Consider the following 115,343-nt stretch of genomic DNA (forward strand, 5'->3'; position numbering starts at 1 on the left):
AACAAGCGAGGAACAACTGCCAACAACAAACAGCTCACAATAACCAACTACAGGAGTATTAATATCTGGAAAATTTCGTGAATTAAACTTTTCAGTTCGGCGCTTTTTTGGCACTTCGCATTTTGCACCAGTTCCAAAATTTTGGAGACCGCAGATTCACTAAATTCCTTGCTGACCTCTACCGTCAGAAGTCCATTCGTGTTCACAAATCCACTCATCACACTGCTTCCCGGCTCAACGGTACGAGGCACAGATTCACCGGTCAACGCCGAGGTATCAACATGCGATTTACCTTCTACAACCTTACCATCCAGCGGGATCTTCTCACCCGGCTTGATCACTATCAAATCTCCAATACGGACCTCTTCTGGAGACACCCTCCGTACGGACTCAGCGGTCTTCAGGTTGGCATAGTCTGGTCTAATATCCATCAGATCGCTGATGGACTTGCGTGAACGGTTAACCGCAATGCCTTGGAATAGCTCTCCGATTTGATAAAAGAACATGACAGCTACGCCTTCGGGGTATTCCCCAATAGCAAATGCACCCACCGTAGCCAGCGTCATCAGGAAATACTCGTCAAAGGCCATTCCACGCACCAAGCTACGTGCAGCCTGCAAGACAACATCACCGCCAACGATGATATATGCCACTAAAAATAGAGCCAGCTTGCCCATACCTTCAACAGGTAACCACCAGGCAACAGCAGCAATAACCGCTCCTATGGACAGACGCGCAATCATACGGCGCATACCGTCCGTACCATGATCATGCGTATGCCCGGCATGGCTATCATCATTATGCGAGTGCGAATGTGAGTGAGCATGGGTAGCTTCACCATGATCGTTCACTGCATGATGATTGTGATGTACGTGTGTATGATTACCGTGGTCGTGCCCATCGTGCGCGCCATGCGCTTCTTGGCTGTGGCCACCATGACTGTGAGCACCATGCTGTCCATCATTGTGATTATGTCCTTCACCATCATGCTCATGACCACATGCGTAATCCTCTGTGCAGCTTGCCTGTGTGGCACCAACGCTGCTTCGGCTGTCTTCGCGCAGGCGTCCACCGGCACGTTTGGCAACCATCCGAACATGAGGCTCAAGTCTGTGAACCTTCCGTTCCGCTTGGCGAAAAACCTCTTCTTTTTGATCCGAAGTTGTGGTCATCGTCAACGTTTTTGTTACAAAATTTACCGAGCAATCCAAGACCCCTTCTATTTTACTGACTCCATTTTCAATCTTGAGAGCACAGTTGGCGCAATCCAAACCTTCCAAAATCCATTCATGCCGTTCATTTCTTTTTAGAGCATCCATAATAATTGGCCTCCAATTAGCTATATATGAGCAACTGTTCATATATTATTTGTTAAGGTCATTATATTCAGGTTTAGGGGTAAAAGTCAATGATCATAGCCCTTATTAACAAAAAAAATCGACTTCAATGGACAAGCACCAAAAGAGCGCCAATTGCTTGGCGCCCTGCTGTTGGTTTGTCAAAAATCATTGATGTGATATGTGCTGATGGGTTTGCAAAAAAATCTGCTCCACATGATTATCATCCAGTGAATAAAACACTGTCTTGCCTTCCTTGCGTCGTTTGACAATACGCAGGTTGCGCAAATAACGAAGCTGGTGGGATACCGCAGATTGGCCCATGTTCAACACCTGTGTTAAATCATGAACACACAGTTCCTTTTGGGCCAGGGCATAAATCAGCTTAATCCGTGTCGGGTCACCCAGCGCCTTAAACAGCTCCGACATTTTGTATGCGATGGAATCCTCAACAAGGGAAGATTTTATGCGCTCAATTTCCTGATCTGAACCGTGACAAGCCGGCTCGCAATCCAAAGCTTCCGTTTCAGAATTCATCCTTTTCACCCCGTGTATTTCGACTTGATGCTTCTATTATAGCAAATTCGTAGAATTTACGAATAGCTTATATTACAGCTTGCCCTGCAACCAAAATTTGCTTAATTCAACGTTTTTAATACTTCGTCATTGTATGGAATTATCTCTTTTATCTGTTGGTCACGCAATTTTACTGCAAATGCCGGATCAACCAGCAATGCACGTCCGACTGCAACCAGATCAACTTCCTCTCGTTCTACTAGCCCCATGAGTTGTTCTAATCGAGCCTCTACACTACTGAATTGCTCAGTCTGAAGACTATTATTTTTTTCCAGATCACTCAGAAAGGCCTTCTCCAAACCAACAGATCCCACCGTAATCACTGGCTTGCCTGTTATCTTTTTCGTCCAAGCTGCCAGATTTAGATCTGAGCCTTCAAATTCCGGTTCCCAGAAACGGCGACTTGAACAATGGAATACATCCACTCCGGCCTTCACTAATGGAGCAAGAAACTGTTCAAGTTCCTGTGGTGTCTGTGCCAGCTTTTCTCCATAATGGTACATCTTCCACTGGGAGAATCGCAGTACAATTGGAAAATCCGGACCCACTGCACGGCGACAAGCTTCAATAACCTCGACCGCAAACCGGGTCCGCTGAACCAAATCGCCTCCATATTGATCGGTACGCTTATTGGTTTTATCCCAAAAAAATTGATCTATTAAATAGCCATGCGCTCCATGAAGTTCAATGCCGTCAAACCCCACCTGCTTGGCATCGGTAGCGGCCTGAGCAAAGGCTGCGATGATATCCGCAATTTCCGCCTCCGTCAATGGCTCAACTACCTTTTCACCGGCGGGAGAAATACCCGAAGGACCGACAGGCAATGCCTCGGGATTCGGTTGGTTATCCGCACCTATTTTCCGGGCCGTACCCACATGCCAAAGCTGCGGTATAATTTTGCCACCTGCCGCATGGACCTCCTCTACTACCTTGGCCCACCCCTGTAACCCTTCACCATAAAAGTTAGGGATGCCTGTATGCTCCACAGCTGCGGGATGATTGATAGCCGTTCCCTCCGTAACAATCAATCCAACAGCATTTTCCGCACGACGACGATAATACGCAGCAACCTCAGGTCCTGGAACACCTTGGGGAGAAAAATTTCGTGTCATGGGAGCCATAACGATCCGATTGGGAAGCGATAAGTTACCTATCTTAAAAGGTTTAAACAATATTTCGGTGTTCATGACGTTTTCCTCACTCTCCATTAGTATTATCTTTTTCACTCTTCTGTTATACAATTCCATTTTACACACATGCAAACTTGAGTTCAAGAAGCCACAGTTTAATTTCAGCAGGCCCTTTACAAAAAAAGAAGAAGCGGCATAGAGCCGCTTCCTCTTTGTGTTATTTATTAGTGTGCTACCATGTTGTATTCCATAATCCATACAGAACCGCCAACGACGGTCAACAGGATCACTATACCAAAGATTAAAGTCATCACATTCCAACGTGGTCCATTGCTTTCACGAATGTGCATGAAGAAGAATAGCTGAACCAGAAATTGCAGCACTGCCGCGGCTAAAATAACAACCATCGTCGAAGTGCGGCTCAACATATGATTCATAACCACGCCGAGAGGAATGATGGTCAGTACGATGGACAGAATAAATCCGATAACATAGGATTTCACTGAACCGTGAGAATCATCATGACCATGCGAACCTGCTCCTGATTGATGCTGTGCCATCTACATCACCCCCATCAAATAGACAACTGTCAGCAAGAAGATCCAGACAGCGTCCAAAAAGTGCCAGTACAAGCTCAATGCCGAAACTTTGCCCTTCGTCTCTGGAGTAAGTCCGCGTTTTTTCAACTGGAACATAAGTCCAATCATCCAAACCAGACCTAACGAAACGTGAAGTCCGTGTGTTCCGACCAAGGTGAAGAATGCCGACAAGAACGCACTGGTTCCAAAATTAGCACCTTCATGTACGATTTCAACAAACTCGTAAACTTCAAAACCGATAAAACCAAGACCCAGGATTGCCGTCACGATTAACCAGTTGATTAATCCCTTCATGCTTCCTTTGTTCATAGCCAACACAGCCAGACCACTTGTGAAGCTGCTTGTGAGCAAGAGGAACGTTTCAATAATAACGCCCGTCATGTTAAACAGCTCTGCGCCACCTGGTCCTCCGGCTGTGTTGTTCCGAAGGACGACGAAGGTTGCGAACAAGGTACTGAACAGGATTACGTCCGTTACGAGGAAGATCCAAAAACCAAGCATCTTCAATTCTTGCGGATCGTGATGCCCGTGGTCATGATCATGGCTGTGATGTGCTGCTGCTTGTGCCATTATACAGACCCCCTTATTGCCGCTTCCGTGCGTTTTACTTCATCCGCAGGGATATAGTAGTCGCCATCATAAGAGAAGAACGAACGGCAAATCATACAAATTGCTACGCCGATCAGCCCTGGAATATAGAAGAACGACCATCCAAATACGAAACCGAAACCTGCAATGAAAAAGAATACCGACATAATGAATGGAATCGCCGAGTTTTTCGGCATATGAATCGCTTCAATTGGCGGTTGCTTTCTGAAGATACCTTTTGCACGTTTATCTTTTTCTGCCCACCAGTCATCGCGTTCTTCTACTTGCGGAATGGTAGCAAAATTGTATTCCGGTGCAGGTGAAGGAATTGACCATTCCAACGTGTGACCACCCCAAGGGTCGCCAGTTGTATCCTTCAGCTTGCGGTAATTTTTGATACCCAGAAGAATTTGAAGAACCTGGAACAAGAAACCAATCCCCATCAGGAATGCCCCAACGGTTGACACCATGTTAAGCGGCTGCCAGCCAGTATCCCAGCCGTAAGTGCTTAGACGACGTGTCATACCCATCAGACCGAGGGAATATTGCGGAATGAAACATACATAGAAACCAATATTCCAGAACCAGAAAGCCCATTTACCAGGCGTTTCAGGCAATGTGAAACCGAACATTTTTGGCCACCAGTAGTACAGACCTGCCAGGTAACCGAACACTACCCCACCAATCAGAGCAGAGTGAAAGTGAGCGATCAGGAAGTAACTGTTATGGAACTGGAAGTCCGCAGGCGCTACAGATAACATGACGCCCGTCAAACCTGCAATCAGGAAGTTCGGAATAAATGCAATAGACCACATCATCGGAGTTTTAAATTCGAGTTTACCCCGGTACATCGTGAACAGCCAGTTAAATACTTTAACCCCTGTCGGTATTGCGATAACCATCGTCGAAATCGCAAAGAATGCATTAACATCTGCGCCTGATCCCATTGTGAAGAAGTGATGCGCCCACGTGAAGAAAGACAGGATCGCAATAATGAACATGGCGTAAACCATGGATTTGTAACCAAACAATTTCTTTTTAGAGAATACGCTGATAACCTCGGAATAAATACCGAAGGCTGGCAATACTACAATGTATACCTCAGGGTGACCCCACATCCAGATCAAGTTGATATACATCATCGGGTTACCGCCGAAATCAAGGGTAAAGAAGTGTCCTCCTCCAAAGCGGTCAAGGAATAGCAAAGCTAAAGTAACCGTCAGAATCGGGAACGCGAAAATGATAATAACACATGATGAAAATACGGACCACGTAAAGACAGGCATTTTCATCCAAGTCATACCAGGTGCACGCATTTTAATGATGGTAACAATAAAGTTGATCCCTGTAGCCAATGAACCTATACCGGAAATCTGAATACCCCAGATATAGAAGTTCTGACCGACGCCAGGACTAAATTGCAGTTCTGAGAGCGGTGGATAACTCAACCAGCCTGCATCTGGCGAACCGCCAATAACGAAGGACAAGTTGAACAACATCGCACCCATAAAGAAAAGCCAGAAGCTCAATGCGTTCAGGAAAGGAAACGCAACGTCGCGCGCACCAATTTGAAGGGGTACGGCGATGTTAAACAAACCAAACATCAACGGCATCGCCATAAACAAGATCATGATTGTGCCGTGAGTTGTAAAAATCTGGTTGTAATGCTCAGGATGTAAGAGTGTCACATCAGGTGTAGCAAGTTGAATACGCATCAATAATGCATCCACGCCTCCGCGGAATAACATCAAGATGGCCGCAAGAATATACATAATACCGACTTTTTTATGGTCAACCGTAGTCAACCAGTTTTTCCAAAGCCAGCCCCATTTTTTGAAATAAGTGAGCACAAACACGATCCCGATCGTTGCTAGTGCGATGGAAACGTCCGCTCCATAGATCATCGGGTCTCCAGTAACGAAGAAAGTGGATGCAAACTCTTTTATTTTGTCAAGCATTGGGGGCCTCCTTCCCTATAATCATTTTAATTGTGTCCGCTCATATTCATATGACTCATATCCATTTCGGCATGCTCTTCTGTGCCGGTCTTGGATGAATCTTCTGTGGATGTAGCTTCACCATGTCCAGCATGGGGGTTAGAAGAGCCTTCCACTACATACTTGTTGACAATCTCTTTGAACAAGCCGTCTGGAATCGAAGAATACTCATCAGGCTGGGACAAACCTGGTTTTGCAAGCGCCAAATAGCCGTCTTTCGTCAGCGGCTTAGACTGCTTCTTGATGTCAGCGACCCAGTTTTTATACTCTTCATCCGACTGGACTTCTACATCAAAACGCATTTGTCCAAAATGCTCACCGCTAAAGTTTGCACCCGAGCCAAAGTAAGTTCCTTCGTGATCGGCCTGCAAATGCAGTTTCATGGCCATGCCTGACATGGTGTAGATTTGACCGCCCAATTGCGGAATCCAGAACGAGTTCATCGGAGCGTCAGCAGTCAGTTCAAAACGGACTGGAACACCTTTAGGAATGTGAACTTGGTTAACTGTAGCTATACCTTCCTCTGGGTACATAAAGAGCCATTTCCAGTCCAATGAGGTTACTTGAATCGTTACTGGCTTTTGCGTGCTTGCAATCGGCTTGGAAGGCTCCAGCATGTAGGTATATCTCGCAGTGATGACCGCAATAATACAGATAACGATAATCGGAATAGCCCACCATGTGGTTTCCAGCTTTTTGCTGTCATCCCAATGGGGTTGATACTTCACCTTGTTTGTTGGTGTGTCGCGATACCGCCAAACGATGAAGAAGGTCAAAATCATAACCGGTACAATTATAAGCGCAGACAATGCAGTTGTAAGAATGATCAGCTCTTTTTGTGCTTGCCCAATTGGTCCTTTCGGATCGAAAACAACGTATTTTCCGCCAGCATAAAAACACGTCCAGATGAGCAATGCTACCGTGAGCACGGTCAAAACCAACGCAATAATCGCTTTTGGTTTTTTGTTCATGTTGTTCCCCTCTCCTTAAAATAGTAAATTACTCAAAACTAACGAACTCCTGTAATGTTGCCCTTATATAAGATAGCAGAAAAGCGGCCACTTTTTTTTATTGTTAACAGAATTGTCGATTATTTGTCCGATTTTTGTGAAAAACATCTCTAAAAATAAAATTTCTCTTGCAAATTCAAAATTTCTTTTTAATTCTAAAATGACATATAAAAACGTTAATTATGCATCTTGAAGTATCTTAAAAAAGCTATACTAAAGCAAAAATCGGGACTCCTTACAGTTATCATCCTACACTGCTCGAAGCCCCGCGCTGTTGTTTTCGTTATCAGTTTTACATCATATTTTCAATTGTATTAACGATGTCCGTTCTCTTGGTCTTCCTTCTTGCGGGCAATGACAAATGATTTCCCGATTAGAAAAATGAAAATTCCGGCAGCAAAGGCGCCAATGCCTGTCATTAGATAGATATTACGATCGGTTAAATTTCCTATATCAAGCAAAATAAGAATAATACCTACAATGCAAGCGATCAAAGAAATAATAGATACCGTGCGGCTCATTTGGTTATCCCTTGATCCTGATTTTCTAAAATTCGAAGCCATACCCTCCACTCCCTCTAGTTTAAAATGGTTAAAAAGTGCCCTCGTCAGGTATTTTTTTCAGTATGCACATTTTTTATTTTTTTATTCCTGCCGGTCTCTATATACTAGAACCATCTGTAATTCATCTTGGTTATTATTACCCCAGAGGACCTCCTATTTAAACAAACGGGAGCGGAGGCAGACCTAAATTTGCTTTATATTCAGATCATTTCTCTTTGTTTAGCGTCTAGTCTCCAACCAGTTATTACTTACTACATTTCGATACCAATAGTAACTTTCCTTGGGAGTGCGGACCTGTGTGCGAAAATCGACATGAATCATGCCAAATCTCATATTATACCCCTCTGCCCACTCAAAATTGTCCAAAAGTGACCATGCCATATAGCCTTTAACATGAAGACCATCATGAATTGCCCGGTGCACCTGCACCAAATGCTGCTGCATGTAGGAAATTCGACGATCATCTTGCACCTTTCCGTTTACGACCTCATCATTGATACAAGCCCCGTTCTCTGTGATGTAAATATCGATGTTACCGTATTTTTGCAAATAATGTAGTACCTCATACAGCCCACGTGACTCCACCGGCCAGCCGATATCTGTTACAGGTAGTCCCATATTGATTTCTTCAGATTGAAGAAATCCTGCCTCCGGATTAAATCGATTAACCGACATACTATAATAATTGATACCAATCATATCAATTGGCTCACCGATAATGTCCATATCTCCATCTTGTATAGGTACGGTGGCTCCCTGTTCCGCAAACCAGTCTACCAAAAACTGAGGATACGAGCCTTGATAAATAGGCTGGAGAAACCAGTCACTGTGCAGGGAAATCGTGCGTGCACAAGCCGCTTTATCTTCCTCAGAAGTGCTGTAAGGAACAGCCCAGGAGACATTTGGGGCGATACCGATCTGGCCACTGGTGCCAAGCTCGCGGAATCGGCGTACAGATAGGCCATGCGCAACCAGCAGATGATGTCCTACATCAATCGCAGTCTGGAGATTCGTCAGACCCGGGGCATGAACTCCCAGCATATTGGATAAAAAGGCGATACACCACGGTTCATTGAATGTCAGCCAATGCTGTATTTTACCGTGAAACTCACGGAACATCGTTTCCGCAAACTGGACAAATGCCTGAATTGTGCGACGATTTCCCCATCCTCCGGCATCCTGTAGCGCCTGAGGCAGATCCCAGTGATACAGTGTACAAAACGGTTCAATTCCGTTGTCATTCAACAAATCAACTACACGATGATAATAGTCCAATCCCTCTTGATTGACTTCAGCATCACCATTAGGGAATATACGTGGCCAGGACACCGAGAAACGATATGTACGAATGCCCAGCTCCTTCATGAGACGGATATCTTCTTCGTAACGATGATAGCTGTCACAAGCTACATTGCCGTTATCACCGTTGAACACTTTGCCAGGCGTATGGGCAAAGGTATCCCAGATCGACAACCCTCTTCCATCCTCCTGGTAAGCCCCCTCGATTTGGTAGGCGGCCGTTGCGGTACCCCACATAAAGTCCTGCGGAAATTGAAAAATAGTCATTGTGTCTCTTCCTCTCCCTCAATTATAATCGTATATTCATTCGTTGTTTCCTGCTTTTTGGTAAAAGTCCATGACAAAATAAATCCTCCGTGCTTGGGATCAGGCTGAGCCCGACGATCATCAACGCTAAACGGATGTGCACTGCGAATCGTACAGCTTCCCGTCTGGACCGATGCGGTAAGCTCCGCACGGACGAGCCGCGAACCGGACCATTCCATGCTGACCGTAATTCCGCCACGCCCTTTCAAGCCGCTGACCCGTCCCTCCGGCCATGCCGATGGCAGGGCAGGCAATAGCGTCAGCTCGCCTGGGCGGCTTTGCAGCAGCATTTCTGCGATGCCTGCCGTCGCACCAAAGTTACCGTCGATCTGAAAAGGCGGGTGAGCGTCGAATAAATTAGGGTAGGTCGATCGCGACAGCAACGTGCGAACATACCGATGCGCAGTGTCGCCATCTTCCAGCCGGGCGTACAGGTTAATCAACCAGGCACAGCTCCACCCGGTATGACCGCCACCATGATCGAGCCGGCGGCGTAGCGATATGCGAGCCGCCTCAGCCAGCTCTGGAGTATCACGGATATGGATCTGTCGGCCGGGGTAAAGCCCGTAAAGATGCGAAACATGTCGATGCCCAGGCTCCGCTTCCTCAAAATCGACCATCCATTCCTGTAACTGACCGTGACGGCCGATTTGATAGGGTATTAATCGTTCCCGTGTCTCTTCGCAGCGTCTACGGAACTCATCGTCCAACTCCAACAGTTCCGCGGCCTGAATACAGTTGCTCAATAGCTCCCGAATCAGCGTCATGTCCATCGTAGAGCCCATGGATATGCTGCAATCCTCGCCTTCGGGCGTGATGAATTTATTTTCAGGCGAAGTGGAGGGGGACGTTACAAGCCGACCATCCAGGACCTCCACAAGCCAGTCTAAGCAAAAGGCCGCCGCCCCCTTCATAAGCGGATAAGCCTGTTCTGCCAAATAGGTTGTATCCAAGGTGAACAGATAATGCTCCCATAGGTGAGCGGTTAGCCATACACCCCCAAGCGGCCAAAATGCCCAACTGGCATGGCCACCTGACGGTCCGGCGTTTCGCCACACATCAATATTGTGGTGAGCTGTCCATCCTTGAGCCCCATAATTGATGGAAGCGACCCTGCGTCCCGTACGACCGACTTCTCCAATCATGTGCAGCAATGGCTCATGGCACTCGGCAAGATTACACACCTCTGCGGGCCAATAGTTCATCTGTGTATTAATATTGGTTGTATAGTTACTGTTCCACGGCGGCTGTACCCGGTCATTCCAGATGCCCTGAAGATTGGCGGGCTGACTCCCCGGACGTGAACTGCCCATTAGCAAATAACGGCCATATTGGAATAACAGCACTTCCAGCCCCCGGTCTGCCTGACCTTTCTGATAGCGTTCTAATCGCAGATCCGTCGGGAGAACGGACTCGTCAGTTAGCGTGTCACTTCCCAGTTCTAATGCAACACGGTCAAACAGCTTCCGGTGATCCTGCTCATGGCGTTGCCGCACCTGCTCACTTCCTAGCGAAATCGCTCCGTCTAGAATGACCTTGCATGCTTCTGCCGACTCTGTTGCATCACTATTCGGCATAGCCTGAAATCCCCGAAATCCGGTAGCCGCTGCCAAATACACCGTGATTTTATCCGCGTCCGAGATGATCAACGCTCCGTCATCCCTCGTCGTCAAGGTTCCTCCCTCGGGAATAACCCTCGCCTGAACTGCAAAAGCCATCCCCAAATCATTTTCGTAAACGACAGACTGTGGATGATCACCGTGATAATTAGATTCCACATGACTGGGCGCTCGTCCAGTCAACGTAATGAAGTCTCTGGTCGGTTCCTCGGATGGATCGTTATCGTTGGCCCCTTTGGAGGAATCACCAAGCGCATCCTCTCCAACTTCATCCTCACAAGGATGGGGGGTAGTCATACGCACAGATGCATGGATTTTTCGGACCTTATTCGCAGTCAGTGACACCATTATGACTCCATCAGGTGCACTAGCGATAACTTCACGAGTATAGTGGACTCCATCACTCTGAAAAGTGACCACTGCCGTTCCGGTCTGCATATCCAGTTCCCGTTCATAATGCGCAATCTCCCCTAGGTTCTCCTGTGTAATCCACAAATCTCCTAAAGGCTGGTAGGCTTCTGTATCTCGACCCAGCATGTTCGAATTAATCAGCTGCTCTGCTTCCTTGTATTTTCCATCTGCAATCAGCTTTCTGGCAGGCTGTAAATATCGCAATGCATCATATTGAACGCCGTCTCTGGGAAATCCAGACCAGAGCGTATCCTCGTTTAATTGCAAATGCTCCTCTCTGATTCCGCCAAATACCATGGCACCCAGGCGTCCATTGCCGACTGGCAATGCTTCCTCCCACACCTCAGCAGGCTGGCGATACCATAACCGCAGGGACTGTGGCCTTTCACCTTTCGTCACGTCAAACCCTCCCTCATCAAGGTCAGACAAAGCGCTGCTCCCAAATTGCCCATGGCACATACGCTCTGTCACCCCGAGATTTCAAAGTTTGGATACATTGACTTGCTATTTAGCAGCTTTCCCACTCCATAACTCCACTCTGTTCTTCACCAGTTGCGTGTATTGCTGTTCCATTTGGACAGCCCCAGCGGCATCCAGTTCTTTAATCATGTTGTCGTATACCGTATCAAAATTGGAAACTGGTGCTAAAATAGCTTCCGGTATACGTTTGCGGATAATGTCTGTCGTTTTTTTGAATGTAACGTTATAGTTGGATTCATTGTCTGTCGTCAGGTTATAGGCTGCGCCCCATGGTTTCACATCAAATTCTTCTTTGCCTGGAAACAGTTCCTTCCACGTTTTTACGCCATACGCTTTCAGTGATTCTTTCTCTGGCGCCGAATAAGCCGCGATAATTTGTTCCGGGAATTTGGCAGTGTAGTAGTTACCCGTAGGGTCCTTCACTCCGTCCCCATAGTGTCCGCTCATTAATGTGTACAAGTCTATTCCAGTGGATTTATTGAAGCTGGTTGCATTGTTCGTTTTTTGATCCAATACATCGGCAGGAATGACGCGTTTGCCGTCTTTGATCTCATAATGCTTGCCTTCGATTCCCCAGTTCATTAGCACCTGTCCCTCATCGGAAGCTAAATAATCCAGGAATTTAATAGCCCGCACCGGGTCCTTGCAATTTTCCGTAATCCCTACACCATAACCGGACGCAAAGCCTGTATCTTGAAAGGAATGATCCTTATATTCGTCCGAAAGTGTAACTGGAAAATGCGCGTAGCTAGCATCAGCCTTACCTGACGCTTTTAATGCATTTTCAGCCTCCAGGTAACCCCACTCCTGGTCGATTAGACCCAGAACACGACCACTGGCAATTTTGGATTTGTATTGATCGCTTTTTTGCACAAACGAATCTTTATCGAGCAGCCCCTCATTGTACATGTGGTTCAACCAACGGAAATATTCCTTTTCTTCCGGACGTTTGTAATGAAGCTTGGCTTCAAATGTTTTGGGATCAATAAAATATTCACCATCATCCGGTGCTCCAGTCGTCTGGGAAGCAGGGTTCGTTACCGTAATCATAAATCTCCAGTCATCTGCATCCAGCGTGAGAGGGATCGTCTTTTTGTCATTGATTGTCGGATGCTTGGCGGTATAGGTTTTGAGTACGTTTTCAAAATCTTGTAAGGTTTTCACCTTGGGATATCCCAGCTCCTTAAGCACCTTATGCTGAATTTCAAATCCTCCCGTCGCGTCAAAACTCTCCTGTCCGACCCCTGCATACGTAGGAATAACATAGATAGCTTGATCTTTATTGCTGTATTTCAGCCGATCCATATAGGGGCCGTACAGCTTTTTGAGGTTAGGCGCGTGATCGTTGATCAGATCGGTCAGATCAATCATGGCCCCCGCATCCACAAGCTTGCTAATATTCGCTTTAGGAGAAATCAGGTCCGGGTATTCTCCACTTGCTGCCATCAAAGCAATCCGGTCATCTCCGCCTCCGCCGCTAACATCAAATTCCGCATTCAAGGTTACACCTGTTTTCTTGGTGATTTCCTTGCCTACCTCATCCTTCATTCCATTCCATTGCGGGCTTGCATCTGCTCCAAAGAAGCTAAACGTAATCGGATCTGTGCCGCTGGATGAGCCTTCCTTCGCTGTTTTATCGCTTCCACCGCATCCTGCGAGTGTGGCAAGTGATACGGCGAGCAAGGGGATTAGTGCAAATCTGGACCAGTGTTTTTTCATGTTCAAGACCTCCTGCATTTGTAGGATTTTACCGTTGTAAATTGATTGCTATGATTTGACTGTTATGATTTAACAGCTCCCAATGTCATACCGCCTACAAAATACTTTTGCAGGAATGGATATACGAGCAAAATGGGAAGCGTAACGGTAATTGTGATTGCCATTTTAATCGACTCTGGCGAAATTTGAGCCATTTGCTTGGCCATATCGTTGCTATTCGCCATATTGGCGCCGCCTTGCTGCGTACTTTGCAGTATTTTCATCAGCTCAAATTGCAGTGTTGTCCATTGCGCGGCTGTTCCGTTGTACAAGTACGTATCAAACCATGCGTTCCATTGGTTTACCGCCAAAAAAAGAGCAATTGTCGCCAGCACAGGCTTGCAGAGTGGTAAAATAACTTTCAAATATATCGTAAAGTCATTGGCTCCATCCAGCTTGGCAGACTCCTGTAACGCATACGGCAAACCATCCATAAAGGAGCGAATTACAAAAACGTTAAACGCGCTGATCAGCCCCGGAAAAATATACACCCAGAATGTGCCCAGCAAATGCAAATCACGCATCAAAATAAACACAGGCACCATCCCGCCGGAAAAATACATCGTTAAGGCTAGAAACGTGGATATGAACTTGCGTGCGCGGAAATCAACCCGACTGAGTGTAAATGCAAGCATTGAAGCACTGATAAGTCCCAGCACCGTTCCAACCACTGTACGTAAAATGGATACCTGTAGACCCTGAAGCAGGCCCTCGTATTGGAAAATCGTTTTGTAATTTTCGAGTGTAAACTGGCGAGGCCATATATAAATACCGCCACGAACCGTGTCCGTCGAATCGTTCAGGGAAATCGCTAGTACGTTCAGAAACGGATACAGCGTCAACACCACGATTAGAGCCATGAGAATATGGTTGAATAGGTCAAACAGCTTTTCAGACCATGTAGCATTAAATGCCTTATTCGTCATTTCGCTTCTCCCTCCCTACATGATGCTTTCTTTGGTCAGTTTTTTGAATATACCATTCGCTGTAAACAACAACAGAATGCTAACTAGTGAGTTAAAAATACCTATTGCTGTCCCGTAAGAGAAGCGACCCAAATTAATCCCGTAATTCAATGCATACAAATCCAGTACTTCCGAATAATCCGTTACGAGACTGTTGCCAAGTAAGAACTGTTTTTCAAAACCATTGCTGACCAGATGTCCAATCGCCATAATAAACAGAATGGCGATAGTCGAGCGAATACCTGGTAGCGTAATATGCCACATCTGTCTCCAGCGACTGGCCCCATCCACACGTGAAGCTTCATATTGTTCTTGGTCAATTCCGGTGATGGCGGCTAAATAAATGATCGTATTCCAGCCCGTCTCTTTCCATATATCGGAAGCGGTTACAATGTACCAAAACCAGCTACCCTTGGCCATGAACTGAATCGGCTCATCCACAATATGAAGCGCTACCAATATATCGTTAACAATCCCTCCGTCAATGGACAGCATCTTCGTGACCAGTCCGGCCACCACTACCCAAGATACAAAATGCGGAAGGTAGGATACTGTCTGCACAACTCGCTTGAACAGCATACCACGCAACTCATTTAGCAGAACTGCAAAAAAGATCGGTACAACAAAACCAAAAATAATACCCATCAAGCTCATCGCCAGCGTATTGCGTAAAACCAGATAAAAACGTTCATCCTGAAAAAGCACAATAAAGTTGTCCAGTCCCACCCACTTTTGATTCCAAAATGATTTGGCTGGCTTATAATTTTGAAACGCCATTGTCCAGCCCCATAGTGGAAAATAACTGAAAACAAACACCCATATGACGAAAGGAATAGACATAAAATAAAGATACTTCTGCTGCTTCATACTATACCACAAGCCTTTTCCACCGCGTTCGGGCTTCGATCCGCGAGCCTTACGCGGTCTTCCCCGATTGGATTCAGGAATCACAGCATCAGCGTTGGAAGCGATTTCAGTTGAAGATCCCATAACAAGCTCCTCCTCATCTCTAGATACTATTATCATACTTTGCTGGCTCAAAAGCGGGTACCCGACGAATTAGGAGAAAAATCAGTTCAAAATTAGATATATGGGGAGTGAATTAAGATTTACATTCGTGCCACTACACATGCGGATGGTGCTTCCCATCGCTGTTGTCCCCGGATTTCTTGAATAAGCAGACAAAGGTAGAAATTCAGGGACAAAGGCGACCGCTATCGCTTGTCCAGCACCATTCCGCCTGCTCCGTTCTCATGTAAATTCTCTGAGAGAAGTCTTGTAAAAAACAAAAGATCAGCAATGTAAGCTGATCAGAGGTAAAGGATAATGCTTATTGCACCACAGGTGGGTGATGGTATATATACACTTACTGTCGCAATTCACCTAGTTGGAAGAAAAAAGCTTTCTAGCATCCATGGGGTCAGTCCCCATGTGCCAGAAAGCTTTTTTGATTTATTTTACCGTGATCGTCCCGTAGTACATGTACATACCGCAATTGTACTCATATACCCCCGGTTTTAAATCCTTGACGGTAAAATAATTATTTTCGTGATCCAGGTAAACGTCCATTCCGATCTTCAACGACTGTACTTCATCGATGCAAGTAAAGGATGTAATTTTTTTGAAATTGATCTTGGTTGGAACGCCGGCTTTCACTTCAATATTTTTAGGATAGAAACCGTCCCCTTTTACACCCACTGTAACAATCTCGTATTTGGTTTTATCTGGCTCTTCCTGAGCTTGTTGAGATTGATTGGCCGGAAACGACGACACGCTCCCTTGAAAATAAAACAAGACAAACCCGCCCATGATCAGGGCTACAAAACCAATCAGCATCCAATGCCAATGTTTAGAGATGAGTGTTTTCATTTCTTTCAGCCCCCTCCAGTTGAATGTCTAATGAGCATGTGACGTATCAACTCTAACCAGTATATAAAAGTTAATCGAAATTTTAAATACCTTGTTTCAAAGCTTACAGCAGATGAATCATATTATCCGACACGGTGATCATTACTGTTTTTCCAGACCGGGATGATCCAGCTTATACAGATTACGGTATCGGGTATGATCACACCACAGCTCATCATGACTGCCTCGCATGGAGATGGTGCCTTGCTCCATAAAGATCACCTCATCCATATGCTTCATTCCTGTGAGATGATGAGTGATCCAGATCAATGTTTTGCCTTCCAGCACGCGAAACATCGTCTGCATAAGTTCATGCTCCGTCAGCGGATCAAGCCCCACGGTCGGCTCATCCAGCAAAACAATTGGGTGATTTTGCAACAAAATCCGCGCCAGTGCAATGCGCTGTCTTTCTCCACCGGAAAAGCGAAGACCCGTCTCCTGCATTCTTGTATCGTAACCCTCTGGTAAAGAATCAATCAGGGTTCCAAGCCCTACCTGCTCCGTCACTGCACGAACCTCATCCAGCGTGGCGTCAGGTCGTCCCAATCGAATATTGTTCGCTACCGTTGTATCGAACAAATAAGGTTGCTGGTTTAGCACCGCAAATAGACTGGAGTATGCTCCACCTGTAAATACAGGCACTCCTGCGACAGTGACGCTGCCTTCATCAGGCTGCAATGCTCCTTGAATCAGATTCAGCAGCGTAGACTTACCCGCACCACTGCGGCCAAGCAATGCAACCTTGCCCCCCTGTGGTACGTGTAGGGAGATATTACGCACACTCCATTCCTGCGTTGCCGCATAGCGGTAGCTTACGTTGTTCAGCAGAAGGTCTCCCCCGTGGCTTAATCGCTGAGCGGTAGCCTGTTCCTTTTTAGTATCTGCTACATCGTCTGCTGCTGGTTGTCCTGCATCTGATCGTGCTGCAAGTGCAAATGTACCTTTCTCGGAATCCTTTAGCCGTCGGAGTGAATCCTGATACTCCGGCGCATGAACCACCGCTTCCCCAGCGCGAACGAAAGCATCCAGCAACGGAAAAGTTACTAGCGCAAAGGATGCCAGCCATGTCGCTTCAATGCGACCCTGTGCTACCAGTCCTCCGGCCCACACAGTCATAATTACAATTCCTCCACCTACAAAGCATTGTGCGATCCAATGAGAACGCCACTCGTTCCGGCGAAGTGAATTTTCCACCATGGCAGCCCTCTTGTGCCGTTGTGTAAAGGTGCTAAGGAAATGCCCAGTTCGTCCGCTCAGCACCAGATCACTCATGCCGAACAAAGCATCCGTCAGTTCCTGATAAGATTTACTCCGTTCCTGCTTGAACGTACGCCGTTTGGCGAGTGAGGTCCAAAGTGAGATAGCTGGGGCGATAAAAAGCAAAAATCCCCCATATAGCGCCATCAGCAAGGCAAATGTTCCATCCATCCAGCCAAGCGCCAAGATGCCTGTTGCATATATCAGCAAAGCCGATAACGCAGGCAGAACCAGCTTCAGATAGATATTTTGAAGCTGCTCAATATCCTCTGCCAGCAATCCCAATAGATCCCCTGTACGAAATTTGCTGCGAATCATCAGCGCCTGCGGTTCTACTGCCCGATACAAGCGTACCCGCATACGAGACACAAGCCGCAGCGCAGCATCATGACCTACCAAGCGTTCCAGATACTGAATAACGGCTTTACTAAAACCAAACGTTCGCACAAGCACAATGGGCACATACACCATTAATATATTTTCAGGCTTTAAGGCCGAACGAGTAATCAGATGACCGGACGTAAAGAGCAGCGCGCCTGCACATCCAATGGACAGCGCGCCCAAAAGAGCAGCTGCCAGAAAGGCCCAAAAGTATTGTTTTAGATAAAGCAAAAACCAGCCTTGGCTACTATTGTCCGTTGCTCTCATATCGCCCGCCCCCTCCTTCCGACATTCCCGTCAGCAATCTGTAATATTCTCCCTTCTGGGCAACCAGTTGCTGATGGGAACCTACCTCTTCCAGACGACCTTGATTCATCATCCAGACACAGTCCATATCCGGCATCCAATGCAGTCGATGGGTGGCGAGAAACATCCTCTTGTGTTTCAATACGGACAATATGGTCTGTTTTAATTCCCATTCTGTCTCAATATCCAAATGTGCCGTAGGCTCATCCAATAAAATAATCGGACGGTCACTGAGCAAAGCGCGCGCCAAGGCAATCCGCTGCGCCTGTCCTCCGCTCATTGTCCGGCCTGCTTCACCAATAGGCTCATTCAACCCACTCGGAAGACCGTCCACCAGCTCACGCAGTCCAACCGCATCAATCGCCCACTCTACCTGCTGGTTGGATGCCTCCGGCTCATAAAAGCGAATATTATCTGCCAAAGTAGTGCTAAACAGGTAAGGATGCTGTGGAATATAGGCAATATGCCGATGCCATTCAGCTTTGGTATCCGCAGATAATCGGCATCCATTAAGGATCACCTCACCTGAAGTCGGGTCAGAAAAGCCGCCAAGCAGACTAAGCAATGTCGTTTTGCCTGCACCACTCGCTCCGACGATGCCGATCATGTTCATGTGCGGTTCAACACTTGCAGACACATGTTCTAGCCGGGCAGAGCCGTCTTCATTAAGTAAACACACATCAGACAGCTTGAGGATGTCCTGCCCCGTGATGTCTAATCCTTTATCATGAACTGTCTGTGCATTCGTCTCCGTCGCTTCTTCTTCTGCACCGAGAATCGAACGTATCGCTCCCCAAGCCTCTTTACCATCCAATGAGGCGTGATAGTCTGATCCCAACTGGCGTATAGGCATAAAATATTCCGGTGCCAGAATAAGCACCGCAAGCGCTGCCTCCAGTCCCACTGAACCACTAATCAGACGCAGACCCAAGCCTACCGCTACAAAAGCGACCGACAGCATACTGAAAAAATCGAGGGCAAATGAAGAAAGAAACGCTACCCGCAGCGTACGCATCGTGGCTGTACGATACTGGTCGCTGACCTTCCCTACGGTTTCCCCATGCGCCCGACTGCGTCCCAAAAACCTTAGTGTCTGTAGTCCACGCAACGAATCCGTAAAATGATGTGATAACAGACGATAGGAACGCCACTGCTTGTCTGCCTGCTTTCGCGCCGCCAAGCCGAGTAAAATAAAGAAGCCCACCAGAATCGGCATCGTAGTCGTCAAAATCACACCTGAAATCATATCCAATGTGAAAACATACACAAGTACAAGTAAGGTTACAGCCATCATGTCTATCATACGAGGAATGGATATTTCCAAATAATTGCGAAATCGATCCACGCCATCCAGCGCGAGCGTCACCAACTTGCCGCTTCCTTCCCGCGCAGCAAAGCCCGGGCCTCGCTCGAACAAACGCGCAAGCAGACGCTCCCGTAAGGAAGCGCCTGCTGCTTCGGCAAAACGACCGGCTGTCCGGCGTTGCAGCCAGATCATCGTATGCCTCACTGCAAAAGCCGCGAAAAACAACGCCAGCGATGGCCAAGCCATTACTAGCGGATTTTGTTTAAATAAAATCGTAATAGCCTTTGCCAAAAAGATGGCTTGTGCAATTACCGCTGCTCCCTGGAGCAGGGAAAGGGCGGCCAGCAGCAGCATTACTGGCCGAATGCCCTTTAATTCAAACCAGGCTTTATCCATTAGTATTCCAGATGATCCTTTTCACTGAGACGCTTATGGAAAACAAAATAGCTCCACGCCTGATAAGCCAACACAAAGGGTAAAAGCGTTGCTGCAACAATCGTCATGGCTTTCAGTGTGTAATGACTGGAGCTTGCATTATATATCGTCAAATCAAAAGCACTGTTGATCGAGCTCACCATAAATCTTGGGAACAAGCCAACGAATAACGAGACGAAGCTTAGCAAAATGATGACACCAGTCATCCCGAAAGCCCATCCTTCACGGCGCTGCTTCAGGAAATACCATGTTAGCACATAGGCAACCATCCCCACTGCAACCGCAACATACATAAAGGGACCGCGACGTGCAAATAAATCCGTTGCAAAATAAGTCCATACCACCATACCAGCAAGCAAAATCCCCAACACCGGAAGAAATTTGGACGCGATCACACGAGCACGATCCCTTACTTCACCAATCGTCCGCAGAGAAATGAACGTCAGCCCGTGCATAAGGCACATTCCGACCACGGTCAGTCCAATCCATACGGTGTATCCATTGAACACATCCAAGAATCCGGCTTTCAGATCCATGTTTTGCTGAATAGGTACACCCTTCACCAAAGCCGCAAAGGCCATGCCAAACAGCATCGGCGGCAGGAAGCTGCCAATCAGAATGCAAGCATCCCACGTTCCTGTCCACCCTTTCCCTTCGGCCTTGCCCCGGAACTCAAAGGAGACTCCTCGCAAGATCAAACCTAGCAAAATAAACACAAATACCAGATAATATCCGCTAAACATCGTTGCATAAAAATGCGGAAAAGCGGCAAACATCGCACCTGCTGCTGTAATCAGCCACACTTCGTTGGCATCCCAGAATGGACCAATCGTATTGATCATCAAACGTTTTTGTTGGTCATTACGCGGCACTAATCCCGTAGCCATCCCTACGCCAAAATCAAAGCCCTCTAGAAAAAAGAAGCCTGTAAACAGCACAGCGATCAATAAGAACCATAAATCATTTAACGACAATGCTGTCACCCCCTTGAGCAAATGGATCATGAATTACCGTATGCTGATGCGGCTCCATATCTGGGCCTTTACGAGCGGTACGAGCAAACAGGAATGCCAATACACCCGTTAAAATGAGATACAACGTCGTAAATGCAATCAGTGAGAACAACACTTCTCCTGCTACAACGGTAGGTGAAACAGAATCTTTCGTTTGCAGCAAACCAAATACAGTCCACGGCTGACGTCCCATTTCTGTCATGATCCAGCCCGCGGTATTGCCAATGAATGGGAGCGATATCCCCCACAGCATAAGACGGAAGAACCAACGATGGGAGCCCTCCAATTTTTGTCGAAAACTCAGATAAGCTCCGTACAGAGCAAGTGCAATCATGGCACATCCTGCCGCAATCATAATGCGGAAGCTCCAGAAGGTCGTACGAACAGGCGGAATATAATCACCCGGACCGTAGGTCTTTTCATACTGTGCTTGAAGCTCCTTCATACCAGGCACAGAGCCGGAAAACTTGCTATACGACAGAAAGCTCAGTGCAAACGGAACCTTAATCTCAAAGGTATTTTCCTGCTTATCAGGATCAATATTGGCAATAACCGTCCAAGGCGCTGGATCGCCACTGTCTCCCCACAGAGCTTCACTGGCTGCCATCTTCATGGGCTGTGTTTTGATCAAATATTGAGCTTGTCCATGACCAAACAAAGGAATAGCAATGGCACAGATTAATGCAACAATAATGCTCAATTTAAAAGAAGGTTTAAAGAAGTCCATATTCTTTTTATGCATCAGCTTCCAAGCACTAATCCCTGCTACGAGGAAAGCTCCAGTTGCAATAGCAGCAAAGATGGTGTGAGGATACTCCCACAAAAGCTGCTCGTTCGTTAACAAAGCAGCAAAATCCTGCATTTCTGCCCGCCCATTTACAACCCCGTATCCCACGGGACGTTGCATGAATGAATTAGCAGCCAAAATCCACAAAGCCGAAAGCATCGTACCGATCGCTACTAGCCACATACAAACTAAATGGACAGTCTTGGATAGTCTTTCCCAGCCGAATACCCACAGGCCGATAAAGGTTGATTCCAGAAAAAATGCAAGCAATGCTTCAATGGCTAGCGGTGTGCCAAATACATCACCGACAAAACGGGAAAAGTCCGACCAATTCATTCCGAACTGGAACTCCTGCAAAATTCCGGTGACTACCCCTAGCGCAAAGTTAATCAGCAGAAATGTTCCCCAGAATTGAGCCATTTTTTTGTACAATTCTTTTTTCTTGATAACATACATAGTCTCCATAATTGCCACTAACAGCGACAATCCAATGGAGATCGGCACATAAACAAAATGAAGAATCGTAGTGGTTGCAAACTGCAACCGTGCCAAATCCAATACGTCCATGATGCTGCTCCTCCTCTGTACTTCCCTTAACAATGATTTAATGTTTGTGATCTGAAGTCTTTTATATTTGTGATTGTATTCACATTATTACATATGAAACCGTCACTTTTTTTGGAAATGACTCACTTAGCTAACTTCCCCATGGTTGCCATAACCGGGCTTCAGATTATCCCCATTATATAGAATAAATTTAAATGAAATTGAATCAAAAATGTGAACATCGTGTCAAAGTTGTGTCATAACGATGGCTTTTCTACGAAAATGCTCTAAAATCCATAATCAATGTGACATTTTCTATTGATCCGTCTTTTTTTTAATATATAAAAAAAAGAGCCTCTCTTCATTCGGAGGATATACCTCCGACATCTGCAAGAGAGACTTCATAACGTTAAACCTAGGGAATCGATCAACAGCCATCTGTTCCTCCGTTCTTTTGGACCTGATTACGGTAGGAGGAAGGTGACATTCCAACATACTTTTTAAATTTACTATGAAAATAATCTGCATTCGCATACCCCACGCGGCCCGCCACTTGGTGTACCTTAATCCCCTGTGCAAGCAATTCCCTTGCTCGCTCAATCCTTACCTTATCCAGGTAGGCATTAAAGGCCTCGCCTGTATGACTTTTGAACAGTTTGCCCAAATACCCACTATTGTAATTGAACATATCTGCCAGCAACTCCAGTCGCAAATTTTCATCATAATGACCATGTATAAAGTCAATCATTTGCTTCATGATGATCTCCTTGCCCCCCGTATCAGTCTGTCCAATCCACTGCAACACATGTTCGAGCGAGTGATCCACCAGCTCGCCCAATGTTGAATAGGCATATACATTGGTAATCAAGTTGGAATGCTCCTCCAGCACGGTCCGGCTGTGTTCCTGTCCAGCTGCATATTTGTTCAGTGCGAGTGTGAATGTCTGAGCGAAGGCCGCCTTGATTGCAGATTCTGTACGATAAATCTGGGGAAATTGGACTTCCATGTCCTTAATGACACGGGTCGCCGCTCTACCATTAGCCATATCCAGCGCGTAGTACAGCTTTTCTGCATAACGCATGGGATCATCTGGGGCTCTGTCAGACGCTTCATCCATATGAGCAGGGACTGTCTCCCATTCATGTAGGTCGCCGGGAAGCATGACTCTTTCTGCCCGGAACAAAAACGTACGCTCCAATAATCGTAACGCCTGCTCAAAAGATTTGGGGATATCCTTAAGAATGTCTACCGGAGCGCCGGCAGCCCCATAGATTTCATTTACCCACGGTTTTAGCTCCTGTCGCCATGCAGCCAGCAACTGAACAGCATCTTTTTCCGTTTTTAACATGGCGGGAAGCAATAGGCCCGTATATATTCCAGTCTCAAACACAATGCCTCTACCCTGTTCACGACACAATTCGGCCAGCCGCTGCTTTGCTGCCAGCTGCCGGGCTTGCCGATCCCAGTCAGGTATACGCAAATCCAGCAAAACCACCTGATAGCTACTCCAGTCCAAGGCTGGTAACGCTGGCTGTTGTCCGTGTTTTCCACCGCCGTTTTGGTGTTCAGCCTGCTTGGATGCACGATGGCTGGGTTCTACAGCATTACGAGCATGTTCTCCATGAACCGGAAACAGCAATGCTTCGATCCAATCGCGCTCATGCGAAGACGGACTCCCCCACTTTCCATCTCCCTTTTCGTTTTCAATGCTTTGCCGTACTCGCTTTAGCTCCAGCGTCATTTCTTCCTCATCAACGGGCTTCAATAAATAACCATCCACCCCGAATCCCATGGCTTGCCTAGCATAATTAAAGTCTGCATATCCGCTTAAAATGAGAAAGTGATACGGCTCCCCATTCATTTGGCGTATGCTTTGTATAACCTCCAACCCACTCATCCCAGGCATACGAATATCTACAATGACCAGTTCTGGTCGATGCTCTCCGAACTTTTCCAAAGCCTCGCGTCCGTTCTCAGCCGTATCGACGATGCGAAAGCCACAATCTCCCCAGTCAATAATGGAAGACAGTCCTTCACGAATCGCAGGCTCATCATCTACAATCATCGCTTTATACATTCGACGCTTCCTCCCTTGGTATGGAAAAGTATACGGTTGTTCCTACCTGTAATGCGCTTTCAATATGCAGACCATAACGTTCACCATACATCAATGTCAGACGTTGATGAACATTGCGTAGACCAATACTGCTCCCTTCCGGCTCCTCCGTACCCGTGATCCGAGCCAACAGACGGGTCAGTTGCTCTTCCTCCATGCCAATTCCATCATCAGCCACTTTAATGTGCAGCTCTCTTTGTTCTATTGTGATATCTACCTTTACGGTAACTGGTTCTTCCTTATTTTCTAGGCCATGAATGACTGCATTTTCCACTAACGGTTGTATGATTAAGGGAGGAATCGACATGTCCTTCGCGCTTTCTTCCAAATTCACTTCATAGACCAAACGATTTCCAAACCTGAACTGCTGAATTTGCAAATAGGATCGCACCATATCCAGCTCCTGTAATACGGTTGTTTTACCACTGCCAATCTCCAGATTCCTGCGCATCAGCCTGCCAAGCAAACGAACCGTCGTTGCTATCTCCGCCTCCCCATTCAGGTGTGCTTTCATTCGAATGGATTCTAAGGCGTTAAACAGAAAATGCGGATTAATTTGGCTTGCCATCATTTTTAGCTTGATATCCTTTTGTGCCAATTCAAGCTTATTATTATGTTCACTCGTCTCATAGACCTGTGCCATAAGCTGGCGGATACTACTCACCATGTAGTTGAAACGGCGGGATAAATCACCGATCTCGTCCCTTCCCTCCACACTTGATACCACATGAAAATCACCCGCAGCTACCTGACCCAGCTCATAGCTCAGCCGCTGGAGCCGTTTGGTAATAAGCCAGGAAATGATGGTAATCAGAATCAGCGCCATGATGAGTACCGCTAGTACACATAATGCACCAATCAGGCTGACCCGGTTTGCCCCCTGCACGATATGTTCCGTTGAAAACACCGAAATAATCGTCAATCCGCTCACACTTGAGGTTGGCAGCAGCTCATCCACAATAATGTTCGAGGGGGTTCCGTTAATTTTTGCTTCATATATCCCCTTACCTGCACGCTGGACATCAAAGCCTAAATGTAAATCCGTCAACGTCTGACCTACTGACTGCGGATGGGTAGCTGCGACCACAATTCCGTTACGATCCGTAATCAAGGTTTCAAAGGGCTCCTTGCTCAGCATATGATTCAACTCGGTCTGACTCAGTGCAATCATCAGAACTCCCTTAGAATTGTATTCGGGAAAAGGAATTTGCCGTACCAGGCTGAGGCGATTAACTGGGTTATCCTCCTTATCCTGAATGTAAAACCAGTTAATAGCCGTCCCCTTCAAAGCCTCCTGGAACCACGGCTGCCGCCCAATGTTAGCGTCCACAGGAATAAACTCCAGATTGTTGACCAACGTCGGATTGTAAGAATAGAACCGGATAGTAGCAACCTCTCTATATTGCTGGGTGTACTCATTAAAATCCTTGTACTGATGGTACGCATTCATGAGCTCCACCATGTCGGGATAACGGCGGTTCGCCATCTCCTTTAGCCTTTTATCGAACATCAGCCCATTTGAAATATCTGTTGGCACACGTAATAAATTTGCTGTCTGGCTCTTAATCTTTTCCACATTATTTACCGTTTGGGCAATCGCACTGTCCAGTGCCTGCTCTCGCAAATAAAAAATAACGCAGCCGCCCACCAACAGCACTGGGATCATGACAATCAGTACGTAGGAGAAGAGCAGCTTATTCCGCATACGCATATTATTCATCAGATGCCTTACTCCACGATACATGCCATCCCTCCTGTGAGATAAGCGCTTACATATTTTCAGTTTAAAGCTTCACAACATTTATATCCATATTTTCTTGCCAAATAAAAAGGTGGTGAACGGAGTCACCACACTTTACGGATCACGAACTATTTACGTACAAAAGGTTCGATATGCACTCCCTGTGGCAGCTTATACGGATCTTCCGGGTTGATACGGTCATAGAACATAATGCCATCCAGATGGTCCATTTCATGCTGTACGACAATCGCTGCATAACCCTTAAACGTTAACAGTTCCTGAGTTCCGTCCGGTAAATTGGCCTTGATGCGAATCTTCTCGTAACGTGGTACATATCCGGGTATGTACCGATCTACAGACAAGCATCCCTCACCCTGTTCCAAGTAAATCATGGATGTAGAATGGCTGACCAGCTTCGGATTAAACAGGCCATATTCTACCGTTTTGTCTCCATCTTCATAATAAATAGCACACATTCTTTTATTCAACCCAACCTGGTTGGCGGATAGCCCTACACCCGGGCGCAGCTCATAGCGGGTGGCCAGCTCTTCATTTTGGCTATTTTTCAGGTAATCCAGCATCCATTGCATCTGTTGAAGATCCTCTTCAGACAGCGGCAGACATACCGGATCAACCTTTGTGCGCAAAATCGGTTCCCCTTCACGCACGATATCCTTCGTGAGAAGCATGTCCATCGATTGATTGCTCATTCGTCAGCCTCGATTCATTTAAATAAATATTACGATCATGTGATGTACAGCAAAAGCTGGAGAATTCCCCGCTTTTCTGCAAGTTTTATCCCATAAATTATATCTATTCATGAAATGAATTGTCAAAATAGAGCGGTATGGGAGAGAGAAGCCATGATGCGCCCTCTCTATATAAAGCCATTAAATATTCACTGCCTTAATTGTTTATCTAATTAAATTATACTTATGTTCTTATAGCACTGAACCAAAAACCTCCTAAACCAATGAAGTGTTCAGGAGGTCTTTAAATAGTTTTTCTTACGATTAAGACGGCTGTTCTAATGCTTCGGGTGTATCGCTGAACAGCTTCGCCTTTGGATTCGGCTGTGTCCAGGTATTATAATATTGCGAATTCTTGCCGTAGGAATTGTCGATGACCACATGCGGCATATCAAGCAGGCAGGCCAGAATGTGACCGTGTAGCCGTGAAGTGCGAACCTCGCGGTAAGAACTGAACAGCGTAACCGCCTTGTTCATGAGATGGTCGGTGTACTTGTACCAGAATGTACGGGTAGGCAACGGTCCGCCCATTTTCTTATTCAGTCGGTAAAACTTTTGGAAATAGACAATCCCCTTCACTTCCAGCGGAGTGAATAAAGTATCCCAGTCCAGACGGTGTGAGGCATCAGCCTCGTCATCGAATTTCTTTTGTCCTCCTACCGTTTCAATATCTGTACGCAGGAAGTACAATACGTCCTTCACCGTTTCCGTAGTCGGCTTCAATGGCCACAGCTGGTGCGCCATATCAGGACATAATGTGATACTGCACTGGTTTAGTTTATCCTTAGCCCACTGATAAGAGCGTGTATCCCGCACAAACATATGTAGATCCGGGTGAGCATTAAACAGGGCAGCCACCTCATTAGCCTTCTGTTCAGACTGGAAGTGGATCGTCTGCGGCATGATTACAATTCGGTGGTTAGGGAAATCACGAACGATGCGTTCCCGCAAATTTTGGTGATTTGAATATAGATCGCCAAAGTTGCCACCGCCGTGGCATACGATAATCCAGTCGCCCGGAATATGAAGCTGATCGGGAATATCCATGGCGCTATAACGGGCACGGACACGAATGCCATTATCCTTAAAGAACGCTTCGGTGCCTTTCATGATCAGTACGTCCCCACCGTTATTATAGACGGGATAATCGACATAAATAATGTTCGAACCTTGAGGGACTACGTCGAGAATGACGCTCAGCTTATTTTTCAGTTTAGCCATGGGATGCGAATTCGGCATCTTTCAGTTCTCCCTTCCTGCGCTTCTTTTGTATAGTCTGCAAGACAAATGTAATATCACTTTTATCAAAAATGATCCGGGATAGCGGAACATTGAAAAACATTGGGAACGAGAACAGCGAGAACGCCAACCGTACACAAGCACCTACAAGCAAAGCAATAGCAATGCCGTCCAGACCGAAGATCGGTGTACAAATAAAAAACAGACCGACGGTGATCGCATAGGCCACAATTTGCCGGAACAATACCAGTCCCGGACGACCGAGTGCGTTAAAAGCCGAAGCCAGAATCCATGAGCCACCACCGATAATACATTCCAGTGATAGCAGGTAGAACGTTAGCGATGCTTCCAGAAAAGCGGGCCCGTACAGCAAACCCAGCATGTATCGACCAATAAAGAGAGCTGGTACAATGACGATGAGCATCGCAGCCATGGAGATGCGAAAAGCACGACCCACCGTTTCGACAATTTTGCTGTGTTCCATCCCTGTCACTTTCGGGAAGGTTACATTAGTGACGGCATTTTGCACCACATTGAACACACGGGACAAGGCGTAGACAACAGAGTACAGACCGAACGCTTTGGGTGACAGCAGCGCCACAATGACGATTTTGTCCGTTTGTGTGGACAGCGTTCCCATCAACTCCATCCCATACACCCGCGCTCCATAGCTATAATAAGGGCGCAGCACTTGGCGGCTGGTCAACGGACGAAATGCGCGTAGGTTCATATGCTTGCGCAATCGGAGGAACGCCCACATGAGCGCAAGGAAACTCGCGGCAAAATTCACTGCCCCCGCCAGTTGCACATTGAGTAAGCCCATCAGCCACAGGGTCACTAGACCGATGAAATTCAGTAACGGATAGTAAAACAGCAGGCCGTTATATACGCTAAACCGATCCAGTCCTTGCGATAATGCCGTCGTAAGTGCTGTAAGCACCGCTAACGGTACTGCTGCCGCACAATAAATCTGCGACAGTTGGATAATGTCTGCACCATAGCCATTCAGCCACAGCGGCATACATATCCAGGCCACCGCTCCTGCCAACAGACTGGCAGGCAACTGAATCCAGAGCGACAACGCCAGCAGTTCTTCCGTCGTGCCTGTTTTCTTCTTGAGGTTATAAATTAACGAGGTTGGCAAGCCGAAGCTCAATACACTGCCGATCAGCGTAGGCCAGAACAGAACAGCCGCCAGTTCACCTTTCCCCTCTACTCCGAGCATACGTGCGGTCAGGATGGAAGTCAGGGTCGTGACGATTAGCACAAAAAAATTGTTAAAGCTCGTGCGCATGATCGTTTTGGCGAGACTGTCACCCGTGAATACTTTCCTTGCTGCTGTCCATGTGCTCATGTTACGTCCAACTCCTGTTCCTTATTAAGCCTCTCGTCTCTATGCTCACATCGCGTCTTTTGACGCACCTCCATCAGCCTACCGTTTTTTTTGAATTGCGTTCAGACAACTGTCCTCCGCTAACAGGCTCCTTCGTACTTGAGAAAATCTCTTTCAGTGCTCTTCTATAGCCTTGAATGGCTTTATGATTTTTTTTTGGGTCTCTCCCTTAAAATCTGATACAACGTCGTCCAATATAGTGCTGCATAACCGATCGGCCCAGATCCCTCGTCACGTAGTAGATGAATATGATTCATCACCCGCATATAAGTAACCTGTTCCATATTGTCGCGCGAGGACGGCGATTCATGGTGAAGCAGCGTAAGGGCCGGATTAATATACAATGGACCGCTTTTCATGGCGATACGGGAAAGTAATAAATCCTCGCCGACGCTATAGCTTTGCAACCAAGGTACCGGCTCCAGACTTAGAATCGCATCACGGCGAAATGACATATTACAACCATGAAAAAACTGGGTCTTAAACGTCTTCTTGGCCTTATGCCAGTTGTACATCGAGCCGGACTGACCGCTGAGGGACAATCTCCCTTTGGACAAAGATTGCTGGAACGAAAGCAAGCAGCGAATTGTACCCATGAAGCTGTTACTCATTCCCTGTGCTATGCCGCCAACACCAGCTGCCTGCGGATACGCCTCATAGGTGCGCATCAACTCATTCAAGTAGTTGCTCGGCAGCTCAACATCATCGTCAAGGAACAAAATGATGTCACCTTGCGCAAGCTCCACCGTCTTTACACGTGATAACCATAGTCCGGGCTGCTCCTTACGATGATATCGGTAGGCAATTCCCGCTCTGCTCAACTGATGCTCATAACGTTCCAGCACATGCTTTGGCAGTTTTCCGTCATCAATAATCCACAGCTCGGTTTCACATGCCTCTGGTGCTCCCCCCATGGCAATTGAATTGATGCATCGGGTCAGATCGTCAACCCGATTGCGGGTGCACAGAGCAATGGACAAGCTTAACATCATACTCCCCCTTTATCCTGTCAATGTGTATTAAGCAGATTACTGAACCGCCGGGCCTAAATATTCGTTATATTTTTGCTTACGCGGGTTCAGAATGAACAACACCCCCTGCTTGTATCCATCTGCTGCGTTAAAATTACGGCGCAGCGTTTCTTTGAGCATCAAGTAGGTTAAGGTCCATAAAAGAGCTCCATACTGGATAAATCCTGCCTTTTTCAGGGCAAGAAAATAATAGTGGTTAATCGCTGTGGCCTTGGCTACTTTGCCCGCCTTATCGCGCGAGCTTGGAGATTCATGATGGATGATCATTAAGTCGGGATTAATCACCAGTTTGCCGTAACGACTCGCTAACTGGCACATGTACAAATCGTCAGCCACCGCATAGCTGGTCATCCACGGATACGGCTTCATGTCCCGAAGCGCATCCCTCCGAAATGACATATTGCAGCCATGGAAAAATTCAGTGTCAAAAGTCTCGGTTGCTTCGCTCCAACGCAGCAAAGAACCTGCCAGACTACTGGGCGAGAGCTTGCCAAGGGAAGAAGACATCTGAAAAGTCAAAACGCCAAGCAGCTTTCCTGCCCGGCTTGAATGTAGTCCCTTTGCAATCCCTCCAACACCTACAATCGTGTCATCCTGTTCGTAGGTATCGAGCAAGCGCCGGATATAGAGTTTATCGTCCAGTTCGGCATCATCGTCAAAATACAGCACAATATCATACCGTACGAGAGACAAGGCCTCATAGCGGGATAACCAAACGCCGGGACGACTTTTTTTATAATATTTGAGAACACCTTGAGGCAATCCGGACACCATGTGACGGTACTGTTCAATCTGTTGGTCGGAAATATCGCCGTCATCAACAATCAGCAGTTCTACAGCTGTATGCTCCAATTGTTGCTGTGCAGCAATAGATTGTATACAGCGTGTCAGGTCTTCGATCCGGTTGCGGGTACAAATGATGATGGAGACATCGGACATGCCATTACCTCCTGTGTGTGTATCCAGATGCTTTGGAAGAGATATTCAAAGTTTTTCCAATTGCTGGATTATATATGTTTATTGTATCTTTGACAGCGTTTGAGTGTATATACCTCTTTTGTATACTTTTTCAGTCTCCAAAAGGGTAGACAATCCTCAAAAAAGAGCAAAAAAATAGGATCGGCTTCTTGCGCCAATCCTGATCTATCCTTGAAAATCCAGAAACAACGTGGCATTCACATACCGACGTGCCATCGACAAAAAATAACTATTTTGCACCGATACCGCTGCCACCAGCAAAGTATTACGCACTGCTTCACACTGGTTAGGGGTCAAATGCTGCAAACGACAAGTATATTGATCTGCGGCTTGTACCAGCAGTTCTTCTGTCGCAGCTTCCTGACGTTTCTGTCCTGTAGCAGAAATTCCGTTGTCTTTTGCATACCCTGCTCCTGCCACATCAAGCAGTTGGTCTCCGTTCGCATCCAGCTCTTCAAATAAAGTTGAATATGCAGCGTACAAATCGACCGGCTGAATCAGATCATCCGTATCATCTTCTGGCTGTTGGAACAGGATATAAAATAGCTGACGGATAGATTCAAAATCAAGACATGATTTTAAATCTTCCACGATGAGCAATATAGCAGCCTGGTTGACTGAGTATTTTTTGCCGATTTTCGGAGCGCCGAGGAACTCCTTGAAATCACGTTTGACCCAATTTTGCATAGAGGCCAGTGAGACATGGCTATATTCCACCAGTTGGCCTAAAGAAACGATCTCCTGCAGCGAAAAGGCTGCGCTGTGCTTGCCCTTGATGATTTTATCCAGCACAGGCGTCACTTCGGTATATAGAAATGTCGGCATGGTACTACCGGAACGGGCAAGATGGCTATGAGTGCGCCTCCAGGCGTCCTGAAGAACAGCCAAAGGCTGCAATTCGCTGCGGCCTTCCATGGCCAGCAATAAATGGGCCATATCACGGCGAGTGAGGGTAAAAGACTCCATCTGCTTTCCTCCCTTTATTGCATTTCAAGTTCATTAGAACTCATCATACGCCCTTAAACTAGGCTTGTAAAGTGAAGCAATGAGCCGTGCGGGTACTATTATGCCTTATTTTTCGTGTAAATTAGAGGTAGGTGACCTGCTACGATTCCATATGAACCTTGTATATTTTCTTTTAAGTTCTTAAAATAAGTTCAAGTGAACTCAAAATAGAGTTCCTTAAAAAATTGAATGAAAAAGGGATGAGTGAAAATTATATGGGTATAGGTGTCAGTCTATTTTTGTTTGCGGTGTTGATTTTATTTAGTGCTTTCTTCGTGGCTACCGAGTTTGCGATTATTAAAATCCGTTCCAGCCGGGTAGATCAGCTGGTGGTGGAGAACCGTAAAAACGCACTGGCGCTACAAAAAGTCGTCAATAATCTGGACGGCTACCTGTCTGCCTGTCAGCTTGGTATTACGATTACAGCGTTAGGACTCGGTTGGCTCGGTGAACCAACTGTAGTCAAACTGCTGGAGCCTCTCTTTCAACAGCTCAACATCAATGGGGAGTTTTCACATATCCTGGCCTTTATTATTTCATTTGTCATTGTAACTTACCTGCACGTGGTGATCGGCGAACTGGCTCCCAAAACATTGGCGATCCGCAAAGCGGAAGCTGTCAGCCTGTTAACCTCTCCAGTCATCGTGTGGTTTAACCGGATTATGTATCCGTTTATTTGGCTCCTTAACGGCTCGGCCAATCGCCTGGTTCGTCTGTTCGGTCTTCAACCGGCTACTGAGCATGAAGAAGCGCACTCTCAGGAAGAAATTCAGATCATTTTGTCCGAAAGCGTGGAAAGTGGTAAGATCAATAACACCGAATATGGCTACGTAAATCGTATCTTCGCTTTTGACGAGACCGTTGCCAAAGAAATTATGGTGCCACGTACAGATATGGTATGCTTGTTTACGAATCGCTCGCTCAAAGAAAACATGCAGACTATTCACGAAGAACAGTATACCCGTTTTCCGGTAGCGACAGACAGCAAGGATCAGATCATTGGTATGATTAATACCAAGCAGCTATTCCTTGAGTATGATCGCAATCCCGAGCTTGTTTTCGATAGCCTGATTCAACCGATCTTGACCGTTCCGGAAGTTATTCCCGTCAACACGCTGTTGAAACGTATGCAGAAGGAGCAGGTTCATATCGCTCTCCTGGTCGATGAATATGGTGGAACCTCTGGTCTGATTACCATTGAGGACATTCTGGAGGAGATTGTTGGCGAAATTCGGGATGAATTTGATAAGGATGAACGGAAGGAAATCGAAAAACTGACGGAGAACAGTTATTTGATGGATGGTAAAGTGATGCTTTCCGATCTGAGTGATCTGACGGGCTTGACATTGGACGATGAAGACGTGGATACTGTCGGAGGGTGGGTGTATAGCCGGGTTCCGGAACCGAGACAGGGCAAGGAATTCATAGAAGATGATGTGAAATTTATCATTCGTGAAATGGGTAAAAATCGTATTCGTCGGGTGGAAATTATTTTACACCACAAATCCCCGATCTCGGAAATGGAGTCGGACACTTCTTCCCAGGAGTGAACTTTGTGATCTGGGCGACCAGCATACTGCACTTGGCACTTGCGTTCACTCCTACTGAAATGACATATTTTTAGGGCAAACGACTCAGGTTGTTTGCCCTACATGCGTGTAAGGAGGAGCTAGTAAATTGGATATTTTATCATCTATTATTATGGGTATTATTGAAGGGCTGACAGAGTTTTTGCCGGTCTCTTCGACGGGTCACATGATCCTTACGGCTGATCTTCTAGGGTTGAACACCGAGAATGATACGGTCAAAACATTTGAGGTTATCGTACAATTAGGTGCTGTGATGGCGGTCGTTGTATTATACTGGCGCAGATTCCTCAGCCTGTTTGATTTCAGACGCAAAATCTCATCCCAGCCACGTCTAAACCTGTTACATATTATTTTAGCCATGATCCCTGCGGGAGTAATTGGTGTACTGTTCCGTGATGTGATCAAGCAATACTTGTTTGGTCCTGAAACGGTTTTGTACAGTTTGGTCATCGGGGGCTTGCTCATGATCGCGGCTGAAAAATTCCATCCGCCTATTAGATCACATACGTTGGATGAGATCACGTACAAACAAGCATTTACCATCGGTGTGTTCCAAGTCCTAGCTCTGTGGCCAGGCTTCTCTCGTTCAGGCTCAACTATGTCTGGGGGCCTATTCGCACGTGTAAGCCATACGGCAGCCGCAGAATTTACATTCCTCGTATCTGTTCCGGTCATGCTGGGTGCATCGGGGATTGATATGATTAAAAGTATGGATCATCTGTCTATGAGTGATTTCCCGGTGTTCGCAGCCGGCTTTATTACTGCCTTTATCGTCGGGATGCTGGCAATCAAAACGTTCCTCGGTCTGCTCAAGCGCTTGAGCTTGACTACGTTTGCCATCTATCGTTTCGTGTTGGCGGCTGTGTTCTTTTTCATTATTTTGTAATCATTGTTTGGTATCCTATAACCAAAAAGGGATATCCAAGTGGCCTTAAGGTCAGCCTTGGATATCCCTTTTGCTATTTTGCGGGCTTGGGTAGATCGTCCTGATCTACCTACCATGCGTACTGATTACTGTTTGGATTCCAGCGTAGTCAGGTATTCCGAAACTTGAGCTGGCGTTTTGGCGTATTTGCTGTGCAAATGAGCAATTTTCTCGCCATTACGGAACACGAGCAGGCTCGGAATGCCGCGTACTTGATTTTCTTCAGCAATCGGCTGAAACTTCTCGGCATCAAGCGCAAAGAAACGCTTATCCGCGTTCTCCTTCATAATGCCGTCCATAAATTTATCCAGCGTCTTGCAATCTGGACACCAGCTTGTATCAAATTTCACGACGGTTAGACCGTCACCGCTAATTAAATCCTGATATTGTTGCTCAGATTCAATACGTTCCATTCGTTGTTCCCTCCTAGAGTGAATTGATAATATCTTCACATTCACATATGAATGATAAATCAGGCTTATTCCTATATTGTAATGATTCTTTTATATATTGCAACTGGGATGAGTACATGTTCGAGCGTATACTTCACTTATACTATTGTGGCTCGGATCAGCGGTATTGCGCATCATAACGATTGGCTCGGCTGATATGCTGTAGCGTCTCTCGCTCGTACTCAGTTAGCGGCCCAATGTCGGCAGCGGAAATATTATGCTCCAATTGCCCCAAAGAGCTTGCACCCGGGATCACAGCCGCGACAGCCGGATGAGACAGGCTATAACGGATCGCTGTCTGCTCCATACTACGGTCCGCCCCTGCAAATGCTTTTAATTGCTTACGCACGTCCAGCAGCTCTGCTTCTTCGTAGTCTAGGTATCCCTTTGCTGCCTTTTCTTCCCCCTTGTCGGCCAATACGCCGCTCGCGACGGGTCCACGTGCAATCACACTAATTCCCCGCTCCTGAAGCAAAGACAGTACTTCTTCCTCTGCACGCCGGTCCAGTAAACTATACTGATTCATAACACTAACGATATTCGAGCGTTCCACATATTCACGGATGACATGCGGGCGAATGGAGGAAATACCATAGTAACGGATGACACCTTCCTGCTGTAGTTGCTCGAAAGCCTCAATGGTTTCATCGATCGGATCGTCAATCGTCCCTCCGTGCAACTGATACAGATCGATATAGTCCGTTCCCAGGCGGCGCAGACTTTCTTTCACGGCTGACAGGATATATTTCTTCGACGGGTCCCATCCCCAGCCCTCCTGCCCCGGTATACGCCGATTGCCGACCTTGGTCGCCAGGATGACATCCTGGCGCCGTCCACGGATGGCTGCCCCCACAATTTCTTCATTGCGTCCATGCTGGTACAAATCGGCCGTATCCAACAGATTTACGCCCCTGTCTAACGCTTCATGGATCAAGTAAACAGCTTGCTGCTCCTCCGTACCGACCGACATACATCCCAAGCCAATCTCACCTACCAGCAAATCCGAAGCCCCCAGGCGGTTTTTTTTCATCGTTGTCTCCCCTCACTTCAATGACGTATAACTTTAAATTTTTAACATTTCTCTATTATACGAAAAATACATGCAAAAAAAACAACCCCAAAGACATAGAGACCCCACGCTCTCCAATCCTTTGAAGTTGTTGTATGAAATTCGTATTCCCTTAGAAGCTATCCGAACAGCCATTGAATGGCCTTAGGAAACTGACGCTGAAAACAATCTACACGATGCACCGCATCTTGATCAAGCTCAAGCAGCACATCTTTTGTGTCAAGTCCCTGTGCCAGGAGCACCTCGTGTGCCTGAAGGGTCAGCGGAACCATGTCTTTTTGTACATTCGTCTTCCCTTCCCCTTCACGGGTCCCAACAGATATATATACCCGGTGTGTCCCAGCCATTACAGTGGCAAATGATGCAGATTGCATATAATCGATCATACCGGGAAACCAATATGAGCCCGAGATCGAACCAATGCGTCCAAATATATGCTTATACGGGAAGGCGGCATACATGGAAATCAGTCCGCCCAACGAAGCACCGATCAGCCCCGTATGCTTCAGCCCAGTTTGCACTGGATATTTTGCCTCGACATATGGCATTACTTTTGTAACCACAAACGCCAGATAGGCATCTCCGCCACCGCCAAAAGCAGGTCTTCCCTCTACTAAAGCAGCTGCCTTCCAAGGCGTATAATCGTCCAGCCGATTCACGGGCTGAATGCCCACCAGTATCACACGGGGCAGCTCTCCCGTAGAAAAACCTCTTTCCAGTTCATCCAACCCGCTTAGAAATAAAGAGCTGCCATCCTGCACATACAGCACAGGATACAGCTCATTATGATTCACAGATACGGGAGGTGTATAGATGTGTAGAAGATACCCATCTAATGAAATTTCATCTACATGACCTTTCATCTTACGCAGTCCCCCATGATGTGGATGTATACATTACAGTGCAGCATCTATTTCCTTGATCATTTCAGATACGGATTCCAGACCATTACCTGACAGGTACCAGTAGTTAGGATCAAGGTATACAATATGTCCATTTTTATATGCATTGGTTTTCTTCACCAGTTCATTCTCAATGGTTTGTTTACCTGTAACCTGTTCCTTGCCTTCCTCGACCACCACAGCCCCACGGTCAACGACAAAAATATAATCTGGATTTTTTTGCTGTACATATTCAAACGAAACCTTTTGGCCATGCGTCGATACTTTAATATCAGGATCTACAGGAGTTACGCCAAAAGCATCATGAATGATACCGAAGCGGGATTGTGAGCCATATGCGCTCAGGCTTCCTTCGTTCGTCAGTACGATCAAGCCTTTAGCCTTGCTCGCTACCGCCTTATCATGTACAGCCTTAATGGAGCTATCAATCGCAGCCAGTTCCTGTTTGGCAGCATCCTCTTTATCGAAGATTTGACCCAAGGTTTCAACGTTTTTCTTAAAGGAATTGATATAATCCTTGGTGTCTACAGCCATCGAAATAGTCGGTGCAATTTTGCTCAACTCTTTATATGCATCAGCTTGTCTGCCGCCGATAATGATCAGTTCAGGAGAGAGATCACTGATTTTCTCATAATCCGGCTCAAACAGCGTACCCGCACTTGCATATTTGGAATCTTTATATTTGCTCAAATACGTAGGAAGATCCTGCTGCGCTACCGCTGCAACGTCTACTCCTAGCTTATCCAACGTATCTAATGAACCAAAATCAAAAACAACAACATTTTTCGGATTGACTTTGACTTGGACTGGATTCTCATCGAGTGCGTGTTTGACCGAGACGGTTTTGGATTCCGTTGTTGCAGTCGATGAGCCATCGCCAGTCGCTTCTTGTGTTGCCGGAGCCACTTTGCCACAGGCCGATACGATCAGTACCAGTGCAAGCATTAGCGTTAAAAACATCAAATTTTTCTTCATTCTACATTCCTCCTAAGTGAAGTACACACAAATTTTATGATCACCGATCTGTTGAATCGGAATATCCATATCGTACAAATCTTTTAATACCTGACTATCTATCATCTCGTCAGCCGTTCCTTGTTTTAGCAATCTGCCATTCTTCATCCCGACAATATGGTCCGAATAACAGGAAGCAAAGTTAATATCGTGAAGCACCACCAGAATCGTTTTGCCCAGATCATCCACTAAATTGCGTAGCGTCTTCATAATCTGAACCGAATGCTTCATATCCAAATTGTTCAGCGGCTCATCCAGCAGGATGTATTCCGTGTCCTGTGCCAAAATCATAGCAATAAAAGCTCGTTGCCGCTGTCCTCCACTGAGCAAATCAATATGCTTGTCCTTCATATCCTCCAATCCCATGTAAGCCATAGACTGCTCCACCATTTTGCGATCCTCGCTGTTCAATCTGCCCTTGGAATACGGAAAACGGCCGAAGCTGACCAGCTCCTTTACGGTTAAGCGGATGTTGACATCATTGGTCTGTTTTAAAATGGATATCTTCCGGGCTAGCTCCTCACTTTTCGTCAGGCTCACGGCCTGCCCGTCAATCAGGATTTCTCCCTCATCACTGTCAGTTAGGCGACTAATCATCGACAACAAGGTGCTTTTTCCAGCGCCGTTAGGTCCAATAAAGGAGGTAATGGTGCCTTTAGGTATAGTGACAGATACCTGCTCCACCACATTTTTATTCCCGTAGCGTTTGGTTACGTTTTTGACTTCTACCATGATTTATTTTCCCGCAGCAAAAGGTACAGGAAGTACACCCCCCCGATAAAGTTAATAATGACGCTGACTGTTGTCGACAAGTCGAATACTCTCTCTGCCAGCAGTTGGCATCCTGCCAATGCGATGACACTAACACAGATGGAGGCCGGAATTATATAACGGTGCTGATACGTCTTCATCACCTGATAAGCCACATTGGCCACAATTAATCCGAGAAATGTGATCGGTCCAACAAGTGCCGTAGATATGGAGATGAGAATCGCTACAATAATCAGCAATCTTTTGATGATATAACTGTAAGGAAGCCCTAAATTAATCGCATGCTCCCGTCCGAGCGACAGCACGTCCAGGTACTTAATGAATCTCCATGCATAAGCAAATACGAGCACGAGCACGAATACAGAAAGCCATAACAGTTCGGTGTTTACATTACTAAAGCTGGCAAAGCTCTTGTCCTGAATTTTCGCAAATTCGTTCGGATCAATCAGCACCTCCATAAAGGTAGACAGGCTGTTGAACAATGTACCAAACACCAGACCGATCAGCAGAAGTACATAAATCCCCCGTCCATCCTTGCGGAAAATTAACTTGTATAGTAAACCTGCGAACAGCACCATCATCCCCACCGACAGCAAAAAGTTTAATTCTTTGCTGGTCGAAATCAGCGGTACAGAACCAAATGCAAAAATTATTGTCGTCTGAATCAGCATATACAGTGAATCCAGCCCGATAATACCCGGGGTCAAAATCTTGTTATTCGTGACCGTCTGGAAAATAACAGTTGCAAAAGCAATGGAGCCACCGGTCAGAATGAAGGCTGCGACCTTTTTCAATCGTCGTGGCAGCGCGTAATGCCAGGTGTGCGGAAGATCTATAAACACAAAAGCAGCAATCAACACAAGCGCGGCAGCGGCTAATATTCCGATTTTTAATTTAGGATTCATAAGCCCTTCTCCTCAGCAGCAAATACAAGAACAACGCGCTCCCGATTACACCAACCGTAAGCCCTACAGAAATCTCATATGGGTAAATGATCACCCGTCCCAAAATATCGCAAAACAGCACAAAAACGGCACCCAAGATCGCTGTATGTGCCAGGCTTTTTTTCAGATTATCCCCCATGTACATACTGACCAGATTGGGTACAACCAGTCCCAAAAAGGGAATCGTCCCGACGGTTAAGATAACAACAGAGGACACCAAAGCCACGATCACCAAACCAACATTGACAGTGCGCTTGTAATGTACGCCCAAATTAGCTGCAAAATCCTCACCCATGCCTGCAATTGTAAAACGATTCGCATATATGTACGCCAACGCGACCAAAGGAACACTGAGATACAGCATTTCGTAGCGACCACTCATAATGAGAGAAAAATCCCCCTGCATCCACGAAGAAATGCCCTGAATCAGATTGTATTTGTAAGCAAAAAAAGTCGTCACCGAATTTAAAATGCCTCCAAACATCAAACCGACAAGCGGGATAAATACCGGATCCTTAAAACGGATTTTATCCAGTATCTTCATGAAAACCAGGGTTCCCCCTAGAGCAAATCCAAAAGCCGTCAGCATCTTCGTCCAAAATCCTGCCGCTCCAAACACCATAATAGCCATCAGCACACCTAATCGTGCCGCATCCATCGTGCCTGCGGTGGTAGGCGAAACAAACCGATTCCGGGTAAGCTGCTGCATGATGAGCCCGCAGATACTCATACTGGCCCCTGCGATAATGATGCTGACCAAACGTGGAAATCTGCTAATCAGGAGCACCTGCGCTTGATCGTTGGATAAGTGGAACAAATCAAGTGGAGTTACATCATGCACACCGATAAACACCGAGGCGAAGGCCATTACGATAAAAGCCAGTATTAAATAGCGCAATTTCATTTTTAACTAAGGGAGCCTGTCCAATAACCTGTACCAAGCTTCGGCCCTGTCCTCCCCTCCAATAATGATAATCATTATCAAAACAACTAGGATAAATTATATCAGTGATATTGTATCTGTCAAATTTTTTTGCAATGAATAAGCCATGTCAAAAAAGGTGTTAGCAAAACCTGAATAGTCTGAAGAGTGAATGAGCGAATAAGAGCAATATCCTGTAAAATAGGGATGGAAGATTTAGGATTACCCGTTTCTCATTTTTACTGTAAGCAGTTCTTGGAATTCGAGATTCATTAACTTGATGAATTAAAAAAATAGGAGGAGAATGATGAATCACATATTAATTGTCGAGGATGATATCGCCTTGAGTAACGGTATTGTTCTTGCCCTCAAAGAACCTAACAACGTATTTGTGCAAACGTATGACATAGCTGCTGCAAAAGAGCAATTGAACGTCACTGCCTTTGACCTGGTGATTCTTGATGTAAACTTGCCGGATGGGAATGGACTTGACCTTTTAACCCATATACGAAAAAAAACAATGATACCCGTCATCGTTCTGACTGCAAATGATATGGAAACAGATATTGTCACTGGTCTTGAGCTGGGTGCTGACGACTACATCACCAAGCCTTTCAGTCTGATGGTACTGAGAGCAAGGGTTGGTGTTCAGCTTAAAAGAGCTGGGTATCCACTTTCCGATTCCTTTCAGCTTGATGGTTTTTCTTTTTCTTTCAACAAAATGGAATTTATTAAGAATGATACACTCATTGAATTAAGTAAAACGGAGCAAAAATTGTTGCGCATCCTAATCAACAATCGAGGAAATACCGTTTCGCGTGATCATTTGGTAGACAGCATCTGGACAGATGGCGCTGAGTATGTAGGCGAAAATGCGTTGTCAGTCACCATAAAAAGGCTACGTGACAAGCTGGAGGATCATCCTTCCTCTCCTCTGTACATTAAGACTGTGTACGGTATCGGCTACACTTGGGCGGTGAAATGAATGACGATGCTGGATTATGCGTGTTTTGGAATTGCTATTACTGCTTTTTTCATTGCCGGCCTTACCATCCTTCTCTATCGTAAGAACGTACATAAAACAATGAAAACTATGGATCATATGATTGAAGCTGCAATTAGTGGCGAGTTTTCAGAGCGCGTTTTTGACGAATCCGTCTTATCAGCAGTAGAGGCCAAGCTTGCGCAATTTCTTTCCATTTGCTCCGTTTCCTCGAAAAATTTATTGGCAGAAAAAAATAAAATAAACGAGCTTATTTCTGACATCTCGCATCAAACGAAAACACCTATTGCTAACATCCTCCTCTACTCACAACTGCTTAGTGAATATGATTTGCCACCAGAAGGTTCCACTTGTGTAAAAGCTTTATCCACACAAGCCGAAAAGCTTCATTTCCTGATCCATTCCTTAGTAAAAACATCACGGCTTGAAACAGGGATTATCAAATTGTCGTCAAGGCAGGAGTCAGTTCAAAGGCTACTAACTACTGCACTGGAGCAAATTATGCCGAAGGCAAACGCTAAAGGGATTTCGATTACTATGGAGAGTAAAGAAATTCAGGCTTCTTTTGATTTAAAATGGACGGTTGAGGCAATCTATAATATTTTGGATAACGCCGTCAAATATACAGAAATGAGCGGGAATATATTTATTAGAGTGAGTGCTTATGATTTATTCTGCCGGATTGATATTACTGATAATGGCATTGGGATTGCAGAAGAAGAACACAGCAAGATTTTCAAGCGTTTCTATCGGTCACAAACTGTAATCTCGCAAGAAGGTGTCGGGATTGGACTATTTTTAGCAAGAGAAATTGTTTCAGCTGGGGGCGGATACATCAAACTATGGTCACGCCGCGGCAGTGGTTCCACCTTCTCGATTTTTCTCCCCATAGACAAGTAATTCTTACAACACTGTTAGATTTCAGAAAGATTGTAGAAAGATTCATATGGTAAAGTCTGTATTGCGAAGTATGGTGATACAGACTATTTTTCATGGAGGAGAAATGAATGACTCTGTTAAAAACTCAGGAGTTGAAGAAGTATTATGGTAACGGGGATACTGCTGTTCATGCCCTAGATGGGGTGAACCTGGAGGTGGAAAGCGGAGAATTTGTGGCCATTGTCGGTACGTCCGGGAGCGGCAAATCTACCCTTCTCCATATGCTGGGTGGACTCGATCGTCCGACAAGTGGAAACGTTACGATTGACGGTAAAGATATTTTCACATTAAAAGATGAAGAATTGACTATATTTCGCAGACGGAAAATTGGCTTCGTATTTCAAAATTACAACCTAGTGCCTGTTTTAAATGTCTACGAAAATATTGTGCTTCCTATTGAACTGGATGGTAAAGAACCGGACAAAACCCACATAGATAAAATTGTACATACCTTGGGCCTTGACCATAAGCTGAATAATCTGCCCAACCATCTTTCAGGAGGCCAGCAGCAGCGTGTAGCCATTGCCAGAGCACTGGCAGCCAAACCCGCCATTGTCCTGGCAGATGAACCCACTGGAAACCTGGATAGTAAAACCAGTCTGGATGTGATGGGGCTCATCAAAGTATCCAGTCAACAGTTCCAACAAACGATGGTGATGATTACGCACAACGAGGAAATTGCCCAAATGGCAGACCGGATTATTCGGATTGAGGACGGTAAAATGGTCGGTGGTGAAGGCAAATGATTCAGGTTAGAAATAAAAAAACGATCCGCAATCTGGCAGATAAGAGCTTCAAAGTAAACAAAGCCCGTAACCTCTTTGCCATTGTTGCCATAGCGCTCACTTCATTGTTATTTACGACGTTGTACACCTTGGGGCTTGGTGCTATGGAAAACTTACAGCGGGCAACTATGCGACAGTCCGGTGGAGATGGACATGCCGTACTCAAATATATAACGGATGATGAATTTAATCATGTCAAGGATCATCCATTGATCAAGGAAATAGCTTATAACCGTATATTAAGCGACAGAGTTATAAACGACAAATTCCTAAAACGCCATACGGAATTCTGGTATTACGATGATGTAGGGTTGAAGCTCGGTTTAATTGAACTTAATGCGGGGCACAGGCCTGTGGCGAAAAACGAAGTAATTGCAGACTCCAAGACGTTACAGCTATTGGGGGTTCCACTGGAGGTTGGAGCACCTTTGAGGCTAAAACTTGACTTGCGAGGTAAAGAAGTACAGCGTGATTTTATCCTCTCCGGCTGGTGGAAAAGTGATCCTGTGGTTAACGTAGGGCAAATATGCGCTTCTAAAGCCTATGTCGATGCTCATGCCAAGGAATTACAAAGCAACTATAAAAAGGATCACTTCCATACAGGAACCATTAGTGCATATATGATGTTCGACAACAGTTTTGATTTGCAAGGAAAGCTCAATAAAGTGATTACCGAAAGCGGTTATTCACTTGACGAAGATGCACCGAACTATATCGCAAATAATGTAAATTGGGCATACATCTCGACTAATTTTAGTTTAGATACAGAGACCATCATAGCGTTAACTTCTGCCCTGTTACTGATCATGTTTACCGGTTATTTGATTATATATAATATTTTCCAAATATCAGTGATGCGAGATATCCGTTTTTACGGTCTTTTAAAGACGATTGGTACAAGCCGCAAACAGATACGCCGGATTATTCGTAGACAAGCACTGATTCTATCAGCGCTAGGAATCCCGATCGGATTGATAGCAGGTTTTTTTATTGGTAAATCACTCGTGCCTTTTATCATAAATATGAGTGTATATAACGGTACTGAGGTATCGGTATCCCCCAACCCATGGATTTTTATAGGATCGGCTTTGTTCGCCTTCATTACCGTAATGATCAGCACTTTCAAGCCAGGCAGAGTTGCCTCGTTCGTATCGCCGGTAGAAGCAGTCAGATACACAGGTGGGATAAGCAAGAGCAATGGCAGGCTGAAAAAATCAACCGGAGGTGCAAAAATCCACCTCATGGCTCGTTCCAATTTGGGGCGTAATAAAAAACGCACCGTTCTAGTGGTTATTAGTCTTTCTTTAAGCTTGGTCCTTCTGAACACTGCATTCACACTATCTCGGAGCTTTGATATGGATAAATTTTTAGCCAAATTTAATGATACCGATTTTCTCATTGCCCATGCTGAATATTTCCAGATTCCCACCAGTTTTAGTGGGCAAGAAAATGGGACCACCGAAAGTTTTATTAAGGCTGTACAGGCACAACCAGGCTTCGAAGAAGGCGGTCGATTGTACGGTGACCCAACAGCTTTCACGGCCGAGAATACAAAGGGAATCACGGATGATACCCAGAACACTGACGCTCGCGGCAACTTCCTTGTAGACGTGTATGGGCTGGAAGATTTACCCTTCCATCGGCTGCAATTGATTGATGGCGAGCTTGATTTTAAGAAACTAGCTTCCGGTAAGTATATCCTGGAGGGAGTCGAACTGAACGATAACGACAAGCCTTACATGGAAAGCATTCATCATAAAGTGGGCGAAACCGTTACTTTGCATAGTTATGTGAGAACAGTAGATGAGGCTCCATTGGGTAGAGAGTATATAACGCAAACGTTTACAGTGCTTGGCCATGTGGGCATTAGATCTACCAATTCGAATCGCATTTACACTGGTTATAACCTCTACCTTCCGGCAGAAATATACAAATCACTTGTAAAAGAGCCTGCTGTGATGAGCTACGCCTTTAATGTATCCTCAAATCAAGAAACATCTATGCAGAGCTTTTTGAAGCGCTACACTGAAGCAATCGAACCGATGATGAACTACGAATCCAAAATTACATCAAGGGACGCTTTATCAGGTATGCAAACCACTGTTGAGTTGATCGGTGGCACGCTTAGCTTGATTATTGGCCTCATAGGTATCCTGAACTTTGTAAATGCGATTTTAACCAGCATACTGACCCGGCGCAATGAATTTGCTATGTTGCAGAGCATAGGCATGACTAAACGGCAATTGCGGGGAATGCTGATTTATGAAGGACTGTATTATGTTTGCGCCACCAGCCTAACTTCTATTCTATTGGCAGTCTTATTTTCTATTTTGATTGTAAAACCGTTTTGCAGCTTGCTATGGCTTTTAAGCTATCACTTTATACTTTGGCCACTTCTAGTCTTGTTGCCTTTACTGTTCTTGCTTGGGATACTGATACCAGTAGCAGTCTATTCTATGAATAACAAACAAAGTATTGTGGAGCGACTTCGAGAATCAGAGTAGTTGCACCTAAAAATAAGCAAGCAAAATACCCATGAGCGTCAAAAAGATGACTCCTGATCACATTCAGAGGTCATCTTTTTATGCCTAGAAAGGTCTTTTTCACAGAACATGACGACTCCACTCTTCCCGTAAAAGCCCCATTCGGATCGAATCATAATACTTTCCATTATAATATCTGCATTTGCGTAGTCTGCCTTCCAGCGTCATGCCCAGCTTCTCTCCAACCTTCATCATCCGCTGGTTTCCTGACCAGGTTGTAAAACCTACTCTTACTAAAGGCAATGTATTAAACAAATGCGTGATCCACAATCTAAGTGCTCTCGTACCATAGCCACCGCTCCAATACCCCGAATCATAGATAGCTATTCCCATTTCAAGCCATTGGGTTCTTGTTCTGTAACAGGCCTAATCGTTAAATCCCTATCCGTATACATCGCGCACACCCCTTTAAATCATAAAATGCTCATTTCTATGTTAGGTTATATGATCCCTTATTGTATCTGCTTTTGCATTATTTCGAATTCAATTTTTGTCCATCAAGAAACTGTATTGTAGCAAGATCGCAATTCATGTTGACAAACAATCAAAAATAATATATCTTAATATCAAGATAATAAATATAAAGAAAAGTTTACGACGACGGTTTATTTTACTTTGAAAAACCTAATCATATAAAAACCAAGGAGGGCAAATAACATGAAACTGTTAGGATTGCATCACGTTTCGGCGATTACAGCAGCAGCGGCTAAAAATGTTGATTTTTATACTCAGGTATTAGGACTTCGGCTGATCAAGAAAACGGTGAACCAGGACGATGTTAGTGTGTATCACCTCTTTTACGGAGATGAGCGCGGAACCGCGGGTACGGAAGTCACTTTCTTTGAAATTCCACATGCTGGACAAACGCGTACAGGCAATAACAGTATTTCGGCGCTCTCCCTACGGGTACCGAACGACAAGGCTCTGAATTATTGGAAAAACCGCTTCGAGCAGCTGGATGTGAAGCATGGCGAAATTATAGATCAAGCAGGACGCTTGGCGCTTTCGTTCGAGGATTTTGAAGGACAACGCTTCTTCCTCGTTTCAGATGAGCATGATCACGGAATGCGCGGCGGCACGCCTTGGGAGAAGAGCCCTGTCCCTGCGGAATACGGCATCGTTGGACTTGGTCCGGTTCATCTGACCATTCCCAAAGCGGAGAATACCGTTCTTATTCTTGAACAAGTGATGGGCTTCCGCAAAAAGGGCTCCTACCCTTCCCCTGTTGCCGGACAACCGGATGTGGTTATCTACGAAACAGGTGAAGGCGGTACAGGAACTGAAGTTCATCTGGAAGAGCGCAACGATCTGCCACAAGAGCGACCAGGACGCGGCAGTGTGCATCACGTCGCTTTCCGTGTTGAAACCGAGGAAGAGCTCAAACAGTGGGTAGACCGTATTGGGCAGCTGCAAATTTCCAACTCTGGTTTTGTAGATCGCTTTTATTTCCGTTCCTTGTACTTCCGTGAGCCAAATGGCATTCTGTTTGAATTGGCTACCGATGGACCTGGCTTTGACACCGACGAGGAATTAGAGTTTCTGGGTGAATCGCTGGCATTGCCTCCATTCTTGGAGCCGCGCCGCGCATCGATTGAAGCCAATCTCAAGCCGCTCAACACCAAACATGAATAAAGTTATATTGGCTCTAAAATGACACAAAGCCGGGACTTCTACATCATGTAGAGGTTCCCGGCTTTTTTCGTGTAATTGCTCTGTTTTCATTTTTAAAAAAGCATCTCATCTACAAGCTTTCCAGCTTTGAGAGGCAAGCGAAATGCCCTTTTTGGCTGTACTTACAGCTTTTTATCATCCACCCTGTTCAGCCATGCTTCAATTTCTCCGATCACAGAGGCGATGCAGCCATCTTGGAACGGCGAAATCAGTCCAGCCAGCTCAACTAATCCGGTAAAGGATCGGCTTCCTCCGGCACGACACAGCTTCAAATAATCTTCCCACGCTGCCGCTCGGTCTTCACCCATACGCTTCCAGAACTGGAATGCACATAATTGTGCCAGCGTATAGTCAATATAATAAAACGGAGATTGAAAAATATGTCCCTGCTTGTGCCAGAATCCGCCCTTTTCGAGGTACTCGTTGCCTTCATAATCCAGATGCGGTTTATACTTGCGTTCAATGGAACGCCATGCACTTTTACGTTCAGCCGGGGTCCAGTCTGGATGTTCATATACGGCATGCTGGAATTCGTCTACGGCTACACCGTAAGGCACGAACAGCAGCGCTGAAGATAGGTGTTCAAAGTGATATTTGTCCGTGTCTTCCTCAAAGAACAGCTTCATCCAAGGCCATGCGAAAAACTCCATACTCATCGAATGGATTTCAGCCGCCTCCATGGTTGGCCAGTGGTACTCGGGAATTTCAAAATGCCGGCTTTCATAGACCTGGAAGGCATGACCTGCCTCATGTGTCAATACGTCGATATCACCGGATGTCCCATTGAAATTGGAGAAAATAAATGGCGTGCCATATTCGCTCAAAAATGTACAGTAGCCTCCGCTTTGCTTACCCTTTTTGCTGATTAAATCCATCAGTCCACGTTCAACCATAAAACTGAAAAATTCATGTGTTTCCGGTGAAAGCTCCTCATACATACGTGCTCCATTACGAAGAATCCAGTCCGGATCGCCTTTTGGCGTAGGATTGCCTGACAAGAAGTTGAAGCCCTCGTCGTAATAGCGAAGCTGATCTACTCCGATCCGCTCGCGTTGGCGCTCTTTCAGCTTGGTTGCCAGAGGAACGATGTGCTTCAGTACCTGCTCGCGGAAATTGGCTACCATCTCTGCATTGTAATCTGTACGTCCCAAGCGGGCATAGCCCAATTCTACGAAATTGTTATAGCCCAGCTTGTGTGCCATGCGCGTACGTACCTTCACCAATTCATCATAAATCCGGTCCAGCTCTTCCTCATGCTCACTCATAAATTGATATTTGGCCTCGGAGGCCTGTTTGCGTGTCTCGCGATTGGTTGCCATTTCAAAAGGCAGGAGCTGAGACAATGTGCGTTCTTCCCCCTCGAACGGGATCTTCGCTGAGGCAATCAATTGAGCATATTCCGAGGTCAGCTTATTTTCCTGCTGCAAATCCTCAATAATATCCGGGTGGAACGACTTGAGCGCTACCTCGGCAATACTGAAAAGCTGGCTGCCCCATTGGCTATCCAACTCGGCTCTAAATGGAGAATCCACCAATGCTCGGTAGTAATCGGTTACATACTCCTGAATAACCGGCATGAAATCATCAGCGTACTCTTGCTCCGCTTTGTAAAAGGCATCCTCCGTATCAATGGAGTGCCGAACTTCCACCAATTGCAATTGCGTTTCCACATTACTGCGCAGCTTGTTAATCGCATGAATAACTTCATTTTGACGTTCTACACTGTCCGCTTCACGAAACTGCTGCAACAGCGTTTTAAACCGCTGTTCAATTTCAGGTTGTTCTGGCCGGCTGTAAGCCATTTCGCTGAATAATGTCATTGCTTCATTTCCCCCTTTAATGTAATAAATCTGATGCCTATTATACAGTACGATTAGACCAAACTGGAAGCTGAAATACCAAAATAATACAACCTCAAAAGCCGCAATACCATGTATTGCGGCTTTTGAGCCTAGGCTAACTCCATATATCATAGATGTCGTTATCTAAAGTAACCTCAATATATATACAGTCTGGTGGAGATTTATAAGTCTCCTTCATATGGCAGCCCTTCATGCTTTATTGATTTTGCAAACGATGTGCCACATGCAGGGTCGGACCGACAAATTCATTTAACTTGAAGCCACCTTCAATGGCCTGTGTAATGAATTTCTTGGCCTGATCCACAGCTTCACGCACAGTCAGACCTTGTGCCAAACCAGCCGTTACTGCGGCCGAAGTGGTACAGCCTGCACCGTGGGTAAAGTTGGTTTGTACAACATCCGCTTCAAACCAGTCAAAAGTGATTCCGTCATACAGCAGATCCATTGCTTTACCTGCACGAACTTTGCCACGGTCCTTGATCAGTACATGCTTAGCACCACGCTCGTGGATAATAGCAGCCGCTTCCTGCATCTGCTCCAATGTCGTGATCGGTCCATTCTTCGCCAGCTGCGAAGCCTCGAACAAGTTCGGTGTTACCAGGTCAGCGCCAGGAATCAACAATTCCAGCATGGCCTCTGTATTTTCCGGTTGAAGCACTTCATCCGTGCCTTTGCAGACCATAACCGGGTCAATCACAATCCGTTTCAGATCATGCTTTTTCAAGTAGCTGGCCACCAGTTCGATGATATCTACGGAACCCAGCATACCGGTCTTCATTGCATCAAAACCGATACCTTCCAATACAGTACGCAACTGCGCCTCAACCACGTCCAACGCAACAGGATATACAAGATGGTTCCAGGTTTTAGGTTCCATCGCAACTACGGTAGTCAATACAGTCATGCCATATACGCCAAGCTCCTGGAAGGTTTTCAGGTCCGCCTGAATACCTGCTCCGCCGCTTGTGTCGGAGCCGGCTATCGTTAGTGTTTTGGGAATCGTCATTAGTACATGCTCTCCTTCACTTTCTGTGCTGCATTTATCCTAATCCTGCATGCGAAACTTGTCAACGCGCAAAACGGTCCTTTCCATACGAAAAGTCACAAGAACCAGCAACAGCTAAAAAACGAGAATATCCCCCTTTGAAATGAGAACATCCTCGTAAGTACGTGTTATATGAAGAATTTGAATGAATTTTAGAATTATAAATACCCACCAGCACTGTGATCATAGACATGGTTTTTTTCGTTTGCCCGTACGCCGAGGCAAAGACTCTGATACAACTGCTGCTGTTCCGGGGTAGCAAAATTTCGATGCTGCTCAAATAAAGCCATACAACCAATGATATGTTCGGTATAGCTGTTATCGACAGACAATTGCAGGCAATGCAGTGTTTGTCCCAAGCCCTTGAGGTAATCGCCTTTTCGAAAATAATATTCCGCATACACCTTGCAAAAAGAAGCAAAACGAAATGCATTAAAGTGCTTGCGATAATGTGTGTCCCATTGCTCCGGTGCAAGCTCCCAGAATCTCTTGAGTTGCTGGTTGAACAGCTCCAGCTCGGCATCTACAAAATAGCCAAACCGGTTCGCCGATTCGAGCAACGTATTCAGGCCTTCCAGTGTCTCATCCGGATGCTCGCGCAGGTAAGTAATATATTCATAGATTGCAGAAGTGTTGCCCATTTTGATTTCAATACAAAGTCGGTTGCCCTGGGCATATACACGATGCAGGTTGACCACTTTCCAACCTTCCTCGTCCAAACCCTCAAACCAGCTCAAATCTGCGTAACCTTCAATCCATTGCTTGGATTCCTCATATCTACCCTGAAACTCATAGCAGCTGGCCTTAAGCAGATGCCCTTGAGCATAGTAATAAACGAGCGGCTTAATCAGCTCCAGGTGCTCATCTCCAAAGCGGTTCCGATTGCGATACAATGCCTGCGCCAACTCTCTTAGCTCGTCCGCATACATTTCCATCTCGGACCATTGCATTTTTAAAGCAAACACTTGAGATAGCATATGTAAGCCTTCCAGTGCATAAATTTCCGGTAGACGACTACGGTACAAATGGAATTGTACAGCAGCCTTCAAGTTCCGTTGGTTATCCTTAATCTGAATCTGGAATATGCGAAAATAGCTAATCGCCAACCGTTCGGAGTGGGTATACTTCTCACTCTCAATGACACAATCATACAAAAGCATGGAGGCTTCATGTCGGCCATCCTCAAACATCGCTTCTGCAGTCTCAAAAATAGCCGGAACATTCGATAAATCGTCCATCAAATAACCAAGCACACTGCGTATACAGTCCAGCTTGTTCAACTCTGAGCAACGAAGAAGAAACGGACGCAGCCTTCTCCAGTGTGGCAAGGAATGAATAAAACACTCATCTACATACATCTCGAACAAAGATCCTTCTTCCAATCCCATCGCCTCAGTAATCAGATCAAGCTGATTAACTGAAATAGGTCGTGGTGGGTTTCGGTTAAGTATACCGCTAAGTGTACCCGGATTTACCTTAGAAGCATCTGCAAAACATTGCATTGAAATGCCTTCACTTTGAATATACTTTTCTATCTCTGCGCGGATCGTGGTGTTTTTTTCCAAAGGGACACCCCCTCAAACGAATGATGGTGACTTTTTCATTACCTTTTAAACCAAAATTTGTTTAATCAAAGTATATGTCTAATTATACGAGAGGTCAATAACTTTAAACACGACTCAGGACATATAAAATCACGAGTTTCGTACGATTTTAAATCTGTTTTATGAAAAAAGACCGTCCTCTGAGAGACAGTCTTTTTCTATTATTTTGATGCTGTGGACTTAGAGGACAATAACTTGCAAAATATTTTAAAATTGACGAAAATCAAGAGCAAACTTAGCGTATCCTTCTGCCGTCAGTCCTTCATAGAGCAATTCAGAATAAGCATGGGCAACATTCGTTGCTTGCGGCGAGGTTAGGAAGGTCACATGTGGACGACCCGACCATGGGGCGAGGGACCAATGACCGTCGGCCTTTGGCGTCAACGTCTTCATATGCCGCACATACTCAGTCAGCACATGTCGGTTCTCATCCGGTGAAGCCAATATAATTCGCTCTCCACCCGGATTAACCAGCGCAGAGGAGAATGCGCGATAGTTATTCGTTACAACCAGATAACTCCGCTGCATATCCATTGGTTCCCCTTCAAAAGACATATGAATGATTCTGTGCGCTTCTAGGTCCTTTAATTCCCCGGCAGTATCATATCTGGCTGGCTGTGTTACATCAATCTGATACGTGATGCCATCGATGATATCGAAATTAAAGCTCGGAAAATCAGAATTAATCAGCTCTTGCTCCTCCTCTGCCGAAGGATCAATTTGCCGGAATTGACCAGCAGACCACTCAAGCCACTCCCGAATTTCCGCTCCGCTCAACCGAACGATATGCAGCGTATTCGGAAAATTGTATAGATCGGCAATATGCTTGATCGCCAGTGTCCCCGCCGGAATATCGGTATAATACGCCGGACCGTATCTTCCGCCTGTTTTAAAAGGAGCTGCTGCCGACAGAACGGGCAACCCTTCATACTCGCTCCCTTGTAGCTGCTGCTTCACATACCAAATTTGTGCATCATTGACGAGCTGAACAGAAGCATCATCCATCACCTGGGCAAAAAAGCTGTTCACCGCTACTGTCGTTCGACCTACAGGTGCACGAATATAATCCAGTGTTCCAGCATGTTCAGCTGCTACTGCCTGCTGAATAGCAGTATCGGGTTGGACGAGGGCTTCCTTGCGTATCGGGTCATACACCGGGCGTACCTCGGCAGCAGATGCAGTCACTTGCCACTTCCCTCCCATAAGGGCCAGATCCAGATCAATGATACCCAGATGATCTCCCCAGAAGCCCGGCTCTACTGCTGGAATGCCATGGATGGTGCCCTGCTCTGTATCCACACCTGTCATACCTATAAATGAAGGGCCGGGAAATACTTTATGGGCATGACCAAACACAATGGCATCGATCCCTTCCACCCTGCTCAGATGCAGCACCGCATTTTCCATATTGGGAGCTTCGGGAATATCCTCAAAGCCTGCATGGGGCATCGCAATGATGAGATCGGCTCCCTCCGCCTGCATTTCTGGGATAAACCGTCTTGCGGTTTCCAGCATATCTTTGACGATAAGTTTCCCTTCCAACCACGCCTTGTCCCATTGCATAATTTGCGGGGGCACAAAGCCGATGACCCCCACCTTCAGCAGATGCTTACGGCCTGCTTCATCCTCTACCGTCTTATCCAGCAATAGATAAGGCGTAAAGTAGTTTTGTTCTTCCTCTCCCGCTATATAGATGTTGGCATTCACATAAGGAAACTGTGCTCCTCGAAGGCAAGTCTGCAAATATTCCAACCCATAGTTAAATTCATGATTACCAATACTGCCTGCCTCATACCCCAGCAGATTCATGGCTTTATAGGCGGGATGCACCTCGCTTGGGTCCTGTTGGAGCCGCTGTACAGCATAATCTCCCATCGGATTTCCCTGAATCACATCTCCGTTATCCAGCAGCAGGTGATTGGGCACCTCTGCCCGAGCCGTGTGAATCAGACTAGCGGTTTGCGCCAGACCGTAATGCAGCGTTTCCTGATCTGTATAATAATCATAATTCCACAAGCTGACATGCAGATCGGTTGTAACCATAATGCGGAATTTCGCCCTCACAGCACCTGCATTTTCCTGCTCTGTCTTATCATTAATGTCCAAATTATCCAATCTTGTTCTCTCCCTCAACTTCGGTCATAGAGCTTGAACAAGTCTAACAGAGCACTGTTAAGAGAATGTTAAAATATGCAATTCGTATAAATACCGCTTATGGTCTCTAGCAAATGATAAATTTTACATCATTTTTACCAAAGTCAGGAGTGGTTTTTACCCTAGCTGCAGGACTAGCTGTTAAGATTTGGTTTGTCACTGAATTTACAGGTTTTTTAAATTTTCGTTATTACGATGTTTAGGGGGAAATTATTTTGTTCAAAAAAGCACTGACCTTGTGCATGACCTTCACACTGGCAGCGGGTTTAGCCGCTTGTGGCTCAAATGCAAGCAATAACAACAGCGCCTCCACTCCGGGTACAGATGGCTCTAAAAACGAAAGCACAGCCTATGTCCCTAAGGAGCTAAAGGTACAATTCGTTCCTTCTCAGAATGCAGATACCCTCGAAGCCAAGGCAAAACCGCTCGAAAAGCTGCTGGGGGACAAGCTCGGAATCCCGGTAAAAGTAACCGTATCTCCTGATTACAATACGATTGTGGAAGCCATGTCTTCCAAACAGGTCGATGTAGGATTCCTTCCGCCGAACGCTTATGTACTGGCACACGATAACCGTAAAGCGGCCGACTTGCTCCTGCAAGCTCAACGCTATGGCATTGAAGATGCTACAGGCAAGGACACGACTGAAAAAGTAAACTTTTATAAAGCAATGATCGTGGTAAAAAAGGATTCTCCGATTCAAAGTCTGGCTGATCTGAAAGGCAAGAAGGTCGGCTGGCAAAATGTAACCTCCTCCGCAGGCTATGTGTACCCCGCAGCAGAGCTGAAAAAAGCTGGCGTGGACCCGGACACAGATGTGCAGGGTGTGACGATCAAAGGCCACGACGCTGCTATTCTGGCGCTGCTGAACGGTCAGGTTGATGCTGTCGCTGTTTTCCAGGATGCACGTAACACAGTGAAGAAGGAAATCCCGGACGTATTTGAAAAGACACGTGTCATTCATTACACAGCTAAAATTCCAAATGACACCGTCAGCGTACGTTCCGATATGGATCAAACGTGGAGAGACAAAATCGCCCAAGCCTTTATAGACATTGCCAACGATCCTGAAGGCGGCGAAATCATTAAAGAAATTTACACCCATGTAGGTTATGAGAAGGGCGACGATAAAAACTTCGATTCTGTGCGTGAATACGCCGAAGCCGTCGGCCAAGCGGTAAAGTAACAGCTACGAAACAGGCTTTACGAATGACAGGGCAGCACCGTCCATGTATTCATGGCGGTGTTGTTTTCATTCCACCCCATCGGGGAGAAAGTTGGGAGCATATGATTGAATTTCGAAACGTATCGAAAACATACCCGAACGGCACCAAAGGGTTGAATAATATTAATTTGACGATTCAGGAGGGAGAGATGGTTGTCATAGTCGGCTTATCTGGTGCAGGTAAGTCCACCCTGCTGCGTTCCATTAACCGACTGCATGACATTACGTCCGGCGACATCGTTGTAGGTGGCAGGTCTGTCACGTCTGCTGGAAGCAGCGAGCTGCGGCGCATTCGCCGTGATATCGGCATGATCTTTCAAAGCTTCAATCTGGTTAAGCGTTCGACGGTGCTTCGCAACGTACTTTCGGGCCGCGTCGGTTATCATTCGACGCTGCGGACCATTCTTGGTCTCTTCCCGAAGGAAGACATCGAACTGGCACTAACGGCGCTGGAACGCGTAAATATCCGCGAAAAAGCCTACAGCCGAGCCGATGAATTGTCCGGTGGCCAACAGCAGCGTGTATCCATCGCGCGTGCTCTGGCGCAGGAGGCTAAAATCATTCTGGCGGACGAGCCTGTCGCGTCGCTTGATCCGCTGACCACCCGCCAGGTGATGGACGATCTCCAGCGAATTAACCGGGAAATGCAGATTACGACCATTGTCAATCTGCATTTCATTGATCTGGCGCGCGAATATGCAACACGGATCATCGGCTTACGCGCGGGAGAAGTCGTCTTTGACGGCACACCGGAGGAGGCTACGGATGAAGCCTTTGCGGAGATCTACGGCCGGGCCATCAAGCATGATGAACTGCTGGGAGTGGGATCATGAAGCCCGACTCTACTGCCCAGCCGCTCTCTTCGACGCAATCGTCACCATCTGCTGGACCACCGCAGCCAAGCAAGCCGCCTGCAGGGCCACCTTTGCCAGGACGTTATAAGCGTTACGCTACCTGGATGATTTTTATCGTGGTGCTGATAGCCTGCTCCATTCATACGGATGCCACGCCTTACCAATTGATCGTTGGCTTACCAGAGATGGGCAAATTGCTGGAAGAAATGTTTCCTCCTGACTGGAGTTACCTGCCTATCATCTGGAAACCGATGCTGGAAACGATCCAGATCGCTATTGTCGGTACGACACTGGGAGCCATATTGGCAATCCCTGTCGCGTTGCTGTGCGCCTATAATGTGATGCCGCGCAAGCTAATCTCGCTGCCGATGCGCACGATCCTGAATCTGGTACGGACGATTCCCGATTTGCTGTTTGCCTCGATCTTTGTGGCCGTATTCGGCATCGGACCGTTTGCAGGGATGCTCGCCCTGCTGTTCTTCTCCTTCGGGATCATAGCCAAGCTGACCTTTGAGGCGATTGAAGCCATTGATCCCGGGCCACTGGAGGCCATGACCGCTGTTGGCGCGAGCCGCATTCAAGTCATCGCCTTTGGTGTGGTTCCGCAGGCACTGCCTTATTTTGTGTCGTATTTGCTATACACCTTTGAGGTTAATGTGCGCGCAGCTTCTGTTCTAGGACTGGTCGGTGCGGGCGGCATCGGTCTGCTGCTTGACCGTTCCCTTGGGCTGTTCCGATATGACCGGGCAAGCATTATTATTCTACTGACCCTCGTCATCGTCCTTGCGATTGATTACGGCAGTAACCTGCTACGGAGGAAATTATTATGAATGATCCTACGCTTCGCAGACCTATTGGCTCCCGCCTGCGCTTTTGGGCGTTAGCTATTCTGCTAATTATCATTTACATTTGGGCTTTTCGCGGGATGCAGTTTGAAGGATTACAAGGGACGGCCAAAAGCGTCTCTGTCGCAATATTGGACGGCTTTCTTCATCCCGACTGGTCATTTGTCTACATCCCTGAGGGGGAGGACTTGCTGCGTGGGTTGCTGGATACACTGGTCATTTCAGTGCTCGGAACCTTCGTATCCGCATTTGTCTGTCTTCCGTTTGCCTTTTGGGCATCGAGCAATATGACCCGTCTACGCCCCTTATCAGGCAGCGGGAAGTTTGTACTTAGTGTCATTCGGGTATTTCCCGAAATGATCGTCGCCATTCTATTCATTAAAGCCGTAGGTCCCGGCTCGTTTGCAGGTGTGCTTGCCCTCGGCATTCACTCCATCGGCATGCTGGCCAAGCTTTTCTCAGAAACGATTGAAAGCGTCGATCACGGACCGCAGGAAGCTTTGATCGCGTGCGGTGCCAACCGTTGGCAGGTCATTTTCTTCGCCGTGCTGCCGCAGGTGATTCCACAGTTTCTTTCCTATTCGCTCTATCGTTTTGAAATTAACATCCGGTCCGCAACCACGCTCGGTCTGGTTGGTGCAGGTGGTATTGGTACTCCGCTGCTGTTTGCACTCCAAATGCGCAACTGGAACCGTGTAGGCGTCATTTTACTCGGCATTGTAGTCTTGATCATTTTGACGGATCTGATATCCGGCTGGCTGCGCAAACGAATTGTATAATTAAACATCTCTATCCTAACAAAAGCCTCTCCTGTGTAAAAGGGAAATGCTATGCTCCCATTGACTCGGAAGAGGCTTTTGCTGTTCAACAACTCCCACCTAGTTCATCTAGGACCCGCCGGACTTCCTCTGCCGTATTGTAAAAATGCGGAGCCACACGAATAACATCCTTTCGTGCTGACACAATCATATTTCGGCTCCGCAAACGCCTCTCTACCGCCGACACATCGGCTACTTCAACAGCGAGCAGACTTGGTAAAGTGCCTCCTTCATCAGGTATTCGTATGTGTAACCCTTTGCTGCGTCCATATTCAATAGAAAAGTCCAACAGCTCATTCATATAGGTCTGAATGTTCGTGACCCCAATTTCCAGCAGCAGCTTTAAGGCTGCATTGGCGGCAAAAATGCTAATGAAGGAAGGTAATCCTGTCTCAAAGCGCCGGGCGCCTGCTGCCGGAACCGGATGAGCAATATCAAACCGGGAGGCTGACTCCTGTCCAAGCCAGCCCGTAAGACGGGGCTTGAAGCGTTCTATTCGCTCCTTACTTATATAAAGAAAAGCCACTCCCGGTATCCCCAGCATATATTTGCGTGCTCCCGCGACCAGCATATCTATGCCCATCGCCTTTACGTCTATCGGAATCATTCCTGCAGACTGATAGGCATCGACGAATAGTAACGCCTGATTTCGATGAGCTATATGTGCAATGGATTTGAGATCCTGCTGAAATCCGTTGGTATAATTCACATGGGATACCATAATGAGCGCAGTTTTCTCCGTAACATGCTCCTCATACTGCTCTAGGGTCACTTCTCCCTCCGTAGAAGGGATACAGCAAATATGATCACGGAACATCTCCTGTGCCTGCCAGATGTGGCCCACCGTCGGAAAGTCGGTGTCTGCATACACAATCCCTTCTTTTCCCGGTACATAAGGAAGGGCAGTGGCCACGCCAGCAATCGCCTCAGAGGCTGAGGACAGCACCGCAATTTCGTCAGGCTCCGCCCCGATGAGCTTGGCAAAATGTCCTCTTGCCTCCTCCAACCGTGCCATAGATAGGTCGCCGTTATGACCGTGTTGCAGCAAGCTTCGATGATATTCCTCAATGGCAGCGGAAACCGGTCTCGATATCGCCCCCTGGGAACAGCTTCCTACATGGATATGTGAGGACAGCACCGGAAACAACTGACGGTAGGACTGAAACGGATGTTTCATTTTTCCCTTCGCTCCTCTTGGGCACACCAACGTGCCTTGATATGATCATTTTATTATCCATATAAGCCACCTTAGAACAAGGGCCTCTCTTCCCATCTTCTCGCCGTTAACAGACGATAGACACAAAGAGAGGCCCTGTTGGATCATATACACAATTATTAATTAATGCACGCGTTTGCGTCCAAACCAGCTTTTAAGCACCAAGGTTGCCAAAGCAAGTAGCAGCAACAACGAGGCCACCGCAAAAGATGCCGAGAACTGATACTCGTTATACAAAATCTCCACATGCAGCGGAAGTGTATTCGTCTCTCCCCGAATATGTCCCGAGACGACGGACACTGCACCAAACTCACCCATGGCTCTCGCATTACACAGAATAATGCCATACAACAAACCCCATTTGATATTCGGCAGCGTCACTTTCCAGAATATGCGCCAGCCGCGTGCGCCCAGCGTGACCGCCGCTTCCTCCTCCTGCTGCCCCTGATCTTCCATCAGCGGAATAAGCTCGCGCGCTACAAAAGGAAATGTAATGAACAGCGTTGCCAAAATAATGCCTGGCAAAGCAAATATAATTTTAATATCATGCTCGTCCAGCCACGGCCCAAGCCAGCCCTGTGCGCCAAACACTAATACATACATCAGTCCTCCGACAACAGGCGAGATCGCAAAGGGTAAATCAATCAAGGTAACCAGTACACCTTTGCCGCGAAAATGAAATTTTGTGATCAGCCATGCGGCCGCTACACCAAATACCGTATTCAGCGGAACCGTTATCGCGGCCACCAGCAGCGTCAATCGCAATGCGGACATGGCATCTGGGTCCCGTAACGCTTCAACGTATACGCTCCATCCCTGCTTAAGTGCTTCGGTAAGCACAACGATTAGCGGCAATACCAACACCCAGAGCAAAGCTAAAAAAGCAGCACCAATGAGCGTCCACTTGACCCAAGGGGCTTCGGTTGTAACCCTATTGGGCGGTGCAGATGAAGGTACTGGTGCAGAAGCAAGCTCCTGCCCAGTTATCGCTTGTGACATGATGTATCCCTCCTTGAACACGGGGTTTAATGCGCAGGCCTCTGCTGTCTGCATGTTAACGTTAGACGGTTACGTTAGACTGCACGGCGCCGCGACCAGCGCTGAAAACTGTTAATCACGAATAACAGTACGAACGAAATGACCAACAGCATCAATGCCACCGCCGTAGCCCCTGCGTAGTCATTTTGCTCCAGCTTGGACATAATGAGCAGCGGAGCAATCTCGGTCTTCATCGGCATATTGCCAGAAATGAAGACGACAGATCCGTACTCGCCAATGCCGCGGGCAAAGGCAAGCGCAAAACCCGTCAGCAGCGGGGGTACCAGCTCCGGCACAATAACGCTACGGAAGGTACGCCATCTGCCCGCTCCCAGCGTAGCAGCCACCTCTTCCTCATCCTTGTCCAGATCCTCCAGCACCGGCTGAACTGTCCGTACGACGAACGGAATGCCAATAAACATCAACGCGAGCGTAATCCCTGTCTGTGAGTATGCCATTTTCCACCCAAGCGGCTCGAACAGTGAGCCGATCCAGCCGTTCTGTGCATATAGAGCGGTCAACGCAACCCCTGCCACCGCCGTGGGCAATGCAAAGGGCAGATCGATGACCGCATCAAACATTCGTTTCCCTGGAAACTCATAACGCACCAGTACCCAGGCGATCAATAAACCGAGAAATAGATCGATCAGCGCCGCGGCTGCGGCACACAAAAAGCTCACCTTGTAGGAAGCCAGCACTCTGGCATCCGTCGCCACGTCCCAAAATTTCTCCCACGTCAGCCCGGTTGAATTCAGGAGCAGTGCTGATAATGGCACCAGCACCACCAGACTGAGATACAGCACACTATAACCCATCGTTAACCCGAAACCGGGAAGTACGCGTTTTCGGGTGGCTTGCATTTGACTCATGTTCTGTCCATCCCTCTCTGCATCCTTTAACTATGGCACTCGCGCCAACCGATTCTCTCGCCTTTACACTTCACTTATGTTATGAACTACCAGGTACATAAATCTGGTCAAAAATCCCCTTGTCGCTAAAATGCTTTTGCTGTGTCTCTTTCCATGTTCCGAATACATCCTTCAAGGTTACAAGCTCCAGATTAGGAAATTGATCCTTGAACTTTGCCGTCACACTTTCTAATGTTGGGCGATAATAATTTTCAGCAGCAATGGTCTGCCCTTCTTCACTGTACAAATATTTCAGGTACGCGTCCGCCACCTCGCGTGTACCTTTTTTATCTACCACTTTATCGACCACCGCTACCGGAGGTTCAGCCAAAATACTGATCGACGGATATACGATATCGAATTTATCCGCACCTAGCTCCTTCACAGACAGCAGTGCTTCATTTTCCCAAGCGATCAGCACATCGCCAATTCCACGCTCTACGAAAGTCGTCGTCGCTCCACGCGCTCCGCTATCCAATACCGGCACATGCTTATACAGCTCCTGTACAAACTGCTGGGCTTTGGCTTCATCGTTATTGTTCTTTTTGAGCGCATAGGCCCAGGCTGCAAGATAGTTCCAGCGGGCTCCACCCGAGGTTTTAGGGTTCGGTGTAATGACCTGTACATCGCCGCGGACTAGATCATCCCAGTCCTTGATCCCCTTCGGGTTCCCTTTACGTACCAATAACACGATGGTTGAGGTGTACGGGGAACTGTTATGCTCATATTTACTTTGCCATCCCTCTTTAACAAGCCCTTTCTCCTGTAACGCATCAATATCATAGCCCAGAGCCAGTGTAACCACGTCTGCATCCAGCCCGTCCTGCACAGAGCGGCTTTGCTTGCCAGATCCCCCGTGGGATTGCTTGATCGTAACCTTCTGTCCTTTCTCCTTCTCCCAATGGGCGGCAAACGCTTTATTATATGCCTCATACAACTCACGGGTCGGATCATAAGAAACATTGAGCAACTCCACGTCCTTGGAGCCGGAAGCAGAGCTACCATCCGCTTGCGTCCCTTCCTTGCTTGCCCCGCAAGCACTTAGCACCATCGTTAAAACCAAAGATAGTCCGAGAATAAGTCCAGTTTTATAATTCCTCTTCATCAAGACACCCCTCATTCTATGTAATTTGTAAATACACAATCATTTACTCCTGTTATTTACAGACATAATCAAAAAAAAGGGCGGAGAATTCCCTGATGCAGCCCTGATAGGTCAAACCTGTCGCGTGGACAGTGTCTGCCTGCTGTTCCTAGAGGTTCTCCGCCAGAATGGCGAGGTTCTACTTTAATACTTTAATTCCTACCTGTTTAATGAGTTATATGGATATAATACGAGAGTTTATGAGGGATGTCAAACCTTTTTTTGGAATGGGATGATCTATAAATTGCTTTCTTCAAGGGGGGACAGTCAGAAACATGGTATACGTTTCCGACCGCCTAGAGGGCATGGGCACACGTGGAATACGACTTAGTTGGCTACCGTTTCAAGATTAATTGAAAAGACTCCAAAATGCTTCGGATTGTCCGTAGCTCTTCTCAGCCACAGCTCACCCGATCCTACCATAACTCCCTGATAATTAACAAACAACTCATCTGTCTTTTGGTTCACTAGCGCCTCACGAATCGCGTCCGTAAAAATCTGATCATATTTAGCCAGAAAATCTTTCTTGTTCGGAATCGTTAGCGACTTTTCACTATCATTGACACGCAGAGGGTACAAAATAAAATTGGCTACCTTCTCCTTATCATTGTCGGCAACAGCCTTCTGCAACGCTTTGAATGTGTTCAAAAATGCTTTAGGATCTTGAATACCTGCTACCTCAAAAGGATTTTGAGATGCATTGGAGGCTGCAGGAGCAGAAGATGTATCCTTTGAAGGAGCTGGGACGGAAGGAGCTGACTTTTTCGCATCATTACCGCTGTTTTCTGCACTCTTGCTCTCTTTAGCTACTTTGTCATTTTGTGCTGAACTACTCTGATTGCCTCCGGCACTGTTCTCGATCATGCTTGTACTGCTTCCAGTATCACTCGGTTCAGCATTATTATCCTGGCCGCAGCCAGTAAGAGCTACAAATGTAAGTGTAAGTAAAATGGCTGTAAGTGACAGCCTCCGTGACATTTTGTGATTATCGGATTCATGTTTTTTGGGCACAACGGGTCATCCTTTCTGCTTTCTACTCTGACCTATTCTGTTCATTAAGTCTTCAACCGTTCTATTGTAACATAAGTAGACTAATGACCGCATGTCGTGCCCATTCTGGAAGGAGCTTACAGTGTAATATATGCGAAGGTTTTAATGTCTCCTCGTGATCCGTCGTCCGTACTTACTTTCAAAACCAGCTCTTTCAAGGAGCCATTTGCAGCCTCATTCTGCCCCTCTGGCTTGATAAACAGCAGATCGTGGCGTTCTCCCGGCTGTAACGTTCGGCTAGAAAAGCCGCTCGTTGTGCCTTGCAAGTCTGATCCATTCGAACTGTTGAGCTTGTATCGTACGGGTTGCTTTCCTGTATTCTTGATACTGATATACAGTTTGCGCCCCTCTTCAAATCTAAATTCTGTTTGTCCTTGTCCTCCAAATTGCATTCTTTGGTCATGTACGATACGCTTCGCTGCTTCCCCTTGCTTATTCTGCATGCTAAGCGGAGCTGTCTGGTGCGTGGCACCCGCCGTTGATGTAGTATAGGTGTTCGTCGAAACGCTCATATTGGCCAAAGCGACATAGCCTACGATCACCCCCGCCACACCCATCCAAACCCATTTTTCCACCATTTCATGTCCCTCCTTCACAAAATATACTGAAGCTATGCTGTATGAAGTCAGTCGTCACCGTCAGGAAAACAGACTGGACGCCGCATGCTTTAATACTCTTCCAGCCTCAGGCGTGCATTGGTACCGGTAGAAGGTTCCCGGTGTGTAGGCAATGGAATGCTTTCCCCTCATTTCCTCATAGGAGTGCGTGGACAGCAAAAAAGGATTCAATTGCTGTAACAATTTCTCGAACAAAACATCCTTGTTGGCGACTCCATTGTCATCCTCAGTTACCCAGTTATGTACGCCTAGCATAAATGTATCTGCCCGTTCCATAGCATAATCAATCAGTCTTTCATAAGCTGTCCCACGAACATCGCTGTATAATCGGAACATGTCTCTCCTCCTCTGTGCTGTCCTGCACCCTAACAATAAAAAAAGCCAAACTCATATCTATTATGAGTCTGGCTGTCATATTTTTCAAACTTGTTCAAAGGAATCCATACGGTGGCTCTCTATCTAGATCATCCATATTAGTAGATTACACGTTCAACGTGTTACGGGACTTTTTCTTATCCAGCACACTATACACCACAAAGATAATTAAATAAGCCGCAATCAGCAAAGTGGAAAATAGATACATTGTTTTATAAGAGGTTAATCCGGCAATCATCCCTAGAATCAAAGAACCGCCACCAATCCCCAAATCGAAAAAATTATAAAAGGAGCCTACAGCGTCCTCTCGCTCATCTTCTCCGACTACACTGATAGCCCAAGCCTGTAAAGCTGGAAAAATAGCACCAAAACTCAAACCATACAGCACAGCAGCAACCAAAAATTGTAGCTCGGTCCGTGATGAAGCCACCATAACGATGGCGACGATAAGCACAATTCCTGCGGGGATCAAGATATAAGCTGGACCTTTAGTATCAAAAATCCTACCGGACACCAGCCGAACGAGGAAGCTTGCCATTGCCACCGTAAAGAAGAACCAGGCCGCATTTGTAAAACCCTGCTCCTTGGCAAATAAGGCCACGAAAGACATCACTCCCCCTGCCACCACGCCAATTAGCAGCACAAGACCAGATTGCAGCAGCACTCTTTTTTCAAATAATTTAAAGGGAACCTTCTTTTTGTCCTTTGCTGTATCTGCCGTCGTGGGGTTCGCAGAACGGCGACGAACCAATATGCTCATCACAAGCGACAGCAGCAAAATTATAGCTCCCGTGGAAAATAGCCCGCTAAAACCTGCCGCATGAAGCATCCATATGCCGAGCAGGGGGCCGACTGAAATCGCTACAGTTTCACCTACGCCAAAGTAGCCCATTCCTTCCCCCATACGATGAGGAGGCAAATCATCTGATGCTGAGGTAGCATACAATGTGCTCGCAATACCAAATCCAAAACCATGTACTAGCCGAAAGACTAACAGCAATACCAAACTGGTGGAAAGCATGTAGCTTCCTGTTGCCAGCATACAAATCACAACTCCAATAATCAGTACATATTTCTTGTCCAAAAGCTGGATCAGTGTGCCTGAGAATGGACGAATCAATATAGCTGAGCACATAAACACGCCTGTCACCAAGCCAATCTGTGACGGACTGCCGCCAAGACTTTCCACAAACAGTGGCAACGTGGGCATAAGCATTTCAAATGCCATAAATAATAGAGCGTTGGATATCATCAAAAATATAAAATTTCTGGACCAAAAGGTTTCTTTCACAGACACAACTCTCTTCCCCCAATACAATCATATTTACTTTAAAGGCTTAGATGATCAGACCTGAACCAAGCCGTGCCAGTAAATATCCCAGGAACTTTCCAGACGCGGATCAAAACCAGCGGTGCCGTTGTACACCAGTTCTACCAGCATCCCTTCAATCAAATTCATATAGGCTATAGTGGCAGATTGAACTGGAACACGAAGCTTAACTGACGTTTCGGCTGCCAACCGCTCATATACCAAGCTGGTTTTATGCTGTACATAGCGTGTAACCAAAGCCTGAACCTGGTTTTCCAGCGCAGATGGAATCAGAAATCCGACATACAGAATCAAACGCAGATTCATGGCACTCTCATAGCGTTCTTTGAATTCAATAATCAATCCTCGCAGTACAGCTTCAAGTGATTGTTCAGCTTGAGCTTGAAAATAACGATCCAACTCCAAAATCTCTTGGTCTACCGCGTCCGCAAATATGTCTAAGAACAAATCGTCTTTGCTTTTAAAATGAGCATAAATAGACTGCTTTTTGATTCCTACCTCATCAGCAATCAATTGTAGGGAGGCGGCATCGTATCCCTTTCTCGCAAATTGCTTTAGGCTTGCTGTTTTAATTTTCTGTAGTGTCATGTGTTCCCTCCAATTACCTTACGAACGATCGTCAGTTTATAAATTTAGTATAGTTCCCTCACTAGAAATTGACAACCGCTTTTTTAATTCCACCGCTCAGTTGCCTGAGCTAAGAACAAAAAAAAGCCGGAAGCCCTCTAATGTAAGGGCTCCGGCTCTATAACTATTGATCTGCTAACGCCTTATACTATACAGCTACAGCTTACTCTGTCACCGTTCCATAGATCAGCACAGGTGCTTCCGCGTGATCCGCAATACGGATATTTGCGTAGATTTTCTCCAGCACTTGATCTACGTCTTCACGGTTGGCATGGATAGTAACCAGCGAATCGCCTTTTTGAACTGCATCGCCGACTTTTTTGTTCAGCATCAAGCCGACAGCCAAATCAATCTCGGATTCTTTGGTCGCACGACCTGCTCCCAGCAGCATCGCAGCGGTACCGATTTCGTCTGCCACAATTTCAGCTACCACACCGTCCTGCTTTGCAGGTACTTCAATAAGATACTGCGCCTGTGGCAAGCGTTCTGGATGATCCACTACAGAAGCGTCGCCGCCCTGATTTGTAATAAACTCTTTAAATTTCTCCAGTGCTTTGCCGTTACGAATGACCTCTTTGAGCTTCTCTTCAGCGTCTTCGAGAGAGTCTGCCTTCCCAGCCAAAAATACCATCTGACTGCCCAAAGCCATACACAACTCTTCCAGATCTTTGGGGCCTTCGCCGCGCAATGTATCAATTGCTTCTTTAACTTCCAGCGAGTTCCCGATGGCCAGCCCCAACGGTTGGCTCATGTCGGAAATAACCGCCATGGTCTTGCGACCCACATTGTTCCCGATGCTTACCATGGCATGTGCCAGTTCTTTGGCATCTTCTACTGTTTTCATGAATGCCCCCGCACCTGTCTTGACATCCAGTACGATGGCATCAGAGCCGGCAGCGATTTTCTTACTCATAATCGAGCTGGCAATCAGCGGAATCGAATTTACCGTTGCTGTAACATCACGCAAAGCATACAATCTTTTATCCGCAGGGGTCAGGTTGCCACTTTGTCCGACAACCGCAATTTTGCTGCGATTCACCAAATCTACGAATTCATCCTTAGTGATCTCTACGTGAAAGCCTGCAATGGCCTCCAGCTTGTCGATCGTTCCGCCCGTGTGCCCAAGACCGCGACCTGACATTTTCGCTACTGGAATGTCTAAGGCTGCTACAAGCGGAGCCAGTACCAGTGTGGTCGTATCACCCACACCACCAGTGGAGTGCTTATCGACCTTTACACCTTCAATTGCGGACAAATCAATCGTATCTCCTGAATGAACCATTGCCATGGTCAAATCAGCACGTTCCCGTTCGTTCATATCTTTGAAGAAAATAGACATCGCCAATGCACTGACCTGATAATCAGGAATTTCACCCTGAGTATAGCCTTGGATAATAAAGTTAATTTCCTCAGTGCTCAGTTCTTTTCCGTCACGTTTTTTTTCAATCAAGTCTACCATTCTCATATGTCATTTCTCCTCACTGTGCGTATGATCGTTTACAGGGATACTGCTGTATCCAGTGCAACTTCCATCATTTCTTTAAACGTAGTTTGCCGTTCCTCTGCCGTCGTTTCTTCACCTGTCAGCAAATGATCACTTACCGTCAGAATGGTCAGTGCGTTTACACCAAACTTGGCTGCTAGCGTGTATAAAGCCGAAGTCTCCATCTCCACACCCAGCACGCCGTATTCCATCAGCTTTTGTACCACTGATTTGTCATCACGGTAGAAGCTGTCTGAGCTGAATACGTTGCCGACATGCATGTTCAAGCCTTTGGCAACACCGCGATCATAAGCGCCCTTTAAGAGAGGGAAGCTGGCAATCGGTGAGAAATCATAGCCGCCAAAGATATGGCGGTTCATGCCGGAATCTGTACAGGATGCCTGTGCCAAAATGACGTCACGAACGTGCACATGCTCCTTCATTCCGCCGCAAGTACCCACACGGAACAAGTTTTTTACACCATACTCGCTAATCAGTTCGTTGACATAAATACTGATGGAAGGCAGCCCCATCCCGGTTCCCTGTACAGACAGACGTTTGCCTTGGTACGTTCCCGTGAATCCGAGCATTCCGCGTACCTCGTTGTAGCAGGTCACGTCCTCCAGATACGTTTCAGCGATAAATTTCGCCCGTAGCGGGTCTCCTGGTAGCAAAATCGTTTCTGCAATTTCTCCAGGTTTGGCTCCAATGTGTACACTCATGTTTTTATTCCTCCGTCCCATTTGTCCATGCTCATATTGTTACTCATATCGTTACTAATCATCCTACCTGCACTCTTGCTAGGGTCCTGGATTACTGAAGCTCTGCCAAAAAGCTAGTTCCGTGTTCAGGCAGTTTTACACCAAAGTTATCCGCTACGGTCGCCCCAATATCCGCAAACGTCTTGCGAACCGCCAGTTCCTTGCCTCCAGCAGCAAAACGAGGGGAATATGCCAGCAAAGGCACATATTCGCGGGTATGATCCGTTCCGCGATATGTCGGGTCATTCCCATGGTCTGCGGTGATGATCAGCAGATCGTCATCATTCATTTTGGCGAATACCTCGGGCAGACGGGCATCGTAATCGTCCAAGGCTTGACCGTACCCCTGCGGATCACGGCGGTGGCCGTATACAGCATCAAAGTCCACCAAATTTAAGAAGCTTAATCCGGTGAATTCCTCGTCCAGCGTAGCCACCAGCTTATCCATGCCGTCCATGTTGGACACTGTGCGCACTGCTTTCGTTACACCCTCGCCGTCATAAATGTCAGAGATTTTACCCAAGGCGATTACATCCAAACCTGCATCCTTCAGCTCGTTCATTGTGGTACGACCAAATGGCTTGAGCGCATAGTCATGTCGATTGGAGGTACGAGAGAAGTTGCCTGGCTCGCCTACGAACGGACGGGCAATAATGCGACCCAGCATGTACGGATCTTCCAGCGTGATTTTACGACAGAACTCACAAATCTCATAAAGCTCCTTCAAAGGTACAACTTCCTCATGTGCCGCAATTTGCAACACTGAATCTGCTGAGGTATAGATGATGAGTGCACCTGTTTTGACGTGTTCTTCGCCCAGTTCGTCAATGATTTCCGTGCCACTGGCTGGCTTGTTGCCAATAACTTTACGACCTGTATGCTCCTCAATGCGCTGGATCAGCTCATCTGGAAACCCATCCGGGAATACACGGAAAGGAACTGCAATATTCAACCCCATGATTTCCCAATGACCTGTCATTGTGTCCTTGCCGTTGGAGGCTTCCTGCATTTTGGTGTAATATGCGAGTGGCTTATCGGCCACCGGTACCCCTTCTATGGAACGAATGTTGGACAGACCGAGCTTACCCATATTCGGCATGTTCAGACCGCCGCGTTCGCGCGCAATATGACCGAGTGTATCTACATCATAATCATCAAACTGGGCAGCATCCGGTGCTTCGCCGATACCAACCGAGTCCATAACGACCAAGTGAATCCGTTTAAATTTAGACATCATAAAAATCCTTTCCTGATTCGCTGTTTTTTTTACAAAAACAACCCTGCAATCGTTGCCGACAGCACGCTAACCAGCGTCGCTCCGTACAACAGCTTCAGACCAAAACGGGCCACTACATTTCCCTGTTTTTCATGCAGACCCTTCACAGCCCCAGAAATGATACCAATGGATGAGAAGTTTGCAAAAGATACGAGGAATACCGATACGATTCCGACCGTACGCTCGGACAAGCCTGTTTGTTTGGTCAGATCCAGCATGGCCACAAATTCGTTGGATACGAGCTTGGTAGCCATAATGCTGCCCGCCTGCACTGCCTCATTCCACGGAATCCCCATAACAAAGGCGAACGGTGCAAACACATAGCCAAGCAGCGCCTGAAAGCTAATCCCAAACAACCAGGAGAAAATACCGTTAACCATGGCAATCAGCGCCACAAAACCGATCAGCATCGCAGCTACCGTAATAGCAACCTTGAAACCGTCCATAATATATTCCCCGAGCATTTCGAAGAAGGACTGCTTCTCTTCCTCTTGAACCTCCAGTAAATCGTCTTCCTTCTCAATCTTGTACGGATTAATAATGGAAGCGATAATAAAGCCGCCAAACAGGTTCAGCACCAATGCGGTAACCACATATTTGGGGTTCAACATTTGCATGTAGGCTCCCACAATCGACATGGACACCGTAGACATCGCAGATGCACACAATGTATACAGCCGATGTTTTGGCAGCAGACCAATTTGTTTCTTAACGGAAATAAACACCTCGGATTGACCCAAGATAGCCGAAGCTACAGCGTTGTAGGATTCCAGTTTACCCATTCCGTTTACTTTGCTCAAGACAAGTCCGATATATTTAATAATGAAAGGCAGGACTTTTACATATTGTAAAATCCCAATCAGTGCGGATATGAACACGATTGGCAGCAGTACACCGATAAAGAACGGTGCTGCTCCTTCATTCGCAATTCCGCCAAAAACGAAGTTAATCCCTTCCATAGCATAACCAATCAGACTATTAAAACCTTTTGCAAAACCTTTGACTAGAATTTCACCAATCTCTGTGTTCAGCAATACGAAAGCAAGCGCTGCTTGCAGAACAACCATAACTATCAGCGGACGATACCTGATTTTACGCTTGTCACTGCTGGCAACGTAAGTAAGTGCAAATACAACGAGCAATCCCACCAAAGCGATTACATATTTCATTTCAATTCCCCCTCATTACATTAAGCGCTTACATTGCCCATAAAAAGAATGCGCCCCAAAGAGGCATTCTTTTTTTATTTCCCCAGATCCGCAGGTCGAAAGGCACCCGGCAGTAATTGATCCACCGTCCACTCTTCCGTATTGCCATGAAGGTTTGTCAGATAAATTTTGGTATCTTGATGAGCAAATTCGGAAATGACCTGACGACAGGCCCCACATGGAGACACAGGACCTTCCGTATCAGCTGCTACCGCAATCGAATCAATTTTTCGGCAGCCTTCGGATACCATTTTGAAAATCGCTGTCCGCTCTGCACAATTGCATAAGCCGTAGGAGGCATTCTCCACATTACATCCGTGATAAATCGTACCATCGCTTCCGAGAACCGCAGCCCCCACTTGAAAATTCGAATACGGAACATATGCCTGCTTGCGCGCCTCAAGCGCTTTCTGAATCAATTGCTCCTTCATCGCGAATCCCTCCATGACTTTAAAATAAACTTAGTAGGAAGATGTTGATTGCTCGCCCTCGATGATTTTCACACCGGAACTTGCACCGATCCGACTTGCGCCAGCTTCTACTAATTTTTGTACGTCCTCCAGGCTGCGTACGCCGCCAGAAGCTTTAACACCAATATCAGGTCCTACTGTTTTGCGCATCAACGCTACGTCTTCCACAGTAGCTCCACCTGTAGAGAAACCCGTCGAAGTTTTCACAAAATTTGCTCCGGCTTTGACGGACAGCTCACACGCCAGTACCTTCTCTTCGTCTGTCAGCAGGCAGGTTTCAATAATTACTTTTACCAGTGTACCCGCAGCCGCTTCCACAACCGCACGGATATCCTGCTCGACAAGCTGTACATCACGCGCCTTCAAAGCGCCTATGTTAATTACCATATCAATTTCAGTTGCACCGTTAGCAATAGCATCTTTGGTTTCAAATGCTTTCGTTGCCGATGTATTAGCTCCCAGTGGGAACCCAATAACCGTACAGATAGCCACGCCTGTGCCTGCGAGCTGTTCGGCTGCATAAGCTACCCACGCCGGATTCACACATACAGAAGCAAACTGGTATTTTTTTGCCTCAGCAGTCAGTTTTGTAATTTCATCCTTCGTCGCATCTGCACGCAACAATGTATGGTCGATTAATGCTGCAATGTTCATATCTAAAGGCTCCTTCATTTAATAAATAGTGTGAAGAAAATGAATCGTTTATTTCTCTGTGATGAGATCATCATAGCACGGCTCTGAACATATGTAAAACACATTTTGAAATTATGTTCACGCTTGTACACAGGCCGTTCACCTACAATTCATGTTACCCTGTAGGCACACACCGTAACCATGTTTAATTGGAATTGAGACCCACAGGTTCTATTGCAAAAGTGCTTGCGCTGTAAACTGATCCGTCACCAAGATATTCGCATACTTGCCGCGCAGTGATGCCCGAATGGCCTCTACTTTGCGCTGGCCTCCAGCTACAAGGATGGACTTCTCCTTCTTTCGCAGCTCAGGTAAATCAATTCCAACGGTACGGCTGTTGATTTCCTGACTGCATATGTTGCCCTCATCGTCAAAAAAGCGCGAGCAAATATCTCCCTTGCCGATTTTTTGCAGCAGCTTCTGCTCTTCATGGTTAAAATAGCCTAATCGGAACAGCAGCGCATCCTCCTTGACCGTACCCACCGTAAACACCGCAATGTTCGCCTGCTTGCCAAGTTCAATGATACGCTGGATATGCCGATCCTCCTCGACCATTTTCTTAACAGCTTGACTGTCGAAAATTACAGGCAGCGGCAAATACCGAGCTATGGTGTTAAAGGCTTCTGCGAACAAATTCACGGTTTCCACGGCATAAGTGTTGACATGCGAATGGCTTACACCTCCTTTGAGCTGAACCACCTCAACTCCCTTGACCTGCTTTTGCTGGAGATGAAGCGCCACCGCATGCATGGTTGTTCCCCATGTCACTCCAATAATATCAGCATCCTGTACCGTTTCATGCAAATAATCGGCTGCTTTTTTGCTAATATGCTTCTTGATCTCCTGATATTCATTTAATGGCGAATAACAGACCAGCACGGTATCCAGCCCGTATTTCTTCTTCACCTGCTCTCCGAGCGCGTCCATATCCTCCATGGGGTCCACAATACTGATCCGCACGTATCCCTGTTCCTTGGCAGCCTGAAGTAACCGCGATACCGTAGGCCGCGAAACTCCGAGTCTGACCGCGATATCCTGCTGGCTATAGTCGTTCAGATAGTATAATCTGGCTGCCTCGATACTTAACCGCTGCTTTTCATGATCCATTCTACCTCAACCCGCTTATCTTAAAATGTAGTGCATCGGACACGACCTCAGCTCCAAACACTATATATGAAGGGAAATTCGAAGCCACGCCTTGTCCCGTTGGTTGTTATTTTGGAAGATTTAACTGCTCGTTTGTGATATTCTGTGATTAACTAAAACCATTTTACCGCATCCTCCACTTTATCGTTCCATCTGTCAAAACGCAATAGTTAACCCAATTTACCGCTAGTTCACAACTTGTGATGGACTTATCTGAATATGTAAGGAGAATTGTTATGTCTGAATATATTGTGTGCAGTCTGGCGGACAAGAAGTTCGCGTTAAACTTTCTGGAAGTCGAAGAAGTTATGAATGCCAAAAAAGGGACACCGCTCCCCTTTTCCGAAGCATGGCATGAAGGAATGGTGACCATTCGTGGCGATGTATTTACAATCCTTAACCTACGCAAAAAGCTGTTTCTCCCCGCATCAAGCGACTCCTCCGAGGACAAAATGATTTTGCTCAGTCGTGCGAAGATTGCCCTGCTTGTCGATCAGGTGGAGGATACGGCATCTGCTGAAGACAGTCAGCTACAAAGCAATGAGGAAGAATGGCAACGCGAATTGTTTCCTACTGTGATGGAGCATCGGGGTACTCTCATTCCGGTGATCGATATGGACGCTTTTCTCGCATCCACCAAGACGAACTAAAAAAATACTCCCGAACCTTGAGCCAGCTTGCACTCATCGTTCGGGAGTATTTTCCGTTATTGGAGTCCCTGCCCCTCTTTCATATGAACCAACGTGTTTAGCTGCTCCAGCAGCGTATTTCCGCCAGTCAGCGATATCGTACCAATCTTCTCGCAGATTTTTTCCATGAATTCCAGCTCTTTGAGACGATAGAGGGTGGCGTTTTCGTCCATCAGCTTGGCCGTATTGAGCAAACTACGAGTGGATGCCGTCTCTTCACGTCGTGTGATGAGGTTGGCTTGTGCCTTCTTCTCTGCCAATAGCACCGTATTCAGAATATCCTTGATATCCCCCGGCAAAATAATATCCTTCACCCCTGCGGATGTAAAAGTAACCCCATATTCACCGCTCTGCTCATTCAGTCGTGTCAAGACATATTCCGCGATCTCCTGCTTCATTTTCAGCAAATCATCCAGCTTCATTGTGCCCACGTATTCACGCAGCAGCAGTTGAAGCATAATGTATATTTGTTCCTCGTATGCTCTGAATTCCAACGCCCGTAGCGGCTCAATGATCCGGTACTGACAGACGAAGTTAAGACGCAGCGTGATTTTGTCTTCAGTCATGATTTCCTGCCCCATCAGGTCCATCTGCTGCTGTCGCATATCTAATGTTTTGATCTCTGTATTCACCGTGGACAACCAGAAATAATATTTGCCCGGTTTCAGTTCACCTTGCAGCACATTATCGTAATACAAAAACCCCAATTCATGACTGGCCACCTGAAGGGCTTTCCAGAAGCCCGGTGTCTTGGACAAGAATGCTTGCCCCAAAGCCTTATCAATGGCAGGCTGCCGGGTATCTGCACGAACAAAACGATGCTCCTTGAGCATGTTCCAAAATGCATATTTCCCGGCTGTCAGCAGCTCTACAAACCGATTATCCTCATAATGCAGCACATATTCATGATCCTCTACATCGATGACAGTCAATTGCTCCAGCAATAGAGGATCTGTCAAAAACAAACGAATATCATGATCTGGTACAAAAAATGATTCGGCTACATTCAAAATTTCAACGGCTTCCTGCTGAAATGTCTTCAATAGGTAGGTACCTGGGAGCAACAACTTGTGGTAGCTTCCTTTTTTGAACAACAGTCCGCGCTCATCGGCTTTAATCGTTATCTTCTTAAACATCGTATCACTCCTAGTATTTAAAATCCTCAACTTAAAAATGTACATTTTCCGCGTGTAGCGGCTCCACGTTCCATTTGATCTTCCGATCGCTGTTGCCCCTGAATTTTTGGATTTGATGAACCCCTTATAGGGTTAAAATTCAGGGACAAAGGCGAACGCTTCGCTTCTCCAGATTCAAACGGACCTCTTCACTTATTCGCACGTTGAGTCAAAACACATTTTTAAAATGAGGATTTTTTATTTTTATCTGTTGTAGTGGGTTAGTGACCCTTGCAGAGCATCCCTCCGTGTGAAAGGCGGGGCCAAGCTTAAGGAAAAAGAAAGGAGCCGCCTGTTCCCGTGTTTCGGGGATGGAATTCACCAGCCCAACATCGACTGTGAATCTGTATTCCCGTAGCCTCGGGTCCTGTCGGCGCTTGCTCTCTCCGGTATCCGCTGGCCGCATAGCCATCGCCCCGGCATCTGTCATCAAGACCAGATATGGGATGCTCTTATCGGGGTCTTTTCAGTGTTTTATTCGTCCATTCGAATACTCTACCAAAAGTCGCTTGGAAGGCGATTGGGAATCGAACCCTAATTGTTGGTGGATACATCAGATTTACAGGATACCTGACCCGATCAGGGCAGGCACTGCGGGACCTTTGGAAATCCTCGCCTCGGTAATACCTTCCGTATCAGCCTTTATCATTATTGCGCACCCTTGCACTCACGAACATGGCGAAAGTATTACGACCCCATAAAAAACAAAAAAAGACACGGAGGAAGCATAACTGCTTCCCTCGTGTCGTTCTCTTACCATTCACCTTATAGCTCTTTTTGACATTTTACCATGATAAATTTGAATGGAGGTTTACTTTCCATATTTTTATGTGGCTCAACAATTTCGGAAATTTCTATTAGTCCATATTTTCCGAATTCTTGTTTTATTGAGTCAGCATCATAAAAAAACATGTTTACCCCTTCCATGATCTCGAAATAGTCTTTATCCAGTTGTTTTCCCTTTCCATACATTGGAGCTTCTTTTGAAATCGTAGTAAAAATCATATATCCGTTTGGCTTTAGTTGACGATAGCAATCTCTAATAAATTTCTCTCTCTCACTTTTCTTCAATAAGTGAATAAGCGCATAACAAAATATGCCGTCATAAAGCTTGTTATCAAAAGGCATATCCATTACGGAGCCATGAAAAATACTGATATTGAGCCCTTTTTGTCTTGCCAAATCAATCGCTGTTTTTGAAATCTCAATACCTGTAACATGTATTCCGTTGTCCATAAAAACCTTGGCATTTCTACCATATCCAATACCAGGTATCAATATATTCTTAACGTTCTTTTCAATGAAAAAGTCCTTGGTCAGAATTGCTGAGTCTGAAGGTTCAAAGCCCCACATCATTTGATTTTCTATAAAGCTTGATTCCCAAAATTCTGTCATACTTTTATCTCCTCTATAATTATCATATCCATAATTTCGAATTTATTCAGGAGCAAGCCCGGGCTGGAACGTGTCCAACGCCTCGGTCGCGGAAATTTCGGAAACCCCTGTCGTTGTGGAGGCCGTCTGGTGGGTATAGCTGAATGAAGGCGTCTCATATTGCAATCCCGCCTTTTCATAGGTGAACCAATAGCTGACGGCCTTTCCGATGGTGAGGTCTTTAACCCGCTGCTCCCAAACACCGGCGTTGTTGGTCATCCGGTAGTTGAGCTGTTGCCCACCTAATAAAGTATAATGCACGTCAACATAGGCTGAGGCTGTTTTGGGGGTAAATTGAAGCAGTGCTTCACGATCGCTGACAAAGCGGGCCCGTACGGTGTAATCCTCCGTTTCTCCGCCACCCTCATTGCCGCCAGATGCTGCCTCCGTAGTTACCGATACAGCACGACTTGCCGCAGACAGGTTACCGGCTGCATCACGAGCCTTGACGGTAAAGCTATAAGCGGTCGCTGCATTCAGTCCTGTAATTGAAGCGGAAGTGCCGCTTATCTCTGCCGCCTGAGTCCCGTCCTTATACACGATATACCCCGTTACGCCAACATTGTCTGTAGCTGCCTCCCACTCCAGCGTAACCGCCGAAGCCGTTTTGGCCGTAGCTCGCACATTGGCCGGGCTGGTTGGGGCCTCTATATCAGGTTGTGGATTGCCGCCGCCGTTTCCATTTCCGATATTAAAGCTGTTCGGCTGCACGGTAATACTATGTCCATCTGAAAAGGTTACTATTTTCTCTTGGTTGGTAAAGTTGTAGGCCACATAGGTTTTTACACCGTTCTTATGAAACACGGCATAAATAGGTGAATTGGCAGTGACGCTACGGTCGATGTTGCCAACAGCATCCAAATTATAAATCCAGTGGTAGGCATTCGCCTTGGAATTCCCAGCTTCCGGTGTCATCGCCGCTACGCGTGCACTGAATTTGGCCTTGGCATCGGACGGGTCCGAAATCGCTCTGTACATATACACGATATCTTCCCACGGACTGAAATTCCCACCGCTTTTTTGCAGCAGATTGCTAAAATTTTTAGCCGCATATTCCGGATATTGTGTCAGATACAAGGAAGCAGAAGTAATCGGCAGCCAGTTGATGCCATGCACCTCTGCGGGGTTATTGGTCCACCATGTAGCATTCCCCACCGTTTTACCACCCCAGATCATACTTGCCGTCGCACTTTGCATCCCTGAAGGGGTGTTTGTACCTTGTACATCAAACCAGTATTCGTTAATCGCATTCATTTCCGTTGTATATAGATAGATGCCCAGATCACGAGTTTGGGTATTTCCCGTCGCCTCGCCCCATAAAATCAGACCGGCCCAAGCATTCATCGCTTCCGAGGAGGATTCATTGTTGTTGCCGTCGCCAAATTTGGCATGACCGGAAGCCCAGGTGTGACCGGCATAGGGATCAAAATTACGTAAATACGGAAATTTAGAATCAGACCTGTCTGTATTGGCAATGTCGCGAATGAGCAGCTGCACCATCTGCCCCCATTGTGAATTGGATGCCCAGCTCTTGTCCACCCGTGCAATTTCGGCCGCAGCCTTAATAAAGTATCCATAATGGAAATGATGGTCGTTTAATTCTACCGCGCTGCCAAAGCTGTCGGGATAACCGATTAATGTCCCCCAATTGCTATTGTACACAAATAGGTTCGAGCTTTTCAGGTTTCCTGAGCTATCGCTGGCCTTAAACCAGTCCTGTAGCCGACTTTTAATCTCATTGCGGAACTGGCTCGCTGCTGCGGTATTGCCCACCTGGTCAGCAATTGGCGCCAAGGCTGCCAGCTTGCCCAAACGTTTTCCAGTCCAGTATGTGTCACCATCGCCAGAATAGACTTCTGCTTTCGCTTCGTCTATATAACTATTCAGCTTATTTTTATCATAAGACCCCAAATCGGGCAAAGAAGGGAGCACGCCTGTAAACTTCATCTTCGTTTGAAAAGAAGCCCCTTCCGCTGTTTTCATCAGACCACGTACAGAATTGTACGTATAGCCCAGTAGAGATTGTGATGAGTTTTTCCACTGATGTGGATATAAGGCGAAAATAGTACCCGCTTGTGTACCTTGTTTTGCGGTTGTTGTAACGGTAAAGGTGGTTGTTACCTCGGAAGAGGCTTCGTTGTAGCTGTACTGTGCTTTGGAGTTTGTAACAAAAGAATAGGCATATTGCTGAAATTTGTCCAAGGTCGCCGTTGTATTGTCAGGCAAAGCCGCCACTGTAAAATAGCTTTTCCCGTTCAATTGATTGATCAGAGTGCTCGTTCCGAGACCAGACCAAGTGCTGCCGGAAGGACCAAACAGACCATAGTGTGAGCCATTGATCGTAATGCCAAGCACAGGGGAGGTAGCTGAGCCAGACCAGACCTTGGGTACCTCATTGAACGAGAGCTTGGGATTACCGCCGCCAAACTCGAAAAAAACATAGGGGGAGCCATGCCCATAGGTAGCACTCATTTTGTTGCTGCCGCTTTGAAATAAGGATTTGACAAACCAGTCACTGAAGCCGTCCACCTTGGCATCCGGAAATGAAGCGCTTACAGAATGACCTACGGTAAAGTCGTTTACATCATCCATCCAGCCTGCGATGTACCCCGGATTGACCGTAATTTTACCGCTTGGGTTAAAGATGCGTAAACCGTTTTGCTGATTTTTCAAAGCAAGCGGATGTGGATATTGAGCCTCGGAGTAGGGCACCCAGGCCAGGCTGCTCCACCAGTCGTTGGTAGGCATTGGGCTAGTTACATTCGCTGTCTTGTAAATTTCGTTTTGCGGTGTAGCTGCTCCGGCAGGTAGTGTGGTTGAATAGGAGCCTGTGCCTTGTGTGACCTCACCCGAAAAGGCTTTAGTAGAAACCGGTGCAGCTAAACATATCAGACTGGCACTTAACAAGCATAATATCATTTTTTTCACAACCAACATCCTCCTTTGAATTCTTTTATCCCTTTCCCTGCAAGGCTTTTCCCTTTTCTTCCAAGCTGAATTCAACTTCATTGTGCTTGATCTCTATTTCCAGGTCAATCCTTATATTTCTAAAATCTAACTAAACGAGTCGAAAGTCTCTAAAAATACACAAGAAACCAGGACGAAAAACCCAAAAATCATGTCATTTTGATTTCACGCCATAAGACGTTCACCTTATGAGTTATTCACCCCATTAACCATTCACCCTAATAAACGTTTAGTCTATAAAAAAAGACCCTCCAGGCCTTTTAGCCCTTCAGATCCTCTGTTCTTTTGAATTTATAAGTTTTTGAATCAATGAGTTTGAGCTTTTAAGTGTTTAGTTTCTCCTGCCCTTCCCATGCTCCACACCATTTCGAAAAATGAGTGACTTTGCGGTGGGCAGCAGCGGAGCGGAGGGGTTGAATCTGGAGAAGCGGAAGCGTTCGCCTTTGCAGTGGGATTCTTACCTTTAAATCTCTTATACAATTGAAGAATCCCACTGCAACAGCGATCGGAAGATCAACCCCTTTGCGGAGCGTCCTTCTCTGCCCAAAAACAACTCACTCATTTTTCCCGCTCAAAATACCCTTCTATTTTCCAGTCCACGCCAACCTGTGTTACGCTCAAATCCTGCAAGGCCACCGCATCGCTCATCGCAGACACGCCCTCTCCCCCGAGAAAGCCCGGGGCTGTGCGCCCTCCAACCAGCTTCGGTGCCATATACAGCACCAGCTTGTCTGCCAGTCCTTGCTGCACGAACGAAGCGTTCACCTCGGCTCCGCCTTCCACGAACACCGATGACACCTCCGCCGCACCCAGAATATCCAGCATTTGCGGCAGGTTAACCCGATCACTGTTTTCATCCTGAGTCGGATATACCTTTACACCCAGTTGTTCCAACTGGCTACGCTTGCCTTCATCATAAATGCGCCCTGTGAATATCCAGGTAGGTGCCTCCCCATCTGTAATGACACGGGCATCCAATGGAATTCGAAGCTTGCTATCCAAAATGATACGAATCGGATTCCGTCCATCCGGTAGACGAGTCGTAAGCTGAGGATTATCGTGAATCACCGTCTGTACACCGACCAGGATTCCCACATGCTCGTTACGTAGACGATGCACATCCTCCCGTGCAGCCTCAGACGTAATCCATTTGCTTTTCGAGGTCCGGGTTGCAATTTTACCGTCCAGTGTTACTGCCGATTTGATCGTAATAAAAGGACGCTTGCTCACGATATATTGGTTAAACACTTCATTCATGCGGATCGATTCCTGCTCACATACGCCGACAATGACCTCAATGCCCGCATCTTTCAAAATCTGTACCCCTCTGCCGGAAACCAGCGGATTCGGGTCCAGTGCTGCAATCACCACCCGACGAATGCCTGCCTTCACAATCGCTTCCGCGCATGGGCCTGTCCGGCCGTGATGAGAACACGGCTCCAGCGTTACGTAGATCGTCGCTCCCTGAGCGTGTTCCCCCGCCATACGCAAGGCATGAATCTCGGCATGTGGCTCACCAGGCTTCAAATGAGCGCCGATCCCAACGATACGGCCATTGTTAACAATGACTGATCCGACGAGCGGATTCGGTTCTGTTTGCCCTTTGGCACTTCTGGCATTTTCCAGTGCCAGGCGCATATATTTTTCGTGAGTGTTCATAGAACCTCCCTGAGATCGGAATCCCGCAAATGGCCGGATCGTTCTACTTTTGTATTCAAGTACCGTTCATTATATTGTGACACATCGCCCCAGAGCGGCATACGTCCCGCCACATTCATACCCGACTTCTTCAAAGCATCCAGCTTTTTAGGGTTATTTGTAATCAGAGTTACTGGTTTTTGTCTCAGATGTTGAAGCACACTAATGGCATCCGCATAATTGCGTGTATCATCTTCAAAACCCAACTGATGGTTGGCTTCGACGGTATCCATGCCTTCTTCTTGCAGAATATAAGCCATGGCTTTACTAAACAAACCGATTCCGCGACCTTCATGATTTGCCAGATAGAACAATGCACCTGTTCCATGTTCCACAATCATTTTCATCGACTGGTGGAGTTGAAATCCGCAATCACAACGCTTGCTACCAAAAATATCTCCAGTATGACAAATACTATGCATGCGAACTAATGCATTTTCGGACTGTTGGAGATCCCCGTACACCAATACACTTGATTGTTGTCCCTCCGCCAAGTTCAGTGTGGACAATCGCTTCACAATCGTCTCAGCATTAGCATTCAGTAAGTTCTGGCGATCTTCCTCGTCCCGTACAGGTAGCCAGCAATACCATTGAAAAACAACCGTTTCCCCTTCCAAATTAACTGGCAGCTTGATCGGTCCTACCAAAATTGTCGAGGATTGCTCTCCACGAACGGTTTGAATTTTATCGTTAAGTAGCGTAGCTACATCTTTAATGTTCATCTCTCTGCACCATCCTTTATATAAACTCTATATATGAAATGCCTCGCATTTCTCAGGCTAATCGTTGTTGTCGGGGTTTTATATCATTTAACTATGTGTAAGAAATGTTCATGAAACGTGGACTCCAAGATTAGTTGACGCTCCTGAAGCTCGGTGACAGCCTGCCGTCGTCCATCTTCGAAAGCCTTCAGGTCTTCTGCGGTATATACCTGCTGGCGTAAACGAAGAAGCTCACTGGCCAGCACATCGGCATCCTTCAAAGCAGCGTTCAAACCAAAAGCTCCCGTAGGTGTCATGGTATGCGCCGCATCTCCAATCAGGACCAGTCCATTCTGTGCCCATGTGTCACTACGGCTGCTGAAAATATCCAACGGTACGAAGTCCTTCCATGAACGAATGTGATCATGCACACTATGCTCTAAATCTGGAAAAGCCTCCGTAAACAGCTGTATAAATGGTTCAAAAGATTGCTTAAACAGGGTGGAAAAGCTCCCCTCCTCCACATTCCAGCCAATTTGGATATAACCCTCAGCCTGCGAGAATAAAGCCAACTGACCTCCGTTGACCAGAGCCAGACGAGTGACGGGCTCCCACCCGGCAGGTGCCGTGATTTTGGCCCATAGCAGATCATAATCGTGGCGAATTTTCGTCACAGGCATCTGCGCCAGCTTGCGCACAGTCGAATAGCGTCCGTCTGCCCCCACAATCAAAGAACTATGAATTGTAATCTCATGACCGTTCTTATCGCGGGCGGTCAAGCCCGTGTACCCCTGCTCGCTGTCACCCTCCAACGCAGTCACAGTTGTACCTGCCAGGTAACGGAAAGACTCGTAGGTGGACGCCTGCTTGAGCAGAGCTTCCAAAAATCGAGGTTGTGGAATATGCACCCCTACATTACGATGGATTGAAGCTGGCTCAACCGTCTTGACCTGCTGCTGATGCTGCCAATATTCGATTCTTGTGGAGGCGAGAATATGATCCTCATGAATTTGTTCGAGCAGTTTATGTTTGCGGATCACTTCCTGACCCTCATCGTTTAAAATTTCACCGCGGAAAGCCTTTCCGGGCACGCTCTGCCGCTCAACCAATATCGTTGAAACACCCTGCTCCGCCAGTAGACAGGATAACAAAGTCCCTGCGGGTCCCCCTCCAACTACGCACACTTCACATTCTAGCTTCATCCGACTTCCCCCTGCACCCAAACCATAACCTCAACGATTCGTCCGTATCTGTTCTTTTTATTACATCATTAATCATATCAAATTAAGTTCAAATTTTAAGCATTTACATCTTAAACTCCGTATCAAAGCTAACAAGTTACTTTATGTAACAAAGTATATTTATATCATTCGATTTCGTCAAGTAATAAATTTATGTAAAGTAAAATCATTTACTTTTAACAGTGAATCGTTAATAATAGGAGCATGAGGTGATCACATGAATATTCCGCAGATGTGCCCACGGTTTGAAAAGGCTATGGAGCTACTGAGCAAGCGTTGGACGGTGTTGATCGTATTTCAACTAACGAATGGTCCGCAACGTTTCGTCGCTATTGAGAATTCAATTCCTAACTTAAGTGGAAAGGTCCTTTCGGACCGTTTGAAAGAGCTGGAGGAAGAAGGAATCATTCAACGTATGGTTTATCCTGAAAAGCCTGTGCGGATTGAATACTCCCTTACGGATAAGGGACGCGATTTAGCTCCTTTATTTGACCATATTGGTACTTGGGCTACACGCTGGATTGAGGTTTTACCAGCCCTTGAACAGCAATGATCCATATGGGCTACAGCTATTTTTCCTAGACTAACATGATCAAGACACACAGACTGCTAACATGCCAAAGAACGCCTTCGCTCTAGGTACAATTCGTACTCATAGTGCAAGGCGTTCTATTTTTTATATGACGGAGTGTTAAAGGTCCATCTAAGATCGCATCCAAGATTTAAACCTTTCCCTCACTGCTGCGTTGCATTTCCTCACGGATGGATTGCACCCGTTTTTTCCCCCAGTCATACATCATCTCCACAATCGGTAAAATCGTCATCCCCAGCTCAGTCATCGAATACTCCACCTTTGGAGGCACTTCGGGATACACTTCCCGGTGTACAATACCGTCCTCCATCAACTCCCGTAGCTGGTTGGTCAGCACTTTATGCGACAGCTTCGGAAACAACCTTTGCAGGTCACTGAACCGGTGCGGCCCTTCCACACCCAGATGCCATAAAATAACGACCTTCCATTTCCCGCTCAGCACAGATAGCGTTAATTCCTTTTCGCAGTTGTAGTCTCCGTTTACAATTTTCTCCCGTATTTCTTCTCTCAGCGTATCAGACATATATCAATTAACTCCTTCTAAATCATCATGATCTTCCACATGAATAGTAACCTGCAGGTAACCTCCGTACTTGAAAGTGCATTCTTCACAGCCCGACGAAGCCACCCTACAATAGTAAATAACGTTACACATTCAAGGAGGAATAGAGTATGAGTAAAAAAGCTCTTTTTATTATACCCCCAGAGCGCTTTAATGAGGATGAATTGTTTAAACCAAAAGAAGCGCTGGAGCAAGCAGGTGTTACTGTAACATTAGCCAGTACAAAAACAGGCGAAATCATGGGTGACTACAACGGTAAAGCGACGGCTGATCTTGTCTTTACAGACGCTGTGCCGGCTGAGTATGATGTGGTATCTGTAATCGGCGGATCAGGAACAAATGATCACCTGTGGAATAACGCGGATCTCCAAGCTCTGCTGAAACAAGCTCATGAGCAAAAGACTTTAGTGGCTGGCATCTGCGCAGGCTCTGTAGCTGTGGCTCAAACCGGTCTGCTCTCTGGCAGAACGGCTACATGCTACCCTGTGGATGTGCAAAAGGATCAGCTCCAATCGCATCAAGCCGACTATGTCGCTCAGCATGTCGTCGCTCATAGCGATATTATTACAGCCGACGGCCCAGATGGTGCACAGGAGTTTGGTAAAGCACTCGTTCAAGCTCTGCAATAAGCATATTCTCGAAGTTCCAGATGGCACTTTAAGCAGCACTCCAACAAGCCGCATCACGTCCTTTCTATTGTATGGGACCTGATGTGGCTTCTTTGTGTCATTTTCATGCTTAAGTGATTAATTTAATTGTATGGTCCTGGATTTTCGTGTTAGCTTTAAAGAATCGACGTTTAGTATAGGAGGCTTATATGCCGTGTTTATGAAAGGCAAAATCCATTTACATCAGGTAACGTCCGAATCGTTGCGACTGGGCGCCTTACTATCATTAGTAGGGGGCTTTTTGGACACATATACCTTTGTAGGAAGAGGCGGTGTTTTCGCCAACGCACAGACAGGCAATATCGTCCTGCTGGCTGTCAAAGTCATTCAGGGGCACTGGGTTCAGGCATTATCCTATATCCCGCCTCTGATCGCCTTTTCACTGGGGGTTTTTGTTGCTGAAGGGATTAAACGCAAATCAACCCACCGTTTAACTCCAGACTGGACCCGCGCAATTCTTTTACTGGAAATCGCGATTTTTTTCATCGTGGGATTGATTCCGCAAGGAGTTCCCAATACGGTAGTAGTGGTGATCGTCTCATTCGTCGCTTCCGTGCAAATGACTTCCTTCCGCAAGCTCATTGATGTGCCGTACACCTCCACGGTCAGCACCGGTAACCTTCGATCAGCTATCGAGGCTGTGTATGTCGCTGTAACGACCAAGGACACGAACGCTGCCATTCGAGCGATGCGTTATGGTGTCATCCTGGCTGCCTTCTTGGTAGGAGCCTTGCTGGGGGGATTTCTGACTTTGACGATTGGGGATAAAGCCGTTTGGGGCGCTGTTGTTGCACTTATTTTTTCTTTTATTTTATTTACAGAAGAGGAAAAGTGGAAGCTACCGCTGCGTCACTAATCCTCCATTATATTAGCCCTGAATGAACTGCCGCTGGGCCGTTTCAAAGAAATTCAAGAGGTTCTCGCGGGACGAAAATGCTGCCTGAGCAGATTGGTTGCTACCGCCCCCCTTGCCCTGAAACGCGCCCAGATTCTCTTTCAAAAACGCCCCGCAACTAACAGATTGGCTACCATTATGTGCCAGAATGATTTTGTTTTCGGCTGTTGTGGCAAATAAAACAAGCAAATCATGCTCAGCGGTCAGCTTGGCAGCCAATTGCTGCATCTCCTGAATGGATTTTTGTTCAAATACATGAGCAAGAACATGCCCCTGTACAGCAGACAGCAGCTCTTTCGCCTGGTACGATGCATTTTCCTCTTGTAGAAACTCCACTTGCGCCTTGAGCTGCTTATGCTCCTGCTCCCACTTTTCGAATCGAGTCAAAATATCCTTTCGCCCAGTATTGAACTTCGTAGATAACACGTCCAAAATCCGAGCACTCTCATTAAAGTCCTGGAGTGCGCGAGCACCACATTTGAAATGGATTCTCGCCATCCCTTTTTGCTTTTCCCATTTCAAGCATTTAATCATTCCAATTTCCCCGGTTTGAGCCACATGTGTACCGCCGCAAGCATTATATTCAATGCCTTCGATCTCAACAATCCGAATATTCTCCGTCACTTTAGGCATTTTCACAAGCGGAATGTCCTTCAATTGCTCATGGGTTACAAAATAACTTTTTATGCTGCGGTTATTGTAGATTTGCCGATTTGCTTCCTGCTCGATTGCCAATAGCTGCGCGGATGTTATATCAGAACAGTTGACATCAATTGTGGCGTACTCTTGTCCCAAATGAAAGCTTTCTGTACGCGCACCCAACAGTTCCAGACAAATCGCTGACAGCAAATGCTGCCCGCTATGCTGCTGCATATGATCAAATCTGCGCTCCCAATCCAATTGGCAGGCCACTTTCTCCTCCTCCGGCAAACGTTCTACCTGATGCCAAATGTCCCCATCCTCAAGAACCACATCTAATACACGGATGCCCTTAATCGTTCCTGTATCACATGGCTGACCTCCACCATGCGGATAAAAAGCCGTTTCCTTGAGCATAACAAAAAATGCTCCGTCCCTTTCCATACTCTGTGTAATATGAGTGTCCCACTCCGTAAGATTTGGAGCGGTGTAATATAATTTTGTCGCCATGTCAGGTCCCTCACTTTTGGGTATCTTTGTCTCGTGCGATATCCACTTATTATCAAGCACTTCACTGTAAATATCAATGTAGTGAATAGCTTAAACTACTGCACGGACAACCTCCATATAGTGAAAAATCTGCATGACGATTAACAAAATTTAGCTTGAAATTCATTTTTGAATCGATTAAGATTAGTCGGCTAACTAATTTGTCGACTGGAACACAATGTAAGAAGAAAGGAGAACCTTATGGATTTTGATTTACGGGATTTGCCCACTCGTGAAGCGCTGCAAGAATTTTCTATGCGTATCCCAGAGATTGATGTAAGAGCGACAGAAGCGATGCTATTTTTTATGCGCGTATCCTCCAGTCTTTTTAAAGTCAGCTTTGAAGGCTTTGAAAAATTCGGTATATCTCACGGAAAATTTTCAATATTAATTCTCCTGTATCGCAACATTCAAACAGGGTTGCTGGCTACAGAGCTTGCGGAGAAAGTAGGGGTTAGCAAGCCTACCGTTACCGGTCTGCTTGACCGTCTGGAACGCGATGGGCTTATTATGAGATCCGTTCACCCTTCCGACCGCCGTATGAGTATTGTTAAATTGACCGAACAAGGAACAGAAATGATGGAGAGACTGCTGCCTGTACATTTTACATGCACTTCCACACTGATGAGCCATCTATCCAACGATGAAAAAGAACTGCTCCTGACATTACTGAAAAAAATAGAAAGCGGCATCCCTGAAGCAAAAGAGATATATAAAGCAGCAAAGCCAGAGTAAGTTTTAATTTTTGCATTTTAGTTAGCCGGCTAACATCTAAATTATTGAATAATAGAATAAATAAAATGTACATAATCAGGATATTTATTCGAGTCTAGGTTGAATCCATTTTATGAACTTAAGGAGCATATTACCCATGAATCGCACACAAGTCACCAGCCTTATCATCCCTGTCATTTCTATTGCCTGTCTGATCGGCGGGGGGTTCCTGCTTCAGACTAACGGACAAGATCAAGTCACTGCTTCGCGATCCGTTAAAGGCACAACGCTCAATGCTGATAGCATTCGTGTATCTTTTGAACAAGTAGGCGGCAAAGTCCTAAACATCCCGGTAACAGAAGAAACGAAAGTGAAAAAAGGAACTGTCCTTATGGCTTTGGATTCCAAAGATGTGGATTTGCAAATTGAGCAGCTGCGGACACAAATTGCGCAGTTCAATACACAGATCAGCCAACAGCAACAATCCATCCAATTAGGGTACACACGAGCAACAACTCAGGAAAAACAAGCACAGCTGGATATCGCGCAAGCTCAAGTCACTGAGAGCAAAAGCCAAGCGGCACTGCTGCGGGCACAGGCAGTTGAGCGTCAAGCCACTGCTGCGGAACAACAGGTCAATAATGGTGCTCGGGATGAAGATGTTCAGCAGCAACGAATTGCCGTAGCTTCTGCCACCAAAAACGTTCAGACGGCTCAGACTAACTACAAACGTAATAAAGCACTTTATGATGCAGGAAGTGCATCCAAAGCAGTGTTGGATGATGCTGAATCCTCATTGACTTTAGCGACAAATCAGTTGAGCCAGCAAAAGGAGTCTCTTCAAAAGCTGCTCCATGGCGCTACTCCTGAAGAACGTATGCAGGCCAGTGAACAGACCACACAAGCAGCGGTTGCGGTAAAACAAGCCGAGGAGGAAATCCGTGGTGCCCAATTGTCCGTCGATCGTTCCAGAACCCAACTGGAAACCATTCAGCAAAGCCGTCAACAGTTGGCAGATCAGAAGTTGGCTATCGACCTTTTAAGGCAACAAAAAGACACACAGGAAGTTCAGCTTAAAACATTGCTGCTCAAAAAAGAGAGACTGGTATTAAAGGCACCACAGGATGGCAAGGTTACTTCGATTAGTACAAAAGTCGGGGAAAATGTCGCGCAAGGAGCGCCTGTGATTACCCTGGAAACCAACGATTTATATTACGATCTGTATGTCAATGAGGAACAAGCGGGTAAATTCAAGGCCACTCAAGAAGTTAAAACCCGAGTATCTGCTCTCAACAAGGACTTGAAAGGTACCGTACGTTATGTGACCGCTGCGCCGCAATTCGCTAATGTAAAGATGTCCCGTGAAAAAGGTGAGGCAGATACCGCCACATTCCAAGTACGTGTATATGTAACAAGAGAAGCCGCTTTGCTACCAGGCATGACAGTTGAGGTGAATACGAATGAAATCACTTCGTGATGAATGGACGTATCTGGTTCACTCCAAGTATCCGATCATAGCTATCATCTTCCCGCTGATTGCAGTGCTGGGGTACTCCCTGCTGCTCCCAAGCAGCCAAATTAACGATGCTAACGTGGTAGTGGTGGATCAGGACAACACAGCCTACAGCCGTGAGTTGATCCAGAAGATAGATGCTTCTCCATATATGAACGTAGCAGAGATTGTTTCGTTTACGGACAACCCTGAGCAGTATTTTTATCACGAAAAATATTTAGCCGTTATTTCCCTGCCGCACGGTTTAGAGGACAATCACCATCGTTCCCTTTCCAGTCGCGTGGGTCTCATTCTTGATAATACCAACGTTCAATCTATTACTTCCATTCGTACAGCTATGCAGGAAATTAGCGTTTCTGAGAATATGGAACTGTCTGTTCCAGCTATGTTGAAAACGGGGATGAACGCCGAACAGGCTCAGGGAGCTCTCAATGGTATTGCCTTGGAGGTGCGTTCCCTGTTTAACCCAACCAATGATTATCAGAATACGACGATACTTGCATTCACTTGTATGTTCTCTTTTATGATACTCAATATCAATAGCTTACCTATCGTCGCCAGACTAAGGGTTTCCAAGAGACTGGCTGCCGAATTGCAAAATCCGTTCAACATCCTACTGCGTATTCTTCCTTATACGCTGTTTTCGACGGCTGGCTTAATCTTCTCTCTCGGGATGCTTAAAATGTTTGGGGGAGGTCGTTTCGAAGCCAATCCGATCCTCTTCATGATTCCGGTTGTCCTGTATGTATTCGGTACCGTATGCTTCAATGTTCTGGTTGCATGGGGCGCTGCACATCCGGGGATTGCCATTGGCAGAATGGTGATGGTGCTCATGCCTGCTTTTGTACTATCGGGGGCCGTTCTTTCCAGATCACTGTTTCCACCTTTAGCGATTCAAATCGGTGATTTCTTTCCCTTCGTATGGATGTACAAATTCCTCCGCACCATGGGACTGCGCGGTGCATCTTTTCAAGAGATGCTTCCGGAACTCGGATCTTTGTTACTATATGTCGGTGTACTCTCCATGCTGGTGATCGCCAGAGCACTGTGGGAAAAACAGAAGCTGACCAAGCAGACTGCAGGCGCTGCTTCTGAAAAGGGATCGCCACATCCCGTTATTCCAGTAAGCTCAACTGGCGGCGGGTTATCTATGCAAGGGGCACCATCAGCACCTATGCACGAGCCTATAAAAGGATAGAGTCTCGTCTGTAAAATAAAAAGGGTTAAGTGTCGTCTAACGAGCTTTAACCCTTTTTCATTAACATGAAGATCTTCTATTTCAAAAATGCCAAACAAACACCGACCTTTTAAGGAAGTATGCCTGAGTTCGCCCTTCCTAAGCCGTGCACTGGTTTATTCACCAGTCTCCGCAAATTTGCGAATACGAGCCCCGACTTCATCCCGTACACGCTGGAATACACTCCATTTCTCTTCTTCTGTTCCTTGTGCTTTAGCCGGATCATCAAATCCCCAATGTTCGCGGCGCACGTACGGAGGTGTAGTAGGACATTTATCGGCAGCATCTGCGCATAAGGTCACAACTAAATCCGCACTATTCAGCAAAACAGAATCAATAATATCTGAAGTTTGACCGGAAATATCCATCCCAACTTCATTCATCGCTTGCACCGCTTTAGGGTTGAGGCCGTGTGCTTCAATGCCCGCACTGTATACATTCCAACGGTCTCCCAAGTATTGTTTAGCCCAGCCTTCTGCCATTTGACTGCGGCAAGAATTACCAGTGCACAAAAAATAAATTGTCTTCTTATCCATCATCAGCGTCTCCTTCAATTGTCCATTATGAAATGATTAACCACAGATATAAGCCCAGTAGGGTAATAAAAAGTGTAGGAATAGTTAAGACGATGCCTGTTTTAAAATAAGTCCCCCATGAAATTTTCACGTTTTTCGAACGAAGCACATGCAACCACAATAAGGTGGCTAACGAACCAATTGGGGTTATCTTCGGTCCGAGATCCGACCCTATAACGTTAGCATAAATCAGTGCCTCTTTGACTATACCAGTTGTATGGGTAGCATCAATGGCAAGCGCATTAATCATGACCGTAGGCAAGTTATTCATACCCGACGAGATAATCGCCGCAATAAATCCCATGACCATGGTGGCCACAAACATACCTTGATCAGCAGCCGCTTGAATCACATGGGACAGCAGATCCGTCAAACCGGCATTACGCACACCATACACCACCACATACATTCCGATAGAGAAAAACACGATGGCCCATGGAGCGCCCTTGATGACTTCTTTCATGGGTACCACAGGGCTTCTTCTAGCCATCAGCAAGAAAAAGATGGCAATGATACCGGCCACCACCGAGACGGGAATGTCTAAAAATTCGCTTGCAAAGTAGCCAACCAACAATATTGTGAGAACAACCCAGGACATACGGAACATCTTTGGATCTTTTATCGCATTTGCAGGCGTGATTAACTGTGTCGTATCAAACGTTTTAGGAATTCTTTTGCGAAAAAAGAGATACAGTACCACGATACTAGCCAATAAGGAAAACAGATTAGGTACAATCATACGACTCGCATATTCCATAAAACTGATTCCAAAAAAGTCGGCTGACACAATATTAACGAGGTTGCTGACTACAAGCGGAAGCGACGTCGTATCTGCAATAAATCCGCTCGCAATGATAAAAGGAAATACCATTTTCTCATCCAATTTCAGTGCCCGAACCATCGCCAGTACAATTGGTGTCAAAATTAAGGCCGCACCGTCATTGGCAAAAAAGGCAGCAACTACGGCACCCAGCAGGCTCACATAGACAAACATCCGGGTTCCGCTTCCACGGGCTATCCGTGCCATGTGAAGTGCTGCCCATTCGAAGAAGCCGATTTTATCAAGGACTAACGAAATCAGAATAATCGCGACAAAAGCTAGTGTGGCATTCCAGACAATTTGAGTAACTTCCCAAACATCATGCAAATCCACTACACCCACCAGCAAGGCGAGTATGGCACCGCCGCAGGCAGACCATCCAATGGACAGATGTTTAGGCTGCCAGATCACCAATACTAAAGTAACTAAGAATATAATGCATGCCAACAAAATCAATGTTCTAAACCTCCATTACATTACCTTATAAACATATACTTATATTAAAAACACCGTTATTCCACAAAGAGATAAACGGAATAGGCTTTAGGATGAACAAGCTGAGGAATCCGGCCCACAAAATGCTGTTGGCTCCTCTTTATTCAGCGATTTCAAAATATGCTTGGAGTCTGGCATGCTCTCAAGAACAGCTTGAATATGCGGTTTGTCGTCTACGTTTAAGGAATAGTATACCCACTGACTTCGCCGTTCTTCTTTTACAATTCCTTGCGACTTTAATTTTCTCAAATGTTGGCTAATTGCTGGCTGCGACATATCAAAGATATCTACAAATTCGCAAACACACCATTCTCTTTCTCTTAGCAGGGATAACATGATCAATCGGGTTTTATCCCCCAATAGCTTTAAATGATCAGCTACATAACCTAGTTGATCCAATATATGCCCCCCTTCCACCTATATAACTACATGCTTATATACTAATATAGCTCAATTTTAATATCAAGAACGATCAATACTTATTCATTCACCAATTGCAGGAGCCAATCTTTTATATCCACAATTCGCAGTGTTTTGGGTCGTGTATTCGTTCCAGTAATAATTAGTGGAACAAGGGAATCTTGTTCATGCAGCGATCCATGGGCTCCCCCTCCGATGTGGGTAGGGGAACTTTCACTAACCAGTTCATATCCAGGTTGAACCGTAACGACAACATATCTTCCTTCATGTGAATTCATTGCCCCGTGTAGCCTCGCCAAAACGTCTGGATATTTTCCATATTTGATCCGGTTGTTATTGATCGTAATATCCACAAGATTCGTTTCGCCCGATAATGTCCATGATTGTCCATATTCATCGGTAAATTTTCCACCGGGATGATAAGAAAACAGGCTACCATTTCTCCCCTTTGTAACCTGGATATTATTTTTACCGTCTTTCATAGCAATAATGTCGAGCTTATTCTCATGCTGTAAAAGCTTCACCACGTCAGACAAATCTACGTTATTGTCAATTGCATAGATATAGGCCATCCGTTCATTAGCGGCAATCACGATTTGGTCATCACTTCTTACGGGTTGATTTAATTTTGCAATCCGGTAATGGCCCAAAAGAGGCCTTATATCAACAGTGGCTGCCTGTCGATCATTATAAACCGCGCTTTGCCCACTGTCCCCCAAGACGATCCATGTAGCATTTTGTACAGCCTCTTCCCAAGAACCGTATGCGTTCAACACAGTTTGCAGCGCTTGATCGGCTTTTTCAATTCCCTCCAGTTGAGTCGGGCCTTTTCTATGCGCCAAATTATCATTCCCTGGAAAGTATGTGATGGTTAGGTTTGGAAGTTTTTTTTGATTGATTAGAAAAGCGGTTTCTTTTGCAGAAAATTCGTCGTTCATCCCAAGTTTTTTCCACGGAGAAGTATTCCAGCTATTCCCCGGATCCAGTTGAGCAAAAGTTGCATATGAAAACCATTTAGGTCCTGTTATTTTCACTTGTTCTGGCACACGGTTACTGTTTGCAATAAAACGAGGCACCTTTAAGGAATGTTCCGTTCTTCCTCTAAAAACAATAGCATTGATGGACGCGGATTCTTTTCCTTTGTCAGCTAATGCTTCATGTATTGTTTTCGTTTTTTTGTTCAATTGAACTTGGTTTAATTGGTAAATAGCGTCATTAAATACTTGCAGTTGGTCGATTTTCAAGGCTTCTTTGGCACCATTGCCGTAGAGAATCATGCGTTTCTTTTGATCACTGTACCAAACGAGCCCAGGCACATGATGTTGGTCTGCATACGTCCCCGTTAATAATGTGCTGTCGATGGTCACAGACATTGTGGGAAATGAGCTGACTACCTGCGGGAAATATTGCCCTTGATGAAGGAGAAATCGCATTGCGGGGGCACGGCCTTCTTGAATCGCTTCTTGCAAAGGCTTATCCATTAAAGAATCAATCAAGATTACAATGACAGGTTTTTTGCCCATTTGATTTGCTGTGTGATGTGGGTTCACGCTCTGTTGCTTTAGCTGTTGACTGGAGTCCGCTCTACAGCCCAAGATCAACAACAATAAACTTAACATTAGTACAACGGTAACTTTATTTTTCATGCTCATGTGTGTGTCCCCTTCTTAGAAAAACAGTGCCCTTGATCCTCTTATTTTTTCATATACAAAAAAAAATTATTCCTACATTGGATCTTCGGGAAAAGAGAGAACTCCTGCATTCAAAGTTACAACTCCATGAATTTTTTGAATCTAATAAGCCAAATTTAAGATCAAAATCATTCAGGGAGAGAGCATAGCAATGACCACAACAAACATACACGAATATTTCATGCACTATATAGATTCCGGAGAAGGAACGGCCATCCTATTCATTCACCCTCCGGTACTCACAAGCTCAAATTTCACATACCAAATCCAAGGGCTAACGCCCTATTTTCGTACTATAGCTTTTGATATCAGAGGACACGGTAAAAGTCAGCCTTCCGAACAAACGGTTACTTACCCTCTCATCGCCCAGGATATTAAATATTTGATGGATCGGTTGAGCTTGGATAAAGTATTTTTGTGTGGATATTCTACCGGAGGTTCAATAGTACTTGAATTTCTCTTGACTTATCCGGATCGGGCATGGGGAGGGATTGTTGTCAGTGGAATGTCGGAGGTAAACGAATGGCGACTAAGAAACAAAATTTCTTTGGGCATTGCGCTATCCAAAATCGGCGCAGTCGGTACGATTGCGCTTTCTAATGCTTGGTCACAAACGAAACAATTATCTTTGTTCCGCAAGTTACTCAACGACGCGAAGCAGGGAAACCCTAGGAATGTCGAACAATATTATCGTTACAGCTTGAAGTATAACTGTACCTCACGGCTAGGAGAAATCCATCTTCCTGTTCTGCTCGTTTATGGTGAAGAGGATAAACACTTTCATCCATATGCCAACATATTGCATCAGCATTTACCGAAGAGTGAGCTTGTTTTCATTAAAAAAGCCGATCACCGCCTTCCTACGAAGGCCGCTGGAACATTGAATGAACTGATCAAGCAGTTCATAGATCGCTTCAGCCTTTAAGGCACATCCTACAGGAAAAGTCGCATACACATCTACATCCCACTCCTGATCTTATATCTTTGTCTGTATATGGCCTTGCATATGAGTTGCTCATCAAAGTAAAAAAAAATTATATAATATTTTATACAATGTAAATATACAAATTATGCTAAAGTCATATATAGTTTAGGTTGGATAGGTATGTAAGTTCTGCTTCTAAATCTAAAGGGGTGTAAAAATGAAATGCTAAAGCGTATTCAAAATCTTTTCTTTATCCCTAACTACCCACTATTCATGATCTGTATGTTATTGCAAGGTATGGCTATTTCCATAAGCGCACCTTTTTTAGCTGTATATTTTACAAGTACACTTGGCGTATCGGTGGGGACCTTTGGTGTGTTTACAGCGGTGACTTTGATTTGTGGTATATGGATCAGCTCCCTTATTGCCAAACGCTCCGATACTGGATTGGATCGCAAACAAATTTTAGTGATTTGTACGTTATTTAATGCTGTCGCCTTTGCAGGATATCTTGTAATCCAAAACTTTTATGTACTTTTTATTTATATGACGGTCTTTACAGCGATTGGCGCCCCTGGGATGCCGCAGTTATTTGCCAGTGCACGTGAAGCGGTAGATCGCAGTAAATCTGCGGATCATGCCTTTGCGAATTCAACGCTTCGTTCTATGTTTTCTCTTGGCTTTATTACCGGGCCGCTCTTGGGTTCCTTCTTGATTGCACATACGGGCTTTAAAGGTATTTTTGTTGGTACGACCTCTATTTTTGTACTTATTGCCGTTCTTCTATTCTTTTTTATCAAGCAGCGTCCTGTTCAGGCTAAAAATAAGGATCAACTTTCACTTCATCACATTACATTACATAAAAATATGAAAATTCTGATCCCTTTTGTAGTTCTTACTCTGCTTTATACGTCTCACTGGATGAATAGTTTAAATATTTCCTTGTTCATCATTCACAATTTAAAAGGTGACACGAATGACGTTGCCCTCGTATCCAGTATTTGCGCAATCTTAGAAATACCCCTGATGCTCATGCTGGGCGTACTAGCAGCCAAATACTCCAACCGTTTGCTTATATTTTTAGGGGCTTTAACAGGCGTTGTCTATTACCTCCTCGTTCTTATGTCTACGGAGATGTGGCAACTATTTGCGGGACAGCTTCTCCTAGCCTTCTTTGTTGCAGTGATATCAGCCATTGGTATCAGCTATATGCAGGATTTGTTGCCATCTCTGCCCGGATACGCCTCGACACTGTATTCCAATGCGACAACGATCGGAAGATTGGCGGGGAGCTTGATGGGCGGATTGTTTGCTCAATGGATGGGTTATCGAAACTCCTATTGGATATGCTTATTCCTGATTCTCTGTTGCCTTGGTCTGCTGGCGATATCAAAAAAATTAGAGTTTGACCAATCGGCTGCTCTACAAGAAATAAATCACAGCCTATAGAGCACCATCAATAAAAGAAACAGCACGTAATCTGGACGAGAACCTAAAGTCTGATTACGTGCTGCTTTATTATGCTACCCTGCCATGCGTAGCCCAAATTGGTTATAATAAGGAGCTGACGCACACGCACCTTATTTTTCTATAGTAGAGAAACGGCTCATAATTGCATCGGCCGCATACGTATAACCGCCAGCCTGACGGAGTGATTCGCCAATTACATGCGCCTGTTGTTTATAGATGGCTTGATTTAAAACCTCTACCAAAGCAGCTTTTAAGATAGCAGGGGTAAGCTCATTTTTATTCACAGCAATCCCTGCTCCCAGCTCTTGGACCCGATTGGCCACAAGCGGCTGATCCGATGTCATGGGAACCAGAACCATTGGCACGTTGTAATACAAGGCTTCGCTTGCACTGTTCATTCCCCCATGTGTGATAAATGCATCTACACGCTGGAGCATTTCCAGTTGCGGAATATAGGGCTTGATCATAAAATTGTCCGGGATACCATCCGCCAATAACTCCATCTCCGCATATTGGCCTGATGAGAGTACAAATTGCACAGGCAAATCACGAAATGCTTCAAAGCAAAGCTTGTAAAACTCCAAATCTCTATTAAGAATAGTTCCCAATGATATATAAACAACCTGCGGATACAAAACACGAAGCTGGTCGAACGGAAAAGAGGGCGCATCTTTACGAGGTACAATAGATGGACCTGCAAAAATATAGCTGTCATCCAGCTTTTCAGCTTGCGGTTGAAAATAACGGCTTGTATACACGACCTTTAGGCTGTGGGAATGTGAATCGAGTTCATCAATAGCAGGGACGGTAACCTGAAACTCATCAGCTAATTGATGTACTACTTTCATCGTATCATCATAAAGCGCTCTCACTTTTATGTCATGATCATCCCCGCCTTGATCAGAACCCAGAGGCTCTACGAAAGCAAACGAACAGACCGTACATACCGCAGGTATTGCCAGCCTCTCTGCTATAATTTTGCCTCCCCAACCCATCAAATAGTCATAAATCAAATAATCATACACCTTATTTTCAATTGCTTTCATAACCTTTGGAATAATCGGTTCAATCAAACCTTTAACGATCATATTCACGAATTGATAATGATGTTTATATTCAGCCGGCTTTAATACAGGATTGTGAATAAATGCATCCACACTAAATGGATAGGTGATCAGGTTTGCTCCCGTTTGTTGAATTCTCGTACCAAATTCCTCTGAACACACATAATCTACTTCCTCTCCCCTATCGACCAATTGCTTAATTAATCCTAATGACGGGTTAACATGGCCTTCAGCAGGCGTGATCACAACCAACACACGTGCCATCCTACACCTCCGACAACATAATGTATTTAAGAAAAAATGTTAGTTTTGTCCTTGATGATTTACACACTTCCCTCATTCAATATATAAAATATTTACCATAAAAACAAATGGTTTCAATTTTAGATTATGTATGCATCACATCCAAAATTGCTCACAAACACGCACATAAGCGGGGGAAAACGCTTGAAGCGCATCCCCCGCTTATCTATTGAATATACAATTATAGACGCCAATTCCAATGATCTGTCCCGCTCAGAACAGCTTCAACAGTGTACTGGTTTGCTTCGTCAGCCGTAAGCTGTTTGGCCCAAGGTACACGCCCGCTGCTTTCTGCACCTGGTCCAAAGTTATCGTACTCTCCAAATCTTGCAGTCTGCTCATTGGATTCCTTACCCCAATTGTTCCAACCACCTGGCTTGATATGGTCATCCATATAGGTTTTCAAAAAAGTAACATGTGCGTAAGGACGCCATGGTCGCCCAAGATCCACCTTGCCTGTCAAGCCAGCTTCGGTTGTCAGACGACACTGAGTAAATACAAAACCTGGCTGGTTCTCTTCCGTTGAAGCGGCTGTTACGTATCCGGCACGCAGGCTGTGTATGATCGAATTATCAAACACGGCAGGGGCATTGCCAAATATAAAATCTACACTGCCACTGATGTAACTGTCCTTAAAATATTGTCTGCCACGGTTCACGAGCAGTGTATCCTGTAGGCCAGTAATTTTGACATTGTGATACTTTCCACGATCACCTTCGGCATATAACGCTACAGCCTGCACCTGCCCGGTCCCTTCTGTGTTGGCGACCGTCACATTTTCCAACACAAAGTCAGGACTTTGCACACGCATAGTATAGCTATTGCTCGTTCCTAATTCTTTTCCGTCCACTACGGTCTTGGCCGTATCATCAAAAGCAATGATCGTTTTGTCCCGATCTTCCCCGATAATACTCAGATTTTTTTTGGAGGAATTTACTTTTACTTTTTCGCGGTACGTACCGTTTTTGAGATGGATAACAGTCCTTGTGTTGCTGTTGTCAGGGACTGCATCAATAGCTGCCTGGAGAGAGGTGTAGTCAGCAGGGCCATAGGTCGATACAACCACACTAGTGGGAGAAGTTCCTCCTGAGTCTGTTAGCTTGCGGACCTTAACATTGCTGAATTCCGACGTATTATAATTCCACACTTCATTTTGTTGTTTGGATGCATCAGTAGCTAACCCGAACAATAGCGGTTGATGATCCGGCAAATCTATAACGGTTTCACCAACCTTCTCCCAGTTCGTCACACCGTCTGCGGATACCCATCCGGTAAGCTTTTGTCCCTGTCGCACCAGACGAACCGAATATGGCGTTGGAATAAACGTCTCCATTGACGCACGCGTGGTTTTACCATCTGTTTGATCACGACTGATAAGAATCCCCTGTTTACCATATTTAACAAATGCTAAAGACATAAAGGCCATTTTTGATCCAGGCTTCAGCGATTCACGAATCATTACCCCTGCCTCGGCATTATCATCCACAGGGGTAATCTTCTCCACACGAGCTGTAATTTCACCGTCTCCCTCCCATTTCTGATAAGCATAATGGAAAAGATCAGCTTTTCCGTCAATATCCCCCGCCGATTTCAGTCGGATACTGCTGCCGTTTGCATCTTCTTTTAATACCTGAGTATGCCCTTTGATATAGCCATCGTTACCATCAGAGCCAACCTCTTCGCTGAGCCAGTTCCCCGTTGGTGCAGTCGTGTTGACATGGATGGTGACAGGATTGGAAAATGTAGCAGTCCTCTTGCGGTCTGTCACCCGTACAATAATGTAATGGGTGCCGTCCGTCACATGATTCCAACTGATTTGATAAGGCGCACCCTCTACTTTTCCAGCAAGTTTACCGTCAATGACAAATTCAACGTGAGCAATGCCATCTTGATCCTTGGCCGTTGCAGTTATGGTCGCATCACGTCCGGCTTCCAAAATATCGTTATGCTTCAGTGAACGTCCACCTTCATCCGATACCTGAACGAAGGCCTCCGGATTATCCACCTCACTGCCATTGGACAGCTTCTCAATGAGATCATTTAAATAAACTTCCAGATTCGTATAGCCCTTGGCAAAATGAGCATACTCGCCTGTACCGGCAAGCTCCTGACCGTTGCGGTCGTCTGCATTTTTGGGATCCAGCCCATGGGCACGTTCCCATTCATCCGGCATGCCATCATGATCACTGTCAGTAAGCTCCGTGTTGGTTACGCTATAATCATCGTAAATCCAGCCTGCCTCACGCGGGGAGTTGATAAACGCACCCGTTCCATTCTTCACATCATTCATAATGCGGGCGTCCACCGCATCTCTTCTTGGCAGCGTGGCTCCTGAACCAGCAAGCACCTCAGTGTATGCGGTCTGTGCATCTGTCGCTTGATATGGACCATACGCATCCGGTGAAATCCCGTTGTCGTATTCCCCTCTGACTTCAATCGGCTCTGCCAAACGAGTGGAAGGGTCAATAATCGATCCAATGGATGTTCCAAGCTGCCAGTTGTCCTTAGTAACCGATTCGTTGCCGTACATGTAGTTGCCACCAATAAACATGCGTGTTTTATATTTTTTACTCCCCACGTCTACAAAGATTTGACTCCGCACGTCCTTATATGTGTTGGGGCCATACTTATAATAGTTATTCAGCACATTATACGATCCTTCACCGCCACCGTAGGAAGAGAAAAATCCCCAGTTATATATGACATTATTGGTCATTTCCACAGCGTCGATTTGTTTTTTATCAGTTGGGAACCGTGGATTGCGGCTTGCATTGTGAGCCAGCAAGTTATGATGATAGGTGGAATTCCGACCACCCCATATACCGCCATAGCCGTGGCGGCCTTTCTGGTGCGTAGTCATTAGCATACTTTCGGATGCAATAGACCATTGTACTGTCGTATTCACGTTATCGTACAAACTTAGTACCTCATCCACCGACCAGCTAAAGGAACAGTGATCAATCATAATGTTTTTATGGTACCTGGCTCCTAACGCGTCATCCTCACTGGGGTAACGATCAGTTAATCGAAAACGCAGGTAACGGAGAATGACGTTATCTGCATCAATCCCTGTTGTGTAATCGCTTACAGTTATGCCGTCGCCAGGAGCTGTCTGACCTGCAACCGTCAGGTTGTTGCCCAGGATTTTAAGTGGCTCCTTCAGATGAATGGTTCCACCCACCCGGAATACGACCGTCCGATTATCGGAGCTGACCGCTGCACGAAGAGATCCGGGGATCACCTGCTCACCTTTGCCGTAGTCTGCCAGCGTGGTAACTTCGTATACTTCACCTCCGCGTCCACCGGTAACATATTTACCGCCACCTTCAGCCCCCGGAAACGCCGGAATATTCGTCGCTATATTTTCTACTTTCTCCACTTTCCCCATCTCTGTCCCTACCGCAGTCTCTGCTTGGATCAATGGTGGGCACAAGGTCAACAACATTGAACCCACAACCACATTGCATAGCACCTTTCTCCATGTACGCTGCTTGCTCATATTCTGTTTCCTCCCTAAGATTTTCTTTCACATCAGCGCATACTTTTATAAAAGAATGATCCGAGACGTTCAGAAGTGTCTTCACCTCCTTTCATCAATCTTTTCTGCTTTTACCGTGGGCAGGTGTCATATATACTATGGATATATGAATGCGCTTACTTATCTTAATTTGCAAAGGAAGAAGCACATGAATGAAATAAAGGAAGACAAATATGTCATCGGAGAACAACAATTCTCCATTCATCACATCTACCGTACCGGCTTCACCGTTATGCCCAGACCTCATGTTCATGACAATTATGAGCTGTATTTTTTGCTGCAGGGCGAACGCATCTACTTTATGAACGGCAAGGTATACACCGCTCGCAAGGGCGATCTGATATTCATCCTCCCTCATGACTTACACTCTACCGCCAGTACACAATTGGAGGAAACAGAACGCATTTTGATTCATTTTTCCCCGACGTTTCTCCCACAGCAGGATCATGACATTCTGGATCTACCGCCGTACCAGCAATCTGCGTTGCTTCGCTTACCGGCTAGAGAGCAAGTCGAAGTTGAACGGCTGTTCCTACAAATGAATACCGAATGTAGGAATAAGCAGCCTCTGCATGACCGCTGTGTACAGCATTTGCTGCTGGAAATGCTTATCCTGGTGCACCGATCGGAAGCGGCCGAGCGTAGTGAACTTGTTTCCTCTCATCCCATGCATCAGAAAATCACAGAAATCTCGTCTTTTATTCAGGACCATTTCAATGAGCCGTTAACTCTCGAACAAGTGGCCGCCTGCTTTTTTATTAGTCCGGCTTACCTAAGCCGCATCTTTCTAAAATTGACTGGCTTTCATTTCAGCGAGTACATCCGCGTAGTGAGGGTCAGGGCGGCTCAAACCAGACTGCGAACTACCAAAGACAAAATCCAGCACATTGCGGAGGATGTCGGCTTCGGTCATGCCTCACATTTTAATAAAATCTTTAAAAAAATAACCGGACTCTCCCCTCTTCAATACCGTAAACAGGTTCGATAGGTATTCAGTGTAAATAATTAGGCGTTAATTTTATACATCCACTCTTGTCTTGTTTTTCCATTTTTATATCTGCTTGCTCTTTCATGGAACTAAAGACAAGCCACTTGGATTAGGTAAATTACATAACAAAAAAGCCATACTTCGCTGCAATGTATGCAACGAAGTATGGCCTATTACATCATCCATTCTATAATTTCAAGATGATATTCATCGTTTATCCATGATCTTTATTGTAATGCTTTGATATCCTGTAGCAGCATTTCAATATTTTCTTTCTTTGTGGCCCAACTGGTGCAGAATCGAACAGCAGTATGGGTATCATCAGTCTTTTCCCAAAAGGAGTAAGTATATTTTTCGCTCAATGCCTGTAATATACGATCTGCTATAATCGGAAACTGCTGATTGGTTGTGGAATGATATTGGAAAGAAAATCCTTGCTCGGATAATCCTTTTTGCAGCAGCATGGCCATATCTATGGCGTGTTTGGAAATCTCAAAGTATAAACCGTCTTCAAACAGCGTTTCAAACTGAATGCCCAGCATTCTCCCCTTAGCCAGCAGCCCTCCTTTTTGCTTGATCATGTATCTGAAATCTTGTTTCAAAGCATCATTTAGGATAACTACGGCTTCGCCCATCATTGCTCCAATTTTAGTGCCGCCTATATAAAACACATCGCACAGCTTGGCTATATCTGCCAAAGATGCATCACTATCCTCTGCAACCAAACCATAGCCTAAACGGGCCCCGTCTATAAACAGTGGTAAACCACATTCATGACACACTCCACTTAGCACTTCCAGCTCGGATCGGCTATAAATCGTTCCATTCTCGGTAGGTTGAGAAATATAAACCATCCCGGGCTGTACACAATGCTCAGGAGCAGAATCACTCCAGTGAGCGTCGTACAGTTCCTTTACCTGTTCACCCCGGATTTTCCCATCCTCGCTTGGCAATGTCAGTACTTTATGTCCAGTAGCCTCAATTGCTCCGGTCTCATGCACAGCAATATGCCCAGAAGTTGCCGCAATGACGCCTTGATGCGGACGCAAAATCGAAGAAATGACCGTTGTATTGGTCTGTGTACCTCCAACCAAAAAGTGTACATCCGCATTTTCGGAGTCACATGCTTTTTTAATATAAGATTTGGCTTTTTCACAATGATCGTCCACACCATAGCCTGGGGTTTGTTCCTCATTCGTCTCCAGTAGTCGCTTTAAAATACGCTCATGAGCACCTTCGGTATAGTCGCATTCAAATCGTATCATTCTGTATCCTCTCCGAAATATCCAATTTCTTCTGAATTAACAACATAGATGCATGTAATTCTGTAATCTCTTCTTCTGAAAGTCCTTGAACTAATCTTAGAATTTGTTCATCAGATCTTTCATTCAATTGGTTGTAGAACGTTTTTCCTTTGGGTGTCAGACGAATTAGATTTGTTCTATTATCCAACGTTGAATTTTCCTTAACAAGAAAGCCCTCTTTGCAAAATTTAGCAATGATCCTGCTCATATAGCTGCGATCAATTTGAAGAGATTCGACCAGAGTATTCGCAATACACGGTTCGATCAACCCGATCTCTATAATGACACGTGCCTCGGTAAAGGAATATCCGCTATCCAGCACATGTCTGTCTAAAACACCAAGTAAATTCGTATAGAACCGATTAAAACGCCTCATATCCGCTATGATATTAGCATCGATATTGACCATAACTCCCCCTATTTAGTGGACTTTTGCAACAATTATAGTAATGATATTTGTTGACTCTGTCAACAAATAAAAAGATCGTACATAAAGACATTCGCCTCATGTACGATCCGTATTTATAAGAAAAATTGCAGTATATTCTTATCTGTATTTACCTACATGGTCAATGAGCTATCGGTATTTATAGACTTTTCCTGCTTCTGCTTCCGCTTCAGCTTCAGATGAGCTACGACCATATACAGAGTCGGTACAACAAACAAGGTTAAAATGGTCGAAAAGATCAGTCCAAAAATAATGGTCGTTGCCAACGGTTTGAAGAGGATTTCCCCTATTGTGGCAATAGGGATCATACCCACAATCGCAGTTAGCGAAGTAAGCAAGATCGGACGGAAACGGGCAGAACATGCCATAAGAATTGCGTCTGTCAGTTCGGCTCCTTCACGCCGCGCATCTTCAATAAACTCTATCAACACAATACCGTTGCGCACGACGATACCGGCCAGTGAAATGATACCCATAATACTCATGAATCCAATTGGCATGCCTGAAATAAAGCTTCCAAGAATTCCGCCTGCCGCTGCCAGATACACAGTGGTCATAATAATGAGCGGTGTGGAGACGGAGTAAAACTGCATCGTGATCAAGAGTAGGATGAGAAACACAACAATAATAGCTAACTTGCCCAAATCTGTAAAAATATCAGATTGCGCGGATGTTTCTCCGCCCATCTCCCAGGTATAGCCTGGTTCAAACTGTGTATGGGTTAGTTTGCTACGGATGTCATTAGTGAGTTCTGTAGCCGTACGCCCATTTGCATTGGCTGAGATCGTTACTGTCCGCTCCAAATCATAGCGGTGGATTTGCTGAATGGAAAAGTCCGGTTTCATCGTGACTAACTGGGATAAGGGAATTTGCTCTTTTGCCGCATTGGTTACACTTAATTGCTGGAACAATACCTCAGGATCATCGTTTGGTTTATTCATGTATATATTGATATCCAGTAGTTCCTTACCTGTATCAAAATCCGTTACATTAACTCCGTCACCCATTAACAGCAGCGTACGTGTCAAATTGGAATAGCTAACCCGATATTTATCCAATGCTTGTGGATTGACTTGGAAATTCAGATTATAGCTTTGCATTCCCATATTATCGGTCACATCAACAGCTCCGGGGGTCGCCGCAACCATTTCTTTGACTTTAGCTGTCATGTTTTGCAGTTTATCGATGTCTTCTCCCTTCATACGGATAGACACCGCACTGCCGACCGGGATACCTAATTGAGGAACCCGAATGCTGATCAATGCAGATGGATATTTGGCTTGAAGCGTATGAGTCCAGCTATCCACTGTTTTTTGGAGATCGAATAGCCCCTCTTTTCCAACGACAGCAAGTTGACCGTTGACCGCTCCCCCGGAGCCGTGACCGCCTGCAACATCGCTATACATCTGAGGCGCTCCTCCACCTGCCGTTGCCGACAGCCGTTCTGTTTCTGGTTGTTTTTTGACCCACATGCCAATCTCGTTAATAACCCGATTGGTTGCCTGCAACGACGTTCCTTCTGGCATCGTTACGCTGATGGTGGCATCTGCTTGATCGGATTCTGGGAATAGTTGAATGGGAACAACCGCAAGTAGTCCATAAGCGGCTGTACCAATCATAAGACCAACCAGCGCTGTTAAAAGTGGACGCCGTAGTATTCTTGGCATCCAGTTTTTAGAGTACACATTGGATAGAGACTGGATTTGATGCCCCAGAAGCCCAGGTGGCTTAACGGTTTGGTTCCTCTCTTTTCCTTTACGACGTTGATCATACCATTGGCGGAAAATAGGAATAATCGTTAGTGACATAATCATGGAAGCCAGCATGGTTAACGAAATAACGGTAGGGATCGGTTTAATAAAGTCTCCGATATTACCCGGCAGGAATAACAGCGGGGCAAATGCTGCAACCGTAGCTAGCGTAGCTGTAATGATCGATAAGGACACCTCTTTGGTTCCTTTAATGGCTGCCTCCGTAGCATTTTCCCCAAATTCAGAGCGTCGGCGTTCAATGTTGTCATTGACCACGACCGCATCATCAACCAATATCCCTAGCACGATGATGAGTCCGATGACTGATATTTGATTCAGCGTAGTTCCTGTCATGGGCAAGAAAATAAAGCCGATGGCGATGGAAACAGGAATGGCCAACGCTACAAATGCAGAAGTTAGCAAATTCAAACCTAAAGTACATATCACAATGACCGATAAAATAGCAATAATCATCTCTTTGGTCAGATTTCCAAATATTTCACTCACTCGATCATTTTGTGCAAAAAGCAGTTCAAAATGTACATTCTTCGGCAAACTGCTCGCAAGTTCATTGATTTTAGCTGTTGTTGCCTTGGAAACTGTAGGCACGTCTGTGCCTATATCTCCACTCACACTGATCGAAATAGCAGGCTTGGTATTCACATACGTATAACTAGCTGCTTTTTTAAAAACAAGCGAGGCAGTACCTATATCCTTCAAAGATATCGGAAATCCATCGTCATTGCTTGAAATCTGGACATTATTCAGAATCGATGGGTCCGTTGAGGCATTTACCGTCAGCTGATAAGTACGCTCATTGAAATCCATACTTCCTGTAGGAACTCTATCATTCTCATCCTTGATCGCTTGGACAACCTGCTCCCAGGAGAGGTTATATTGTTGCATCTTTTGCGTGTCTAAACTAACTCGTACCTCTTGCTCGGGTACTCCTTGAATATTGACCTGCGAAATACCAGGGACTGTTTTTAATTGATCTTTCCATTTGTTCATTAATTCATTTAACGAATATAAATCCTCCACCTTATCAGAAGTAATCGCATATGAACCAATGAAAGAGCTAGTCATGCTATCATTGATCATAGGCTGCATCGCGTCCTCTGGAAGCTCAGATTGTGCATCCTGCACCTTTGTACGAAGATCAGCCCATACTTTGGTCGGGTCCGCATCATTCAAAGCTTCTATGATGATACTGGATTGGCCTTTCGATGAAGTAGAGGAAATCGTTTTGACACCTTGTACTGCTTTAATTTTCTGTTCCATGATCTTAGTAATGGTTTGCTCGATTCTTTCAGGTGAGGCACCCGGATAGATCGTTGTAACACTAGCTGTCATAGGAATAACATCAGGCTGCTCCTGTTTGGGTAATGATGTAAAATTGAAGAGCCCTAGCAGTATGCACATGCCAAAGAAAATAAGCGTAATTTTCTGCTTTTTAACAATATATTTAATCATTCGGACGACTCCTCCGCTTTCCCAAGCACATCATTCCCAATTAAATCGCCATTAAATAAGGTTCCTGCTCCTTGTGTAACGATTTGATCGCCTGCCTGTAGTCCGGAGAGAACTTCGAATTGATTATTCGTCACTTTTCCCACTTTAATCGTGGTTTTAACAGCCTTACCATTCACAGCTTTAAATATATAAGGGTCACTTCCATTGCTAATCACGGCTTCCACAGGCACTAACAGTGCTTCCGCTTGATTCACACTTTTAGATGCGCTGATGACTTGACCAGGTTTCCAATTCAGTTCAGGATTAGGAATGCTGACTTCCACATTAATACTGCCCGTTTTGGTATTCGTGGATGGATAGATCTGAGTAACAGTCCCTGTTCTAATTTCATCATAGAGAGAAATATTTACTTTTTGGTTTTTCTTCCATGATAAGATTTCGCTATCCGGTACGGGCAGAAGTACTTTTAAGGTCTTGATATTCCCGACAATGAATGCCTCACTTCCACTGGAACCCAGTTGACCATCGGCTACTTTTTTTTCAATGACCACGCCAGTGATCGGGGAGGTTAAAGTCGCTTTTTTAAGTGACAAGGATGACTGTTCATAAGCAGCCAATGCATCCTCATAGGTAGCCTGCGCTTGAGCTTTACTGGCTAGCCCTTGCTGTTTCGTAGCAATAGCGGTCTCCAGCCCTGCTCTGGCCTGCTCTATACCAGCTGAAGCCTGGGTACGTTGTTCCTGCGAGGCGCCTGCAAGCAAGAGAGACAGCTGCTCTTGTGCGTCACTTAAACTTTTTTGTGCATTCGTTAATTCCAGCTGTGCATTCTCATTTTCCGACAATGATGCTGCGCCTGCCTGGAACAGGCTCTGCGTCCGTGCGGCATCCGCCTTTTTCTTATTGTAAGCATTGGTTGCCGCAGTAACCGCATTTTGTGACTGGGCAATTTCCTGTTTTTTGGCGCCATTGTTCAATTCCTGCAATTTCGATTGGGCCGCATCGACCTGGGATTGCGAACTATGAATACCCGCCTGTGCCGATTGAACAGAAGCCTCCGCTTGGCTAAGACCAGCCTTTGCCTTCTCCATGGTTGCCTTGGCCCGATCCAGTTGCAACTGGTAAGCAGATGTATCCAACTTCGCAAGGACGCTCCCTTTTTCTACGGAGTCCCCTACCTCCACCATAGTGTTCAATATACGTCCATCCGCTTCAAAGGAAACACTAGCTTCATTACTTGCCTGCAATGTTCCCGCCAAATTAAAATCATTGGCTAAAGGTTTCATTACAAGTTTCTCTACTTTTACTGGGTGACTGGCTTGTGTTACAGAGTTCTCCGTTGCACTGGAGCAACCGGAAGCTACTATAGCTAATGCAATCCCTGTAATCATGATCCTGATTTCTTTTCTCTTCAACTTCATGTCATCCTCCCTGATTCTCTCTTCTAAAGGTGCTATCAGCAACCCGTGGGTCAAGTAAACTTTTTCATTTCTTGTTTCATGTTATAACAATGAACACACAAAAAAATCGTACAAAGGGGCAAGCACCTTATGTACGACTGGGCAATGAAATAACATATATTTAGTTAACATCTCTAAAGCTGTAAAATACCACGCTCCAACGAAACAGCAACGGCTTCGGATCTAGAATCAACACCAAGCTTGTTATAAATATTCGTTAAATGCGCTTTGACGGTACGCTCGGAAATTCCCATATCAAAGGCAATTTCTTTGCTTTTAAAACCGTGTGCAACCGACTTTAATATGTGCCTTTCCTTATCAGTAAGAACTAAGCTGCTTTCGTGCGGCTCTGGCTTGGCTTCTTTCTTATTCGTTGCAGCGAACACCCTAGCTGTTATTTCTGGCTGAAGCAACGTTTCGCCTCTAAGTGCTGACTCAATCGTGCGAAATAAGTTTTCCCGACTGGTATCTTTTAATAAATATCCCTTTGCCCCTAAAGAAAGTCCTTTAATCATGAGATCATCTTCGTTATAGGTAGTCAGGATAATGACTGGCGTTTCATTTTGTTTTTCTCTGAGGGCTTTCATAGTTTCCAAACCACTCATTTGTGGCATATATAAATCCAACAATATGACATCCGGTTGGAGTTCTTCGATCAGTTTAAGAGCTGTTGTACCTTCTCCGGCTTCACCAATAACTTCATAGCTGTCATTGGTCTCCAACACCAGCTTTAACCCTTCTCTAACGACCCAATGATCATCGACGATTAAAATCTTGTATTTCATGATAGGTCTCCTTTAGTAAGAGGCGCCTCTATTTTTATAGCTGTACCTTCTTGAACTATACTGTTGATATTTATGTTTCCACCCAGCATCCGTACACGTTCATGCATACCTATAATTCCGTAATGTCCTGTCTGCTTGGCAATAATATCCTTATCAAATCCTTTGCCATCATCGCGAATCTCGATTTCAATCTTGCCTTCGTTATCTAAAATATGAATCCATACGGTATTCGCATGTGAATGCTTCGCTACATTGGTTAAACATTCGCTTATTATAAACAATCCATGTTCGAACAACAGTCTGGGGACGGAAGCTTTAATTTTGATGTTGCGTATTACTCGAATGCTCGTAGCCATAGTAAATCGCTGTATTTCTTCCTCCACGGCCTCTGCAAAATCAACCTCCGAGATGGTTTTCGAACGCAGATTGTCTATAGCTCGTCTCGAATCAGACAATGTTCTTCGCACTTGTGACATCGATTGTTGGACGATCTCCTGAGCCCTTTGCGTACTTCCTTTTGTCAGATGAGCATCAATGGCTTCAAGCTGCATGATTAGCCCAGCAAGCCCTTGAGCCAGCGTATCATGCAGATCACGAGCCATACGTTGTCGTTCATTGGCAATTGTAAGTTCTTCCACCTTTTGATGTGCGGCTTCAAGCTCTTTCAGAACATTTTGCGTGCGGATTCGTGCTTTGACTTGTTTGAGAAAAAGAACCGCATAAGCTACTATAACAACGACAATTAGAAAAAATAGCGGGATGAACAACACAAATTGCCTGCCCTCATTGTGAGAGACCACAGCCACACAAAAAAGCACATAGGAGATCAAAAATACAAGAATAACCTTGAGCGGCTTATAATAAATACCTATACTCTGACCCACCAAAACGGGCATTAGCCCCACCAGTACTATGGAGAAACTGTCAGGTAGAAGAAATGCACTTGCAAAGATCAAGCCCCCTTGTACAACAAAATAAGCCCATGAAAAATATTTTGCAACTCTATGAGCATGCAAGTACAAGAGGATGTGCAATATGATGATTACAGTAAACAAGGAACTTTGCAGCAGATATAAACCACCGAACAAATGTTGAAGAATGACAGACTCACTATAAATTATAAAAATCCATATAATAGTTAATATTTTCGAAATGTCCTTGTTCTCAACTTCACCTGCACTTATTTCCGGATCTAGATTTTGAACCTGTACATTGAATTCATCGTTCATAATTCCCTCCTACAATTCTGAATTCATGCTTTTCAACTTATTAGAGACAATGCCGCTATGAGCAGCTGGTCCATTTCGTTTGAACAGAAATCATGTATAACTTATTTTACAAAAAAACGAAAAGAAAAAAACGTACACACGGGCAGCTTCACTTGTACGTTTGGGCATTGAATACTTTTTGTTCGATACGATCCAATTATACGTCATATAAAAAGCACGCAACAGGTTATCCTGTGCGCGCTTGTCCACTCCCTATTCTTCTTCCAACTCATCTGGTACATCATATTTATTGATATGCGAGGTCATTGCTGCAACAGCTTCGCTGGCATCTGTTGTGGCCGGTACTTCTCTGACCACATCGTCCGTCTGATCACGAAAATTCAAACGATCTGCCTCGATTTCTTTCTGTTGATTGGGTTTCACTTTTCATATCGCTCCTTTCTATTCAAGGGTTTGATCTCGTTCTGTTAACGCGTACAAAGGCACTTCCCGTTCCTCTTCCGGATTGTTCAGCGCATAGATTCGTGCCGTCTCACGTTGTTCGTTCACATGCTGAATGTAGATGGGTAACCCATCGCACAACACATTTGCCATGATGGAAGAGGACGCTATTTCTTGTGCTCTTTGGACATTCATTTAGAAAAAACCTCCCTCGCTAAATAGGTTCGTCTTTACTATGCACGAGGTAAATATTTGTTATACACATTTCATGCCAACATGTCCTTGTCTTATTCTTTTGAATTATGTTGACTGTTTTAAAACGCAATTATGAAAGGATATCATTTGAAAAAATAAATATTATTGTTATTATGGATTGAGAGATTCAGTTAAAACTGCATCTTAAATGAAAGAGAAGGAAAGGAGTAAGGATGGATGTTAAATGTATTAATGGTTAATTTTCCGGCAGAAGGACATGTAAACCCCACGCTTGGGATCACACAAGCCTTTGCAGCACGAGGGGACCAGGTTCATTACATTACAACTGAGAAATACAAGAATAGACTCGAAGCAGTTGGAGCGAAGGTTCACCTGCATCCTGATCTGGTCAGGACTGCTTCCATTGATACCAACACTCCGGCAGGACTGAACGCATTTTTGAATATTCATATCCAGACTTCGATGGACATCTTAGCCATCACTCAGGAGCTGTCCGAGCGTATTCAATTTGACTTGGTGTTCTATGATCGATTCGGAGCTGGTGAATTAGTAAGAGATTATTTGAATATTCCAGGCATTTCTTCATCCCCATCTTTTCTCATTTCAAATCATCTGATGGCTGCCAATCTCTTCCGCTCCGACGCTAAAGTACCGTTTCAGCCTGATGAACAAGTCACATCTTCACTGCATCTCATGAAAGAAAGGTTCGGTGTTGCTCCCAAAGAGCTGGTTCAATTTATGAACAATTCAGGAGCTTTGAATGTCGTATATACGAGCAGATATTTTCAACCGAATGGTGGACAATTTGGGGACGAGCATCTTTTTATTGGCCCCAGCTTCCCGGAGCGCAAAAGAGAAAATTCATTCCCGCTAGACAGACTACAGGGTAAAAAGGTTTTGTATATTTCGATGGGAACTGTTCTAGACCATACTGAGGACTTTTTTAACACCTGCATTGAGGCTTTTTCCGATTTTGAAGGCATCGTCGTGATTGCGGCTGGCGAAAAAGCTAACTTTACGAAAATTAATCCTGCCCCTGAGCACTTTATCATCTCACCCTATGTACCTCAATTGGAGGTATTACGTCATACAGATGTCTTTATTACTCATGGTGGAATGAACAGTGTGAATGAAGGAATTCACTTTAATGTCCCCTTGGTGGTGCTGCCTCAGGACAAAGATCAGCCCATGGTCGCACAGCGATTAACTGAACTTCAGGCTGGCTATCGAATAACTAAAGATCAAATCAATGCACAATCGTTAAGAGATGCCGTACGTGAGGTCGTGTCAAACGCAGCGTATAAAGAGGGCGTACAAAAAATTAATGAAAGCTTCCAGCAATCCGGCGGTACAGAAGAAGCCCTCACCAAAATTGATGCTTATCTTGATGCTTATCTGCAAAATAAGCGCGCCTAAAATTACACAAGCAAAATGGCCACAAAAAACAGGAACCTGACCATCAACGGTCAGGCTCCTGTTTGTCATGCGATTCTATGTGAGAATATCCCATTTCTGGAACGAGGCCAACGTACATTTTCCGCTTGCAAATGCACGAATACCTGTTGATTCCATTCCGGGATACACTCTTCCTGTGAGGACGTATTCACCGTCACCGATGAATATTTCCACAGAGCTTTTATCGACGAAAATCCGAAGCTCCAAACGTCCCTCTTGTAAGCCCAAGGGTACTCTTCTCTCTCCGCCCGGTCCGATACCGGCACGCTCACGGTTAAAACGGAACAGACCGTCATCGGGACGATACGACAGTACCGTCTCCTCTTCGTCGCCCACTCTCAGCTTCAAGCCGAATTCCTCCGTATGGCCAGCCTCGAACTCAAATACCGCCTTCAGCTCGTAGCTATCTCCGGACGTTTCCATAATATGCTCGCCTGTCAGTAAGATATCATGCTGCTCGAACAGATTGGATCGGTAATTCTCCACCTCTTCAAGCGGACGGAACAGCAATCTGTCGTGGTCGATCACCGCTTCCCGCGGAAGACTCATCGCCCCAGCCCAATGGTGCCCCTGCTGGGTCGGCATCTCCGACTCCCACATATCCATCCATCCGATGATAATACGCCGCCCTTGATCATCCAAGGTTGACTGCGGGGCATAGAAATCGAATCCGTGATCTACCTGAGCATACCGCTCTGCCGTAAATGTTCCAGCCTCCGCATTGAAATCACCTATACCGTACATGGTGGAATGCAGATTACGGTATGCTTCTCCCTGAGCAGGCATGCGCTGTGGAGATAGCATGAATACGTGCCGATCGCCGAGCGGGAACAAATCCGGACACTCCCAATTATCGCCGTAGCGTCCGTCACTCACAGCCAGCACATTGACATACGTCCAGTTTCTCAAGTCTTTAGATCGGTAAAGCAGTACAAGCCCGTTCCCTTGGGCATCATTAGATCCAAGCACGACGTAGTAATGATCTTCGTGCCTGAACACCTTGGGATCACGAAAATCTTTGCGGCTGACCCTGTCCGGTATGGCGTCATAACCGATGACCGGGTTGCCCTCCCACTTATCGAAGGTTACCCCGTCTTCTGATACTGCAATCCCCTG

Annotated in this window: 96 protein-coding genes and 3 pseudogenes (1 of these 99 running past the window's edge); 22 read left to right on the plus strand and 77 right to left on the minus strand. The window is 45.8% G+C overall.

Going from position 1 to position 115,343, the window contains the following annotated elements; all coding sequences use genetic code 11:
- From C400_RS0100005 to C400_RS0100135, 26 genes and pseudogenes are all read right to left on the minus strand, one after another.
- Positions 1–1,319 (minus strand): annotated as a pseudogene (locus C400_RS0100005) (P-type ATPase); the annotation flags it as partial.
- 186 nt (positions 1,320–1,505) lie between these two features.
- Entirely contained in the window at positions 1,506–1,874 is a 369-nt protein-coding gene (locus C400_RS0100010) for an ArsR/SmtB family transcription factor (protein ID WP_007432172.1), read from the minus strand.
- A 101-nt stretch (positions 1,875–1,975) separates the two neighbouring features.
- Positions 1,976–3,100 carry an NADH:flavin oxidoreductase gene (locus C400_RS0100015; RefSeq protein WP_196772410.1) on the minus strand — a complete coding sequence of 375 codons (1,125 nt, stop codon included), beginning with the start codon at positions 3,098–3,100 and terminating at the stop codon, positions 1,976–1,978.
- Between the two features lie 167 nt (positions 3,101–3,267).
- Complete coding sequence (gene cyoD, locus C400_RS0100020; RefSeq protein WP_016820324.1) at positions 3,268–3,603, minus strand: cytochrome o ubiquinol oxidase subunit IV; 336 nt, start codon at positions 3,601–3,603, stop codon at positions 3,268–3,270.
- Complete coding sequence (gene cyoC / locus C400_RS0100025) at positions 3,604–4,212, minus strand: cytochrome o ubiquinol oxidase subunit III (RefSeq protein ID WP_016820325.1); 609 nt, start codon at positions 4,210–4,212, stop codon at positions 3,604–3,606. It abuts the gene before it with no gap.
- Positions 4,212–6,188 carry a cbb3-type cytochrome c oxidase subunit I gene (locus C400_RS0100030; RefSeq protein ID WP_013373105.1) on the minus strand — a complete coding sequence of 659 codons (1,977 nt, stop codon included), beginning with the start codon at positions 6,186–6,188 and terminating at the stop codon, positions 4,212–4,214. Before C400_RS0100030 ends, cyoC begins: the two co-directional genes overlap by 1 nt.
- 26 nt (positions 6,189–6,214) lie before the next feature.
- Complete coding sequence (gene cyoA / locus C400_RS0100035) at positions 6,215–7,198, minus strand: ubiquinol oxidase subunit II (protein ID WP_016820326.1); 984 nt, start codon at positions 7,196–7,198, stop codon at positions 6,215–6,217.
- A 353-nt stretch (positions 7,199–7,551) separates the two neighbouring features.
- Positions 7,552–7,800, minus strand: a complete 249-nt coding sequence (locus C400_RS0100040; RefSeq protein ID WP_017425531.1) for a hypothetical protein — start codon at positions 7,798–7,800, stop codon at positions 7,552–7,554.
- Between the two features lie 219 nt (positions 7,801–8,019).
- Entirely contained in the window at positions 8,020–9,366 is a 1,347-nt protein-coding gene (locus C400_RS0100045) for a GH1 family beta-glucosidase (RefSeq protein WP_017425532.1), read from the minus strand.
- Complete coding sequence (locus C400_RS0100050; RefSeq protein WP_017425533.1) at positions 9,363–11,834, minus strand: glycoside hydrolase family 95 protein; 2,472 nt, start codon at positions 11,832–11,834, stop codon at positions 9,363–9,365. The genes C400_RS0100045 and C400_RS0100050 overlap by 4 nt, the downstream gene beginning before the upstream one ends.
- Before the next feature lie 105 nt (positions 11,835–11,939).
- Complete coding sequence (locus C400_RS0100055; protein ID WP_017425534.1) at positions 11,940–13,634, minus strand: ABC transporter substrate-binding protein; 1,695 nt, start codon at positions 13,632–13,634, stop codon at positions 11,940–11,942.
- Positions 13,635–13,696: 62 nt separating this feature from the next.
- On the minus strand, positions 13,697–14,599 hold the full coding sequence (locus C400_RS0100060) for a carbohydrate ABC transporter permease (protein WP_017425535.1): 903 nt from the start codon (positions 14,597–14,599) through the stop codon (positions 13,697–13,699).
- A 15-nt stretch (positions 14,600–14,614) separates the two neighbouring features.
- The gene (locus C400_RS0100065) at positions 14,615–15,628 is read right to left on the minus strand and encodes an ABC transporter permease (protein ID WP_017425536.1); all 1,014 of its coding nucleotides are present in this window, start codon (positions 15,626–15,628) and stop codon (positions 14,615–14,617) included.
- Between the two features lie 462 nt (positions 15,629–16,090).
- Positions 16,091–16,507: a cupredoxin domain-containing protein gene (locus C400_RS0100070; protein ID WP_017425537.1), complete on the minus strand. Its 417-nt coding sequence runs from the start codon at positions 16,505–16,507 to the stop codon at positions 16,091–16,093.
- 141 nt (positions 16,508–16,648) lie between these two features.
- On the minus strand, positions 16,649–18,451 hold the full coding sequence (gene cydC, locus C400_RS0100075) for a thiol reductant ABC exporter subunit CydC (protein WP_017425538.1): 1,803 nt from the start codon (positions 18,449–18,451) through the stop codon (positions 16,649–16,651).
- Positions 18,432–20,192, minus strand: a complete 1,761-nt coding sequence (gene cydD / locus C400_RS0100080; RefSeq protein WP_017425539.1) for a thiol reductant ABC exporter subunit CydD — start codon at positions 20,190–20,192, stop codon at positions 18,432–18,434. The genes cydC and cydD overlap by 20 nt, the downstream gene beginning before the upstream one ends.
- Positions 20,192–21,205, minus strand: coding sequence for a cytochrome d ubiquinol oxidase subunit II (cydB, locus tag C400_RS0100085; protein ID WP_016820336.1), 1,014 nt, complete (start codon positions 21,203–21,205; stop codon positions 20,192–20,194). Before cydB ends, cydD begins: the two co-directional genes overlap by 1 nt.
- On the minus strand, positions 21,192–22,598 hold the full coding sequence (locus tag C400_RS0100090; RefSeq protein ID WP_017425540.1) for a cytochrome ubiquinol oxidase subunit I: 1,407 nt from the start codon (positions 22,596–22,598) through the stop codon (positions 21,192–21,194). Before C400_RS0100090 ends, cydB begins: the two co-directional genes overlap by 14 nt.
- Before the next feature lie 406 nt (positions 22,599–23,004).
- Positions 23,005–24,654, minus strand: a complete 1,650-nt coding sequence (locus C400_RS0100100) for a response regulator transcription factor (RefSeq protein WP_017425542.1) — start codon at positions 24,652–24,654, stop codon at positions 23,005–23,007.
- Positions 24,647–26,437 carry a cache domain-containing sensor histidine kinase gene (locus C400_RS0100105; protein WP_017425543.1) on the minus strand — a complete coding sequence of 597 codons (1,791 nt, stop codon included), beginning with the start codon at positions 26,435–26,437 and terminating at the stop codon, positions 24,647–24,649. The genes C400_RS0100100 and C400_RS0100105 overlap by 8 nt, the downstream gene beginning before the upstream one ends.
- A 125-nt stretch (positions 26,438–26,562) precedes the next feature.
- Positions 26,563–27,144 carry a peptide deformylase gene (gene def / locus C400_RS0100110; protein ID WP_016820341.1) on the minus strand — a complete coding sequence of 194 codons (582 nt, stop codon included), beginning with the start codon at positions 27,142–27,144 and terminating at the stop codon, positions 26,563–26,565.
- A 303-nt stretch (positions 27,145–27,447) separates the two neighbouring features.
- Positions 27,448–28,422 carry a polysaccharide pyruvyl transferase family protein gene (locus tag C400_RS0100115; RefSeq protein ID WP_016820342.1) on the minus strand — a complete coding sequence of 325 codons (975 nt, stop codon included), beginning with the start codon at positions 28,420–28,422 and terminating at the stop codon, positions 27,448–27,450.
- Complete coding sequence (locus tag C400_RS0100120) at positions 28,397–29,776, minus strand: lipopolysaccharide biosynthesis protein (protein ID WP_013373123.1); 1,380 nt, start codon at positions 29,774–29,776, stop codon at positions 28,397–28,399. The genes C400_RS0100115 and C400_RS0100120 overlap by 26 nt, the downstream gene beginning before the upstream one ends.
- 73 nt (positions 29,777–29,849) lie before the next feature.
- Positions 29,850–30,804 (minus strand): annotated as a pseudogene (locus C400_RS0100125) (glycosyltransferase family 2 protein).
- A 39-nt stretch (positions 30,805–30,843) separates the two neighbouring features.
- The gene (locus tag C400_RS0100130) at positions 30,844–31,785 is read right to left on the minus strand and encodes a glycosyltransferase family 2 protein (RefSeq protein ID WP_017425545.1); all 942 of its coding nucleotides are present in this window, start codon (positions 31,783–31,785) and stop codon (positions 30,844–30,846) included.
- Between the two features lie 204 nt (positions 31,786–31,989).
- Positions 31,990–32,790, minus strand: a complete 801-nt coding sequence (locus C400_RS0100135) for a DUF1836 domain-containing protein (RefSeq protein ID WP_017425546.1) — start codon at positions 32,788–32,790, stop codon at positions 31,990–31,992.
- 224 nt (positions 32,791–33,014) lie between these two features.
- On the opposite strand from C400_RS0100135, the gene C400_RS0100140 reads away from it, so the two are divergent.
- Positions 33,015–34,379, plus strand: coding sequence for a hemolysin family protein (locus tag C400_RS0100140; RefSeq protein ID WP_017425547.1), 1,365 nt, complete (start codon positions 33,015–33,017; stop codon positions 34,377–34,379).
- 127 nt (positions 34,380–34,506) lie between these two features.
- On the plus strand, positions 34,507–35,304 hold the full coding sequence (gene bacA / locus C400_RS0100145; protein WP_017425548.1) for an undecaprenyl-diphosphate phosphatase: 798 nt from the start codon (positions 34,507–34,509) through the stop codon (positions 35,302–35,304).
- 125 nt (positions 35,305–35,429) lie between these two features.
- On the opposite strand, the gene C400_RS0100150 is transcribed toward bacA, so the two are convergent.
- The 7 genes from C400_RS0100150 to C400_RS0100180 all read right to left on the minus strand — a co-directional run bounded on the left by C400_RS0100150 (position 35,430) and on the right by C400_RS0100180 (position 41,399).
- Positions 35,430–35,756 carry a thioredoxin family protein gene (locus C400_RS0100150; protein WP_017425549.1) on the minus strand — a complete coding sequence of 109 codons (327 nt, stop codon included), beginning with the start codon at positions 35,754–35,756 and terminating at the stop codon, positions 35,430–35,432.
- Positions 35,757–35,913: 157 nt separating this feature from the next.
- On the minus strand, positions 35,914–36,825 hold the full coding sequence (locus C400_RS0100155) for an aldo/keto reductase (RefSeq protein ID WP_017425550.1): 912 nt from the start codon (positions 36,823–36,825) through the stop codon (positions 35,914–35,916).
- Between the two features lie 158 nt (positions 36,826–36,983).
- Positions 36,984–37,727, minus strand: coding sequence for an alpha/beta hydrolase (locus C400_RS0100160; RefSeq protein WP_017425551.1), 744 nt, complete (start codon positions 37,725–37,727; stop codon positions 36,984–36,986).
- Between the two features lie 33 nt (positions 37,728–37,760).
- Positions 37,761–38,741 carry a siderophore ABC transporter substrate-binding protein gene (locus tag C400_RS0100165; protein ID WP_017425552.1) on the minus strand — a complete coding sequence of 327 codons (981 nt, stop codon included), beginning with the start codon at positions 38,739–38,741 and terminating at the stop codon, positions 37,761–37,763.
- A 12-nt stretch (positions 38,742–38,753) separates the two neighbouring features.
- Positions 38,754–39,512, minus strand: a complete 759-nt coding sequence (locus C400_RS0100170) for an iron ABC transporter ATP-binding protein (protein WP_013373133.1) — start codon at positions 39,510–39,512, stop codon at positions 38,754–38,756.
- Positions 39,506–40,456: an iron chelate uptake ABC transporter family permease subunit gene (locus C400_RS0100175; protein WP_017425553.1), complete on the minus strand. Its 951-nt coding sequence runs from the start codon at positions 40,454–40,456 to the stop codon at positions 39,506–39,508. The genes C400_RS0100170 and C400_RS0100175 overlap by 7 nt, the downstream gene beginning before the upstream one ends.
- Complete coding sequence (locus C400_RS0100180) at positions 40,446–41,399, minus strand: ABC transporter permease (RefSeq protein ID WP_017425554.1); 954 nt, start codon at positions 41,397–41,399, stop codon at positions 40,446–40,448. Before C400_RS0100180 ends, C400_RS0100175 begins: the two co-directional genes overlap by 11 nt.
- A gap of 325 nt (positions 41,400–41,724) precedes the next feature.
- On the opposite strand from C400_RS0100180, the gene C400_RS0100185 reads away from it, so the two are divergent.
- The 4 genes from C400_RS0100185 to C400_RS0100200 all read left to right on the plus strand — a co-directional run bounded on the left by C400_RS0100185 (position 41,725) and on the right by C400_RS0100200 (position 46,648).
- Positions 41,725–42,402: a response regulator transcription factor gene (locus C400_RS0100185; RefSeq protein ID WP_017425555.1), complete on the plus strand. Its 678-nt coding sequence runs from the start codon at positions 41,725–41,727 to the stop codon at positions 42,400–42,402.
- Positions 42,403–43,320, plus strand: coding sequence for a sensor histidine kinase (locus tag C400_RS0100190; protein WP_017425556.1), 918 nt, complete (start codon positions 42,403–42,405; stop codon positions 43,318–43,320).
- 107 nt (positions 43,321–43,427) lie between these two features.
- A complete protein-coding gene (locus C400_RS0100195) occupies positions 43,428–44,105 on the plus strand; it encodes an ABC transporter ATP-binding protein (RefSeq protein ID WP_017425557.1) in 678 nt (225 codons plus the stop codon).
- Entirely contained in the window at positions 44,102–46,648 is a 2,547-nt protein-coding gene (locus C400_RS0100200; protein ID WP_017425558.1) for an ABC transporter permease, read from the plus strand. The genes C400_RS0100195 and C400_RS0100200 overlap by 4 nt, the downstream gene beginning before the upstream one ends.
- Positions 46,649–46,747: 99 nt before the next feature.
- On the opposite strand, the pseudogene C400_RS26070 reads toward C400_RS0100200, so the two are convergent.
- Positions 46,748–47,029 (minus strand): annotated as a pseudogene (locus C400_RS26070) (GNAT family N-acetyltransferase); the annotation flags it as partial.
- Positions 47,030–47,344: 315 nt separating this feature from the next.
- Here C400_RS26070 and C400_RS0100210 point away from each other — a divergent pair.
- The gene (locus C400_RS0100210) at positions 47,345–48,319 is read left to right on the plus strand and encodes a ring-cleaving dioxygenase (RefSeq protein WP_017425560.1); all 975 of its coding nucleotides are present in this window, start codon (positions 47,345–47,347) and stop codon (positions 48,317–48,319) included.
- 161 nt (positions 48,320–48,480) lie between these two features.
- On the opposite strand, the gene C400_RS0100215 is transcribed toward C400_RS0100210, so the two are convergent.
- The 4 genes from C400_RS0100215 to C400_RS0100230 form a co-directional block, all read right to left on the minus strand.
- Positions 48,481–50,178 carry a M3 family oligoendopeptidase gene (locus tag C400_RS0100215; protein WP_017425561.1) on the minus strand — a complete coding sequence of 566 codons (1,698 nt, stop codon included), beginning with the start codon at positions 50,176–50,178 and terminating at the stop codon, positions 48,481–48,483.
- Positions 50,179–50,416: 238 nt separating this feature from the next.
- Positions 50,417–51,226, minus strand: a complete 810-nt coding sequence (gene thiD / locus C400_RS0100220; RefSeq protein ID WP_017425562.1) for a bifunctional hydroxymethylpyrimidine kinase/phosphomethylpyrimidine kinase — start codon at positions 51,224–51,226, stop codon at positions 50,417–50,419.
- Between the two features lie 197 nt (positions 51,227–51,423).
- Positions 51,424–52,830, minus strand: a complete 1,407-nt coding sequence (locus C400_RS0100225) for a hypothetical protein (protein ID WP_017425563.1) — start codon at positions 52,828–52,830, stop codon at positions 51,424–51,426.
- Positions 52,831–53,076: 246 nt separating this feature from the next.
- The gene (locus C400_RS0100230) at positions 53,077–54,984 is read right to left on the minus strand and encodes a bifunctional 2',3'-cyclic-nucleotide 2'-phosphodiesterase/3'-nucleotidase (protein WP_017425564.1); all 1,908 of its coding nucleotides are present in this window, start codon (positions 54,982–54,984) and stop codon (positions 53,077–53,079) included.
- A gap of 254 nt (positions 54,985–55,238) precedes the next feature.
- On the opposite strand from C400_RS0100230, the gene C400_RS0100235 reads away from it, so the two are divergent.
- The 4 genes from C400_RS0100235 (at position 55,239) to phnE (C400_RS0100250) (ending at position 58,724) form a co-directional block, all read left to right on the plus strand.
- A complete protein-coding gene (locus C400_RS0100235; protein WP_013373161.1) occupies positions 55,239–56,207 on the plus strand; it encodes a phosphate/phosphite/phosphonate ABC transporter substrate-binding protein in 969 nt (322 codons plus the stop codon).
- 101 nt (positions 56,208–56,308) lie between these two features.
- Positions 56,309–57,079 carry a phosphonate ABC transporter ATP-binding protein gene (gene phnC / locus C400_RS0100240; RefSeq protein ID WP_023990372.1) on the plus strand — a complete coding sequence of 257 codons (771 nt, stop codon included), beginning with the start codon at positions 56,309–56,311 and terminating at the stop codon, positions 57,077–57,079.
- Positions 57,076–57,930 (plus strand): phosphonate ABC transporter, permease protein PhnE, encoded by an 855-nt coding sequence (gene phnE / locus C400_RS0100245; protein ID WP_017425566.1) that lies wholly within the window; start codon positions 57,076–57,078, stop codon positions 57,928–57,930. The genes phnC and phnE (C400_RS0100245) overlap by 4 nt, the downstream gene beginning before the upstream one ends.
- Complete coding sequence (phnE, locus tag C400_RS0100250; protein ID WP_016820374.1) at positions 57,927–58,724, plus strand: phosphonate ABC transporter, permease protein PhnE; 798 nt, start codon at positions 57,927–57,929, stop codon at positions 58,722–58,724. The genes phnE (C400_RS0100245) and phnE (C400_RS0100250) overlap by 4 nt, the downstream gene beginning before the upstream one ends.
- 85 nt (positions 58,725–58,809) lie before the next feature.
- Here phnE (C400_RS0100250) and C400_RS0100255 read toward each other — a convergent pair whose 3' ends face one another.
- The 16 genes from C400_RS0100255 to C400_RS0100330 all read right to left on the minus strand — a co-directional run bounded on the left by C400_RS0100255 (position 58,810) and on the right by C400_RS0100330 (position 74,066).
- Positions 58,810–59,940: an aminotransferase class V-fold PLP-dependent enzyme gene (locus C400_RS0100255; protein ID WP_017425567.1), complete on the minus strand. Its 1,131-nt coding sequence runs from the start codon at positions 59,938–59,940 to the stop codon at positions 58,810–58,812.
- Between the two features lie 162 nt (positions 59,941–60,102).
- On the minus strand, positions 60,103–60,978 hold the full coding sequence (gene cysW / locus C400_RS0100260) for a sulfate ABC transporter permease subunit CysW (protein ID WP_013373166.1): 876 nt from the start codon (positions 60,976–60,978) through the stop codon (positions 60,103–60,105).
- 74 nt (positions 60,979–61,052) lie between these two features.
- Positions 61,053–61,886, minus strand: coding sequence for a sulfate ABC transporter permease subunit CysT (gene cysT / locus C400_RS0100265; protein WP_017425568.1), 834 nt, complete (start codon positions 61,884–61,886; stop codon positions 61,053–61,055).
- 79 nt (positions 61,887–61,965) lie between these two features.
- The gene (locus C400_RS0100270) at positions 61,966–63,030 is read right to left on the minus strand and encodes a sulfate ABC transporter substrate-binding protein (protein WP_017425569.1); all 1,065 of its coding nucleotides are present in this window, start codon (positions 63,028–63,030) and stop codon (positions 61,966–61,968) included.
- Between the two features lie 366 nt (positions 63,031–63,396).
- Complete coding sequence (locus tag C400_RS0100275; protein ID WP_017425570.1) at positions 63,397–64,080, minus strand: hypothetical protein; 684 nt, start codon at positions 64,078–64,080, stop codon at positions 63,397–63,399.
- A gap of 116 nt (positions 64,081–64,196) precedes the next feature.
- Complete coding sequence (locus C400_RS0100280) at positions 64,197–64,697, minus strand: hypothetical protein (RefSeq protein ID WP_017425571.1); 501 nt, start codon at positions 64,695–64,697, stop codon at positions 64,197–64,199.
- A gap of 60 nt (positions 64,698–64,757) precedes the next feature.
- A complete protein-coding gene (locus C400_RS0100285; protein ID WP_017425572.1) occupies positions 64,758–65,072 on the minus strand; it encodes a hypothetical protein in 315 nt (104 codons plus the stop codon).
- A 145-nt stretch (positions 65,073–65,217) separates the two neighbouring features.
- Positions 65,218–66,408 (minus strand): MFS transporter, encoded by a 1,191-nt coding sequence (locus C400_RS0100290; protein ID WP_017425573.1) that lies wholly within the window; start codon positions 66,406–66,408, stop codon positions 65,218–65,220.
- A gap of 48 nt (positions 66,409–66,456) precedes the next feature.
- Positions 66,457–67,029: a TetR/AcrR family transcriptional regulator gene (locus C400_RS0100295; protein ID WP_017425574.1), complete on the minus strand. Its 573-nt coding sequence runs from the start codon at positions 67,027–67,029 to the stop codon at positions 66,457–66,459.
- A gap of 202 nt (positions 67,030–67,231) precedes the next feature.
- Positions 67,232–68,533 (minus strand): pyrimidine-nucleoside phosphorylase, encoded by a 1,302-nt coding sequence (locus C400_RS0100300; protein ID WP_017425575.1) that lies wholly within the window; start codon positions 68,531–68,533, stop codon positions 67,232–67,234.
- Between the two features lie 32 nt (positions 68,534–68,565).
- Positions 68,566–69,273: a purine-nucleoside phosphorylase gene (gene deoD, locus C400_RS0100305; protein ID WP_013373173.1), complete on the minus strand. Its 708-nt coding sequence runs from the start codon at positions 69,271–69,273 to the stop codon at positions 68,566–68,568.
- A gap of 91 nt (positions 69,274–69,364) precedes the next feature.
- Positions 69,365–70,549 carry a phosphopentomutase gene (gene deoB / locus C400_RS0100310; RefSeq protein ID WP_017425576.1) on the minus strand — a complete coding sequence of 395 codons (1,185 nt, stop codon included), beginning with the start codon at positions 70,547–70,549 and terminating at the stop codon, positions 69,365–69,367.
- 29 nt (positions 70,550–70,578) lie between these two features.
- On the minus strand, positions 70,579–71,757 hold the full coding sequence (locus C400_RS0100315) for a NupC/NupG family nucleoside CNT transporter (RefSeq protein ID WP_016820385.1): 1,179 nt from the start codon (positions 71,755–71,757) through the stop codon (positions 70,579–70,581).
- Between the two features lie 74 nt (positions 71,758–71,831).
- A complete protein-coding gene (locus tag C400_RS0100320; RefSeq protein ID WP_017425577.1) occupies positions 71,832–72,227 on the minus strand; it encodes a cytidine deaminase in 396 nt (131 codons plus the stop codon).
- Positions 72,228–72,257: 30 nt separating this feature from the next.
- Positions 72,258–72,920 carry a deoxyribose-phosphate aldolase gene (deoC, locus tag C400_RS0100325; RefSeq protein ID WP_016820387.1) on the minus strand — a complete coding sequence of 221 codons (663 nt, stop codon included), beginning with the start codon at positions 72,918–72,920 and terminating at the stop codon, positions 72,258–72,260.
- Positions 72,921–73,130: 210 nt separating this feature from the next.
- Positions 73,131–74,066 (minus strand): sugar-binding transcriptional regulator, encoded by a 936-nt coding sequence (locus tag C400_RS0100330; RefSeq protein ID WP_017425578.1) that lies wholly within the window; start codon positions 74,064–74,066, stop codon positions 73,131–73,133.
- A 275-nt stretch (positions 74,067–74,341) separates the two neighbouring features.
- Here C400_RS0100330 and C400_RS0100335 point away from each other — a divergent pair, with 275 nt between their 5' ends.
- Entirely contained in the window at positions 74,342–74,755 is a 414-nt protein-coding gene (locus C400_RS0100335) for a chemotaxis protein CheW (protein ID WP_017425579.1), read from the plus strand.
- A gap of 56 nt (positions 74,756–74,811) precedes the next feature.
- On the opposite strand, the gene C400_RS0100340 is transcribed toward C400_RS0100335, so the two are convergent.
- The 6 genes from C400_RS0100340 to C400_RS0100370 form a co-directional block, all read right to left on the minus strand.
- Positions 74,812–75,930 carry a slipin family protein gene (locus C400_RS0100340; protein ID WP_017425580.1) on the minus strand — a complete coding sequence of 373 codons (1,119 nt, stop codon included), beginning with the start codon at positions 75,928–75,930 and terminating at the stop codon, positions 74,812–74,814.
- A gap of 804 nt (positions 75,931–76,734) precedes the next feature.
- Complete coding sequence (locus C400_RS0100350) at positions 76,735–77,364, minus strand: class I SAM-dependent methyltransferase (RefSeq protein ID WP_017425582.1); 630 nt, start codon at positions 77,362–77,364, stop codon at positions 76,735–76,737.
- Positions 77,365–77,406: 42 nt separating this feature from the next.
- Complete coding sequence (locus C400_RS0100355; RefSeq protein ID WP_017425583.1) at positions 77,407–80,331, minus strand: glycosyl hydrolase; 2,925 nt, start codon at positions 80,329–80,331, stop codon at positions 77,407–77,409.
- Positions 80,332–80,928: 597 nt separating this feature from the next.
- Positions 80,929–82,029, minus strand: a complete 1,101-nt coding sequence (gene ribD / locus C400_RS0100360) for a bifunctional diaminohydroxyphosphoribosylaminopyrimidine deaminase/5-amino-6-(5-phosphoribosylamino)uracil reductase RibD (protein ID WP_017425584.1) — start codon at positions 82,027–82,029, stop codon at positions 80,929–80,931.
- Positions 82,026–82,790: a GTP cyclohydrolase II gene (locus tag C400_RS0100365; RefSeq protein WP_016820395.1), complete on the minus strand. Its 765-nt coding sequence runs from the start codon at positions 82,788–82,790 to the stop codon at positions 82,026–82,028. The genes ribD and C400_RS0100365 overlap by 4 nt, the downstream gene beginning before the upstream one ends.
- Before the next feature lie 83 nt (positions 82,791–82,873).
- Entirely contained in the window at positions 82,874–83,971 is a 1,098-nt protein-coding gene (locus C400_RS0100370) for an FAD-dependent monooxygenase (RefSeq protein ID WP_017425585.1), read from the minus strand.
- 256 nt (positions 83,972–84,227) lie between these two features.
- On the opposite strand from C400_RS0100370, the gene C400_RS0100375 reads away from it, so the two are divergent.
- The gene (locus C400_RS0100375; RefSeq protein WP_013312049.1) at positions 84,228–84,563 is read left to right on the plus strand and encodes a winged helix-turn-helix transcriptional regulator; all 336 of its coding nucleotides are present in this window, start codon (positions 84,228–84,230) and stop codon (positions 84,561–84,563) included.
- A gap of 169 nt (positions 84,564–84,732) precedes the next feature.
- On the opposite strand, the gene C400_RS0100380 is transcribed toward C400_RS0100375, so the two are convergent.
- On the minus strand, positions 84,733–85,125 hold the full coding sequence (locus C400_RS0100380) for a winged helix-turn-helix transcriptional regulator (protein WP_017425586.1): 393 nt from the start codon (positions 85,123–85,125) through the stop codon (positions 84,733–84,735).
- 149 nt (positions 85,126–85,274) lie between these two features.
- Here C400_RS0100380 and C400_RS0100385 point away from each other — a divergent pair, with 149 nt between their 5' ends.
- Together C400_RS0100385 and C400_RS0100390 are read left to right on the plus strand one after the other, a co-directional pair.
- A complete protein-coding gene (locus C400_RS0100385; RefSeq protein ID WP_017425587.1) occupies positions 85,275–85,793 on the plus strand; it encodes a DJ-1/PfpI family protein in 519 nt (172 codons plus the stop codon).
- A gap of 193 nt (positions 85,794–85,986) precedes the next feature.
- Complete coding sequence (locus C400_RS0100390) at positions 85,987–86,688, plus strand: YoaK family protein (RefSeq protein WP_017425588.1); 702 nt, start codon at positions 85,987–85,989, stop codon at positions 86,686–86,688.
- Between the two features lie 12 nt (positions 86,689–86,700).
- On the opposite strand, the gene C400_RS0100395 is transcribed toward C400_RS0100390, so the two are convergent.
- Complete coding sequence (locus C400_RS0100395; RefSeq protein WP_017425589.1) at positions 86,701–87,876, minus strand: alanyl-tRNA editing protein; 1,176 nt, start codon at positions 87,874–87,876, stop codon at positions 86,701–86,703.
- A gap of 240 nt (positions 87,877–88,116) precedes the next feature.
- Between C400_RS0100395 and C400_RS0100400 the strand changes: the two genes are divergently transcribed.
- The 3 genes from C400_RS0100400 to C400_RS0100410 all read left to right on the plus strand — a co-directional run bounded on the left by C400_RS0100400 (position 88,117) and on the right by C400_RS0100410 (position 91,340).
- Positions 88,117–88,650, plus strand: a complete 534-nt coding sequence (locus C400_RS0100400) for a MarR family winged helix-turn-helix transcriptional regulator (protein WP_017425590.1) — start codon at positions 88,117–88,119, stop codon at positions 88,648–88,650.
- Positions 88,651–88,786: 136 nt separating this feature from the next.
- Positions 88,787–90,106, plus strand: coding sequence for an HlyD family secretion protein (locus C400_RS0100405; protein ID WP_017425591.1), 1,320 nt, complete (start codon positions 88,787–88,789; stop codon positions 90,104–90,106).
- Positions 90,090–91,340 (plus strand): ABC transporter permease, encoded by a 1,251-nt coding sequence (locus C400_RS0100410; protein WP_017425592.1) that lies wholly within the window; start codon positions 90,090–90,092, stop codon positions 91,338–91,340. The genes C400_RS0100405 and C400_RS0100410 overlap by 17 nt, the downstream gene beginning before the upstream one ends.
- 155 nt (positions 91,341–91,495) lie before the next feature.
- On the opposite strand, the gene arsC is transcribed toward C400_RS0100410, so the two are convergent.
- The 4 genes from arsC to C400_RS0100430 all read right to left on the minus strand — a co-directional run bounded on the left by arsC (position 91,496) and on the right by C400_RS0100430 (position 95,341).
- Complete coding sequence (gene arsC / locus C400_RS0100415; RefSeq protein ID WP_017425593.1) at positions 91,496–91,915, minus strand: arsenate reductase (thioredoxin); 420 nt, start codon at positions 91,913–91,915, stop codon at positions 91,496–91,498.
- 25 nt (positions 91,916–91,940) lie between these two features.
- A complete protein-coding gene (locus C400_RS0100420; protein ID WP_017425594.1) occupies positions 91,941–93,230 on the minus strand; it encodes an arsenical efflux pump membrane protein ArsB in 1,290 nt (429 codons plus the stop codon).
- An 87-nt stretch (positions 93,231–93,317) separates the two neighbouring features.
- Positions 93,318–93,668 (minus strand): ArsR/SmtB family transcription factor, encoded by a 351-nt coding sequence (locus C400_RS0100425; protein ID WP_017425595.1) that lies wholly within the window; start codon positions 93,666–93,668, stop codon positions 93,318–93,320.
- A gap of 80 nt (positions 93,669–93,748) precedes the next feature.
- Positions 93,749–95,341: an alkaline phosphatase family protein gene (locus tag C400_RS0100430; RefSeq protein WP_017425596.1), complete on the minus strand. Its 1,593-nt coding sequence runs from the start codon at positions 95,339–95,341 to the stop codon at positions 93,749–93,751.
- 190 nt (positions 95,342–95,531) lie between these two features.
- Between C400_RS0100430 and C400_RS0100435 the strand changes: the two genes are divergently transcribed.
- Together C400_RS0100435 and C400_RS0100440 are read left to right on the plus strand one after the other, a co-directional pair.
- Entirely contained in the window at positions 95,532–96,305 is a 774-nt protein-coding gene (locus tag C400_RS0100435) for an alpha/beta fold hydrolase (RefSeq protein ID WP_017425597.1), read from the plus strand.
- Positions 96,306–96,527: 222 nt separating this feature from the next.
- Positions 96,528–97,754, plus strand: a complete 1,227-nt coding sequence (locus tag C400_RS0100440) for a sugar efflux transporter (protein WP_017425598.1) — start codon at positions 96,528–96,530, stop codon at positions 97,752–97,754.
- A gap of 131 nt (positions 97,755–97,885) precedes the next feature.
- On the opposite strand, the gene C400_RS0100445 is transcribed toward C400_RS0100440, so the two are convergent.
- Both C400_RS0100445 and C400_RS0100450 read right to left on the minus strand, forming a co-directional pair.
- Positions 97,886–99,103 carry a macrolide family glycosyltransferase gene (locus tag C400_RS0100445; RefSeq protein WP_017425599.1) on the minus strand — a complete coding sequence of 406 codons (1,218 nt, stop codon included), beginning with the start codon at positions 99,101–99,103 and terminating at the stop codon, positions 97,886–97,888.
- Positions 99,104–99,323: 220 nt separating this feature from the next.
- Positions 99,324–102,641 (minus strand): pectinesterase family protein, encoded by a 3,318-nt coding sequence (locus C400_RS0100450; RefSeq protein WP_017425600.1) that lies wholly within the window; start codon positions 102,639–102,641, stop codon positions 99,324–99,326.
- 187 nt (positions 102,642–102,828) lie between these two features.
- Between C400_RS0100450 and C400_RS0100455 the strand changes: the two genes are divergently transcribed.
- On the plus strand, positions 102,829–103,668 hold the full coding sequence (locus C400_RS0100455) for a helix-turn-helix transcriptional regulator (RefSeq protein WP_017425601.1): 840 nt from the start codon (positions 102,829–102,831) through the stop codon (positions 103,666–103,668).
- Between the two features lie 227 nt (positions 103,669–103,895).
- Here C400_RS0100455 and C400_RS0100460 read toward each other — a convergent pair whose 3' ends face one another.
- The 8 genes from C400_RS0100460 to C400_RS0100495 form a co-directional block, all read right to left on the minus strand.
- Complete coding sequence (locus tag C400_RS0100460) at positions 103,896–104,933, minus strand: threonine aldolase family protein (protein ID WP_017425602.1); 1,038 nt, start codon at positions 104,931–104,933, stop codon at positions 103,896–103,898.
- On the minus strand, positions 104,920–105,381 hold the full coding sequence (locus C400_RS0100465; RefSeq protein WP_016820414.1) for a MarR family winged helix-turn-helix transcriptional regulator: 462 nt from the start codon (positions 105,379–105,381) through the stop codon (positions 104,920–104,922). The genes C400_RS0100460 and C400_RS0100465 overlap by 14 nt, the downstream gene beginning before the upstream one ends.
- Positions 105,382–105,533: 152 nt before the next feature.
- Positions 105,534–108,644: an efflux RND transporter permease subunit gene (locus C400_RS0100470; RefSeq protein WP_017425603.1), complete on the minus strand. Its 3,111-nt coding sequence runs from the start codon at positions 108,642–108,644 to the stop codon at positions 105,534–105,536.
- The gene (locus C400_RS0100475) at positions 108,641–110,062 is read right to left on the minus strand and encodes an efflux RND transporter periplasmic adaptor subunit (RefSeq protein ID WP_017425604.1); all 1,422 of its coding nucleotides are present in this window, start codon (positions 110,060–110,062) and stop codon (positions 108,641–108,643) included. The genes C400_RS0100470 and C400_RS0100475 overlap by 4 nt, the downstream gene beginning before the upstream one ends.
- A 173-nt stretch (positions 110,063–110,235) precedes the next feature.
- Positions 110,236–110,886: a response regulator gene (locus C400_RS0100480; RefSeq protein ID WP_016820417.1), complete on the minus strand. Its 651-nt coding sequence runs from the start codon at positions 110,884–110,886 to the stop codon at positions 110,236–110,238.
- Positions 110,883–112,115 carry a sensor histidine kinase gene (locus C400_RS0100485; RefSeq protein WP_017425605.1) on the minus strand — a complete coding sequence of 411 codons (1,233 nt, stop codon included), beginning with the start codon at positions 112,113–112,115 and terminating at the stop codon, positions 110,883–110,885. Before C400_RS0100485 ends, C400_RS0100480 begins: the two co-directional genes overlap by 4 nt.
- 252 nt (positions 112,116–112,367) lie before the next feature.
- Entirely contained in the window at positions 112,368–112,538 is a 171-nt protein-coding gene (locus C400_RS27235; protein ID WP_013373210.1) for a hypothetical protein, read from the minus strand.
- 18 nt (positions 112,539–112,556) lie between these two features.
- Positions 112,557–112,751: an H-type small acid-soluble spore protein gene (locus C400_RS0100495; protein ID WP_016820419.1), complete on the minus strand. Its 195-nt coding sequence runs from the start codon at positions 112,749–112,751 to the stop codon at positions 112,557–112,559.
- A 237-nt stretch (positions 112,752–112,988) separates the two neighbouring features.
- Between C400_RS0100495 and C400_RS0100500 the strand changes: the two genes are divergently transcribed.
- Positions 112,989–114,188: a macrolide family glycosyltransferase gene (locus tag C400_RS0100500; protein WP_017425606.1), complete on the plus strand. Its 1,200-nt coding sequence runs from the start codon at positions 112,989–112,991 to the stop codon at positions 114,186–114,188.
- A 75-nt stretch (positions 114,189–114,263) separates the two neighbouring features.
- Here C400_RS0100500 and C400_RS0100505 read toward each other — a convergent pair whose 3' ends face one another.
- Positions 114,264–115,343: the 3' portion of a glycoside hydrolase family 32 protein gene (locus C400_RS0100505; RefSeq protein ID WP_017425607.1), read on the minus strand. It continues 384 nt past the right edge of the window; only the last 1,080 of its 1,464 coding nucleotides appear in the window; its start codon lies beyond the right edge, outside the window — the gene reads right to left on this strand; the stop codon is at positions 114,264–114,266.

The sequence above is a fragment of the Paenibacillus sp. ICGEB2008 genome (assembly GCF_000307675.1).
Taxonomy (GTDB): Bacteria; Bacillota; Bacilli; order Paenibacillales; family Paenibacillaceae; genus Paenibacillus; species Paenibacillus polymyxa.

What these genes read in the sequence shown, in the direction of transcription:
- C400_RS0100010 (WP_007432172.1), bottom strand. Translation starts at nt 1,874, where the DNA reads ATGAATTCTGAAACGGAAGCTTTGGATTGCGAGCCGGCTTGTCACGGT.
- C400_RS0100015 (WP_196772410.1), bottom strand. Translation starts at nt 3,100, where the DNA reads ATGAACACCGAAATATTGTTTAAACCTTTTAAGATAGGTAACTTATCG.
- cyoD (WP_016820324.1), bottom strand. Translation starts at nt 3,603, where the DNA reads ATGGCACAGCATCAATCAGGAGCAGGTTCGCATGGTCATGATGATTCT.
- cyoC (WP_016820325.1), bottom strand. Translation starts at nt 4,212, where the DNA reads ATGGCACAAGCAGCAGCACATCACAGCCATGATCATGACCACGGGCAT.
- C400_RS0100030 (WP_013373105.1), bottom strand. Translation starts at nt 6,188, where the DNA reads ATGCTTGACAAAATAAAAGAGTTTGCATCCACTTTCTTCGTTACTGGA.
- cyoA (WP_016820326.1), bottom strand. Translation starts at nt 7,198, where the DNA reads ATGAACAAAAAACCAAAAGCGATTATTGCGTTGGTTTTGACCGTGCTC.
- C400_RS0100040 (WP_017425531.1), bottom strand. Translation starts at nt 7,800, where the DNA reads ATGGCTTCGAATTTTAGAAAATCAGGATCAAGGGATAACCAAATGAGC.
- C400_RS0100045 (WP_017425532.1), bottom strand. Translation starts at nt 9,366, where the DNA reads ATGACTATTTTTCAATTTCCGCAGGACTTTATGTGGGGTACCGCAACG.
- C400_RS0100055 (WP_017425534.1), bottom strand. Translation starts at nt 13,634, where the DNA reads ATGAAAAAACACTGGTCCAGATTTGCACTAATCCCCTTGCTCGCCGTA.
- C400_RS0100060 (WP_017425535.1), bottom strand. Translation starts at nt 14,599, where the DNA reads ATGACGAATAAGGCATTTAATGCTACATGGTCTGAAAAGCTGTTTGAC.
- C400_RS0100065 (WP_017425536.1), bottom strand. Translation starts at nt 15,628, where the DNA reads ATGGGATCTTCAACTGAAATCGCTTCCAACGCTGATGCTGTGATTCCT.
- C400_RS0100070 (WP_017425537.1), bottom strand. Translation starts at nt 16,507, where the DNA reads ATGAAAACACTCATCTCTAAACATTGGCATTGGATGCTGATTGGTTTT.
- cydC (WP_017425538.1), bottom strand. Translation starts at nt 18,451, where the DNA reads ATGAGAGCAACGGACAATAGTAGCCAAGGCTGGTTTTTGCTTTATCTA.
- cydD (WP_017425539.1), bottom strand. Translation starts at nt 20,192, where the DNA reads ATGGATAAAGCCTGGTTTGAATTAAAGGGCATTCGGCCAGTAATGCTG.
- C400_RS0100090 (WP_017425540.1), bottom strand. Translation starts at nt 22,598, where the DNA reads ATGGACGTATTGGATTTGGCACGGTTGCAGTTTGCAACCACTACGATT.
- C400_RS0100100 (WP_017425542.1), bottom strand. Translation starts at nt 24,654, where the DNA reads ATGTATAAAGCGATGATTGTAGATGATGAGCCTGCGATTCGTGAAGGA.
- C400_RS0100105 (WP_017425543.1), bottom strand. Translation starts at nt 26,437, where the DNA reads ATGTATCGTGGAGTAAGGCATCTGATGAATAATATGCGTATGCGGAAT.
- def (WP_016820341.1), bottom strand. Translation starts at nt 27,144, where the DNA reads ATGAGCAATCAATCGATGGACATGCTTCTCACGAAGGATATCGTGCGT.
- C400_RS0100115 (WP_016820342.1), bottom strand. Translation starts at nt 28,422, where the DNA reads ATGCCGAATTCGCATCCCATGGCTAAACTGAAAAATAAGCTGAGCGTC.
- C400_RS0100120 (WP_013373123.1), bottom strand. Translation starts at nt 29,776, where the DNA reads ATGAGCACATGGACAGCAGCAAGGAAAGTATTCACGGGTGACAGTCTC.
- C400_RS0100130 (WP_017425545.1), bottom strand. Translation starts at nt 31,785, where the DNA reads ATGTCCGATGTCTCCATCATCATTTGTACCCGCAACCGGATCGAAGAC.
- C400_RS0100135 (WP_017425546.1), bottom strand. Translation starts at nt 32,790, where the DNA reads ATGGAGTCTTTTACCCTCACTCGCCGTGATATGGCCCATTTATTGCTG.
- C400_RS0100150 (WP_017425549.1), bottom strand. Translation starts at nt 35,756, where the DNA reads ATGGAACGTATTGAATCTGAGCAACAATATCAGGATTTAATTAGCGGT.
- C400_RS0100155 (WP_017425550.1), bottom strand. Translation starts at nt 36,825, where the DNA reads ATGAAAAAAAACCGCCTGGGGGCTTCGGATTTGCTGGTAGGTGAGATT.
- C400_RS0100160 (WP_017425551.1), bottom strand. Translation starts at nt 37,727, where the DNA reads ATGAAAGGTCATGTAGATGAAATTTCATTAGATGGGTATCTTCTACAC.
- C400_RS0100165 (WP_017425552.1), bottom strand. Translation starts at nt 38,741, where the DNA reads ATGAAGAAAAATTTGATGTTTTTAACGCTAATGCTTGCACTGGTACTG.
- C400_RS0100170 (WP_013373133.1), bottom strand. Translation starts at nt 39,512, where the DNA reads ATGGTAGAAGTCAAAAACGTAACCAAACGCTACGGGAATAAAAATGTG.
- C400_RS0100175 (WP_017425553.1), bottom strand. Translation starts at nt 40,456, where the DNA reads ATGAATCCTAAATTAAAAATCGGAATATTAGCCGCTGCCGCGCTTGTG.
- C400_RS0100180 (WP_017425554.1), bottom strand. Translation starts at nt 41,399, where the DNA reads ATGAAATTGCGCTATTTAATACTGGCTTTTATCGTAATGGCCTTCGCC.
- C400_RS0100185 (WP_017425555.1), top strand. Translation starts at nt 41,725, where the DNA reads ATGAATCACATATTAATTGTCGAGGATGATATCGCCTTGAGTAACGGT.
- C400_RS0100190 (WP_017425556.1), top strand. Translation starts at nt 42,403, where the DNA reads ATGACGATGCTGGATTATGCGTGTTTTGGAATTGCTATTACTGCTTTT.
- C400_RS0100195 (WP_017425557.1), top strand. Translation starts at nt 43,428, where the DNA reads ATGACTCTGTTAAAAACTCAGGAGTTGAAGAAGTATTATGGTAACGGG.
- C400_RS0100200 (WP_017425558.1), top strand. Translation starts at nt 44,102, where the DNA reads ATGATTCAGGTTAGAAATAAAAAAACGATCCGCAATCTGGCAGATAAG.
- C400_RS0100210 (WP_017425560.1), top strand. Translation starts at nt 47,345, where the DNA reads ATGAAACTGTTAGGATTGCATCACGTTTCGGCGATTACAGCAGCAGCG.
- C400_RS0100215 (WP_017425561.1), bottom strand. Translation starts at nt 50,178, where the DNA reads ATGACATTATTCAGCGAAATGGCTTACAGCCGGCCAGAACAACCTGAA.
- thiD (WP_017425562.1), bottom strand. Translation starts at nt 51,226, where the DNA reads ATGACGATTCCCAAAACACTAACGATAGCCGGCTCCGACACAAGCGGC.
- phnC (WP_023990372.1), top strand. Translation starts at nt 56,309, where the DNA reads ATGATTGAATTTCGAAACGTATCGAAAACATACCCGAACGGCACCAAA.
- phnE (WP_017425566.1), top strand. Translation starts at nt 57,076, where the DNA reads ATGAAGCCCGACTCTACTGCCCAGCCGCTCTCTTCGACGCAATCGTCA.
- phnE (WP_016820374.1), top strand. Translation starts at nt 57,927, where the DNA reads ATGAATGATCCTACGCTTCGCAGACCTATTGGCTCCCGCCTGCGCTTT.
- C400_RS0100255 (WP_017425567.1), bottom strand. Translation starts at nt 59,940, where the DNA reads ATGAAACATCCGTTTCAGTCCTACCGTCAGTTGTTTCCGGTGCTGTCC.
- cysW (WP_013373166.1), bottom strand. Translation starts at nt 60,978, where the DNA reads ATGTCACAAGCGATAACTGGGCAGGAGCTTGCTTCTGCACCAGTACCT.
- cysT (WP_017425568.1), bottom strand. Translation starts at nt 61,886, where the DNA reads ATGAGTCAAATGCAAGCCACCCGAAAACGCGTACTTCCCGGTTTCGGG.
- C400_RS0100270 (WP_017425569.1), bottom strand. Translation starts at nt 63,030, where the DNA reads ATGAAGAGGAATTATAAAACTGGACTTATTCTCGGACTATCTTTGGTT.
- C400_RS0100280 (WP_017425571.1), bottom strand. Translation starts at nt 64,697, where the DNA reads ATGGTGGAAAAATGGGTTTGGATGGGTGTGGCGGGGGTGATCGTAGGC.
- C400_RS0100285 (WP_017425572.1), bottom strand. Translation starts at nt 65,072, where the DNA reads ATGTTCCGATTATACAGCGATGTTCGTGGGACAGCTTATGAAAGACTG.
- C400_RS0100295 (WP_017425574.1), bottom strand. Translation starts at nt 67,029, where the DNA reads ATGACACTACAGAAAATTAAAACAGCAAGCCTAAAGCAATTTGCGAGA.
- C400_RS0100300 (WP_017425575.1), bottom strand. Translation starts at nt 68,533, where the DNA reads ATGAGAATGGTAGACTTGATTGAAAAAAAACGTGACGGAAAAGAACTG.
- deoD (WP_013373173.1), bottom strand. Translation starts at nt 69,273, where the DNA reads ATGAGTGTACACATTGGAGCCAAACCTGGAGAAATTGCAGAAACGATT.
- deoB (WP_017425576.1), bottom strand. Translation starts at nt 70,549, where the DNA reads ATGATGTCTAAATTTAAACGGATTCACTTGGTCGTTATGGACTCGGTT.
- C400_RS0100315 (WP_016820385.1), bottom strand. Translation starts at nt 71,757, where the DNA reads ATGAAATATGTAATCGCTTTGGTGGGATTGCTCGTTGTATTTGCACTT.
- C400_RS0100320 (WP_017425577.1), bottom strand. Translation starts at nt 72,227, where the DNA reads ATGAAGGAGCAATTGATTCAGAAAGCGCTTGAGGCGCGCAAGCAGGCA.
- deoC (WP_016820387.1), bottom strand. Translation starts at nt 72,920, where the DNA reads ATGAACATTGCAGCATTAATCGACCATACATTGTTGCGTGCAGATGCG.
- C400_RS0100330 (WP_017425578.1), bottom strand. Translation starts at nt 74,066, where the DNA reads ATGGATCATGAAAAGCAGCGGTTAAGTATCGAGGCAGCCAGATTATAC.
- C400_RS0100335 (WP_017425579.1), top strand. Translation starts at nt 74,342, where the DNA reads ATGTCTGAATATATTGTGTGCAGTCTGGCGGACAAGAAGTTCGCGTTA.
- C400_RS0100340 (WP_017425580.1), bottom strand. Translation starts at nt 75,930, where the DNA reads ATGTTTAAGAAGATAACGATTAAAGCCGATGAGCGCGGACTGTTGTTC.
- C400_RS0100350 (WP_017425582.1), bottom strand. Translation starts at nt 77,364, where the DNA reads ATGACAGAATTTTGGGAATCAAGCTTTATAGAAAATCAAATGATGTGG.
- ribD (WP_017425584.1), bottom strand. Translation starts at nt 82,029, where the DNA reads ATGAACACTCACGAAAAATATATGCGCCTGGCACTGGAAAATGCCAGA.
- C400_RS0100365 (WP_016820395.1), bottom strand. Translation starts at nt 82,790, where the DNA reads ATGAACATTAAAGATGTAGCTACGCTACTTAACGATAAAATTCAAACC.
- C400_RS0100370 (WP_017425585.1), bottom strand. Translation starts at nt 83,971, where the DNA reads ATGAAGCTAGAATGTGAAGTGTGCGTAGTTGGAGGGGGACCCGCAGGG.
- C400_RS0100375 (WP_013312049.1), top strand. Translation starts at nt 84,228, where the DNA reads ATGAATATTCCGCAGATGTGCCCACGGTTTGAAAAGGCTATGGAGCTA.
- C400_RS0100380 (WP_017425586.1), bottom strand. Translation starts at nt 85,125, where the DNA reads ATGTCTGATACGCTGAGAGAAGAAATACGGGAGAAAATTGTAAACGGA.
- C400_RS0100385 (WP_017425587.1), top strand. Translation starts at nt 85,275, where the DNA reads ATGAGTAAAAAAGCTCTTTTTATTATACCCCCAGAGCGCTTTAATGAG.
- C400_RS0100395 (WP_017425589.1), bottom strand. Translation starts at nt 87,876, where the DNA reads ATGGCGACAAAATTATATTACACCGCTCCAAATCTTACGGAGTGGGAC.
- C400_RS0100400 (WP_017425590.1), top strand. Translation starts at nt 88,117, where the DNA reads ATGGATTTTGATTTACGGGATTTGCCCACTCGTGAAGCGCTGCAAGAA.
- C400_RS0100405 (WP_017425591.1), top strand. Translation starts at nt 88,787, where the DNA reads ATGAATCGCACACAAGTCACCAGCCTTATCATCCCTGTCATTTCTATT.
- C400_RS0100410 (WP_017425592.1), top strand. Translation starts at nt 90,090, where the DNA reads ATGAAATCACTTCGTGATGAATGGACGTATCTGGTTCACTCCAAGTAT.
- arsC (WP_017425593.1), bottom strand. Translation starts at nt 91,915, where the DNA reads ATGGATAAGAAGACAATTTATTTTTTGTGCACTGGTAATTCTTGCCGC.
- C400_RS0100430 (WP_017425596.1), bottom strand. Translation starts at nt 95,341, where the DNA reads ATGAGCATGAAAAATAAAGTTACCGTTGTACTAATGTTAAGTTTATTG.
- C400_RS0100435 (WP_017425597.1), top strand. Translation starts at nt 95,532, where the DNA reads ATGACCACAACAAACATACACGAATATTTCATGCACTATATAGATTCC.
- C400_RS0100440 (WP_017425598.1), top strand. Translation starts at nt 96,528, where the DNA reads ATGCTAAAGCGTATTCAAAATCTTTTCTTTATCCCTAACTACCCACTA.
- C400_RS0100445 (WP_017425599.1), bottom strand. Translation starts at nt 99,103, where the DNA reads ATGGCACGTGTGTTGGTTGTGATCACGCCTGCTGAAGGCCATGTTAAC.
- C400_RS0100450 (WP_017425600.1), bottom strand. Translation starts at nt 102,641, where the DNA reads ATGAGCAAGCAGCGTACATGGAGAAAGGTGCTATGCAATGTGGTTGTG.
- C400_RS0100455 (WP_017425601.1), top strand. Translation starts at nt 102,829, where the DNA reads ATGAATGAAATAAAGGAAGACAAATATGTCATCGGAGAACAACAATTC.
- C400_RS0100460 (WP_017425602.1), bottom strand. Translation starts at nt 104,933, where the DNA reads ATGATACGATTTGAATGCGACTATACCGAAGGTGCTCATGAGCGTATT.
- C400_RS0100465 (WP_016820414.1), bottom strand. Translation starts at nt 105,381, where the DNA reads ATGGTCAATATCGATGCTAATATCATAGCGGATATGAGGCGTTTTAAT.
- C400_RS0100470 (WP_017425603.1), bottom strand. Translation starts at nt 108,644, where the DNA reads ATGATTAAATATATTGTTAAAAAGCAGAAAATTACGCTTATTTTCTTT.
- C400_RS0100475 (WP_017425604.1), bottom strand. Translation starts at nt 110,062, where the DNA reads ATGAAGTTGAAGAGAAAAGAAATCAGGATCATGATTACAGGGATTGCA.
- C400_RS0100480 (WP_016820417.1), bottom strand. Translation starts at nt 110,886, where the DNA reads ATGAAATACAAGATTTTAATCGTCGATGATCATTGGGTCGTTAGAGAA.
- C400_RS0100485 (WP_017425605.1), bottom strand. Translation starts at nt 112,115, where the DNA reads ATGAACGATGAATTCAATGTACAGGTTCAAAATCTAGATCCGGAAATA.
- C400_RS0100495 (WP_016820419.1), bottom strand. Translation starts at nt 112,751, where the DNA reads ATGAATGTCCAAAGAGCACAAGAAATAGCGTCCTCTTCCATCATGGCA.
- C400_RS0100500 (WP_017425606.1), top strand. Translation starts at nt 112,989, where the DNA reads ATGTTAAATGTATTAATGGTTAATTTTCCGGCAGAAGGACATGTAAAC.